A 112,294-nucleotide genomic window follows, 5' to 3' on the forward strand; every position below is an offset into this window, starting at 1 on the left:
AGCCGCGGCCGCCGCCCATTGGCGGGCCAGGCGGATAGCGCGTCGCCTTCGCGAACTTGACGCGATCATGGCCGAACGCATCGATCAGCGCGATGCGAGCGACGCGACGCAAGCAGCCGATTTCCTCGGCCTCTTACTCGCCGCTCGGGACGAGACCAGCGGATACGCCCTCAGCCGTGACGAGATCCTTGAGCAGTCGGCGACCTTCCTGGCCGCCGGGCATGAGACCACGGCAACGGCGATGGCCTGGTTCTGGCATCTGATGTCAGTCAATCCGACTGCCCGGAAAAGGATGCTCGACGAAGTCGACAGCACTCTGCAGGGCCGAAGTCCCACCTTCGTCGACGTCGATCGGTTGCCTTGGACCAAGGCGTGTATCTGCGAGGCCATGCGTATCCACCCGCCGGTTTACCTGTCGATGCGGCGAGCCACCGCCGAGGACGACCTGAATGGCTACCGCATCAAGCGCGGCACGATCGTCGTCGTGCTGACCCACCGGCTGCATCGCAATCCCGATACCTGGCCCGAGCCAGAACGTTTCGACCCCACCCGCTTTCTGCCCGGTGCCGGTAGTGACCGGCCCAAGGGGGCATATGTACCGTTCGGGGGCGGTCGCCGGATTTGCATCGGATCTCAGTTCGCGATGATGGAAACCGTTTTGATCGCGGCGCGAACGAGCCAGCGGTTCGTCCTCGATGCGGTGCCGGGCCACTCGGTCGTCGAGGAGGGATTCACCACGCTTCGTCCGAAAGGCGGCCTGCCTATGGTTATTCGGCGCCGGACCGATGCACCGACCGGGGCCGCGGCATGAGCGAACGCCTTGCCGTCAGCGGACGCACGGCGGCGATCAGTGGCGCCGGTTCGGGCATCGGCCGAGCTCTGGCAGTACGCCTGTCCCGGCACGGCTGTCCGCTGGCGCTCAGCGACTGGGACGAGGCCGGGCTCAAGGAGACGACAGGTTTGGTGAGCCCACCGGTGCTCAGCCGTGTGCTCGACGTCCGCGACCGCGATGCGCAGCTGTGTTGGGCCGACGAGGTCGCCGGATGGGCGCCGGCACCGCTGGGCGTCATCGTCAACAACGCCGGCGTGGTGGTCACCCAGTGGGCGGCGCAGGCGGACTACGAAGACGACAAGTGGTTGATGGATATCAACTTCTGGGGCGTCGTCCACGGCACCCGGGCTTTTCTCCCACACCTGGTCAGCCAGGGTTCCGGTGCCATTGTCAACATCTCGAGCATCCTGGGACTGTGCGCCTTTCCCACCCAGAGTGCCTATTGCGCAGCGAAATTCGCGGTTCGCGGGTATACCGAGGCGCTGCGCCAGGAGCTGCACGGGACCGGTGTCCGGGCGATCACCGTCCACCCCGGCGGAGTGCGAACACCCATCACCCGCAAGGGCAGAGTCCGGGTGGATCCGCTGGGGAATCCCGACCTCGAGGCGTTCCACCACGATTTCGAGGCCCTTGCCCGAACGTCTCCGGAGCGGGCCGCCGAGATCATTCATCGCGGTGTTGCGGCTGATCACGCCCGGATCCTGGTCGGTCTCGACGCACGACTGGCCTATCTGGCCGCCACGCTGATGCCGACCCGCTACGCGAACGTCGTGCGCATCATGGCGCCGCTGGCCCGCAGTGCATTACACCGGCTGGGTAGACATGGATATGTGTAGGTCGTAGTCGCGGAGGTCCGGTTCCGCGCTGGGTTGTCGCCGATACGCGTTCGGCGTCCACGGCCACGTCCATAGGCGAGGGGAATGAGCGAGACGGACTTGGATTTGATGCTTTCAAACACCCTCTTGCATCGTCGCGGGGCGGATGACCACCACGGGCTTGGTCCGTGCGCCGTCATCACGCAGCAGCGCAATCACCCGCCCGTCGGGGTCGCACGCGGCGTAGACGCCCTCGATGCCGCCTGGCGCAAGGGAACGCCCGTTGCCGGCCGCCGCGACTTCCTCGGCGGTCAACTCGCGACGCGGAAACAGCAGCAGACAGGCTTCGTCGAGGGTCAGGCTCAGCGCGGGCCGCTCCGCCAGCTCGTCCAGCGAATACGCCTGGTCCAGTGAGAAGCGCCCTACCCGGGTGCGCCGCAGCGACGTCAGATGCCCGCCCACACCGAGCGCCTCGCCGAGATCGCGGGCCAGTGCGCGGATGTACGTGCCCGACGAGCAGTCCACCTCGACGTCCACATCGACCAGTTGGCCCTCGCATCGAAGAGCCATCGGCTCGAACCTCTCGATACGCACCGGCCGCGGCTTCAGCTCGACGGTGTGACCCTCGCGCACCAGCCGGTAGGAGCGGCGGCCGTCGACCTTGATGGCGCTGACCACCGACGGCACTTGCATGATGTCACCACGCAGCCCCGCAATGGCCGCGCCGATCGCCTCGGTGGTCAGGTGTGCGGCCGAAACCGTGTGCAACAGTTGGCCTTCGGCATCCTCAGTGGACGTCGTCTGGCCCAGCCGGATGGTGGCCGCATACGATTTGGGCGCCGCCGTCAGCAGGCCGAGGATCTTGGTGGCGCGGTCGATCCCGATCACCAGCACGCCGGTGGCCATCGGGTCCAGCGTCCCGGCGTGTCCCACGCGGCGAGTACCGAAGATCCGCCTGCACCGCCCCACCACATCGTGGCTCGTCATGCGGGCGGGCTTGTCGACGATGACAAGACCGGCGGTCATAGCACGATGGCGGTCAGCACCAGTTCACGCTCGACCGACCAGCGCCCGCGCAGCGCTGTCAGCGGCGGACCGGACAGCGCGGCACCCTCGATGAGGATCTTGGAGACGAAGTCGCCGGTGTTTCCCCGGCCCGCCGGGTCGACGTCGAAAACGATGTGCGCGTCTTCGAAACCCAGCCAGCGCTTCGTCAACGGGAACCAGACCTTGTACGTTGCTTCCTTGGCGCAGAACAGGATTCGGTCCCAGTGCAGCCCCGCGGGCAGGGCGGCGATTTCGTGGCGTTCCTCGTCGATGGTGATCGCGTCGAGCACGCCGTCGGGCAAGACGTCGTGCGGCTCGGCGTCGATGCCCACCGAGCGCACCGCGCTACTGCGTGCCACCACCGCGCCGCGATATCCGGTGCAGTGGGTGAGGCTGCCCACCACGCCGTCGGGCCAGCACGGTTCGCCCTTGTCGCCCTTGAGGATCGGCACCGGCGGCAGGCCGAGCTCACCCAGCGCGATCCGGGCGCAGTGGCGGGCGGTGATGAACTCGTTGCGCCGCTTGGCAACCGACTTGGCGATCAACGGCTCCTCTTCGGGCAGCGGGGACAGCCCGGGCGGGTCGGTGTACAGCTCCGCGTACGCCATGTCTCGCACGTCGGGCAGCACGGCTGACACCAGCATGCCGGCCGTCATCGAGATTGCCGCTGCCGCAACCGTTCCCGGAACTGGGCCGCCTGCGCCCGCATCTCGGGAGTGATCACGAAGTGCCCGCCGAAGTCGTTGAGATAACCGGGCGCATATTGCGGATCCGGCAACACCTGCCGCAGCCAGCTGTACGGCTTGCGTCGCCGCCACTCGCGCGGATAGCCCACCGACACCTCCTCGAATCGCACGTCGTCGTACCAGGTGGTGCGGGGAATGTGTAAGTGGCCGTAGACCGAGCAGACGGCGTTGTACCGGGTGTGCCAGTCGGCTGTCTTGGTGGTTCCGCACCACAGCGAGAACTCCGGATAGAACAACGCGTCGCAGGGCTCGCGTACCAGCGGAAAGTGATTGACCAGCACCGTCGGTGTCATCCAGTCCAGCTGTTCGAGGCGGGCGCGGGTGCTGGCCACCCGCTCCCGGCACCACGCCTCGCGGGTGTGGTACGGCTCCGGCGAGAGCAGGAACTCGTCGGTGGCCAGCACGTTGCGCTGGCGTGCGATGGCCATACCCTCGGCTTTGCTGGTCGCCCCCTGCGGCAGAAAGCTGTAGTCGTAGAGCAAGAACATCGGCACGATGGTGGCCGGGCCGCCGCGCTCGGTCCACACCGGAAACGGGTGCTCGGGCGTGACCACACCCATCTCGTCGCACATGTTGACCAGGTACTCGTACCGCGCCCGGCCGAAGATCTGGTTCGGGTCACGGCTGGTGGTCCACAGCTCGTGGTTGCCCGGCACCCAGATCACCTTGGCGAACCGCCGCCGCAGCAGGTCCAGCGTCCAGCGAATCTCGTCGGTGCGTTCGGCAACGTCACCGGCCACGATCAGCCAATCGTCCGGCGACGACGGGTTCAGCGACTCGGCGACGGGTTTGTTGCCGGTGTGACCGGTGTGCAGGTCGGAGATCGCCCACAACGTCGGCTGCCCGCCGTTGGTCAACCGCCGCCCTGGTTCTTGCCCCACGGATAACCACCCTAACGACCGGCCGCAGCAACACCGGCACGCTAGCCGGGCCGGCACGAGTTCTGGTTTCACTGTGACGGCGAGCAACCGACTTGTATAGTCCGGGCAAAGGACCGCCGATCGCAGGGGGTGTCGTGTTAACCAGGGTGCGACTGATCGGAGCGCTCGGCGCGGTAGTGGCAGCGGTCCTGGTGGGGACGGTGAGCTGGCAGGGCGCCCCGACCGCGACGGGTGGACGCGGGCCGGTCCAACTACGGTCCACCGCGCAGCCGATCAGAACCCCGATGCCGGTGGAAACCACCATGAAGAGCCCCATCGTGGCAACCACCGACCCCCGCCCGTTCGACGCGTGTGAGGACATCCCGTTCGATGTTGTGCAGCGGCTGGGACTGGCGTTCACGCCACCCGAGCACGAAGACGGGCTGCGCTGCCACTTCGACGCGGGCAACTATCAGCTGGCCGTGGAACCGATCGTTTGGCGTACGTACGAGCAGACGTTGCCGGCCGACGCGCTCGAAACCACCATCCAAGGGCACCGCGCCGCCCAGTACTGGGTGATGAAGCCCACCTATCACAACAGCTTCTGGTTCTTCTCCTGCATGGTTGCCTTCAAGACCAGCTACGGGGTGCTCCAGCAGGCGTTGTACTTCTCGACGGTGTACTCGAACCCCGAGGTCGACTGCATGTCCACCAACCTGCAGCGCGCAAACGACCTCGTCCCGTTCTACAAGTTCTGAGTCCTCCCGGCTGCTGTGCAGGTTCGGGCGCGCAACTTGACGAAGAGGGCCCGCGACGCCGCGATGGGCCGGCTGTTGGGGTTGCCGCGCGCGACCAACCGCTACACAGTGCGCAGCGTCCGCATTCCCATGCGCGACGGCGTCGAGCTGGTAGCCGACCACTACGTCCCGGCCACCGCCCGCCCCCGCGGCATCCTGTTGGCGCGCGGACCCTACGGGCGTGAGTTTCCGTTCTCGCTGATGTTCGGCCGGCTGTATGCCGCCCGCGGATACCACGTGGTGCTGCAGAGCGCGCGGGGGACGTTCGGGTCGGGCGGCGTATTCGAGCCCCTGGTGAACGAGGCCGCCGACGGCCACGACACGGTCGAGTGGCTGCGTGAACAACCCTGGTTCACCGGCCGATTCGGCACGGTCGGACTGTCGTACCTGGGCTTCACCCAGTGGGCACTGCTGCAGGATCCGCCGCCCGAGCTCGCCGCGTCCGTCATCACGGTGGGTCCGCATGATTTCGGGGAAGCGGTGTGGGGCACCGGTTCCTTCGCGGTCAACGATTGCCTGAGTTGGTGCGACCTGGTGTGCCACCAGGAAGACCCGCATCAGCTCCGCGCCAGGATCCGGTTGATGACGGCGCCGCGCAGGGTGGAACGCACGATCCGCGAGCTGCCGATCGGCACGTCGGCCCGCAGGATGCTGGGCGCGGGCGCACCTTGGTTCGAGACGTGGATCGAACATCCCGGCGCCGACGACCCGTTCTGGAACCCGATGCAATGCTCCGCGGCACTGGACCGGGTGCAGGTGCCGGTGCTGTTGCAGAGCGGCTGGCAAGACATCTTCCTGCGCCAAACCCTCGAGCAGTACCGGCGCTTGCGCAGCCGCGGGGTCGACGCCGCCCTGACCATCGGGCCCTGGGCACACGTCGACATGGTCTTCGCGGCGCTGCCCATCACCATCCGCGAATCACTGGACTGGCTGGATGCCCACCTGGGTGACGCGCTGACGATTCGGCGCAGCAGCGCCGTGCGCGTGTTCGTCAACAATCAGGGCTGGCGCGACTTGCCCGACTGGCCACCGGCCACCACCGATTACATCCTGTACCTGCAGCCCGGCGCCGCCCTCGGCGAGACCGCTCCGCAGCCGCACGCCGCACCCGCGACGTTTCGGTACGACCCTGCCGACCCGACGCCCACCACCGGCGGCCCGTTGCTGTCCCCACGCGGCGGTTACCGCAACGACACCCGGCTGGCTGCCCGCCCCGACGTGCTCGCCTTCACCAGCGCCACTCTCACCGAGGACCTGCCGGTGTACGGCAGCCCCGTCGTCGAGTTGGAGCACACCTCGGACAATCCGCACGTCGACCTGTTCGTCCGGGTCAGTGAGGTCGATGCGAAAGGCCGGTCACGCAACGTCAGCGACTGCTATCGGCGGCCGGATCCCGGGGAACGGCTCGTCAGCCTTGAACTCGACGCCACCGCGCACCGGTTCCGGGCCGGCTCCCGGATCCGGGTGTTGGTGGCCGGTAGCTGGTTCCCGCGCTACGCGCGCAATCTGGGTACCGACGAGCCCCTGCTGACGGCCCGGCACGTGCAGACGGTCACCCATTCGGTGCACTTCGGACGTTCTCGGCTGGTGCTGCCGGTCGACAGGTCAGCCGACGGCGTCGCGGACCCGGGCGGCGACTTGCGCTAGCGTCGCGTCGCCGTATATCGGCGCCCCCAAGGCGGGTTCGACGGGCAGCTGCACCCAGCTGGCGCAGCCGGCGTATTCCGGGGTGCGGACGACTCGAACCGGCTCGAGCAGCGGAATGGCCTGCACGATCAGCACGGCCAGTTTGTGCTTCGGCCGGAAGTCGAGCCGGTCGGCGCGCACCGACTCGGCGGTCCAGATGTGCAGATCCTCGATTTCCGGTAGGCCGTCTGGCCGGTTAATGTCAAGTGCGGCAACGACTTTCGCGGCGGCACGCAGCGTCACGTGCTCGTCGGTGCTGTCCGCGGCAGCCGCGGACAGCAGGTCACGGTGTTCGGGCCGGACGCGCTGCGCGTGGCTGTGCGCGACCGTCGGGAACAACAGGAACTCGCGGGCGGCCACTTCGAATCGCTTCTCGTGGATGCCGCCCTTGCGCAGCAGGATCTGCTGACGGCCGTCGAGCAGCGCGTGCACCGCCGCGCTCCACTCCTTGAGCGCGGGTGCGGTCGCGACCTGCGTCATCCGGTGGCCAGCCGGCGCAACGGCGGCACGGACTTGGGGGGCTGGCGTCGCGGCGGCAGGGCTTGCAGCAACCGCGTCGTGGTCGCGGTGACCTCGGCGACGGCTGCCTCGAACGCCTCGGCGTTGGCGGCCGACGGGCGGGTGATGCCGCTGACCTTGCGCACATACTGTCGCGCCGCCGCCGCGATCTCCTCGGGCGTGGCCGCGGGCTGCAATCCGCGCAGTTCGGTGATGTTTCGGCACATGGGTTTCACGATAGGCGCAACTACCAAACAGTGACCGGACGCGGATGCCGATGATTTCGGAGCCGCTTGTCCTTGGTCACCAATCGCCAGCCGTGTTCGACCGCGGTGGCATAGATCAACCGGTCGGCCGGGTCGCCGGGGAACGATGAGGGAAGGTCAACCGCGGTCGCAGCCACGGATGGTGTGATGCCGACGGTGCGCAGGTGGCTGGCGAGTTGCTGCAACCAGGACCGAACTGGGATTGTCAATCGAATGCGCTCGTGATGGGCAAGCCAGGCTAACTCGAACCAGGTGATCGCGGCGACGGCAAGTTCGTCGGCCTGTTCGACGGCGTGCGCTGCGGCCTGGCTGAGCCGGTGCGGCTCGGCCGACCACCAATGCGCTACGTGTGTGTCCAGCAGCAGCGTTGTCATGAAGCGTTCCAGGAAACCCCCGTGGTGAAGAGTTCGTCGTCGTCGGCGGTCGTCATGGCCACCCCGGACAGCCGGCCCTTCAATGGATGAGATCCGGTCGCTGACACCAGCCGGGCTACCGTGCGGCCATGCTTGGTGATCTCGATTTCCTCACCCTCCGCGACCTCGTCAAGTAAGGCGAGAATTCTTGCCTTCACCTCGGTAGCGGTCATAATTCTGGTCATATGGCAAGCATACTGGTCTTGTCGAGCCTGGCTACGGTTGCCGCTATGACCGACGACATCCTGCTGATCGCCACCGACGAACGGGTTCGCACGCTGACCCTCAACCGGCCACAATCCCGCAATGCGCTGTCCGCGGCGCTGCGCGACCGGTTCTTCGGCGCGCTGGCCGACGCGGAGAGCGACGACAGCGTGGACGTCGTCATCGTCACCGGCGCCGACCCGGTGTTCTGCGCCGGACTGGACCTCAAGGAACTGGGCGGACAAACGGCGTTGCCGGATATCTCGCCGCGCTGGCCGGCGATGACGAAACCGGTGATCGGCGCCGTCAACGGCGCCGCGGTCACCGGTGGACTGGAGCTGGTCCTGTACTGCGACATCGTCATCGCGTCGGAGCAGGCACGGTTCGCCGACACCCACGCCCGGGTCGGGCTGCTACCCACCTGGGGGCTGAGTGTTCGGCTACCGCAGAAGGTCGGGGTCGGCCTGGCCAGGCGGATGAGCCTGACCGGGGACTATCTATCCGCCGCCGATGCGCTGCGGGCCGGCCTGGTCACCGAGGTGGTGCCGCACGACCAGCTGCTGACCGCCGCGCGTCAGGTGGCGACGACCATCGTCGGCAACAACCAGAACGCGGTGCGGGCGTTGCTGGCGTCATACCATCGCATCGACGAGTCACAGACCAGTGCGGGCCTGTGGCTGGAAGCCATGGCGGCCAGGCAATTCCGGACCAGCGGCGACGACATCGCGGCCAACCGCGAGGCCGTGCTGCAGCGTGGGCGGTCGCAGGTGCGCTAGGCGGAGCCGGGAAAAATTCGGAAGCTTTCCTGCTGGCTGCGCGCCATGATTGGTTGTTATGAAGCGCGACTTGGCTGTCCCAGGGCACAAGTTGCTCAACTTCGCCTCACAGATCGACGAGGGAACGATCGAGCAGGCCAAGCAAACCGCCTCGATGCCGTTCGTGTATCCGCACGTGGCGCTGATGCCGGACGCTCACGTCGGGAAGGGCTCGGCGGTGGGAACGGTGATCCCCACCCTGGGTGCGGTGATCCCCGCCGCGGTGGGCGTGGACATCGGGTGCGGCATGATCGCCGCGCGCACCAGGTACACCAAGGACGACATTGCCGATCTGCCGCTCGGGAAACTACGCGCGTCCATCGAAGCTGCCATTCCGATGAGCAAGGGCGGTTACAACGACCGGGCGGACCGCTTCGATTTCACTGCAGCACGCATCGAATCCCTTGAACGCCAGGCAGACTCGGGCAGAGTCGACCTGCGACACTCCCCTAACTGGCGCCTTCAGCTCGGCACCCTCGGCGGCGGCAACCACTTCATCGAGCTGTGCCTGGACAACAACGATCACGTCTGGATGTTCCTGCATTCCGGCAGCCGCGGCGTCGGCAACCGGATCGCCAACCGTCACATCAAGATAGCCCAGCAGCTGATGGCCCAGTTCTGGATCAAGCTGCCGAACCCGGACCTGGCGTACCTGCCGCAGGGCACGCGTGAGTTCACCAGCTACATCAACGAATTGAAGTGGGCCCAGGCGTTCGCGCTGGCCAACCGCGCCGAGATGATGGACCGCTTCCGGCAGGTGCTCGCCGATTGGATGGGCGACGACCCCGCCGCCATCGAGGTGGACCGGGTGAATTGCCACCATAACTATTCGACGGTGGAAAACCATGGCGGCAAGGACGTCTGGATTACCCGCAAGGGGGCGATCAACGCCAACAAGGGTGTGCGGGCGGTCATTCCGGGCAGCATGGGCACCCGCTCCTACATCGTCACCGGCCTCGGGAACAAGGCCGGGCTGTGCAGCGCCCCGCACGGGGCGGGCCGGCGGTTTTCTCGCACCGAGGCCCGAAGACGCTTCACCGCCGACGATCTCGCGCGGGCGATGCAGGGCATCGAGTACCGCCACGGCAGTGCATGGGTCGACGAGATCCCCGCGGCGTACAAGGACATCGACGTGGTGATGGACGATGCACGGGAGCTGGTGAGGATCGACTTCGAGCTGCGCCAAATACTCAACGTGAAAGGCGAGTGACCGTATTCACCGAATACGGTTTCCGGTTTGGGCGTCGAAGAAGCAGATTTCGCGTGGGTGCGGCAGGATCGACAATGATTCGCCTACGCTCACCGCTGTCCGGCGGTCGGTGCGAAACACGATGCGGTTGGCGCGCGACGACCACCCCTCTTGCTCGACGGGGGTTGCGTAGACGAAGGATTCGAACCCCAGCTCCTCGACCAATTCGACGATTACCGGCAAGGCTCCCGGGGCGCCCGGAGGGAACACATCCCAGGACTCCGGGCGAACGCCGACCAGCAGACGCTGCGCCGCCCCGCGGGGAACCGGTATCGCGAAATCGGGAGATTTCACCAGCCCGTCGGCCACCGTCGCGTCGATCAGGTTCATGGCCGGCGCGCCGATGAACGTCGCGACGAACGTGTTGACCGGGTCGTCGTAGAGCGCACGCGGTGTGTCAACCTGCTGCAGCACACCGTCTTTGAGCACCGCGACCCGATCACCCATCGTCATCGCCTCCACTTGATCGTGGGTGACGTAGACGGTGGTGGTACCCAGCCGTCGCTGCAATCCCGAGATCTGCGATCGGGTGCTCACCCGCAGCTTGGCATCGAGATTCGACAGCGGCTCGTCCATGCAGAACACCTGAGGCCGTCGCACGATAGCGCGTCCCATCGCCACCCGTTGCCGCTGCCCGCCGGAGAGCTTCGCCGGCTTACGGTCAAGCAAGTCGGTCAGTTCCAGCATGTCGGCGACTTCGAGCACGCGTTGTCGGGTATCCGCGCGGGAGACGCCGGCGTTGCGCAACGCGAACCCCATGTTGGCCGCCACCGTCATGTTCGGGTAGAGCGCATAGTTTTGGAACACCATGGCGACGTCGCGCGCACGCGGCGGAAGGTGCGTCACGTCCACGTCGCCGATGGTGATGCGGCCGCTGGCAACCGATTCCAGACCGGCCAGCATCCGCAGCGTGGTGGACTTGCCGCACCCGGACGGGCCGACCAGCACCAGAAACTCGCCGTCGGCGATGTCGAGGTCCAAGTTGTCCACCGCCGGCGCGTCGGCGCCGGGATAGCGGTGGGTGACTGCGGCATACTGCACTCTGGCCATCGGCTACACCGGCAACTTCCGCTTGATCTGGCGGTCGTAGATGACTTGTAACTGTCTGTTGATGGCCGTGAATGTCGTGCTCACGTCAGATCCCTTCAGTCCGATGGATTCCAGCCCCGCCGAGATGATGCGATCCCCGCCGGGCAGGAAAACGCGGGCGTAGTCCTGCGGGCGGGTGTGCGGGAGCTGATCCAGCGCCACCCGGGCACGTGGATTGTCCGCCAGGTACTTCTGCTCGACGGGGTCGTCGACGGCCGACTTTCGCACCGCCAGGTATCCGGTGTGCTGGCTGAAATATGCGGTGTTCTGCGGGCTGGTGATGAAGCCAATGAACTTGAGCGCGTTGCGCTTTCGCTCTTCGGACAACTTTGCCGGAATGGCCAGCCCCGCTCCGCCGGTCGGGCATGCGGGTGCTCCGCCGGGTCCGGTGGGCAGCGGTGCGGCACCGAAATCGAACCGGGCGGCGGCGGTGATGCCCATCAGGGCGCCGGTCGACGCCACCGCCGAGGCCAGTATGCCGGTGGCGAATTCATTGGCGAGGTCGTGGGCGATTGCGGCGTAACCCTTGCCGTGGATGGAATTTCGCAGGAAGTTGCCCGCCGATATGGTATTCGCATCAGTGAACTTCAGTGCCCACTTGTCCGAGTATGCGCCCCCGAATGACCAGTTCGGTCCTTCGAACGTCCACGAGATCCCCTGGGCGTTGGCCCAACCGTGCGCCCACCTTCCGGCGCCGGCGACCCGCTGCAGCTGCGGGCCCCATTCGTCGAACTCTTGCCAGGACTGCGGACCCCGGTCAGGCAATCCGGCCCGGCCCCACACGTCTTTGTTGTAGTAGAACAGCGGCGTCGAGCGCGCATACGGCAGCGCATAGTGTTTTCCGTGGAATTCGAAGTCCCCGAGTAGCGAGTCCACGTAGTCCGCTGCGTCCACCCCGACTTCGCCGAAAAGATCATCCAGTGGGGTGAGGACACCGCTGAGAGCGAAGTGGAACCACCAGATATCGTCCAGCACAACAACATCGGGCACATCCGTGCCGATGAGCGCCGCGTTGAATTTCTGTGCCACTTCGTCGTAGTCCTTGCCGGCGTCGATCAGCTTGACCTCCAGACCGGGAAACTGGCCCTGAAAACGGCCGATCAGCTCTCTTTCGACGGCGCTGGATTGGCCGGGATGATTGGACCAGAACGCGATCGGCCCCGACCCTGATTTGATCCCACTGCTACCGCCCATCCCTGCACAACCGGTCGCCAACCCTGCTAACGCAAGGAACGCTCTGCGACTCAGCTCGGCCATGGCTATCCCTTGACCGCGCCGGACGTGAGGCCCTTGATCATCTGTCGCTGCAAGACGATGAAGATCAGCAGGATGGGCAGCATCGCGAGCAGCGTTACCGCCATCACCGGTCCCCAATTCGTCACGCCCTCGGCCTGCTGCAGGAAGGTCAGGCCCACCGGCAGCGGCGCCACCGATTCGTCGTCGGACATCAAGAACGGCCAAAGGTATTCGTTCCATTCGTTCACGACGGTGATGATGCCGAAAGCCACCATCGTGGGCCCGGACATCGGCAACACCACCCGCAGCAGCAGCTGCCACCAACGGGCTCCGTCCATCTCGGCCGCTTCGACGACTTCCGCGGGCAGCGAGAGAAAGTGGTTGCGCATCAGGAAGGTTCCGAAAGCCACACCGGCCAGCGGCAGGATGATGCCGGGAAAGGTGTTGCGCAAACCTACCTGAGAGATCAAGGCGTAGTTGGAGATAACGGTGATCTGGTTCGGAACCATCAGCGCGGCGATGATCAACAGGAACACCGCGTTGCGGCCCGGAAATCGCACGAACACCAGCCCGAAGGCGCTGAGCACACCGAGCACGAACTTCACCGCCGCCAGCACCGACGTGATGATCACCGAGTTGCGCAGGAACGTCCAGAACGGGATCTGCCCGGTGGCCGTCCGGTAGTTCTGCGGGTGCCAATGCGGCGGCCACCAGGTGGTCGGCTGCGAATAAATGTCGGGCTGGTTCTTGAACGAGGTGAAGAAGACGAACGTCAGCGGCCCGGCGATCAGCGCGACCACGAGCAGCATCGCCGCGTAGCCGAGCAGCCGTGCCGCCCTGCGGGTCCCGTTCATTGGCGCTGCTCTCGATCCATCACCCGCACCTGGTAGTACGTGATGGCCAGTAGGACAAGGAACATGATGGTGGCGACCGTGGCGCCATACCCGGCCCGGAAGTTGCGGAACGTCTCCAAATACACCTGGAACACCATCGTCGTGGTGCCGGTGCCCAGCGGCCCGCCGCGGGTCATGACGTTGATGACGTCGAACACCTGCAACGAGTTGATCAGCACGGTGATGGACAGGAAGAACGTGGTCGGGCGCAGTTGCGGCAGCAGGACTCGGCGAAACGTGGCCCACCGGCTGGCGCCGTCGATTTCGGCCGCCTCCAACAGGTCTCGACGCACACCTTGTAATGCGGCGAGGTAGATGACGAACGTGTAGCCGAGGTTCTTCCACACGTAGGTGACCGTCACCATGAACAACGCCCAGTGCGGGTCTTGATAGAAGTCGGGCACGCCGGCGCCCATGCGATGCAACAGATCTTGGATGAGACCGAAGTGCGGGTCGAAGACGAACTGGGCCGCCAGTCCGACCGCGGCACCGGAGATGACAAACGGCGCGAACACGGTCGAGCGCACCAGGTTTCGCCCGCGCAGCGGCTGATCGAGCAGCATCGCCAGCACCAGCCCCAGCACCATCGAGCCGATGACGGCCGCCGCCGTGAACACGACGGTGTTGACGACGATCTGGCGGGTATCCGAGCGGGTGAACCACTCCGCGTAATTGGACAGTCCGACGAACTGCGCGCTGGGATCCGAGATGTTCCAGTCGAAGAACGACAGCCGGATGTTGTCGACCAGTGGGCGGTAGATGAACACCAGCAGCAGCGCCACATTGGGGCCCACCAGGAGGGCGAACAACGCGTAGTCACGCCAGGAACGGTGCCGTGTCCGTCGCGTCACCGTCACCGGCGCAGTGTATCTCCGATTTCGCCGAAGCTGGGTTATGCCGCTCCCGGCACTGCCCAACGGCCCGACAAAGCCCGCCAGCCGACGAAGACCAACCGCAGCACGACAAATATGCTCAGCCCCGACCAGATGCCGGCCAGCCCCCAGCCGTAGACCAGCGACAACCAGATCGGCGGCAAGAAGCCCAGCAGCGCGCCGGCAATGGTCGCGGTGCGCAGGTACGCCGCGTCACCCGCGCCCAGCAGCACCCCGTCGAGCGCGAAAACTATTCCCGCGAGCGGTAATTGGGCGACCATAAACCACCACGGCACGCCGATCACGGCGAGCACCGATGGGTCGTCGGTGAACAGAGCAGGCAGGACGCGCGCGCCGATCCCGAATACCGCGGCCAGTACTCCCGCCGCCACGAATGAAGACACCGTCACCCGCCGCGCCACCGACTTCGCGCGGGCAACGTCGTCCGCACCCAGCGCGGCGCCGACCAGCGACTGCGCCGCGATGGCCAGCGAATCGAGAACCAGCGCAAGGAAATTCCAGAGTTGCAGCACCACTTGGTGGGCGGCGACGGCCGCGGCGCCGAACCTCGCCGCGACCGCCGCGGCCGACACGAAGCAGACCTGAAAGGACAGCGTTCGCAACACCAGGTCCCGGCCCATCGACAGCTGCGCACGCAGCACGGCGCCGTCGGGTCGCAGCGGTGCGCGCTCGGCAAGCACGGCGCCCAGGAACAACACCGCCGCGACCCACTGGCCGACCAAATTTGCGACCGCAGAACCGGGTAACCCCCAGCGCGGAAAGCCCAACCAGCCGTAGACCAACAACGGGCACAGCAGGGCCGAGAGCCCAAAGCCGACGACCACGTAGCGCAGCGGCCGCACGGTGTCCTGCACGCCGCGCATCCAGCCGTTACCCGCGAGCGACACCAAGATCGCCGGAGCGCCCAGGATCGCGATCCGCAGCCAGGGCAGCGCCGCGCCGGCGATGGCAGGGCGCGACGCGATCACCGATACCAGCGGAACCGCCGCCGCCTCCACCGCGACGACGATCAATCCACCCACGCCCAGTGCCAACCAGGTCGCCTGTACACCTTCGTGCACCGCCGCCGTGCGGTCGTCGGCCCCGAAATGGCGCGCCGAGCGCGCCGTCGTGCCGTAGGACAGGAAGTTCAACTGTGAACCCAGCATGCCCAGTATCAGGCTGCCGATGGCCAGGCCCGCCAGCGCCAGCGCGCCCAGCCGCCCCACCACGGCGGTGTCGAACAGCAGATACAGCGGCTCGGCCGCCAGCACACCCAGCGCGGGCAGCGCCAGCTTGGCGACGTCCCGGCCGTCGGCGGCGGGTCGGCCCCGTTCAGCCAAGAGCGGCGCGCAGCGACGCCACGACGTCCTCGATGGAGCCGCTGGTCGAGTAGCCGGCGGCCAAACGGTGGCCGCCCCCGCCGAACGCGGACGCCACCGCCGCCAGGTCAACGTCCTTCTTGGCGCGCATGGACACCGACCATTGTTGCGGCTCAACCTCTTTGAACACCGCCGCCACCTCAGCCTGTTGGGTGGTGCGCACAATATCGACCACGCTTTCGACTTCCTCAGGGCGCGCGCGGAGCCACTCCCGGTTGTCGACGACCGCATACACCAGCCCGCGACCCTCGGCTGCGTCGGGCACCAACTGCGCGGAGCCCAGCACCCGCGACAACATCGGCAGCCACCCGAACGGATGGCTGTCCATCACCGTCCGGCTGATGGCGGCGTTGTCCACGCCCAGGTCGACCAGCCGGGCGGCCAGCCGAAGCGCGCGGGCGCTGGCCCACCGGAACGAGCCGGTGTCCGTCGTCAACCCGGCGTAGATGCAGTGCGCAACGTCCAGCTCGATCGGCTTCTCCCACGCGTCGAGCAGCTCGGCGATCATCATCGTGGTCGAATCAGCGGACAGGTCAACGAAATTCGCGGTCCCGAACAAGTCGTTGGAGGCGTGGTGGTCGATGACCAGCAGCGGCCGCTCGCCGTCCGCCATGTCACTGAGCGCGCCCAGCCGTTTGACGCTCGGAACGTCAACGGTCACAACCAGATCCACGTCACGGCGCAGTGCATCAGGGGTGACCAGCAAGTCGCAACCGGGCAACGACCGCAGCGACTCCGGCAAGGCGGCCGGCGCGGCGAAGCTGACCTGCACCTCTTTGCCGCATTTGTCCAGCACCAAGGCCAATGCCAACCCGGCGCCGATGGTGTCGGCATCGGGATGCACGTGGCAGATCACCGCGACGGTCTGCGCCGCCGCCAGCAACTCGACGGCGCCGAGGGCGGCGACACGCGCCCCCGCGAGCCCGGTGCCGGGCAGCTCAGTCTTCGGATCGATCGCCGTCACCGGTGTCCTCAGGCTCAGTTGACGGTTGTCGATAAGGGTCGGCGTCCCCGGCCGGCTTGGCGCCCACGCGAACGCGGGCGAGATCTTCATCGGCAGCGCGGGCGCGGGCCAGCAGCTCTTCCATCCGCCGGGCATTATCCGACGTCGTGTCCCGAATGAACGTCAGGGTGGGCGTGAACCGCACCCCGGTCCCCTCCCCGACCTTGGTGCGCAGGGCGCCTTTGGCCCGTTCCAGCGCGGCGGCCGCGGCGTCGTAATCCGGCTCGTCGTCCAGCGACGGCCCCATCACCGTGTAGTACACCGTTGCGTCGTGCAGGTCGGCGGTCACCTTCGCGTCGACGATGGTCACCCCGGCCAGCCCGGGATCCTTGATCTCGAACTCGATCGCGCTTGCGACGATCGTGTTGATCCGCTTGGCCAACCGGCGTGCCCGGGCCGGATCAGCCATTACGCGCGTTCCTTTTGCACCAGCTCGTAGGACTCGATGACGTCGCCTTCCTTGAGGTCCGAATAGCCCAGTGTCATACCGCATTCGAAGCCGTCACGCACCTCGGTGACGTCGTCCTTCTCCCGTCGCAGCGAGTTGATCGAGAGGTTTTCGACGACCACGATGTTGTCCCGCAACAGCCGGGCCTTGGCGTTACGACGCACCACACCCGAGGTGACCAGACAGCCGGCGATGAGGCCGACCTTGGAGGAGCGGAACAGCGCGCGGATCTCGGCACGGCCCAGCTGGTGCTCCTCGTAGATCGGCTTGAGCATGCCGCGCAGGGCCTTTTCGATCTCGTCGATCGCTTGGTAGATGACCGAGTAGTAGCGGATGTCCACGCCCTCGCGGTTGGCCAGCTCCGTCGCCTTGCCTTCGGCGCGCACGTTGAAGCCGATGATCACCGCATCCGACGCCGACGCCAGGTTGACGTTGGTTTCGGTGATGCCACCGACGCCGCGGTCGATGACGCGCAGCACCACCTCGTCGTCGACCTGGATGCCCATCAGGGCCTCCTCCAGGGCCTCGACCGTACCGGCGTTGTCGCCCTTGAGGATCAGGTTCAGCTGGCTGGTTTCCCGCAACGCCGAGTCCAGGTCCTCCAGGCTGATCCGCTTGCGCGACCGCGCGGCCAGGGCGTTGCGCTTGCGGGCGCTGCGCCGGTCCGCGATCTGACGGGCGATGCGGTCCTCGTCGACAACCAGGAAGTTGTCGCCGGCGCCGGGCACCGACGTGAAGCCGATCACCTGCACCGGACGCGACGGCAGTGCCGCTTCGACGTCCTCCCCGAATTCGTCGACCATGCGGCGGACGCGGCCGTACGCATCCCCGGCGACCACCGAGTCGCCGACGCGCAGCGTGCCGCGCTGCACGAGCACGGTGGCAACCGGTCCGCGACCGCGGTCCAGGTGCGCTTCGATCGCCACGCCTTGGGCCTCCATGTCGGGGTTGGCGCGCAGATCGAGCGCGGCATCGGCGGTCAACAACACCGCCTCGAGGAGCGCCTCGATGTTGGTGCCCTGTTTCGCCGAGATGTCGACGAACATGGTGTCGCCGCCGAAATCCTCTGCCACCAAACCATATTCGGTGAGCTGGGCGCGGATCTTGGCCGGGTCGGCGCCCTCTTTGTCAATCTTGTTGACTGCCACCACAATCGGCACGTCAGCCGCCTGCGCGTGGTTGATTGCCTCAACCGTCTGCGGCATGACGCCGTCGTCAGCGGCGACCACCAGGATCGCGATGTCGGTGGCCTTGGCGCCTCGGGCCCGCATTGCGGTGAACGCCTCGTGACCCGGCGTGTCGATGAAGGTGATCAGTCGCTCGGTGCCGTCCAGGTCGACACTCACCTGGTAAGCACCGATGTGCTGGGTGATGCCGCCCGCTTCCGCCTCGCGGACGTTGGCCTTGCGGATGGTGTCCAGCAGTCGGGTCTTTCCGTGGTCGACGTGACCCATGACCGTGACCACCGGCGGACGGACCTGTAGATCGCCCTCGTCTCCGGAGTCTTCGCCGTAGGAGAGGTCAAACGACTCCAGCAGTTCGCGGTCTTCGTCCTCGGGGCTGACGACCTGGACGTTGTAGTTCATCTCGCTGCCCAGCAGCTCGAGCGTCTCGTCACCCACCGACTGTGTGGCGGTCACCATCTCGCCGAGATTGAACAGCGCCTGCACCAGCGCCGCCGGGTTGGCGTCGATCTTCTCCGCGAAATCGCTCAACGACGCGCCGCGGGCCAGCCGGATCGTCTCGCCGTTGCCGTGCGGCAAGCGCACGCCGCCGACGACCGGAGCCTGCATCGAGTCATATTCCTGGCGCTTCTGCCGCTTGGACTTGCGGCCACGCCGGGGCGCACCGCCGGGGCGCCCGAACGCACCGGCGGCACCGCCGCGCTGCCCGGGACGTCCGCCGCCGCCGGGACCGCCCCCGCCGGGACGGCCCCGAAAACCTCCCGGACCGCCTCCGGGTGCGGCGCCTACGCCGCCGCCGCCTCGGTAGTTACCGCCGCCGCCATCGGTGCGGCCGCCTCCCGGCCCACCGGGGCGACCGCCGCCGGGCCGCGGGGCGCCGGGACGCGCTGGGCGAGCGGGTCCACCGGCCCCGCCGGGACGGGGCGGCATGCTGCCGGGCGACATGCCCGGCCGCGGGGCGCCCGGTCTGGGCGCGCCCGGCCGCGGCGCGGGGGGACGCGGAATCGGCCGGTCGACGGGTTGCGCCGACGAGAACGGGTTGTTGCCCACCCTGGGCGGACGGACCCCGGGCTTCGGCGCCGGGCCCGGCCGAGCGCCGGGCGTCATGCCCGGATGGGGTGCCGGATGGCCGGGCGCTTGCCCGGGGGCAGGCGCCGCCGGCCGGGGGCTGGGCGCCGGCGGGGCCGTTGCTTCGGCCGCCGGCGCGGGCGGGGCGGTTGCCACGCCACGGGCGTCTTTTGTGGCGGCCTCACCGTTGCCGACGGCCTTGTCGAGGGCCGCGTCGAGCTTGTCGGCTGACTTGCCCTTGGCTTCCGGCGCTTTCTCTGCTGCCTTTTCGGGAGCCGGCTTGCTGCCACCGAACGACTCGCGCAGCCGGCGAGCGACGGGAGCCTCCACCGTCGATGAGGCGGATTTGACGAATTCGCCCTGTTCACTCAGCCGGGCGAGAACTTCCTTGCTGGTTACACCGAGTTCCTTAGCCAACTCGTGTACGCGGGCCTTACCTGCCACTACATCTCCTGTCCATGAGGCGACAGTCGTGGGCCGCGCCTCGGGGTTTAGCTATGACGCATTGTCATCGGGACTTCACGGTGTGCTCATGTTCTTTGCTACCTGTCCTATTGACCGTCGGGTCGAACTCACTCAAACCATCGATGTGCTCGACCACCGCGGATGTGTCCGGCGAACCGGCGATTCGCAACGCTTTGCTGAAAGCCCGCCGCCTAATCGCTTGTCGCACGCACTGCGGTACGGGATGCAGCCACGCACCCCGCCCCGGCAGGCTTCCGGCTGTATCAACGATCACGGCGGATTCGCCGTTCCCCGTCGACACAGCAATCACTCGAAGCAGTTTGACGGCCAGCTCTCGCTTTCGGCACCCGACACACGTCCGCACCGGACCGTCTGGGTGTCTGTGTGCCTTCGTAGTCTCGGGAGCCGAACGCTCGCGCTGGATCACGGCTCAGTCTAGCGTTACCGCAGCGGTGCTCAGAACCGCCTATCGGACTCGCGGTGAAGAGTGCAGCGACGGAGATTAGAACGGTGGCGGTTCCTCGGGTGGGGCGGGTCCGGCTTCGGCGTGGCGGGCGGCGCGGTTGTGGGCGCGTTCGGTGGCCACCCGGTAGGCGCGCTCCTTGGCGCGGGTGCGGCGGCGTTTGGGCATCATCGCAGACCGCTCGGGGCACGGTGGCGGTGGTGGGGCGTCGGTTTCGGCGGCGGGCATCCCACCCACCGCGGCGCACAGGCTGGGGAACAGCAACGCACTACCCGGGGTGGTGACATGGGTCTGCCCGGCCGGTGAGGTCAGGATCAGCGTGCCGTCGGGCAGTTGTTTTTCCTGCCAGCCCCAAAAAGTTTTCACCAAATGGTGGGTGCGGCAGTAGCACTTGAGGTTGCCCGGGTGGGTAGGCCCGCCCGCGGCGTGCGGGATGGTGTGGTCAATGTCGCAGCGCACGGCAGGCACATCACAGCCCGGCCAGCGACACGTCAAATCCCGACACCGCACGAAATCGGCCAACGCCTGCGACGGGAGGTAGCCGGGTTCGGGTGGGGCGTCCCCGGGATGGATCAGCGGCACCATTTTGGCCGTGGCGGCCAATTCCTGGAGGAGTTCGGGGGTGATCAGCCCGTCGGCGCCGACCTCCCACCCCGCGGTGGTGGCAGTGCCACTGTCGGGGGCGGGTGGGGCGATCAGGTGGATGGTCACCGGGGCGGCCGGGCGCCGTCCCGCAGCGCTGCAGTCGGCGCGCCGGCAGCGACAGCCCAACCGATCCGCCCCCGCCGCCAACGCGCCCAGCGCATCAGCGCGGCGCTGGGCGTGGGTGCGCGGATCATGGGCACACACCGTGGCCGCCAACGCCGAGAGCCGTTGGTCGAGGGCGTGGGCATCGGTGCTGAACAGGCTGCCGCCGATCTGGGCGATGCCGTCGTGGTCTCCCCCGATCCACACCTGCCGATCGGCCTGCTCGTCTTTGCGGCGGCGCACCGCATCGGCATCCACGGCGGCCACAATGGCATCCACCTTGCCCGACAACCGCGCATTCGTCATCGACGGCCACTTCGTGACGTTGGCGGCCACCAGCGCATCCACCCGGGCCAGCACGTCGGCGTCGGTGATCAAATCGGTGCGATACACAATCGTCTGAAACGCCCGATAATCAATATCCCCGGCGATAAATACCTCGGCCACCTTCGGTAGCTGCTCGCGCATGGCCCGCGCATAGCGCACCCGGCTGGCCGCGAGCCCTTGGCTGATCCGCAACTCCGCACCCACCTCCGCGGCCACCGCCGACTCGGTGTCGATCGCCCACTCCTCGGTCTCCGAGGACTGCGCCAACCGGTAAGCGAACAACTCCCCGATCGCCACCAACTGCGCCGCAGCGGCCCGATTCTCCACCCTGGCGGCCGCCGCGACCCGCTCCAGCCACGCCCGAGAGTCTCGGGTCGGGGTGCGCACCACCGCCGCCTGAAACATCTCATCGAAGCCGGCGATGATCTTCGCCTGCGGACGAACAAACGCTCCTTCGAACATATGTTCGATTATACTAGTCTCCACCGACGATGGCAGGTCGCCGGGACTACCGCTCAGCGCTCGTGCGCCATCCCGTGGCTGGCGCCCTGTTGGGGCTGGCTCTCCGGATGCGCCGGTGAATCACCGCGGATGTCGATGCGCCACCCGGTGAGCCGGGCCGCCAGTCGCGCGTTCTGCCCTTCCTTGCCGATGGCCAGGGACAACTGGAAATCCGGAACCACCACCCGGGCGGCGCGGGCGGTCTGGTCGATCACCGACACCGAGACCACCTTGGCCGGCGAAAGCGCATTGGCGACGAAGCGAGCCGGATCCTCGTCATAGTCGATGATGTCGATCTTCTCGCCGGACAACTCGCTCATCACGTTGCGAACCCGCTGCCCCATCGGGCCGATACACGCGCCCTTGGCGTTCAGGCCGGGCACATTCGACCGCACTGCGATCTTGGACCGGTGACCGGCCTCTCGGGCCACCGCCACGATCTCCACCGACCCGTCGGCGATCTCAGGCACTTCCAGCGAGAACAGCTTGCGGACCAGGTTGGGATGGGTGCGCGACAAGGTGATCAGCGGCTCCCGGGCGCCGCGCGTCACACCGATCACGTAGCAGCGCAGCCGATTGCCATGTTCGTAGCTCTCACCGGGTACCTGCTCGGCGGCCGGGATCACACCTTCGGAGGCCTTGCTCTCGGTGCCCATCCGGACGACGACCAGACCTCGCGCGTTGGCCCGGCTGTCCCGCTGGATGACGCCTGCGACAATCTCCCCCTCGCGAGTGGAGAACTCGCCGTAGGTGCGCTCGTTTTCGGCGTCGCGGAAGCGCTGCAGCATCACCTGGCGGGCGGTGGTGGCGGCAATCCGGCCAAAGCCCTCGGGAGTGTCATCCCATTCGCTGATGAGATTGCCATCGGCATCCAATTCCCGCGCCAGCACGCGGACGACGCCGGTCTTGCGGTCGATATCGATGCGTGCGTCGTTCTGGTGACCCTGGGTGTGGCGGTAGGCGGTGAGGAGCGCGGACTTGATGGTTTCGAGCAGCTCGTTCACCGAGATGCCCCGGTCCACCTCGATGGCATGCAATGCGGCCATATCGATGTTCATCCGCCGCCCTCCTCTGCACCACTGAGCAGTTCCATCTCGCGCGGATCCGGACGAGTGAACTCGACCTGAACCACCGCGCTCGCGATGTCGCAGAGGGGAATATGTCGTACGGCCGGTTCAGCGCCGCGATTGCAGCGGACCACCGCCCGAAGCTGGCCGTCGATGACGTCCCCGAGCCGAACGGTCACCTCGCTGCCGTCGGTCAACGTCACGACGGCCTGGCGACCACGCGCCCGGCGGAAGTGCTTCTCTGCGGTGAGCGGCCGGTCCACGCCCGGCGAGCTGACTTCCAGGACGTAGTGGCCGTCGACCTGGGCGCCCGCATCCAGCAGACCGGATGCCGAGCGGGACAACGCCGCAATCGTGTCCAGATCCAACGGCACATCGCCGTCGGCGACGACGGTGATGCGCGGCGGCCTGGTGGTTGCCTGGACGACCACGTCTTCGATTTCAAAACCGGCGCGCGCGAACTCGCCATCGAGCAGCTCTATCACCTGCTTCTGTGACGGCAACCTCGTCGCCACGGCGAGCTCCTCATCTTGAGTTGTCTTACATCTTTTCCAGGTCCAACCGCCAACGATACGCCAGAAGCAAGCTCGGCCGAGGAGATCTTTCGGCCCCAATGGCAGGATGTTGGGGTGCCCAGCACAGGACCCGTCATCGACCGGCGGGGTGTGCTCGTCGGTGGCGCCGCTCTCGCTGTGCTCGGGATGACGGCGTCCGCCTGCGGCCAGCCCCCGCCCAAGCCCCCGGCCGTCGAAGAGCTGCTGGGGCCGTTGGACCAGGCCCGACGCGACACCGCGCTCGCCTCTGCCGCCGCCGAGGCCGTCGGCCTCCAGCCGCAGATCGCCGCCGCGCTGACCGTGGTCGCCACCCAGCGCGGCGCGCACGCCAGGGCACTGTCGACGGAGATCGCCCGCGCTGCCGGCAAGCTCACCGCCTCAACAAGCGAAACCACCACCCCCAGCAGCACCGGACAGCCTGCGCCGCCGCCTCCTCCGCCACCGGTCTCCGACGTGATCGCCGCGCTGCGCACCTCGGCGGAAAACGCCGGCCGCCTGGTGGCCAACGCGTCGGGCTACCGGGCCGGGCTGCTGGCCTCCATCGCCGCTTCCTGCACCGCTTCCTACACCGTTGCGCTGGTGCCGGGGGGTCCCTCGATATGACCACGGCCGAACCCACTCCGGGTGCGAAGCCGAAGCGGTCTCCTCCCGGCCCGTCCACAGGGAAAGAGCCCGATGTCACGGCGCTCGAGGACGCTCTGGCCATCGAACATTCGACCGTCTACGGCTACGGCATCGTGTCCGCCCTGTCACCGCCTGCGGTCAACGACCTGGTGGTGGAGGCCCTGCTGCAGCATCGGCAACGTCGCGACGACGTCATCGCGATGCTGGCGGCCCGCAAGGTGACTCCCCCGGTCGCAGCGGCCGGCTATCAGTTGCCGATGCTGGTGGCCAGTGCGGCCGACGCGGCACGCCTGGCCGTCCGGATGGAGAACGACGGCGCGACGGCTTGGCGCGCGGTGATCGAGCACGCCGGCACCGCGGGCGACCGGGCGTTTGCATCCAATGCCCTAATTCAGAGCGCGGTCATGGCCGCGAGGTGGAATCGAGTGCTGGGCGCCTGGCCGATCACCTCGAGTTTCCCGGGCGGCAACGAATAACTAACCGCCGACGGCGCCAGCGATGTCGGCGGCCAGTCCAGCGCCGGTAGCCAGCTCGCGAACCTGGCCACTGAAGCGGTCCCGCAGTTCGACCACGCCGTCTGCCCAGCCGCGCCCCACCACGACGATCCAGGGCATGCCCAGCAGCTCGGCATCCTTGAACTTGACACCCGGCGATGCTTGGCGGTCGTCAAGCAACACGTCGATGCCCAGCCGATCGAGCGCCTCGGCCAGCTCAACGGCCCCGGTGCGGGCTTCGGTGTCCTTGTTGGCGATCACCAGGTGGACACCGAACGGAGCGATCGACGACGGCCAGCGCAGGCCGAGTTCGTCGTGGTGCTGTTCGGCGACCACGGCGACCAGCCGCGACACCCCGATGCCGTAAGAGCCCATGATCAGCCGCACCGGCTTGCCGTCCTCGCCGAGCACGTCGGCGGTGAATGCGTCGGTGTACTTCTGTCCGAGCTGGAAGATGTGCCCGATCTCTATTCCGCGCGCCATTACCAGCGGGCCGGCGCCGTCCGGGGAAGGATCGCCCTCGCGTACCTCGGCGGCCTCGATGGTCCCGTCGGCGGTGAAGTCCCGGCCGGCAACCAAGCCCACGACATGGCGTCCGGGCTCGTCGGCTCCGGTGATCCAACTGCTGCCGTCCACCACCCGCGGGTCTACCAGATAACGAATGCCGTTGTCCCGCAGCGCTTTCGGACCGATATAGCCTTTGACCAGGAACGGGTACTTGGCGAAGTCGTCGTCGCCGAGGAAGGCGAACTCGGCGGGTTCCAGCGCCGCCGCCAGCCGTTTGTCGTCGACCTCGCGATCGCCGGGCACCCCGATGGCCAGCAACTCCCAGTCGGCGCCGGGCTGACGCACTTTGACCAGGACATTCTTCAACGTGTCCGCGGCGGTGACGGTGCGCCCGAGGCCGGCTTCGTTCGCCCAGGCCACCAGGGTCGCGATCGTCGGGGTGTCGCCGGTGTCGTGGACGACGGCCGCGGGGAGGCCCTCGACCGGCAGCGCCTCCGGGCGGGCGGTGACAACCGCTTCGACGTTGGCCGCATAACCGGACTCCAGGCATCGCACAAAGCTGTCCTCGCCGATGGGGCTTTCGGCCAGGAACTCTTCGGAAGCGCTGCCGCCCATGGCGCCTGAGACCGCCGACACGACGACATAGCGCACGCCCAGCCGGTCGAAGATGCGTTGATAAGCCTCCCGATGTGCGTGGTAGGCGTCCTTGAGCCCGGCACTGTCGATGTCGAAGGAATAGGAATCCTTCATGACGAATTCTCGGGCGCGCAGGATGCCGGCTCGCGGCCTGGCCTCGTCGCGATACTTCGTCTGGATCTGGTAGAGCACCAGCGGGAAATCCTTATAGGAGCTGTATTCGCCCTTGACGGTCAGGGTGAACAGCTCCTCGTGCGTGGGGCCCAGCAGGAAATCGTTGGTGCGACGGTCCTTGAGCCGAAAGACGCTGTCGCCGTACTCGGTCCACCGGTTGGTGACTTCGTATGGTCCGCGCGGCAACAGGGCGGGCAGCAGGATTTCCTGCCCCCCAATGGCGTTCATCTCGTCGCGAACCACGCGTTCGATGTTGCGCAGCACCCGCAGGCCCAGCGGGAGCCAGCTGTACAGCCCGGGCGCGACCGGCCGGATGTAACCGGCCCGGATCAGCAGCTTGTGGCTGGGAACTTCGGCGTCGGCGGGATCGTCACGCAGGGTGCGCAGGAACAGTTTCGACATCCGGGTGACCACAGCGGGCAAGCCTAACCTGCGGCGGATGACGTCGCGAAAGTGCAACCAGCGACGCGTTTTCGCCAGTGGCGTCATCGGTAGCTGCACTCTCGCGGGAGGCGGGGGCCTACAGCTCGCCGGCCTCGATTGCGTCCTTGACTTCCTGCGCGTGGGCCACCTGCTCCGGGGTGTACCCGATGAACAGCGCCATGATTCCGACGATGACGGCCGTGCCGGCCACCCACAGCAGCCCGTAGGTGTAGCCGTGGTCGAGGGCCTGCAACTGCGTGTCGTTCATGAACTTCACCGGGACGGTGGTGCCGCCCAGGTAGAGGGTGCGCGAGGTGATGACGGCCTGGATGACGGCCAGCACCAGCGGGCCGCCGAGGCTTTGCAGCATCAGCGCGATCGCCGAGACCGGGCCGATCTGGTCGAAGCCGACTCCGGCGATGGCCGACAGGGTCAACGGCACCACGACCATGCCGATGCCGATGCCGCCGACGACGACCGGCAGCACCAGGTTGGGGAAGTAAGGGGCACCGCGGTGCATGAACGCCCAGCCGTAGATCATGGCGCCCAGCAGCAGCCAGCCACCGCCGATGGTCAGCACCCGCGGCGAGAACCGCGACACCAGCTGGGAGGACACGCCGAGCCCTATTCCCATCGCAATGACGAACGGAATGAAGCCGACGCCCGCACGCAGCGCGCTGTAGCCCAGGATGTCCTGCACATACAGGCCGATGCACACGGTGAGGCTGAACATCACGCCACCGGCCAGCAGGATCGCGCTGAAGGTGACCAACCGGTTGCGGTCCTTGAACAAATGGAATGGCACGACGGGGTTTTCGGCGGTGCGCTCCACGATCAAGAAGGCGATCGCGGCGGCCAGGGCCACCACACCCGAACCGATCGTGGTAACCGAGATCCAGCCCTTTTCCGGACCCATCGAGAAGGCGAAGACGGCCGCGGTGCACGCCAGCGTGGCGAGCATGGCCCCGGTGGCGTCGAGCTTCATCCGCTCGCGGTTGGTTTCCCGCAGCGAGGTGCGGGCCAGGTAGATCATCACCAGGCCGATTGGCACGTTCACCAAGAACGCCAGCCGCCAGGACCACTCGGTGAGCGCCCCACCGACCACCAGGCCCATCACCGAGCCGACGGCGGTCATCGCGGCGAACACCGCCGTCGCGGCGTTACGCGCGGGTCCCTTGGGAAATGTGGTTGCCACCAGCGCCAACCCGGTGGGCGAGGCGATGGCCGACCCGATGCCCTGCAGCAGCCGGGCGATCACCATCGTGACCTCGTCCCAGGCCACGGCGCACAACACCGAAGAGATGGTGAACAGCGCGACGCCGACGATGAAGGTGCGCTTGCGCCCGATGGTGTCGCCGAGGCGGCCGCCGAGCAGCATCAGCCCGCCGAACGTGAGCACATAGGCGGTGATCACCCAGCTGCGGCCGGCATCCGACAGGCTCAGTTCGTTCTGAATCTTAGGAAGCGCGACGATGGCGACGGTGCTGTCCATGGTCGCCAATAGCTGCATTCCACCGATCGCGATGACCGCGGCAATGAAGCGGCGAGAAGGCAGCCACGCAGGGTAATACCTGCTGGTACGTGGTGGGGCGGTCTCCGCCGGGCGCGTGGCGCGCTCCTGGGCCGGACGACCGGGGCGCGCAGAGGCGTCCATCTGGACCGCGCGCTCTGTGTCGTTGAGAGCCGTCATAACGGGTTACCTTACAGTAATCTTAAGAATTGTTTAAACGGCGGACGGCTCTCAGGCCCGCTACGGCCCCGATGACGATGATCGCGGGAGGTCGAATCCCTTCCGCGCGGATCTGCTCCGGCGTGTCGGCCAGCGTCGACCGCAAGGTATGTTGAGCGGCCGTCGTCCCATGCTGAACCACGAGCACCGGCGTATCCGCAGGTCGGCCGCCTTTCAGCAGTGCGGCGACAAAAAGTTCGATGCGCTCGACGGCCATCAGCAAAACGATCGTGCCGGACATCGAGGCCAGTGCATTCCAATTCACTAACGATTCGGGGTGGTCGGGCGCGAGATGGCCGCTGACCACCACGAATTCGTGATTTGTGGCTCGGTGAGTGACCGGAACGCCGGCCAACGCGGGCACCGCTATGGCGCTCGTCACACCTGGCACCACCGTGACCGGAATTCCGGCGTCCGCGCACGCGAGTACTTCTTCATATCCGCGGGCGAACACAAATGGATCGCCTCCTTTGAGGCGGACGACGAAATTCCCCGCTCGGGCGCGCTCGATCATGACCGCGTTGATCGCGTCCTGGGCCATCGCCCTGCCGTACGGGATCTTGGCCGCGTCGATCACTTCGACGTGCGGCGGCAGCTCGGCGAGCAACTCGGGCGGGGCCAGCCGGTCGGCGACCACCACGTCGGCCTGGGCCAGCAGCCGGCGGCCACGCACGGTGATCAGCTCCGGATCGCCGGGGCCTCCGCCCACCAGCGCCACGCCACCGCGCACCACATCGGAGTTGTCCGGGCTTTCGGGGCTTTCCGGGGTGATCACCCCGGTCTGCAATGCCTCGCGGATGGCCGATCGGATGGCCGCCGACCGCCGGTGCTCACCACCGGCCAGCACCCCTACCGACAGCCCGGCATAGCTGAACGAAGCGGGGGTCACGGCGGTCCCTTCGAGGGCGATGTCGGCGCGGACGCAGAAGATTCGGCGTCGATCGGCCTCGGCGACGACGGCCGCGTTCACCTCGGGGTCGTCGGTGGCCGCGATCGCGTACCAGGCGCCGTCCAGGTCGCCGTCGCGGTATTCCCGGATCAACAGCCTGATGCCGTCCATCGCCTCGACGGCGCGAGTCGCACTTCGGGAGATGACGTGCACGTCTGCGCCGCTGGCGATGAGCAGCGGCAACCGGCGCTGGGCAACCGAGCCGCCACCGATCACGACGACCTTTTTGCCGGCCAGTCGCAGACCCACCAGGTAGGGGCTCTCAGTCACCCGCCAAGCCTAGAAGCTCGGTTGGCCGCGTGCGCGACGAAGCGTGCCACCGCTTGAGGTGCCGCAGCGGGATGGGTGTGCAGGTACGACGCGTGCACTCCGCGATGCACCGCACCTTCTCGCACGCGCGCCGCAGTTGCCTCCCGGTACTCCCACGCCGGCGGGTAGCCGTCGCTGAATGAGACTGTGGTGCGGTGAAATTCGTGGCCAACCACTCGTTCGCCCGGGCGATACAGCGGCGAATCGGCCACGGCGACGGCGTCGCGGTACCCCAGCTTCAGGTGCGGTGTGAAGCTCGCCGATCCGGCCAGCACGCCGCACATCGGGTATCCGTCCAGCTGCGCGGCCAGGTAGATCAGGCCGGCGCATTCGGCGTGCACCGGCGCGCCGGACCCGGCCAACTCGTTGATTTGCCGGCGGGCGACGTCATTGGCGGACAGCTCGGCGCTGAATTGCTCGGGAAAACCGCCGGGCACCACCAGCGCGTCCGAGTCCTGGGGCAATTCGTCGGCCAGCGGGTCGAACTCGACCACTTGGGCGCCCGCGGCGCGCAGCAGCTCGGCATGTTCGGCGTAGCCGAAGCTGAACGCCTTTCCGGACGCCAACGCGACGATGCATTTGCCCGTGGTATCCGCCTCACCCAGTGCGGCCGCGGGGTCCCATGGCGGACCGGTGACTCGGCTCGCGGCCGCGGCGAAAACCGCTGTCAGATCGACGTGCCGAGCCACCAGAGCCGTCATCGCCTCGACCGCGAGCCGCGCTCGTCGGCCGTATTCGACCGCTGTGATCAAGCCCAGATGCCTTGTCGGCAGCTCCAATTCAGCGACCCGGGGAATCGCTCCGAGCACCGGGACGCCGGCCTGCTCGCAGGCCTGCCGTAACACCTGCTCATGTCTGGGTGATCCGACTCGGTTGAGGATCACGCCGACGATGCGGGTTGCGGTGTCGAACGTGGAAAAACCATGTAGCAGTGCGGCAATGCTGTGACTTTGGCCGCGGGCGTCGACGACCAGGATGACCGGCGCGCCGAGCAGCCGCGCGACGTGGGCCGTCGAGCCCGCGGCCGGGCCGCCGGCGTCGGGTCCGATGCGCCCGTCGAACAGGCCCATCACCCCTTCGACGACCGCGATGTCGGCACCGGCGGAGCCATGGGCGTACAGCGGGCCGACCAGCCGCTCCCCCACCAACACCGGGTCCAGATTGCGGCCGGGCCGTCCCGCGGCCAGCGAATGGTAGCCGGGGTCGACGAAATCCGGGCCCACCTTGAACGGCGCCACGGTATGACCTGCCGTCCGCAGGGCTCCGATCAAACCCGTTGCGAGCGTGGTCTTTCCGCTGCCCGACGCAGGCGCGGCGATGACTATCGCGGGGGTAGATCTCACCGCGCGCACCGATGCCGCGAGCGCCCGCAAAATGCCACGCGATAGGGGGTTTTGGCGTACAAATGAGGACGCTCGCGGGACGGGGGTCGCGCCGGAATCACCACTCGATGCCCTTCTGCCCCTTGCGTCCCGCGTCCATCGGATGCTTGATCTTGGTCATCTCGGTGACCAGGTCGGCGGCCTCGACCAAACGGGCCGGGGCATCGCGTCCGGTGATCACCACATGCTGGTAGCCGGGGCGGGCCAGCAGGACCTCCACCACGTCGTCGGTGTCGACCCAGCCCCACTTCAGTGGGTAAGTGAACTCGTCGAGCACATAGAAGTCGTGTTGCTGTGCGGCCAGCCGACGAGCGATCTCGGCCCAGCCGGCCGCTGCGGCCGCCGCGTGATCGAGTTCAGAGCCCGACTTGCGTGTCCAGGACCAGCCGGCGCCCATTTTGTGCCATTCCACCGCGCCGCCCACACCGTCGCGGTCGTGCAAGTCGCTGAGCCGACGAAAGGCCGCCTCCTCGCCCACCTTCCACTTGGCGCTCTTGACGAACTGGAACACGGCGACATCGAGACCGATGTTCCACGCCCGCAAGGCCATTCCGAACGCCGCCGTCGACTTTCCCTTGCCCGCGCCGGTGTGTACCGCCAGGATCGGTGTGTTGCGCCGGGCCCGGGTGGTCAGGCCATCATCGGGAACTTGGAGCGGACGGCCCTGTGGCATAAGCGTTTTGTCCTCGCCGTTCAGGCGACGTTGCGCACGGTTTGCATCAGATGATCGGCGCGCAGCTGCTCGAGCCGTACCGCGGGCGCACCGAGTTGCCGGGCCAGCTGCTCGGCCAGCCCCAGCCGCACGTAGGACGTCTCGCAGTCCACGACCACCGCGGCCACACCTTCGGCGACCAGCCGTGCCGCCGCGATTCCGCTGCGTCGCAAGGGATCTGGACCCGCGGTGGCCCTGCCGTCGGTCAGTACCACCACCAGCGGCCGCCGGGCGCGGTCGCGAACCCGTTCGCGGATCACCAGCTCGCGCGCCGCCAGCAGGCCCTCGGCGAGCGGAGTCTTCCCGCCGGTGTCGAACCGGGCCAATCGCCGGCCCGCGATATGCGCCGACGACGTCGGCGGCAGCAACAGCCGCGCCGCATGCTGACGGAATGTGATCACCGCGACCTTGTCGCGCCGCTGGTAGGCGTCGCGCAGCAGCGACAGCGTGGCTCCGCTGACCGCGGCCAGGCGGTCGCGGGCGGCCATCGACCCGGACGCGTCGACCACGAATATCACCAGGTTGCCCTCGCGCCCTTCGCGGACTGCCCGGCGGATGTCGTCCGGCCCCGGCCGCAGCGGCCCCGCTGCGCCGGACCGCTCGGCGGCGCATAGCAACGTGGCGAACACATGCAGTCCGCCCGCGGCATCGCCTGGGGTTGCCGACACCGCTGCGCCGAACCGGTTGCGGGCGCGCGAGCGTCGGCCGGGCGCGCCCGCGCCGGTCCCGGGGACGGTCAGCGCCCGAGTGCGAAAGACCTTCGTCGGCGGCGCGCTGGGGCGTGGTGGTTGTGGCGCGTTCGACGACGAATTCCGCTGTGGCGGATGGTCTTCCATGTCTGCTGACGGCCCACCCCCCGGCGGATCCGGGTCGGGATCCGGCTCGTGATCGCCGGCTTGTCGCAGTGCCTCGTCCAGCTCGTCGCGGTCGATGCCGTGCTCGTCGAACGGGTCCCGGCGACGCCGATGCGGCAACGCCAATTCGGCCGCCGCCCGGATGTCCTGCTCCTCGACCGAAAGCGCGCCACGCCAGGCAGCGTGCGCCACCGCGGTCCGGGCCACCACCAGGTCGGCCCGCATCCCGTCGACGTCGAACGCGGCGCACAGCCCCGCGATGCGACGTAACTCGTTGTCGGGCAATGCCACATCGTCGACCAGGGTTCGTGCCGCGGCGATTCGGCGGGCCAGTTCGGCGTCGGCGTCGGCGTAGCGTTGGGCGAACCCGTCCGGGTCGGCCTCGTAGGCCATCCGCTGCTGGACGACCTGCACGCGCACATCGACGTCACGCGACGCCCGCACGTCGACGGTCAGGCCGAATCTGTCCAGCAGTTGCGGCCGCAGCTCACCCTCCTCCGGGTTCATGGTGCCGATCAGCACGAAGCGGGCCTCGTGCGAATGCGAGATGCCGTCGCGCTCCACATGCACCCGTCCCATCGCGGCGGCGTCGAGCAGCACGTCGACCAGGTGATCGTGCAGCAGGTTGACCTCGTCGACGTAGAGGACGCCGCCGTGTGCGCGGGCCAGCAGCCCGGGTGAGAACGCGTGCTCGCCGTCACGCAACACCCGCTGCAGATCCAGCGACCCGATCACCCGGTCCTCGGTGGCGCCCAGCGGCATCTCCACCAAGCCCCCACCGCTCCCGGTCGCCGCCGAAAGCAGCGCGGCCAGACCGCGCACGGCCGTCGACTTGGCGGTGCCCTTCTCGCCGCGGATCAGCGCACCGCCGATTTCCGGACGCACGGCGCACAGCAGCAGCGCCAGGCGCATCTGGTCGTGGCCCACGATCGCGCTGAACGGATAGGGCTTCACGGCTGCTGCGCCAAACCGGAGCCGGGCCGCAGCATGGGCAGATGCGGGATACCGTCTTCCACGAAATCCGCCCCGTCGCGGACGAATCCGTGCTGGGCATACATGTCGGCCAGGTATGACTGCGCGTCGATGCGGCAGGGATAGTCGCCCACCTCCGCCAATGCGGCGCGTAGCAGCCGCGTGGCGTGACCTTGGCCGCGTGCGCCGCGTTTGGTACACAGCCGCCCGATCCGGAACGCCTTCTCGCCCCCCGCGTGCTCCTCCATCAGCCGTAGCGTACAGATCACCTCTCCCGCCGGTGTCTCCAGCCAGAAATGCCGGGTTTCGGCGAGCAGGTCGCGTCCGTCCAATTCCGGGTAAGGGCAAGCCTGTTCGACGACGAACACCTCCACCCGAAGCTTGAGCAGCTCGTAAAGCGTCTGGGCGGCAAGGTCTTTGGACCATACCCGGCGCAGCACTGCGCTCATTGGCGCCGCTCCAGCTGCAGCGCCTTGCTGCCCCACGACCAAACCTCATCGAACAGCGCCGGTTCGCGGGAAAGCTGAGCCCCCAGCGACGGCACCATCTCCTTGAGTGTGGGCAGCCAGGACTGATACCGGTCGGCAAAGCAGCGCTGCAACACCTCGAGCATGATCGGCACCGCCGTCGAGGCGCCCGGCGAACCGCCAAGCAGGCCGACGATGCTGCCGTCGGCCGCACCGACCAAAGTGGTGTCGAATTCCAGCACGCCGCCTTTGCGCCGGTCCCGACGGATGACTTGCACCCGCTGGCCGGCCACCGTCAATTCCCAGTCGGAATCGACTGCGCTGGGCGCGAATTCGCGCAGTGCCTGCACGCGGTCGGGTGGTGTGAGTCGTAGTTGGCCGAGCAGATAGTTGAGCAGCGTCGCCTGGGTGAACCCGACCCCGAGCATGGACATCACATTGTTCGGCCGGACCGACCGCGGCAGGTCGCTGAAGTGACCGTGTTTCAAGAACTTCGGCGACCAGCCGGCGTAGGGGCCGAACACCAGCCAGGATTTGCCGTCGACGAACCGCAGGTCCAGGTGCAGCGCCCCGAGCGGTGGGGCTCCCGGCGCCGGGGCACCGTACACCTTGGCCCGGTGCGCGGTGGTGAGCCCCGGGTTGTCGGTGCGCAGGAACTTGCCGCCGATCGGGAATCCGGCGAAGCCGCTGATCTCCTTGATGCCGGACTTCTGCAACAGCGGGAGGGTGTCGCCGCCGGCCCCGGCAAACACGAATTTCGCGTTCAGCTGCCGCTTTTGGCCGGTACGCCGGTTATTGACCGTCAACGTCCAGGTGCCGTCGGACTGCCGCGACAGGTTGCGGACCTCGTGGCCGAACAACGCGACAGTGCCGTTGCGAACCCCGTAGCCGACGAGCTGCCGGGACAGGGCGCCGAAGTCGACGTCGGTGCCGTCCTGCGCCCAGTTCAGCGCTACCGGCTCGCGGAAGTCGCGGCCGGCGGCCATGAACGGTAACCGCCTGGCGAACTCGTCGGGGTTCTCGATCAATTCGACGCGAGCGAACAGCGGGTTGTCCGCCAACGCCCGCCGCCGCCGGCGCAGGTAGTCGACGCCGGATGCGCCCTGGGCGAAGCTCGCGTGCGGCACCGGGTTGAGGAAGCCGCGATCGGTCAGGATGCCGTTCTCCACGGCGTAGGCCCAAAACTGCCTGGTGACCTGGAACTCCTCGTTGATGCGCACCGCCTTGGCGATGTCGATCGAGCCGTCCGGGCGCTGTGGCGTGTAGTTCAGCTCGCACAGCGCGGAGTGCCCGGTGCCGGCGTTGTTCCAGGCATTGCTGCTTTCGGCGCCGACGGCATCCAGCCGTTCCACCATGGTGATCGACCAGTTCGGTTCCAGCCGCCGCAGCAACGCACCCAGGGTGGCGCTCATGATGCCGGCACCCACCAGAGCGACGTCCGTACGGGCTAGCCCAACCACAAACTCGTCACCTCCAAACCGTCCCAAGGTTATCCCGGTGCCTGCCCGGCCAGATTTCTACACCGCACGGCAAAACCGGCCGAACACGCTTTAAGCTGGCCCGGTGACCGTCGGGGCGACTGGCTGGGTGCCCGATGTCCTGCCCGGGTATTGGCAGAGCACGATCCCGCTCGGTCGGGATCCCGCCGGCGAGGGCGACATCGTCGCAACCTTGATACGCCGCGGGCCGGAAACGGGCCAAGCCGCACAGGCCGAGCACGCGGTGCTGGCAATACACGGCTTTACCGACTACTTCTTCCACACCGAGTTGGCCGATCACTTCGCCAACCGCGGCTTCGCCTTCTATGCGATGGACCTGCAAAAGTGTGGCCGGTCGCGGCGGGCCGGCCAGACGCCGCACTTCATCACCGACCTGGCGCACTACGACAAAGAACTCGAACAGGCGCTCAGGATCATCGGCGAGGAAGCCGGCTCGCCCCAGGTGCTGGTCTACGGCCACTCCACCGGCGGGTTGGCCGTGGCGCTGTGGCTGGACCGGCTGCGACGGCGGGGGGCGACGGCACAGGCCGGCGTCGGTGGCCTGGTGCTCAACAGCCCCTGGCTGGATCTGCAGGGTCCGGCGGTCTTGCGGCTCGGCCTGACCTCGGCCGCGATCGCGGCGCTGTCGCGGCTGCGGACCAAAGGGGTGATTCGCGGGCAGGGCAACGGCGGTTACGGGTCCAGCCTGCACCGGGACTATCACGGCGAATTCGACTACAACCTGGAATGGAAACCGTTGGGGGGATTTCCCATCACCCTGGGCTGGCTGCACGCCATGCGCCGCGGTCAGGCCCGGCTGCAGCGCGGCCTCGACGTGGGTGTGCCCAACCTGATCCTGCGTTCGGACCACACCGTTCGCGAAGACGCCGGGCCGGCCGCCCTGGAACATGGCGACGCGGTTCTGGACGTCAAGCAGATCGCCCGATGGTCCGGTTGTATCGGCAACCGCAGCACCATTGTTCCGGTAAAAGACGCCAAACACGACGTGTTCTTGTCGATGCCGCAACCGCGCCGGTTGGCCTACAACTACCTGGACCACTGGCTGGACGATTACCTCAAGGCAGCGACCGACAGCTCACCATCGAAAGGGTAAGCGGCTCAGGCACAATGGAGACCTACGACTTAGCGATCATCGGAACGGGTTCTGGCAACAGCATTCTCGACGATCGCTACGCCCGCAAGCGGGTGGCGATCTGTGAGCAGGGAACGTTCGGCGGCACCTGCCTGAACGTGGGGTGCATTCCGACGAAGATGTTTGTCTACGCCGCCGAGGTCGCCAAGACCATCAGGGGCGCAGGGAGATACGGCGTCGACGCGCACATCGACCGGGTGCGGTGGGGCGACATGGTGTCGCGCGTGTTCGGTCGGATCGATCCGATCGCGCTCGGCGGCGAGGACTATCGGCGCTCGGCGCCCAACGTCGAGGTCTATGGCCGGCACACCCGCTTCGGGCCGGTGCAGGCGGATGGGCGCTATCTGTTACGCACCGATGCCGGTGAGGAATTCACCGCCGATCAGGTGGTGATCGCGGCGGGCTCGCGGCCGGTGATCCCACCCGCGATCCTGGCGTCCGGCGTGGATTATCACACCAGCGACACCATTATGCGGATCGCCGAACTGCCCGAGCACTTGGTGATCGACGGAGGCGGCTTCGTAGCAACCGAATTCGCCCATATCTTCTCCGCGCTCGGCGTGCGGGTCACGCTGGTGATCAGGGGTAGCACGTTGCTGCGCCACTACGACGACACCATCTGCGAGCGGTTCACCCGTATTGCCTCGAGTAAGTGGGAACTGCGCACTCACCGCAACATCGTCGGTGCGGTGACGCGTGGCTCCGGCATCACCCTGGAACTCGACGACGGCTGCACGCTCGACGCCGACATGTTGCTGGTCGCGACCGGCCGGCTGTCCAACGCCGACCAGCTGGACGCCGAGCAGGCCGGCGTCGACGTCGAGAACGGCCGGGTGGTGGTCGACCAGTATCAACGAACCTCGGCGCGTGGGGTTTTCGCCCTCGGTGACGTGTCGTCGCCGTACCAACTCAAACACGTCGCCAACCACGAGGCCCGCGTGGTGCAGCACAATCTGCTGTGCGACTGGGACGACACCGACTCGATGGCGGTCACCGACCACCGGTTCGTCCCGTCGGCGGTGTTCACCGATCCTCCGCTGGCCACCGTCGGACTGACCGAAAATCAAGCCATCGCACGTGGATTCGACATTTCGGTCAAGATCCAGGACTACGGCGACGTCGCGTACGGCTGGGCGATGGAGGACACCACCGGAATCGTCAAGCTCATCGCCGATCGCCGCACCGGTTGCCTGCTGGGCGCGCACATCATGGGTTACCAGGCTTCATCGATCATCCAGCCGCTGATCCAGGCGATGAGTTTCGGGCTGACCGCCGCCGAAATGGCGCGCGGCCAATACTGGATACATCCGGCGTTGCCCGAGGTGGTGGAAAACGCGCTATTGGGACTGTGCTGACGGTTCCCGGCTCTGCTGGCATCGGGGACACAGGCCGCGCAGCGTCAGGCCGGCCCGCTCCGACAGCGCGAACGAGCTGCCCTCCATCGCATGTTTCAGCGCTGAGCTGAGCTGGCGCGCAGGCACTTCGATAATCGATTCGCATCGGGTGCACACCGCGTGGTGGTGGGGGGCGGTGGCCAATCCATACGTGGTCACGCCGCCGTCGAGGGTCAACGCGTGCAGCACATCCTGCTCAACCAGCGTCGTCACGGTGCGGTAGATGGTGGCAACGTCGGGCGGGTGGGCATCGGGTGGCAGGCTTTCGCGCACCCGCTGGTGAATCTCGGCCACGGGCAGGTGGCCGTTAACCGGCTCGAGCACGGCCAGCACCTGAATTCGCGAGGCCATCCGGCGCAGTCCCCGGGCACGCAGGAATTCGCCGAGCCGCTCGGTGACCGCCGGATCGAGTGCTGCGGGCTTGGGCCCCATCCGTCCAGTGTCGCGCCGGATACCGGGGATTGCCAGGGTCTCACCGTTCCTGCAAGCCACTTGCATCCAGGTTCTGACCAAACCTACAGTCGGGACTGTTGCGTTCTGCCCGATGCGGAAGGACGGCATGGCCAGCACCGAGCTCGACCGGCTCCCATCGTGGTGGTCCAGGTTGCGCGACATGCTCGAACCGGCGGAATGGTGGCGGCTGGCATCGATGCTGGCGGTAATCGCCGCGCTGCATCTGGTCGGCTGGATCACCTTGGTGTTCTTCGTGAATCCCGCCGCACTCAGTTTGGGCGGCAAGGCATTTGGGATCGGCGTCGGTGTGACGGCGTATACCCTGGGCCTGCGGCACGCCTTCGACGCCGACCACATCGCTGCCATCGATAACACCACCCGCAAGCTGATGAGCGATGGTCAGCGCCCCCTGGCGGTGGGCTTCTTCTTCTCCCTGGGCCACTCGACCGTCGTGTTCGCGTTGGCGGTGCTGCTGGCGACCGGGCTCAAGGCCATCGCCGGGCCGGTGGAAAGCGAATCGTCGGCTCTGCATCACTACACCGGCGTGATCGGTACCAGCATCTCGGGGATGTTCCTGTACCTGATCGCCGTCCTCAATGTCGTCATTCTGATCGGCATCCTGCGGGTCTTGACCCGGTTGCGCCGCGGCGACTACGACGAGGCTCAACTCGAGCGGCAACTGGACAACCGCGGGCTGATCAACCGTCTGCTCGGCCGCTTCACCAAGTCGATCACCAAGTCCTGGCACATGTACCCGGTCGGTCTGCTGTTCGGGCTGGGGTTCGACACCGCCACCGAGATCGCGCTGCTGGTCCTGGCCGGCACCAGCGCGGCGGCCGGACTGCCTTGGTATGCCATCCTGTGTCTGCCCGTGCTGTTCACCGCCGGCATGTGCCTACTGGACACCATTGACGGGTCGTTCATGAACTTCGCCTACGGCTGGGCCTTTTCCAATCCGGTGCGCAAGATCTACTACAACATCACCATCACCGCACTGTCGGTGGCCGTCGCTCTGCTGATCGGCAGCGTGGAACTGCTGAGCTTGTTCGCCGGGCAGTTCGGCTGGCGTGGGACGTTCTGGGACTGGATCGGCAGATTGGACCTCAACGCGGTCGGATTCGTCGTCGTCGGCATCTTCGTGTTGACCTGGGCAGTGGCGTTGCTCGTCTGGCGCTTTGGCCGGTTCGAGGAGAAATGGTCCTCCGGTTTCGGCGTTGAAAGCGGGACTTAGGTCCAGTTATCCACACTTGGAAGTTTGTCCACAACTTGGCGATCTGGCTCAGCATTCCGCGGGCAACTCCCACTAGATTCGAAAGTATGTTCGATGCCCAGTTGCCCGACGCCGCCGCGCTTCGCGACGCCGACGACGCGGCGGTGGTCGCCGCGATCGCCGAGGGCGCTCGGGTGGAAGCGGCCGCGGCGGCGCGCCGGCTTTCGGCCATCGCCGAGCTGGTGGCCCGCCGCGCCGAGGGTTCCACCGATCGGGCGCGCTGGTCGTGTGACAACTGGGACGCGATCGCCGCCGAGGTCGCCGCCGCCCAAGGGATCAGCCACGCCATGGCGTCGGGGCAGATGTATCTGGGGGTGGCGCTGCGTGACCGCCTGCCGAAGGTGGGCGCCCTGTTCGCGGCGGGTGCACTCAGCGTGCGGCTGGCCAGCTCGATCGTGTGGCACACCGCCTTGATCAAAGACCCCGACACGCTGGGCCTCGTCGATCAGCAACTGGCCGGCGACGCCACGCACTTCGGGCCACTGTCGGTGACCAAGACCGCCCAGGCCATCGACGCGATCGTGGATCGCCACGACCCCGCCGCGGTGCGCCGCGCCCGCGCGGGTGGGCGCGGACGCGACGTGGTGATTGGCCCCGCAAACGACCACTCGGGCACCGCGAACCTATGGGGCTGCTTGTTCGCCCACGACGCCGCCGTCTTGGAGCGCCGGCTCACCCAGATGGCCCACGACGTGTGCGCCGAGGACCCGCGCACCGTCGCCCAGCGCCGCGCCGACGCGTTGGGCACGCTGGGCGCCGGAGGAGAGCGGCTGGTCTGTGGCTGCGGACGCCCCGAATGCCCCACCGGTTCTGATCCCGATCCGCGCGCGGCCGCGGTGGTCATCCACGCCGTCGCCGAGCAGGCCACCCTGGACGCGGAACCCGACCCGCACACCTCCGGTGAGCCACCGTCGCGCCCGATCACCCCGGACATGACTGTGGCCGAGGCGCTGGCCCCCGACCCCGAACCCGACCTGCCGGCTGGGCCGCGGCCACCGGCGGCTCACCTGCTCAGCGGCGGCTGGACGCTGCCGGCTTCGATGGTGGCCGAGCTGATCCGCAGGGGCGCCCAAGTCCGCGAGGTGCGCCACCCCGGCGACGCTCCACCAGAGCCGGGGCATCGGCCCTCGGCCGCCCTGGAGCGCTTCGTGCGCTCCCGCGATATGACGTGTCGGTTCCCCGGATGCGATCACCCCGCCGAGTTCGCCGATATCGATCACACCATCGCCTGGCCGTTGGGGCCCACTTGCGCGTCCAACCTCAAGTGCCTGTGCCGAAAACACCACTTGCTCAAGACTTTTTGGACCTCCTGGCGCGACGAGCAACACCCCGACGGCACCATCGTGTGGACCTCGCCCAGCGGTCAGCAATACGTGACCCGTCCGGGTAGCCGGTTGCTGTTTCCCGCGCTGTGTTTGCCCACCGGCGAAATACGCACCGCCCCCAACACTTACCGCTCATCGCGGAATCGCGGCGTGATGATGCCCACCCGCCGGCGCACCCGAGAACAAGACCGCGCCGCGCGCATCGACGCCGAACGCCAAGCGAATCTGCTTGCCTTGCAAGCCGAACGCCGACAACCCCAGGTGCCCACTTTCCGTCCCCCGCCACCCGGCGACAGCGACGACGACCCGCCCTTCTGAGTACAGGTCAACGGACAGCCGCCATTCGCCGGGCACGCCCTTGAGCTGGTGAGTGCCGCGGTCTTCGAATGAGCACGATTCGGGTGTAGAAAAGGGCCATGCACGAGCTGTCGCTCTGCGAGGCGATCGCCGGTGTGGTCAAGACGTACGCCGACGGCCGGCACGTCGACGTCGTCCGCGTCCGGGTCGGCGCACTGCGCCAGGTGGTGCCGGAATCGCTGTCGTTCTGCTGGACCCTGGTCCGGGACTCCGAGAACATGCCCGACGCCGAGCTTGAACTCGAGTGCGTCACCGCCGAAGTGAAGTGCCGGTCCTGCGGCGAACAGTCCGAGATCACCTCCGCGTGGTCGATCTGGTGCCCGCAGTGTGACAGTCCCGATGTCGAGGTGCTGCGCGGCAACGAGTTTCTGGTGACGTCGTTGGACGTCTCGTGAAAGGTGTTCATTATGGGTAGGTTTCACCGGCACGACGACGGTACCGTGCATTCCCACGAGTATGAGCACGAGCACGATGACTTTCACGCCTATCAGACCGGGAAACAGCGCGTCGACGTCTTGCAGGCGATCTTCGCCGAGAACGACCAGCTGGCCGACGTCAATCGGGCAGCGTTCGACAGCAACGGGATCCGTGCGCTGAACCTGATGAGTTCGCCGGGCTCAGGTAAGACGACCGTGCTGCAGGCCACGCTCGATGCGCTGGCCGGTGAGTTCGCCATCGGGGTGATCGAAGGCGATATCGCCACCGACCTGGATGCGGCCAAGCTCAGCGGCCGCGGGGCCCAGGTGTCTCTGCTGAACACCAGCAACGGGTTTGGCGGTGAATGCCACCTCGACGCGCCGATGGTCAGCCGCGCATTGCCCGGGCTGGACCTTCGGCAGCTGGATTTGGTGATCATCGAGAACGTGGGCAACCTGGTCTGCCCGGCGGAGTTCGACGTCGGCGAGCACGCCAAGGCGATGGTCTATTCCGTCACCGAGGGGGAAGACAAACCGCTGAAGTATCCGGTGATGTTCAGATCGGTAGATGCGGTGCTGCTGAACAAGATTGACTTGGTTCCGCATCTGGACGTCGACGTCGACGCCTATATCGCGAACGTCCGCCAGGTCAACGCGGCGGCGACGATCCTGCCGGTCAGCGCCCGCACCGGAGCCGGCATGCCAGCCTGGTTCGGCTGGCTGCGCAGGTTCGCTATTGCAAATGACTTGCAAGACAACGTAAAACGTTAGACCAGCTGCATTTTTCACCACCACGCTGACATTGACAACACCCGATGGCGGGAGTAGACCCAGAAACAACGCCGCGCAAGTGGGCCGACGGTCGACTCCGGCGGCGGAGGGGCCTCAGCCCGCCCCGGAAAGCTGCAGCATGCCAACGGAAGCAGCAGTCAAAGCAGAAGAAGCATTGATCCACGTGCTCTGGATCAACGCTGGTCTCAGTTGTGATGGCGATTCGGTGGCGTTGACTGCCGCCACCCAGCCCAGCGTGGAAGAGATCGCCCTCGGCGCACTACCCGGCCTGCCACAGGTCGCCGTGCACTGGCCCCTGATCGACTTCGAATGCGGACCGACGGGAGGGGCCGATGATTTCCTTTCATGGTTCTTCAAAGCCGACCGGGGCGAGCTCGAGCCCTTCGTATTGGTCGTCGAAGGCTCCATTCCCAACGAGAAGATCAAGGACGAGGGTTACTGGTGCGGGTTCGGCAACGACCCGGCGACCGGCCAGCCGATGACCACCAGCGAGTGGCTGGACCGGTTGGCCCCCAAGGCCACTGCGATCGTCGCCGTCGGCACCTGTGCCACCTACGGCGGCATCCATGCGATGGCCGGCAACCCCACCGGCGCCATGGGCGTACCCGATTACCTCGGTTGGGATTGGAAGAGCAAGGCCGGCATCCCGATCGTCTGTGTGCCCGGGTGCCCGATCCAGCCGGACAACCTGTCGGAGACGCTGACCTACCTGCTCTACATGGCTACCGACCAGGCGCCGATGATTCCGCTCGACGAGGCGCTGCGCCCAAAGTGGTTGTTCGGCAACACCGTGCATGAAGGCTGCGACCGGGCCGGCTACTACGAGCAAGGTGATTTCGCCACCGAGTACGGGTCGCCGAAATGCATTGTCAAACTGGGTTGTTGGGGCCCGGTCGTCAAGTGCAACGTGCCCAAGCGCGGCTGGATCAACGGCATCGGCGGCTGCCCGAACGTCGGCGGCATCTGCATCGGATGCACGATGCCGGGCTTCCCGGACAAGTTCATGCCGTTCATGGACGAGCCCCCGGGCGGCAAGGTGTCGACCACCGCTTCGGGTCTGTACGGCAGCGTGATTCGCAACCTGCGGGGCATCACGGCTCGCACCGTCGACAAAGAACCGCGCTGGCGCCACAAGGGCACCAAGCTCGAGACCGGAGCCCGCCGCACCTGGTAGGTCGCGGCCGGATCGATTTCCCCTAGCCTCCCCAAGAGCCCTGCGGGCGGAGAGTAGTAATAGCGATGACAACCATCATTCCCGAACCGACGCAAGCCAGCCGGGAACCCGGCCAACTCGTCGAAATGGCCTGGGATCCGATCACCAGGATCGTCGGCAGCCTCGGCATCTACACCAAGATCGATTTCGAGAACCGAGAAGTCGTCGAGTGCCACAGCACCTCGTCGATCTTCCGCGGCTACTCGATCTTCATGAAGGGCAAGGACCCGCGCGACGCCCACTTCATCACCAGCCGCATCTGCGGCATCTGCGGCGACAACCACTGCACCTGCTCGTGCTACACGCAGAACATGGCCTACGGCGTCAAGCCGCCGCACCTCGGTGAGTGGCTGATCAACCTCGGCGAGGCCGCGGAATACATGTTCGACCACAACATCTTCCAGGAGAACCTGGTCGGCGTCGACTTCTGCGAGAAGATGGTCTCCGAGACCAACCCGAGCGTGCTCGCCAAGGCGGAGAACACCGCGGCGCCGCATGCCGACGCGCATGGGTACAAGACGATTGCCGACATCATGCGCTCGCTGAACCCGTTCAGCGGCGAGTTCTACCGGGAAGCGCTTCAGGTCAGTCGATGGACCCGAGAAATGTTCTGCCTCATGGAGGGTCGCCACGTGCACCCGTCCACCCTGTATCCCGGTGGCATCGGCACCGTCGCGACCATCCAGCTGATGACCGACTACATGACCCGGCTGATGCGGTACGTGGAATTCATGAAGAAGGTCGTCCCCATGCACGACGACCTCTTCGACTTCTTCTACGAAGCCCTGCCCGGCTACGAGAAGGTCGGGCTGCGGCGCACCCTGCTCGGTTGCTGGGGGTCCTTCCAGGATCCCGAAGTGTGCAACTTCGCGTACAAGGACATGGAGCGCTGGGGCAACGCGATGTTCGTCACCCCGGGCGTGGTGGTGGACGGCAAGCTGGTCACCCACTCGCTGGTGGACATCAACCTCGGTATCCGGATCCTGTTGGGCAGTTCGTATTACGACGACTGGACCGACCAGGAGATGTTCGTCAAGACCGATCCGCTGGGCAACGCGGTGGACCGGCGTCACCCGTGGAACCAGCACACCAACCCGCACCCGCAGAAACGCGATATGGACGGCGGCAAGTACAGCTGGGTGATGTCGCCGCGCTGGTTCGACGGCAAGGACCACCTGGCGCTGGACACCGGCGGCGGGCCACTGGCTCGGCTGTGGGCGACCGCGCTGGCCGGCCTGGTCGACATCGGCTATGTCAAGGCGACCGGTAGCAGCGTCAAGATCAACTTCCCCAAGACCGCCCTGAAGGGTCCGGTGGAATTCGAGTGGAAGATCCCCAAACACGGCAGCAACACCATCGAGCGGGACCGGGCCCGGACCTACTTCCAGGCTTATGCCGCGGCGTGCGGGTTGCACTTCGCCGAGAAGGCACTGGAGGAAATCCGCGCCGGCCGCACCAAGACCTGGGAGAAGTTCGAGGTGCCCGACGAGGCGATCGGCTGCGGCTTTACCGAGGCGGTTCGCGGCGTGCTGAGTCACCACATGGTGATCCGGGACGGCAAGATTGCCAACTACCACCCGTACCCACCGACCCCATGGAACGCCAACCCGCGGGACAGCTACGGCACTCCGGGCCCATACGAGGACGCGGTGCAGGGGCAACCGATATTCGAGGAGAACGACCGGGAGAACTTCAAGGGCATCGACGTCATGCGCACGGTGCGCAGCTTCGATCCGTGTCTGCCCTGCGGTGTGCACATGCACCTGGGCAACGGAAAGACGCTGGAGAGACTGCACACACCGACTCAGTCACCCGTCGGAGAGTGACTGATGGCGGATCGCCCGGAACTTTCTGGCAGCGACACGCAATGGCGTACGGCGGGCGATCGGATCCAGACTCTGCTGGATTCCTGTGCGGCGGGAGGTGCGGCCGCATATGAACGTGCCCAGGAACTGGTCCGGGAGGTGGTCGGGCTCTACGGAGCCGCGCTGGAACGGATCATGCAGCTCGCCCAGACCTCGGGCGCCGATGCGGCGTTAGCCGAGCGGCTGGCCACCGACGACCTGGTGGCCAGCCTGCTCCTGGTACACGGCCTGCATCCGCACGACCTGCGCCGCCGCGTCTCCGATGCGCTGGACCGGGTCCGGCCTTACCTGGGCTCGCATGGTGGGGATGTCGACCTGCTTGAGATCACCGACGACGGCGTCGTGCGGCTGGCATTCACCGGTAGTTGCAAGAGTTGCCCGTCGTCGGCGGTGACGCTGGAGCTGGCCGTGCAGGACGCCATCCGCGCAGCGGCACCGGAGATCGCCTCGATCGAGGTGGTGGCGGCCGGCAAGGACCGCGTGATTCCCGCGGAATCGCTTATGGCGCAACTGCATTCCAACGGGCACGGCCCGACCAGCTGGTACCCGGTGCCAGAGGTGGCCGATTTGGCGCCCGGCGAGGTCGGTGGCTTCCTGGTCGCCGGCACGGCGATGCTGGCCTGCCGGGTGGGTGACCAGGCGCTGGCTTACCGCGACCACTGTCCGATATGCCGAGACTCGCTGGCCGGTGCAAGACTGACCGGGGCGCTGCTGCGGTGCCCGCGCTGCCAGACGGATTTCGACGTCGTGCACGCCGGTTGCGGTCCCGGCGGTGTTCATCTCGAGCCGCTGCCGCTGTTACCCCGTGACGGCGTGCTGTCGGTGGCGCTGCGTAGCGAAGGCACAACGGTGCCGGTATGACCACCCCGTACGATGTGCTGGCCCGGATCAGCGGCAACCGCCCACTTGCCGAACCGGCCGGCGAGCGCTGCGAGATGTGCTCCGAGCCGATCGCCGACGAGCATCAGCACGTCGTCAATGTCGCAGGGCGCCAATTGATGTGCGTCTGCCGCGCCTGCTATCTGCTGTTTACCGACACGCAAGCCGAGCTGCGATACCGGGCGGTGCCCGACCGGTATTTGTCCTTCCCGGATTGTGCGCTGGACCGTCGCGCCTGGGAAGCGCTGCAGATCCCGGTCGGCGTTGCCTTCTTCTTCACCAACTCGGCGCTGGGCCGCACCGTCGCCTTATATCCCGGACCGGCTGGAGCATGCGAATCAGAACTGGACCTGACCGCCTGGGACAGCTTGCGCGGTGCCGACTGGCGGATCGGGTTGCCGGCCGATGACGTGGAGGCGCTGCTGGTCCGCGTTCCCGAAGCGGGCGAGGACGGCGAAGCGGGCCGGCCACAAAGTTATCTGGTCCCGATCGACGCCTGCTACGAGTTCGTCGGGCGGCTACGGATGCTGTGGCGGGGGTTTGACGGCGGCCAGCAGGCACGCGAGTTCATCGACGGCTTCTTCGCGCGGATCGCGGCCCGCGCCCAGCGGATGCCACGGGAGGCGCCGCGATGACGACACCCCGGCCGACCGACGTGACCTTCACCGTGCTGGACGTGGCGCCCGAGCCCTACGCGGTCACGCCGGTGCTTGCCGCCCGGATCGGCGTGGCCGCCGCTGGCGGTGACCCGGTGCACGCCATCGCGCTGCGCTGCCAGGTGCGCGTCGAGCCGGTGCGGCGGTCGTACTCCGACGAGGAAGCCGCCGGATTGCGCGATCTCTTCGGACCTCGGGAACGCTGGGCGTCCACCCAACGCACCTTCCTCTGGCAGCACTGCGCCGCAATGGTGCCGGGATTCACCGGCAACACCACGATCGTGCTTCCACTGGACTGCACCTACGACTTCGAGGTCGCGGCCGCCAAGTACCTGCACGCGCTGCGCGACGGCGCGCTGCCCCTCCAATTCCTGTTCAGCGGAACGATTTTCGCCAAGTCCGAACGCGGCTTCTCGGTGCAGCAGGTGTCCTGGGACTGCGAGGACCGTTACGACATGCCGGTCACGGTCTGGCGGGAGCTGATCGCCCAGCACTATCCGAATACCGGCTGGGTGCGGATGAGTCATGACACCATCGCCGCACTGTCCCGCTACAAGTCCGCGCGTGGCATGTTGGACTTCGATCACGCGGTGATCGCGTTGCTGGCCGGCGCGTCTGAACCGGAGGGCGCCCGGTGACGCCCGCGCCGTCAATGGATCGCGTCCGGGCCGTCGCCGACGCGGTGTTGTACGAGGGCTACCTGCTCTACCCGTACCGCGCCACTTCGAGCAAGAACCAATCCCGTTGGCAATTCGGTGTTCTGGGTCCGCCGGGCGCCGACGCCGCCGGGCTGGGCGAGGACGACACGATGGCGGCCCAGTTTCTGGTCGACGGTGCGCGGGCGATCACGCTGGTGGTGCGGTTCCTGCAGTTGCAGCATCGCCGCGCCGAACGCGAAATCGACGGCGTATTCGTGCCGGTCGAGGAACTAACCGCCGCATCCGGGTCATGGCTGACCTGGGACGAGGCGGTCGAATGTGAAGCGTCCTTCGGTCCGCTGGCCCTCGACGACGGCGACCAGTGCTGGACACTGCCGGTGACCGCGTCGCAAGAGACCGCTGTCGAACCCGTCGACGGCGGCCGACTGGTACGCGAGCGTCAGCAGGTGCGCGCCGAATTGACCGTACGCACCGAACCCGCAGCAGCGCGCCTGCTGCGGGTCTCCGCGCAACTCCGCAACGTCGGCGAGGCCGCAATCGACAAAAAGGACGCGATCGCACGCTCTCTGATCGGCGCTCACGTCATCGCCGAAGTCGTCGGCGGCCGGTTCGTCTCGCTGCTGGAGCCGCCGCCCGGCGCGGCCGACGCTGCGTCACGGTGCCGGCAACACCGGTGCTTCCCGGTGCTGGCCGGACCACCCGGCACCGATGAGATGCTGCTGGTTTCGCCGATCATCCTCTACGACCATCCCGAGGTCGCCGAGGAGAGCAACGCCGCGCTGTACGACTGCACGGAGATCGACGAGATCCTGACTCTGCGGGTGATGACCATGACCGACGAGGAGAAGGCGCAGGCCCGGGCGACCGACCCGCGGGCGGCGCAGATCATCGACCAGTGCGACACCATGTCGCCCGAGGCCATGGCGCGACTGCACGGTGTGTTGCGCGACCCCGGGCTGGTTCCCGAGGTACCGGCCGGAGTCGACTGGTGGGATCCATTGGCAGACAACGCCGTTCGACCGGAGATCGACGCCGTACTGGTGAACGGGACGCCGGTCTCCCGCGGCAGCCGGGTGAGGTTGCGGCCGCGGCGTACCGCCGACGCCCAGGACATCTTCGTCGCCGGCAAGACCGCCCGGGTCACCTCCGTGCATGAGGACGTGGAGGGCAACAAGCATGTCGCCGTCGTGGTCGAGGATGACCCGGCCGCCGACCTGCACGACTGGTATGGCCGCTACCTGTACTTCTCCCCCGACGAAGTTGAACCCATTGATCCGCAAGATATTTCGGTAAACCCTGAAAGGAGCTCACGATGGAATTGTTAGGCTGGGTGTTCCTTGCTCTCATCGCGATCGTGGTCGTGTCGGCAGCGGCGATGGGATTGATATCCCTGCCCGATGCCAAACGCTATCTTCGGCTGAGACGCATGTAGCCTGGCAGAGTAGCCCATGGCAGCACGCATTCTGGTCGCCGGAATCGGCAATATCTTCCTGGGAGACGACGGGTTTGGCTCCGAGGTGGTTCGGCACGCCGAGATACCCCAGGACGACTCCGTGCGTGTGGTGGACTACGGGATCCGCGGCATGCATCTGGCCTACGACCTGCTCGAGGATTGGGATTCGCTGGTCCTCGTCGACACCGTGCCGAGCCAGGGCCGTCCGGGCGCCCTGCACGTGTTCCAGGCTGATTGCCACACCGACTGCGGCGCACCGGGTTTGGATGCTCACGGCATGGACCCGGGAACCGTCTTCGCCAGCCTCCGCGCCCTGGGCGGCGAGCCGCCGTACACCGTCGTGGTCGGCTGCGAAGCCGAAAGCGTCGAGGAAGGGATCGGACTCAGCGATCCGGTGGCCGAAGCCGTGCCCCGGGCCGCTCGCGCCGTGCAGGAGATCGTCGCGGCGCTGCGCACCGGGGCTCCGACGCGGGAGGAGTGTTGAGCAGATGTGTCTGGGCATACCCGGTCAAGTAATCCGGATGCTGGATGGCTACGGTAACCAACTCGCGCTGGTCGATGTCACCGGTGAACAGCGCAAGGTCAACGTCGGCATGCTTCCCGACGAGACATTCGCGCCCGGTGATTGGGTGATCATCCACATGGGCTTCGTCGTCGAAAAGACCGACCGCGCCGGAGCCGAGCAGGCGATGGCCGGTCTGGAGTTGATGGGCCGCGGCCCCAGCGACCCGGGGGTCGGCTGATATGACCGACACCCCTGTGCTGACCGCCGTGGTTCCGCGAACCGCCGATGTTCGGCAGCGGTTCACCGTGACCGGCGTCGTCCAAGGGGTCGGCTTTCGTCCCTTCGTCCACCGCATCGCGACAGAGCTGGGACTGGCCGGTTTCGTCGGAAACGATTCGGGCGCGGTCTTTCTCGAGGTGCAGGGCGACCGCGCACGCATCGACGAATTCGCCGGGCGGCTGCGTGCCGAGGCGCCACCTCTGGCGCGGATCGGCACTGTGTCGTCCGTCGACATCGCACCGGAAACCGAGGGCCGCAACGGGTTCCACATCGTGGCCAGCCGGACCGCGGCCGGTGCCGGCACCCCCATTCCCCCCGATATCGCGGTGTGCGACGACTGTCTGGCCGAGTTGTTCGACCCCAGCGACCGGCGCTACCGGCACCCGTTCATCACCTGCACCAACTGCGGGCCCCGATTCACCATCATCAGTGCGTTGCCCTATGACCGTCCGGCCACCACGATGGCCACGTTCGACATGTGCGAGCGATGCGCCGCCGAATACCACGACCCGGCCAATCGCCGGTTCCATGCCCAACCGATAGCCTGCCCGAATTGCGGTCCGTCGCTGTGGTTCTCGTCGACGGCCGGGCGCATCGGCGAAGCCGATGCCGCGCTGGCGGCCGCCCAACGCGCGCTGGCGGCCGGTTCGGTGGTGGCGATCAAGGGGATCGGCGGTTACCACCTGGCATGCGCGGTCGACGACGACATGGCGGTCGGTGCGCTGCGGGCCCGAAAGGCGCGGGGGGCAAAGCCTTTCGCCATGCTGGTGCGTGACCTTGACGTCGCTCGGCGCTACGCGTTCGTCGACGAGGACGAGGCCGCCGTGTTGCGCAGCGCGGCCCGGCCGATCGTGCTGTTGCGGCGGCACGCCCGTGCGCCGGTGGCCGGGGGCGTCGCGCCGGGCAGCCCACTGTTCGGGTTGATGCTGCCCTACTCCCCGATTCATCACCTGCTGCTATCGCCCGTGCCCGGCGCCGGCACGCCGGTGCCCGACGCGCTGGTTCTCACCAGCGCCAATCGTTCCGACGAACCGATCTGCTTCACCGACGACGACGCCGCGCGCAGGCTTCCCGCGCTGTGCGACGCCGTCCTGGATCACGACCGCCCGATCCACGTGCCGTGCGACGACTCCGTGGTGCGCGTGGTCCACTGCGCTTCCGCTCGCGCTGATGAGTTGCCCGTCCGGCGGTCGCGTGGTTACGCGCCGCTGCCGGTGGATCTCGGCATCGACGGGCCCGCCGTGTTGGCGGTCGGCGGGGAGCTCAAGAACACCTTCTGCCTTACCGACGGCCCACGCGCGTACCTGTCGGGACACATCGGTGACATGGGCACCTGGGAGACGCTGCGGGCGTTCGAGCGGGCGGTCGGACAGCTCAGTGAAATACGCGGCAGCCCGGCACGATTGGCCGCCGATTTGCATCCGGGATATCACACCCGCAGCTGGGCCGAACGGCACGCACGGGGACGACCGCTGGATCTGGTCCAGCACCATCACGCGCATGTCGTTTCGTTGCTCGCCGAGCACGGCCGCCTCGGTGAACCCATCATCGGCGTCGCGTTTGACGGCACCGGCTTCGGCTGCGACCAGACCATCTGGGGCGGAGAGATCCTGCGGCTCGGCCGCGACAGCCACCGCTTCGTACGGGCGGGCCACCTGTTGCCGGTGCCGCTGCCCGGCGGTGACGCGGCGGTGCGCAATCCATGGCGAATGGCGCTGTCCCAACTGTGGGTGGCCGGCATCGAGTGGACTGCCGACCTCGCGCCGGTCCGTGCGGCGGCGCCGGGCGAATTACGGTTGATCCGTTCGCAATTGGAGAGCGGGACCGGGTGTGTGCCGTGTTCGAGCATGGGCCGGCTGTTCGACGCGGTCGCCGCTTTGCTCGGGGTGCGGCAGCGGATCGATTACGAGGGCCAGGCCGCAATCGAACTCGAGGCATTGGCCGACTCGGTCCGCGGCGATCTGGCGCGGCCCCTGCCGTCGCTGTCACTGACGGTGCGGCACGACGGGGTGATGGATCCGGCGCCGATGGTGCGGGCGCTGGTGTCGGCGCTGCAGACCGGCGACCCTCCGGCGCCGCTGGCGGCGGCGTTCCACCTCGCGGTCGCGGATGCCGTCGCCACTACCGTCGGACAGCTCGCCGGCGCCGTGCGACTGGTGGGCCTCACCGGTGGCGTGTTCCAGAACGTGCTGCTGCTCCGGGCATGCCGGGAACGGTTGCAGCGGGCCGGGTTTGACGTGCTGACCCATCACCTGGTGCCGCCCAACGACGGCGGCCTGGCGCTGGGCCAGGCGGCTATCTCCGTTATGACGGCACGGGAGGAGGGCTGACCGTTGAATGCCACCACCGCGATCGACCGCGGCCTGAGCGCCGAGCTCGCCGCAGACCTGGCCGCCACCGCGCTCACCTTGGCGAAGCGATTCGCGGCCGGGGCCACCATGTGGTCCATCGCACCCGCGTGGCAACCGCATGCCATGCACATCGCGGTCGAGTTCGTCCACCCGGTGATCATGGGCAAACGCGCACTGCCCGCGGTCGCCCTGACCGGCCCGGACCTGGTGGACCTGGTCCGGGTGTCAGTCCGGCCGGGCGACATCGTGATTGCCGTCTCCGCCGCGGACGACCCTGCGGTGTGTTCGGTGATGCGCCGCAGCCCGGCGTGGGGGGCCGGCACCGTCTGGATCGGCAGCGGGCAGCGGCCGACGGCGGGCCTGGCCGACCACGTGCTGTGGCTGGACGATCCCGACCCGCGGATACCCGCGACGGGCGGCTTCGTGCTGTTCTACCACCTGCTGTGGGAGTTGACCCACGTGTGTTTCGAGCATCCCGGCTTGCTCAAAACATCAGGCGCCGAGGATGTTTGCGTCACCTGCAGCGACGAGGGCCGGCCGGGCGAGGTTATGGCTGCTTCGACGCAGGGGTCAGCGACCGTGCGCACCGCGCGTGGCGTCGAGGACGTGGTGACCACGCTCATCGGGCCGGTCGCCGCGGGCGATCTGGTGCTGGTGCATGCCGGTACGGCGATCAGCCGCATGGAGAACGTCCGATGAGCGACGACGAACCCACCAACTTCCTCTACCCGTTCATCGATGCGCAAGAGGACGATTCCCAGTCGCTGCTCACCGACCTGGCCGCCTCCGCTCAGGCCAAAGCGGCCGAGAGCCTGGCGCTGCGGCGCTCCACGCTGGAAGCCAACGCCGACCTGCTGACCGAGGCCGCCAGCGAGATGGCACGCCGATTTGCCTCGGGCGCAAGGATGTTCACCTTCGGAAACGGCGGCAGCTGTACCGACTGCACAACGCTGGCCTGGTTGTTCGCCCGGCCACCGATGGGCAGGCCGCTGCCCGCCTGGTCGTTGACCGCAGATCAGGCCATCATCACCGCCCTGGGCAATGACGTCGGATTCGAGCTCGTCTTCGCCCGCCAGTTGATCGCGCGCGCCAAGGCCGGCGACATCGCCATCGCCATGTCGACCAGCGGCGGCTCGCCCAATCTGCTGGCGGCGCTGGCCGAGGCCCGGCAGCGTGGCATGTACACCATCGGCTTCGCCGGATATGACGGCGGCGCATTCGTCAACAACCCGAATGTGGACGTCTGCTTCGTCGTTCGGTCGCAGAGCGTGCACCGAATCCAGGAGTCGCAAGCACTATTGGGATACCAGCTGTGGCTGGCGGTCCATGAGCACGACGACCGAGGCTTGGGGGCGGCATGAGCCGGCCCAGCGAATACCTGTCCTCCGGCCCAAGGTTCGGCGAGGGCGAGGTGATCGAGCGGATCGAGTCGTTCCGCCGACGTCGCCCGCGGCTGCTCGACGAGCACGTCACCCTGGCGCACGGCGCGGGCGGTAAGGCATCGGCGGCACTGGTCGACGCGGTGTTCCTGGAGGCGTTCCGCAATCCGCTCCTCGAGTCGCTCGGGGACGGCGCGGTGCTCACCCTGCCCAGCGGCGAGCGGCTGGCGATGTCGACCGATTCATTTGTGGTGCAGCCCAGGCGTTTTCCCGGCGGATCCATCGGGAAGCTCGCGGTGCACGGCACCTGCAACGACCTGGCGATGGCCGGAGCCGTGCCGTCCTGGATCTCGGCGGCGTTCGTGCTCGAAGAGGGTTTCCCGATCGCCGAGCTCAAGGACGTCGTGGCGGACATGGCGGCCGCCGCCGCGAACGCGGGTGTTCAGATCGTCGCCGGTGACACCAAGGTGGTGCCCAAAGGCGCCGCGGACGGGATGTTCGTCACCACCACCGGCGCCGGCGTCGTTCCGGTGGGACGGCGACTGGATGCGCGGGCGGTGCGCGCCGGCGACAAGGTGTTGCTGTCCGGCACGATGGGCGACCACGGCATGGCCGTCATGCTGGCCCGCGGTGACCTGGCCATCGAGGCCGACATTCACTCCGACACCGCCTCGGTCAGCCCGCTGGTGGAACTGCTGCTGGCGGCTGCGCCGTCCACCCGTTGGCTGCGCGACGCCACCCGCGGTGGGGTGGGCACCGTCTGCAACGAATTGGCCCAGGCCTGCGGACTCGGGGTCTTGCTCGAAGAGGAGCGACTTCCGGTGCGGCCCATGGTCAGCGGCGCCTGCGAGCTGCTCGGCATCGACCCACTCTATGTCGCCAACGAGGGCAAGTTCGTCGCCGTCGTCGCGGCGGAGGAGGCCGAGGCGGGGCTGGCCGCATTGCGGTCGCATCCCTTGGGTGCCGACGCGGCCGACGTCGGCGAGATTGTCGCCGAACCCGCCGAAAGCGTGGTGCTGCGTACCGGATTCGGCGGCACCCGGATCGTCGACATGCTCGTCGGTGACCCGCTGCCGCGAATCTGCTGAACTTGGGAAAGGAGGTGCGCCTGCAATGTGTCTCGGCATTCCGGGTCGGATCGTACAGATCACCGACCGCGCAAACTATTTGGCGAAGGTGGACGTGAGCGGCGTGCAGCGCACGATCAGCGTTCGGCTGCTGGAGAACGACATGCCCGAGCCCGGCGACTGGGTGCTCGTACACGTCGGCTTCGCGATGGCCAAGATCGACGAGACGGAAGCGTTGCTGACCCTGGCCGCCGTCAAGAAACTCGGCGAGGCCTATACCACCGAGATCGAAGCCTTCGACTCCTCTGCCATTGTGTAAGGAACCGCAATGAAATTCGTCGACGAATTCCGCGATCCGGCCGCTGCCCGCAAATTGCTTTCTGCCATAGAGCATTTGGCGGGTCATGACGAGCACTTCAAGTTCATGGAGGTGTGCGGCGGACACACCCACACCATCTACCGCCACGGCATCGAACACCTGCTACCCGAGAATGTCGAACTGGTGCACGGCCCGGGTTGCCCGGTCTGCGTTATCCCGATGGGCCGCATCGACGACGCGATGTGGTTGGCCAGTCAGCCCGATGTCGTCTTCACCTGCTTTGGCGACATGATGCGGGTGCCGGGGTCGTCCGGCAGCCTGCTGGACGCCAAGGCGCGCGGCGCCGACGTGCGGTTCGTCTACTCCCCCCTCGACGCGCTGAAGATCGCGGTCGACCGTCCCGACAAGCAGGTGGTGTTCTTCGCCATCGGCTTCGAGACCACCGCGCCATCGACTGCAGTGACCCTGGTGCGTGCCCGCGACCTGAGATTGCGCAATTTCAGCGTGTTCTGCAACCACGTCATGATCGTGCCGCCGATCAAGGCCATCCTGGAGTCACCCGATTTGCGGCTGTCCGGTTTCATCGGCCCCGGGCACGTCTCGACCGTCGTCGGCAACCGGCCCTACCGGTTCGTACCCGAGGTGTACCGAAAGCCGTTGGTAGTGGCCGGCTTCGAGCCGCTGGACATCCTGGCCGCCGTGGCCATGCTGCTCCGGCAGATCCGGGAGGGTCGGTGCGAGGTGGAGAACCAGTACACGCGGGTGGTTCCCGAGCATGGCAACCCGGCCGCGCTGGCGCTGATGGGTCAGGTGTTCGCGTTGCGCCCGCACTTTGAATGGCGCGGACTGGGATTCATCTCGCAGAGCGCGCTGCGGCTGCACGACGACTTCGCGGAGTTCGACGCCGAGCTGCGGTTCGCGATGCCCGGGGTCCGGGTGGCCGACCCCAAGGCATGCCAGTGCGGCGAGGTGCTCAAGGGTGTGCTCAAGCCTTGGGAGTGCAAGGTTTTCGGCACCGCATGCACCCCGGAGACGCCGATCGGGACGTGCATGGTGTCCCCGGAGGGAGCGTGCGCGGCCTACTACAACTTCGGGCGGTTGCATCGGGATGCGGTCAAGCTGGTGGGGCAGTCCGGACGAGGCTGACATGGCCGGTCCAGATCACCGCGGCGTCGAGATGTTCGCCCGGTATGCCTACGCCCCCAACGCGCTTGGCTTTTGCGGTCCGCCGTTGGGCGCGACCCTGCGTGACGGCTCGGTGGACCACGTGCGGCGTGCCGCGACCAAGTTCTCCGGCGCCTGGCCGTACCTGCGGGTGCTGTCCAGCCTGACCGGCATCGCCGACCCATTGGATCAGCGGCTGGTCGGGTCATATTGGCTCGGCGGTGGCGTCGGTGCCGGCCTCGATCCGGCTGCGTTCTTCGACGAACTGCTGACCATCATTGGCCCGCAGGCGGGCCGCTACTGGTCGCATCTGACGCCGGACTTGGCCGGCGAGGCGGCGGCAAACCACTGCTTTCACGTGTTCGGGGTGTATCCGTGGACGCGGTTTTTGGGACGCGGTATGGACGAACACCCGCTGATGGTACTGGACAATTGCCGGATCACTTGGGGGACAGTCGTTTCCCGCGATGCCGACCAGGTCGAGGTGTTGTGCCGGAAGCTGATCTGGGATGGTGCGACGCTGCGCCTGTCCGCGCCGTCGCAACGCCGGCTCGAGGTATGGGCCGATGGTTATAGCGCGGTGCCCGACGTGGCCGTCGGTGACGAGGTTGCGATGCATTGGGGCCGGCTGTGCGGCCGGTTGGGACCGCGGCAGGTCGAGGCGCTTGCCGAGAGTACGGATCGCCAATTGGGCGTGACCAGCCGTCGGCTGGTGCATGTCTAGCCGCCAGCGGTGATCGCAAGCGCGGCGGAGCCGGGCGAAGCGGGTCACCGCCATCAAGCCCAGCCCGTGCCAAACTGACCGGATGGCCGGCTCAATCCGCGACGTCTTGCCGGCTGCGGCGACGATGCTCGGTGTCCCCGGTGTGAGCGGCGCGCCGGTGCTGCCAGGTTTTCTCGGCGGCCTCGACCGGGTCGACCGGGTGGCGGTGGTGCTCGTCGACGGGTTGGGCTGGCACCTGCTGCCCCAGCTGGCCGGTGACGCGCCATTGCTCGCCTCCGTGCTCACCGGCAGCGTGGGACGGCTGCAGGAGCTTGCCTGCACCTTCCCCTCGACGACACCGAGCAGCCTGGTGTCGCTGGGCACCGGCGTGCAGCCGGGCCAGCACGGCATCCTGGGGTTCACGCTCAACATCCCCGGCACCGATCGCGTACTCAGCCACATCACCTGGCGCGACGATCCACCGCATCGGCAATGGCAGCCGCTGCCCAGCTGGTTCGAACGGCTGAATCGGGCCAGAGTCAGCGCGCGCGCCGTGCTGCCGGAGTGGTTCATCGGCAGCGGACTGACGGATGCGGCATATCGGGGCGCGCAGTTTCGTCCCAGTGGGCCTAGTGAGGATTACGCCCGGCACGTGATTGACGAGCTGCGCTCGGCACCCGGACTGGTCTACGGCTACACTGCCGCACTGGATACCGCGGCCCACCTGTTCGGCATCGGTTCACCGCAGTGGCATGAAGCGGCCGCGCAGGTCGATGCGCTGTTGACCCGGCTCGTCGAGAACCTGCCGCCGAATGCGGCGTTACTGGTGACCGCCGACCACGGCGGTCTGAATGTTCCGCCGGAGGCACGGGTCGACCTCGGCACTGACCCGGTGCTGGCTGCCGGGGTGCGAGTGGTTGCTGGCGAGCCGCGGGTGCGCTACTTGCACACCGAGCCCGGGGCCGCAACCGATGTGTGCGCCACGTGGAGCGAGGTGCTTGACGGACGGGCCGATGTCTACCTGCGCGACGAGGCTGTCGGCACCGGAATGTTCGGGCCGGTGAACCCTCGATTCCTGCCTCGGATCGGCGACGTCGTCGTCGTGTGCACCGGCTGCACGGCGGTGCTGGCGACCGGTCGCGAACCACCGGAAACGGCTCGTCTCATCGGTTTTCACGGCGGGGCCACGGCCGCCGAAATGGCGATACCGCTCATCGTTTTCCACGCTGGCTCGTGACAGGTCTTGGCGCAGCACATTTGAAAGTTCCAACGGAACCTCATATCGATTTCAAACCTGCTGACCGGCCTCGGAATGATCGCGTTGTTATACGGTTGAGCCACTGTGAATGTTCCGACCGCGGCCAAAAATCAACGGTGGCAAGCGACCATCCTGATCCTTGCCGCACTTGGTTTGCTTCTTGCCGTTCTCGCCGGTAACCCGTTGCACGCCAAGCTGATAACAGCTGCAACACCGCAGTCGCTGACGACGCTGGATTCCGGTTCGGGGCAGTCCGACCACGAATCCCTCTCCGGCAGCTCGCCGACGAATCACATCTGGTTCAAAACCACTGCGATGAAACGCAATCGGCAACCCTCGACACGCACCGAAGCCCAATCATCGTCGCCGATCGTGCTGTCCGCCTTAGGATTTAGATCAAGCGACGCCGACCCGGGCGCGCATGTGACCATTCCCGTTGCTGGACAAGACATCTTGTGCCAATTCTGCACCGCTCGGTGCTGACGGTCAGCCAGCGCCGCGACACGCCGGCGCAGCGAAGCGATCAAGATATGCCGGAAGCAGCTCACCTCACCAGCGTTTGACGAGGTCAGGCTCCACACCGGCAGGACACGACGAAGTCTCTAAGCGGTTTCAAAGAAACCTTCCAGGTTCAGAACACCGTCGTTAATGTACATTTAATTCATCGTGAACAAAAGGTATACAGCAGATGAACGGCTGCTTGCTGCAGCCATGGTCAGGACGGATAGCGATGAGTTTCGGGGCGTTGCCGCCGGAGGTCAACTCGGGGCGAATATACGAAGGCCCAGGTGCAGGGCCAATGCTGGATGCCGCCACAGCGTGGGACCGGCTGGCCGCTGGGCTTTACGACCAGGCGACCGCCTACCAGTCGGTCACCGCACAGCTCGCTGGAGGCTGGCAAGGCTCCGGAGCGATGGCGATGACCTCGGCCGTAGCGCCGCAGATAGCGTGGCTCAACGCCGCCGCCGGTCAGGCCCAGCAGGCCGCCAGCCAGGCCAAAGAGGCCGCCAGCGCCTATGAAACGGCGTACGCGGCGATGGTGCCCCCCGCGTTGATCGACGCCAACCGCGCGCTGCGGGCCTCACTGGCCTCGACGAACTGTCTGGGCCAAATCAGCGCCGCGATCGCCGACACCGACGCCGAATACGAACGGATGTGGGCGCAGGACGCTGACGCCATGTATGCCTATGCCCGCACGTCGGCGGCTGCCACGGAGCTGACGCCGTTCGCCTCGCCGCCCTTCGCCCTCGATCCAGTCGGGTTGGGGTATGCGACCTCGGCTTTGCTGGACGCGGACGAGATCTTGGCCAGCGGCAATCAGCTGATTCCGGCGGTCCCGCGGGCGCTGCGGGCGCTCGCCACATCGCCGGTCGCGGCGGCGGCCGCTGCGGCCGTCTTACCGGCACTTGCGAAACTGCGCAAGGTGCGGCTCGGGTTTGCCCGAGCGGCGAAGTCGGCCGCTGCTGCTGGCAGCGCCGTTGTCGGCGGCGCAGTCGAAGCGGGCTTCGGCCGCGGTAGGGCGCTCGGGAGCCTGTCCGTGCCGCGCGCTTGGGCGACGGCCACGGCGGTCGCGCCGGTCGCAGCGCCGGTGCAACGTAGGGGCTGGGTCTGTGAACAGATCGTCGAACCCGAATACAGCGAGCCACCGTTGTGGCCTTTGGCCCGTTGACAATTCACCCGGCTATAGCGGCGTCACGTAAGCCGAGCTGATACCGCCATCCACCAAGAAGGTCGATGCGGTGATGAATGACGCGTCGTCGCTGGCCAAAAAGGCGACTGCAGCAGCGATCTCGTCGGGCTCGGCGAAGCGACCGAGCGGCACATGCACCAGCCGGCGGGCGGCCCGCTGCGGATCTTTGGCGAAAAGCTCTTGCAGCAGAGGGGTATTGACCGGCCCCGGGCACAGCGCGTTCACCCGGATACCCTGCCGCGCGTATTGCACGCCGAGTTCGCGCGACATGGCCAGCACGCCGCCTTTGGAGGCGGTGTAGGAGATCTGCGAGGTCGCCGACCCGAGCACGGCGACGAACGATGCCGTGTTGATGATCGAGCCTTTCCCGGCCGGCGCCATGTGCCGCAGCGCTGCCCGGCAGCACAGGTACACCGACTTGAGATTGACATCTTGGACCCGTTGCCATGCCGCCAACCCGGTATTCTCGATCAGATCGTCCTCGGGCGGTGAAATGCCCGCGTTGTTGAAGGCGATGTCGACCGATCCGCAGAGCTGGGCCGCCGTGTCGAACAGTGCATTGACCGAGCTCTCATCCGAAACATCCACTGGCACAAACAGACCCGAAAGCGCTTCGGCCGCAGCCGCACCCGCGTCGGCGTCGATGTCCGCGACCACGATCGTGGCGCCTTCGGCGTGCATCCGCCGCCCAGCGGCCAGCCCGATTCCGCTGGCACCGCCGGTGATGACCGCCACCCGGCCGGCCAGGCGGCGCGTCAAGTCGATCACTGATCGCCCTCTCGGATCGCGATGAACACGTTCTTGGTTTCGGTGAATTGCAGTGGTGCGTCCGGCCCGAGCTCACGGCCCAGGCCCGACTGCTTGAATCCGCCGAACGGCGTGTGGTAGCGCACCGACGCGTGCGAATTCACCGATAGGTTCCCCGCTTCCACAGCCCGCGATACCCGCAGCGCCCGAGACAGATCGTCGGTCCAGATCGATCCGGACAGCCCGTAGGCGGTGTCGTTGGCCAGTGCGATCGCGTCGGCCTCGTCGTCGAAGGCCAGCACGGTGACCACCGGGCCGAAAATCTCCTCGGTGACGCAGCGGTCGGTGCGCGCAGGCGTCAGAACCGTTGGCGGAAACCAGAATCCGGGGCCTGACGGCGCGGTGCCGCGAAAGGCGACCGGCGCGTTGTCGGGGACGTAGGAGGCCACCTTGTCCCGATGTGGACGTGAAATCAGCGGACCCATGTCTGTTTCGCGGGAGCCGGGATCACCGACGACGACGCGCTGCACCGCCGGCTCGAGCAGCTCCATGAACCGGTCATAGACGCTGCGCTGCACCAGGATTCGGCTGCGAGCACAGCAGTCCTGCCCGGCGTTGTCGAACACCCCGGCCGGCGCGCTGGCCGCCGCGCGCTCTAGATCACAGTCAGCGAAGACGATGTTGGCGCTCTTACCGCCCAGTTCCAGCGTCACCCGCTTCACCTGAGCGGCCGCCCCGGCCAGCACCTTCTTGCCGACCTCGGTGGACCCGGTGAACACGATCTTGCGCACGTCCGGGTGGGTGACGAAGCGCTGGCCGACCACCGTACCCTGGCCCGGCAAGACCTGTAGCAGGTCGGCGTCCAGCCCGCTTTCGACGGCCAGCTCAGCGAGGCGCATGGTGGTCAGCGGTGTCCACTCGGCCGGTTTGACCAGCACCGCGTTGCCGGCGGCCAGGGCCGGCGCGATGCCCCAGGACGCGATCATCATCGGGAAGTTCCACGGCGTGATCACCCCGACGATGCCCAGCGGTTCGTGGAAAGTAACGTCCAGCCCGTCGGCGACGGGAATCTGCTTGCCGGACAAGCGTTCCGGGCTGCCAGCATAGAACGCCAGCACGTCACGGACATGGCCGGCCTCCCATTCGGCCGACGCGATCGGATGTCCGGAATTCGCCACTTCCAGCGCGGCCAGCTCGTCGACATGTGCATCGACGACGGCGGCGAACGCGCGCAGGCTCCCCGCCCGCTGCGCCGGTGACAACCGCGCCCAGCGCCGCTGTGCTGCGCGGGCCCGCGCCACCGCGTCGTCGACGGCGACCGCGTCGTTGTGCGCGACCGTTCCCAGCACTTCTTCAGTGGCGGGGTTGATCAGCTGCGCCGCGTTCGTCACTGCTGCACCGAGCTCATCCGGTACGCCCGCGCGGCATCGACGATTGCGGTGAACAACCGCAGGTCGTCCAGTGACTCTTCGGGATGCCACTGCACCGCGAGGACAAAGTTCTCACCCGGCAGCTCGAGCGCCTCGACGACGCCGTCGGCATCCCATGCGCTGACCACCAGGCCCGCACCCACCTCGGCGACCGCCTGATGGTGGTAGCAGCGCACTTCGGTGGACTCTCCGATCAGCCCGGCCAGCCGGGTGCCCGCCACGGTGCGCACCGGCAGCGTCGTGAACATCGCATTGCCGGCCCGGTGGCCGTGGTGGCCCAGCACCTCGGGCAGGTGTTGATGCAGCGTCCCGCCGAACGCGACGTTGAGCACCTGGGCGCCGCGGCAGATGCCCAGCACCGGCAGATTCCGTTGCAGCGCAGCGGCTAACAGCGCGAACTCCCAGGCGTCGCGGACCGCGCCGGGCGGGTCGGTCTCCGGATGGGGTTGCTGGCCGTAGGCGGCGGGGTCGACGTCCTTGCCCCCGGTGATCACCAGACCGTCCAGGCCGTCGAGCACCCGCCCGGCCGCGTCGGGATCCACCGGCTGCGGCGGCAGCAGCACCGCAATCCCGCCGGCCATGGTGACACCGTTGAAATAGCTCGCGGGCAGCAAACCCGCAGTGACATCCCACACTCCGGTCTGCGCGCGATCCAGGTAGGTCGTCAGGCCGATGACAGGCCTACAGCCGTTCAAAACCGCGCATCCTCTCCCAGTCGGTGACCGCCGCGTTGAAAGCCGCCAACTCGACGCGTGCGTTGTTCAAATAGTGCGCGACGACGTCGTCGCCAAAGGCCTCCCGCGCCACTGCCGAAGCCTCGAACAGCGCCGCGGCCTCGGCCAGCGTGGTGGGTAACCGCTCGGCTTCCGCGGCTTGGTATGCGTTACCGGTATACGGTTCCGGCGGCGCGAGGTCCTGTTCGATACCGTACAGGCCGCCGGCGATCAGCGCCGCCACCGCGAGGTACTGGTTGACGTCGCCGCCGGGAACCCGACATTCGACGCGGATGTTGCGCCCGTGCCCGACCACCCGCAGTGCGCAGGTCCGGTTGTCCAGTCCCCAGGCCAACGCCGTGGGCGCGAAGCTGCCGTCGGCAAAACGCTTGTAGGAGTTGATGTTCGGCGCGAAGAACAAGGTGAGCTCGCGCAGCGTGGCCAATTGGCCGGCGAGGAACTGGCGGAACAACGACGACATGCCGTACTGCCCACCGCCATCGGCGAACGCCGCGTTTTCGGAGCCGCCCCGGCCACGCAGCGAAAGATGGATGTGACAGCTATTGCCTTCGCGCTCATCGTATTTCGCCATGAACGTCAGGCTCTTGCCGTGCTGGTCGGCGATCTCCTTGGCGCCGTTCTTGTAGATGGCGTGGTTGTCGCAGGTGACCAGGGCGTCGTCGTAACGAAATCCGATCTCCTGCTGGCCCCGGTTGCACTCACCCTTGACGGCCTCGAACTGCAGTCCGGCGCCCTGCATGCCGAGCCGGATGTCGCGCAGCAGCGGCTCCATCCGAGACGACGCCAGGATCGCGTAGTCGATGTTGTAGTCGCTGGCCGGGGTCATGCCGCGGTAGCCGTCGGCCCAGGCCTGACGGTAGGACTGGTCGAACACGATGAACTCCAGCTCGGTGGCGACATCGGCGGCCAGTCCCCGCTCCCGCAGCCGGTCCAGCTGACGGCGCAGGACGGCGCGCGGCGAGACGGCGACCGCGCTGCCGTCGGCCCAGCTCAGGTCGGCGATCACCAGTGCCGTGCCGGGCAGCCAGGGAATGAGCCGAAACGTGGTGAGGTCCGGGGTCATCACCATGTCGCCGTAGCCGGTGTCCCAGCTCGACATCGCATAGCCGGACACGGTGTTCATCTCGACGTCGACGGCCAGCAGGTAGCTGCAGCACTCGGCGCCGTGCTCGGCCATTTCGTCGATGAAAAGCCGGGCCGACACCCGCTTGCCGACCAGCCGGCCCTGCATATCGGTGAACGCCACGATGACGGTGTCGACGTCGCCGGCCCCGACCAGTCGTTCCAGGTCGGCCCACGACAACAACGCAGAGCCCGGACCGGTCACAACACTTCCTCCCCGAAAGTGCGCTACCAGGTGCTGGTGCGCAAGACGATCTCGGCGGCCAGCTGGGCGGTCGACTCCTGGGCGTTACGCCGTCCGAGGAGGTCCACGATGCGGTAGTCGGCGTAGACGAACTGTTGGCTGTCGCGGGCCACCGCCCGCGCGGCCGGTGAACTGACCAGGACGGTGGTGCTGATCTCGACCGGTGGGCAGTCGGCGTCTTGCACCACTCCGTTGTGGTCGGCGACCCGCGGATGTCCACGATCGATAGCCACCAGAGCGACGAACCGGCCCAATCTGGTGGCCGCCAGCTCCCACGCCAACTCACCGCCGCTGCGATCGCCGACCACCACCGCCCAGCCGATCCGCAGGACGTCCAGGATGCCGATCACCGATTTGGCGGTCAGCCGCGGCTCGGGACCGATGACGATCGTGCGAAGGGAAGCCGTGTGCAACCGTTCGCAAACCGCGTCGTAGGCGGCGGGCTGGCGCTGTTCGGCACCCAGAATGACGACGACGACACCCCGCTCGGGACCGGCTACCGCCACTTGGACAGGAAAGCCGTCGAGTGTGGTCATCATCGAGGGCATTTGTCGAACGTTACAGCGAATCGGGCAATTGGCGCGAGGTTTTGCGGTGAAATCCTTGCCGCGCAACGGTTTACGACGACTAGCGACGCAGCTCGCTGGCGATGTGCGGCAGCCGCGGCAGTGGGCCGTCGAGCAGGCCGAGGACAGCGTCGACGTCGAGGTGCGACGCCAGCAGGTCAGCCATCAACTCCAGTTGGGCGTCGCGGCGCACGGCGACGTTCACGTCATCGGCAACGACGAACCCGCGGCGTCCGGCGGCCTCGGCGACCCGGGTGAGCCAACGGCGACGGAAGTCGTCGTTGTCGAATAGGCCGTGCCAGTGGGTGCCGAACACCGCGCCGCGCACCACGCCGGGCGGCTCTTGCGATTCGTGCGACGCGCGTGAGAACCAACTCGGCTCGGCGCACCGGGCCAGTCGCCCGTGGTGAATCTCGTAGCCGCTCAGCGGTGACCGCCAGCGGCGCAGCACCTTGTCCGCGGCGAAGACGATGTCGGCGTCCAGCAGTCCCAGGCCCTCGACCTCCCCGCGCCCGGATTCCACGTTGTCCTCGATGCGCCGGCACAGCATCTGGAACCCGCCGCAGATGCCCAGCACGGGTTTGCCGGCGCGTGCGTGATCGGCGATCGCGCCATCGAGCCCGCGGTCCCGTAACCAGCTCAGGTCGGCGACCGTGGCCTTACTGCCCGGAAGCACGACCAGGTCGGCGTCGGCCAAATCTGCCGGGTCGGCGACCCAGCGCACCAGTACCCCGGGCTCGCAGGCCAGCGCCTCGACGTCGGTGGAGTTCGAAATCCGTGGTAGCCGGACCGCGGCCACCCGCAACCACTGTTCGCCCACCGGCGGCGCTGGGGTGCCGACCACCCGGTGGGCAACTACCGACAGCGAATCCTCGGCGTCGAGCCACAGCTCGTCCGCGTACGGCAGCACCCCGTAGATGGGCCGGCCGGTCATGGCCTTCAGCTGCTGCAGCCCCGGTTCCAGCAGCGCCGAATCGCCGCGGAATTTGTTGACGACGAAGCCGGCGATGTGTGCCTGGTCCTCGGGTTCGAGCACCGCGACCGTGCCGAAGAGGTGCGCCAGCAGGCCGCCGCGGTCGATGTCGCCGACCAGGACCACCGGCAGGTTCGCGGCTCTGGCCAGGCCCAGGTTTGCCACGTCGGTGGCCCGCAGGTTGATCTCGGCGGGCGATCCAGCACCCTCGCAGATGACCGCGTCGAAGTCCCGGCGCAGACCGGCCAGTTCGCCGGCGACGAGGTCCGACAGGCGGTCTCGGTGCGTGAAATAGCTTGTCGCAGTGACGGTGTCGACGACCTGTCCACGAATCACCAGCTGCGAGGTCCGGTCACCGCCAGGCTTGAGCAGGATCGGGTTGAATCGCACGCTGGGTTCCAGGCCGGCGGCCCGGGCCTGCATGGCCTGGGCCCGGCCGATTTCGCCGCCTTCGACGGTGACGGCGGAGTTGTTGGACATGTTCTGCGCCTTGAACGGCGCGACCCGCACCCCGCGGCGGGCCAGCAGCCGGCACAGGCCCGCGACCACGACAGACTTGCCGGCGTCGGAGCTGGTGCCCGCCACCAGCAACGCGCCGCTCATCAAGTTGCGGCGAACTGGGGGCACCCCCCAGCTCGCGCTAGAGGCACGTGAGGATCTCGGCGCCGGTGTCGGTGACCAGCAGGGTGTGCTCGAACTGGGCGGTCCACTTCCGGTCCTTGGTGACCACCGTCCAGCCGTCGGGCCAGATCTCGTAATCCAGCGCGCCCAGGTTGATCATCGGCTCGATGGTGAACGTCATCCCCGGCTGCATGATCGTCTCCACCGCCGGCTGGTCGTAATGCAAGACGACCAGTCCGTTGTGAAAGGTGGTGCCGATGCCGTGTCCGGTGAAGTCGCGAACCACGTTGTACCCGAACCGATTTGCATACGATTCGATGACGCGGCCGATCACCGACAAGGCGCGCCCGGGTTTGACCGCGTTGATCGCCCGCATCGTCGCCTCGTGGGTCCGCTCGACCAGCAGCCGGTGTTCTTCTGAGACGTCGCCGGCCAGAAACGTCGCGTTGGTGTCGCCGTGCACGCCGTCGATGTAGGCGGTGACGTCGATGTTGACGATGTCGCCGTCCGCGATCACCGTCGAGTCGGGGATTCCGTGGCAGATGACCTCGTTGAGCGAGGTGCAGCACGACTTCGGAAATCCCTTGTAGCCCAGCGTCGATGGGTAGGCGCCGTGATCGACCATGTATTCGTGGGCGATGCGGTCCAGTTCGTCGGTCGTCACCCCGGGCGCGACGGCTTTGCCGGCCGCTGCCAGCGCACCGGCCGCGATCCGGCCGGCGACGCGCATCTTCTCGATGACCTCCGGCGTCTGAACCCACGGCTCCGTGCCTTCGCGCGCCGTGCGCTTGCCGACGTATTCCGGACGCTCGATCCATTTGGGCACCGGCAGTGTCGGGGACACTTCGCCGGGAGAAAGTGCGGTGCGGCCGGGCATGTCGCTCAGCTTATCCAGACCCGAACGGTTGCCGCCTCAGCAGTGAGCGACGCGGGCCCCGGATTATCACCGAGCCGCACACCACCCGGCCGGTCAACACCACATGCGGCGTGCCCTCGGCCGGGGCGTCTTTGCGGCGGTCGCTGGCGCTGCCCACGTAGACCTCGACGTTGTCGATCGAGGCGCTGGCGCCATCGGGCAGCCTGAGATCCAGCGAGCCGAACTTCATGTCAAGCTCGATGACCACCACCGGGCCGGCGAAGCGGGCCTTGGTGAGGTCGAGGTCGATCGACCCGAGCCGGCGCACCAGCGCCAGATGGGTGGGAACGGTCCATTCGCCGTGTCGCTTCAGCGACCCGGCCCAGCCGCGCAGTTCGATCCGGTCAGCCGCGGATGTGACGATCGCTCCGGGCCCGGGCAGGTCGTCGACCAGGCTGTCCAGTTCGTTGCGGGTGCGCGCATAGGACACCCGTGACGAGCGCTGTTCGAATTCCTCGATGTCGATCAGCCCGAGCGCGACGGCGTTGTGCAGTCGCCGCATCGTGCCGTTGCGATCGGCGTCGGAGACTCGCAATGACGTCGGAGACACCATGTCCCCATGGAATTCGCCCACGCCGCAAACTTACCGCTGTTAAGAGTTCGGGGCCGCGATCAAGCCAGATAGCCCGGCGGCAGCGACTCGAACATCACCTTGGTCATCCGGACCGCATATTCCGAGCTCCCGCCCGCGACGATCAGGGCCGCGAATGCCAGGTCGCCCCGGTATCCGGCGAACCAGGAATGCGAGCCGCCGGGGAACTCCGCCTCACCGGTCTTGCCGAACACCTCGCCACAGCAGTTGGCGATGTCCTTGGCGGTCCCGTTGGTGACCACCAGCCGCATCATCGGCCGCAGGGCTTCGATCATCTTCGGCGAGATCGGCGTGATGTCGCCGTCGACCGTGGTCGGGTGGCCGGCGATCAACTGCGGCACCGGGGTCTTCCCGGCTGCCACCGTGGCCGCCACCAGGGCCATGCCGAACGGGCTGGCCAGCACCTTGCCCTGACCGAAGCCGTCCTCGGTGAGCTCGGCCAGGTCCACGGTGGGCGGCACGGAACCGGTCACCGTGGTGATGCCGTCGACCTGATAGTCCAGGCCGATCCCGTAGCTTCGAGCGGCCTGCGACAGACCGCGGGGCGGCATCCTGCTGCTCAGCTCGGCGAACGTGGTGTTACACGAGCTGGCGAACGCCCGCGACAGCGGAACCACGCCCAGATCGAAGCCGCCGTAGTTGGGGATGATCCGGTGCCCGATGTCGATGTGGCCGGGGCAGCCCAGCATCGTGTTGGGGGTGGCCATGTCGCGTTCGACGGCGGCGCCGGCGGTGATCATCTTGAACGTCGACCCGGGCGGGAACAGCCCGGTGGTGGCCAGCAGGCCCTCGGCGTCCGCGCCCGCATTCTGGGCGATCGCCAGAATCTCTCCGGTCGACGGCTTGATCGCCACGATCATCGCCTTGCCGCCACGGGTGTCCACCGCGTGCTGCGCGGCGTTCTGCACGATCCGGTCCAGGGTGATCGAGATCGACGGCGCGGGCGATCCTTCCACTTCGTGCAGCACCTCGACGTCGACGCCGTTCTGGTTGACGCTGACCACCCGCCAGCCGGCCTGGCCGTCGAGGTGGTCGGCCACGGACTTCTTCACCTCGGCAACGACAGCGGGGGCGAAATGGGGGTCGGTCGACAGCATCTCGGCCTGAGGAACGATGACGACGCCGGGCAGTCTGCCGATTGCGGGGGCCACCCTGTCGTTGTCGTTGGGTAGCAGCGTGACCCCCAGGTCCAGAGGTTGGGTGGCCGAACTGGCTCGTTCAGCGAGCAGCTGGGGGTCGTTGAGCGTGTCGTTAAACGGATGCAGCGCCTCGACCACCGCGTGCGCCGTGGCCATCAGGGCGGGCCCGGCCTGGGTGGCGTCCAGCGTGTAGTGATACACGTACCCGGGCGTCAGGACGTCGCTGCCGCCGAGCTCGTTCACCGCCGCCCGTCGCGGCTTGTCGGCGCGCAATGCGAACGTCTGGTGTTCGCCGAGCTTGGGATGCAGGTCGGTGGGCGACCAGCGAACGTGCCACCGCCCCTCGTCGCGGGCCATCTTGAGCTGGCCGTCATAGCTCCAGGTCCGGTTCTTGGGCAGGTGCCAGGTGAAGCGGTAGCTGACGGTGCCGGTGTCCTCGGTGTATTTCGAGCTGAGGATTTGCGCGTCCAGGTGGGTCGTCTGCAGGCCGGCCCATGCCGCGTTGAGCGCCTCGCGAGCGTCGTTGGGGTTGTCCGACAGTTGCGCCGCGGTGGCGGTGTCGCCGATGGATAGCGCGCGAAAGAACCTCTCGGCCGCCGGGCCGGGGCCTTCGGGCCGCGGCGTGCAGCCCTGGGCCGCTGCGGCGATGACGAGCACAGCGAGCAAACCGGCGGCTCGTGATACTGATGAGTTCAAAGTTGCCATTGAGGCTGATGTTAGGCAATTTGCGGGTGGCCGGGCTGTAGGCACACCGAGACCGCACCGTTACCACGTCGCTTCGAGCCAGTGCATCCTGGGCATCGGGTGTGAAGCCAGGGCGTTGAGGGTGCAGCCAGGGCGGAAATCCGCGCTGGATCCCGCCGTCACTACACGCGCAACGCCGTCAGTTCACACTCAAGTCCGTCAGTTCACAGCAAGCGCCGTGAGCTCATCAAGACACGACTCCGCGCCTACGGGCAGTAACCACGAACTTCGCAACAGCCGGATTTGGGCCCGCCGACGCCATCGCCAGTAAGCACAACCTCAATCCAGCAGCACTGTTGCGAAAGTGCCGACTTCCTTGAAGCCGACGTGCGCGTACGCCGCGCGCGCCACCGTGTTGAAGTTGTTCACGTACAGGCTGGCGATACGCCCACCGGCGACGATCACCGCGGCCAGCATTGCGGTGCCGCGGGTGCCCAGTCCCAGGCCGCGCCACTGCGGATGCACCCAGACCCCTTGGATCTGACCGACGGCCGGCGACTGCGATCCCACTTCGGCCTTGAAGACCACTTCGCCGTGCTCGAAGCGAGCCCACGCCCGGCCCGCGGCGATGAGGTTGGCCACCCGTCGCCGGTAGCCGCGCCCGCCGTCACCTATGCGCGGGTCGACCCCGACCTCGCCGATGAACATGTCGACGGCGGCCACCAGGTAGGCGTCCAACTCGTCGGGCCGGACTTGGCGCACCTCGGTGTCGACCTCGCAGCTCGGATGGCTGGCCAGCGCCATCAGCGGTTGGTCGTCGCGCACATCACGCGCGGGGCCCCAGCCCGATTCCAGTCGCTCCCACATCGGCAACACCAGCTCGGCCCTGCCGACCAGCGACGAACACCGCCGCACCCCACTCATCGCCTCGTCGGCAAACGCGTTCAGGTCGGCCGCTGCGCCGCGCAGCGGGATGAGGTTGGCGCCGGCGAAACACAGCGACTCGTCCGCGCCGCGACGCGTCCACAATTCGCCGCCGATCGCGTTGGGCTCCACGCCGTGTTCGGCGACCCGGGCTGCAACCATGCACGCGGCCACTGGGTCGTCGTCGAAAACCCGCCAGACGGCGGCGGCGTCACGCACCACGGACACCCGCCGCTCGCCGACCAGGCGAAAGATGGGCGGAGCCGACATCTCGGGACCTCTAGTGGTGCGAACTATGCAAAACGAGCAGGGCCAAAAGGGCGCTGGCCCCTATCAGCTTACGGTCACAATAGGCGAACCGCTCGCTGTCGCGTCAGGACCGTTTTCGGCGGCGAGTCGCATGGCCTCCTCGATCAGCGTCTCGACGATCTGCGCCTCCGGAACGGTCTTGATCACCTCGCCCTTGACGAAGATCTGCCCCTTGCCGTTGCCCGACGCCACGCCCAGGTCCGCCTCGCGGGCCTCTCCGGGACCGTTGACGACGCAGCCCATCACGGCCACCCGCAGCGGCACCTCGAGGCCGTCCAACCCCGCGCTGACCTCGTTGGCCAGCGTGTAGACGTCGACCTGGGCGCGACCGCAAGACGGGCAGGACACGATCTCCAGCGAACGCGGGCGCAGGTTCAGCGACTCCAGAATCTGATTGCCGACCTTGACTTCCTCCACCGGCGGCGCCGACAACGACACCCGGATGGTGTCCCCGATGCCCCGCGACAGCAGCGCACCGAAGGCGACGGCGGATTTGATGGTGCCCTGAAAGGCGGGCCCGGCCTCGGTTACACCCAGGTGCAACGGGTAGTCGCACTGCGCGGCCAGCTGCTCGTAGGCCGAGACCATCACCACCGGGTCGTTGTGCTTGACACTGATCTTGATGTTGCCGAAGCCGTGCTCCTCGAACAGCGAGGCCTCCCACAGCGCCGACTCGACCAGCGCCTCCGGCGTGGCCTTGCCGTACTTCTCCATGAACCGCTTGTCCAGCGAGCCGGCGTTGACGCCGATGCGGATCGGAATGCCCGCGGCGCCGGCGGCCTTGGCCACCTCCCCGACCCGGCCGTCGAATTCCTTGATATTGCCCGGGTTTACCCGTACCGCGGCGCATCCGGCGTCGATGGCGGCGAAGATGTACTTCGGCTGGAAGTGGATGTCGGCGATGACGGGAATCTGGCTGTGCCGGGCGATCTCGGCAAGCGCGTCGGCGTCCTCTTGGCGAGGGCAGGCCACTCGGACGATGTCGCAGCCCGCCGCGGTCAATTCCGCGATCTGCTGCAGCGTCGAATTGACGTCATGGGTTTTGGTGGTGCACATCGACTGCACCGAGATCGGATAGTCGCTGCCGATGCCCACGTCGCCGACCATCAGCTGGCGCGTCTTGCGCCGCGGCGCCAGCACGGGCGGCGGGGCGGCCGGCATGCCCAGGCCAGTGGTCACGATTTCCTTTCTGCTGGTCTGCTGGTTGCGCTGGTGATCAGAGCCGGATCGGTCTGACCAGATCAGCGGTTACCGTCAACACCACGAAGCCGGCCACGATGGCCAGCACCACATACGTTGCCGGCATGAGTTTGAGGTAGTTCACCGGCGCCGCCGCGACCATGCCCCGGGTGCGCCGGATGAGATTGCGGATCTTCTCGAATACCGCCACGGCGATGTGGCCACCGTCGAACGGCAGCAGCGGCAGCAGGTTGACGGCGCCGAGCACCAGGTTCAACTGGGCCAGGAGAAACCAGAACCCGACCCACAGGTCGTGGCTGACCATGTCGCCGCCGATGACCGACGCGCCGACCACGCTCATCGGAGTGTTCGGGTCGCGCTCGCCACCGGCGATAGCGTGCACCAGCGCGCCGACCTTCGTCGGGATCGCCACCAGCGCCTTGCCGATCAACATGGAGAGATCGCCGGTGAAACTGAACGTCGCCGGGACAGCCGACAGCGGGTTGTAGTGGGTCAGCGGATAGGTCTTCGGCGCCACCCCGATAGCGCCCACCGTGGCGGGCACGGATTCCTTGCCCGAGCCGTTGGCGACGAACCGCTGGGTGGGAGTGACGTCGACGTACGTGGTGATCCTGTTGCCGTCACGCTCGACCACCACCGGGATGGTGCCGTGCGACCTGCGTATCGCGGCGGCCATTTCGTCAAAGGTGGAAACCGGGGTGTCACCGACCTTGACGACGACGTCGCCGGAGCGGATTCCGGCGTTGGCCGCCGGACCGGCACCGCTGCACTTCCCCATCTCTCCCTTCTTGACTTCCGGTGCCACACAAGCGGTTTCGCCGACGACCGCACGCGTGTCCGGCTTCAGGTTCGGCAGGCCCCAGGCGATCGCGATCGCGTAGATCAGCACCAGGCCGATGATGAAGTTCATGCCGGGCCCGGCGAACAGCACCGCGGCGCGCTTCCAGGTTGCCTGCTTGTACATCGCGCGATCGCGCTCGTCGGGCGCCAGCTCCTCGACCGGCGTCATGCCGGCGATGTCGCAGAAGCCGCCCAGCGGGACGCCCTTGACGCCGTATTCGGTCTCACCTCGGCGCGTCGACCACAAGGTTGGGCCGAAGCCGACGAAGTAGCGCCGCACCTTCATGCCGGTCGCTCGGGCCGCCCACATGTGGCCGCACTCGTGCAGTGCCACCGAGACCAGGATGGCCAGCGCGAACAGTGCGACGCCGATAACGAACTTCATCTGCGGTGTCAGGACCTTTCTAAGACCATTCTGGAGGCGGTTCCAGCAGCCGGTGCCGAGCTTGCCGTGGCGATCAGCCGCCGGGCTCGCTCACGGGCCCAGCGCTGGGCATCGAGCACGTCATCCACGGTAGCGGGTTCGGCGGCCCATCGGTCGGCGATGTGCAAGACGTCGGCGATGGTGCGGACGATGGCGGGGAACCTGATCCGGCCGTCAAGGAAGGCCGCCGCCGCCTCTTCGTTGACCGCATTGTAGACGGCGGTCATGCAGCCGCCCAGCTGCCCGGCGCGCCGGGCCAGGTCCACGGCGGGAAAGACGTCGGCGTCCAGCGGCTCGAACTCCCAGCTACACGCGGTAGTGAAGTCGCAAGCGGGAGCAGCACCGCTGACCCGCCGTGGCCAGCCCAGTGCCAGCGAGATGGGCAGCTTCATGTCGGGCGGGCTGGCCTGGGCGATGGTCGAGCCGTCGATGAACGTGACCATCGAATGAACGATCGACTGGGGGTGCACGACGACCTCGATGCGGTCATAGGCGATGCCGAACAGCAGGTGCGTTTCGATGAGCTCGAGCCCCTTGTTGACCAGCGACGCGGAATTGAGGGTGTTCATCGGCCCCATCGACCAGGTCGGATGCGCGCCGGCCTGCTCGGGGGTGACGTTTTCCAGCTCAGCGGCCGACCAACCGCGGAACGGCCCGCCGGACGCGGTCAGCACCAGCTTGGCGACTTCGCCGGGAGTTCCGCCGCGCAAGCACTGGGCCAGCGCGGAGTGCTCGGAGTCGACGGGCACGATCTGGCCGGGCTGCGCAGCGGCCAGCACCAGCGGCCCGCCCGCGATCAGCGATTCCTTGTTCGCCAGGGCCAGCCGGGCGCCGGACTGCAGCGCCGCCAACGTTGGACGCAGCCCCAAGGCGCCGACCAGGGCGTTGAGGACGACGTCGGCTTCGGTCTCTTCCACCAGCCGGGTCGCCGCATCCGGCCCGCGGAACGGAATGTCGCCAGCCAGCCGGGCGGCGTGCTCGTCGGCGACGGCGATATTGGTGACCCCGGTTTCGGCGCGCTGTTGCAGCAGTGTTTCCAGATGCCCGCCACCCGCGGCCAGCCCGACCACCTCGAAGCGGTCGGGGTTGGCGGCGATGACCTCGAGGGCCTGAGTGCCGATGGAGCCAGTGCTGCCCAGCACCAGCACGCGCAGGCGGCCGTCGGAGTTTGTCATCTGACTCCCTCGTTTGTCATCTGACTCCCTCGTTTGTCATCTGACTCCCTCGTTTGTCATCTGACCATTGTGCCGCCGCCGAGGCTGATCGCCGAATGCTTGCGATGGCGAGCCTGGTTGAGCACCGGCCGCGGGTTTCTCGTTTGCGCCGGTTGCAGTGCACTTGCGGCAGCGGGTCTCGCTGCGGTTGGCCATCGCGGGTTTCTCAGGGTGCTCGGGCAACAAGTCCGCGTCTGAAGGCACCACCAGCGCCCGCCCGTCGGCAACCTTGACTTCATCCGCGACGCCTGATCCCGGGGCGGACCTGGTTGGCGCAATGCCCCGCTGCTGCTGAAGAGCATCCTGACCTATCACGTGGTATCCGGCCAGGTCAGCCCCGCCAAGGTCGCCGGAACACACAAGACTTTGCAGGGTGCTGACGTGACGGTGTACCCCGCGGGCAGGGCGCCTCGCCGCTTTTTGCGGCGTGGATGCTGCGAACCTCGTTGGCAGCCCGGCCAATCCGTGGCGGCAGTGGCAACGAATAGCAGGCATGTCGACCCTGGCCTTGATCGGCTTCCTCGGTGGCCTCATCACCGGGATATCACCGTGCATCCTGCCGGTCCTGCCGGTGATCTTCTTCTCCGGCGCGCAGAGCACCACAGGTGAGTCACCGAAATCCGAAGGTGCCGTGGCGGTTCAGCAGAAGCAGAGGCTGTCCGCAACGTTACGGCCGTATGGCGTCATCGGCGGGTTGGTACTCAGCTTCAGTGTGGTCACCCTGCTCGGCTCGGCATTGCTGGCGGCACTGCATCTGCCACAAGACGCAATCCGCTGGGTGGCATTGGTGGCCTTGGTAGCCATCGGTATCGGCCTGATCTTTCCGCGGTTCGAACAGCTGCTGGAGCGTCCGTTCGCCCGCATCCCGCAGAGGCAAATCATGCCCCGCGGCAATGATTTTGGGGGCTTCGGGCTGGGCCTGGCACTGGGCGTGTTGTACGTGCCGTGCGCCGGCCCGGTTCTGGCCGCCATTGTGGTGGCCGGCGCGACCGCACCCATCGGCATGCGAATCGTGGTGCTAACCATGGCATTCGCGTTGGGTGCGGCGGTGCCGCTGCTGTTCTTCGCGCTGGCCGGCCAACGGGTGGCCGAGCGCGTGAGCGCCTTCCGGCGCCGACAGCGCGAGATTCGAATCGCCGCAGGCATAGTGACGATACTTCTCGCGGTGGCGCTGGTGTTCGATCTGCCCGCGGTGCTGCAACGGGCCATTCCCGATTACACCGCTGCCCTGCAGCACAAGGTCGGTAACTCTGACAGGATTCGGGAACGGCTGAACCTCGGCGGCATCGTCAACGACCAGAACGCGCAGCTGTCGAACTGCAGCGACGGCGCTCAAAGGCTTGAAAATTGCGGCCCGGCACCCGATCTCAGGAACATCGCGGCCTGGCTGAACACACCGGGCGGCAAGCCGGTCACGCTGAGCGAGTTGCGCGGCAAAGTCGTGCTGATCGACTTCTGGGCATATTCGTGCATCAACTGTCAGCGCGCGATACCGCACGTTGTCGGGTGGTATCGGGCCTACCGCAGCAGCGGTTTGGAGGTCATCGGCGTGCACACGCCCGAGTACGCGTTCGAAAAGGTTGCCGGCAACGTCGCCAAAGGTGCGGCAGACCTGGGCATCACATACCCGATTGCACTGGACAACGCTTACTCGACGTGGACGAACTACCGCAACCGGTACTGGCCCGCCGAGTACCTGATCGACGCCACCGGCACCGTGCGGCACATCAAGTTCGGCGAGGGCGACTACGACGCCACAGAAGCCCTGATCCGTCAGTTGCTCACCGACGCCAAGCGCGGCGTCAAGCTCCCCCGCCCAGTGGATGCACCGGACACCACGCCGCAGGCCGGACTTACGCCGGAGACATATTTCGGGGTCGGCAAAATGGTGAATTACGGCGGCACCGGCGTCTACGACGAAGGATCCGCGACGTTCAACTATCCGCCGGCCCTGGCACCCGATAAGTTCGCCTTGAGCGGGCCATGGTCGCTGGATTACCAGGGTGCTACAGCCGATGGCGACGACTCGGCGATCAAGCTCAACTACCACGCCAAAACCGTCTACCTCGTCGTCGGGGGGACGGGCACGGTCACGGTGCTGCGGGATGGCAAGTCGGCCACGCTTTCGGTGAGCGGGCCGCCCACGGTCCACCAGATCGTCGCCGGCGACCAGGTGGCACCGGGAACGCTAGAAGTCCGCCCCAGCAGGGGGTTACAGGTGTTCTCCTTCACCTACGGCTGACTTGTGCGGCGACGACGTCCATCCGAAAGCCCGGCCGCTCCGAAGAACCTATGTCGGGTAACAGGGAGACGATGTCTCCGACCTCTTACAAAGGAGAGCACGACTATGAAGATCCAAAACAAATTTGCGGCAACCAGTTTCGCCGCGGCCGGCATGGTGGGCGTGGCAGTGGCCTTCTCCCCGGCCGCCGCGGCGGCCGACCTGGTAGGACCGGGATGCGCCGAGTACGCGGCAGCACATCCCAGCGGTCCGGCTTCGGTGGAGGGCATGTCGCAAGTCCCGGTCGCGGTGGCGGCGTCCAACAACCCGATGCTGACGACACTCACGGCGGCGGTGTCAGGAAAGCTCAACCCGCAGGTGAACCTCGTTGACACGCTCAACAGCGGTCAGTACACGGTGTTCGCGCCTACCGACGCAGCGTTCAACAAACTGCCGCCCGCGACGATCGAGCAGCTCAAGACCGATGCGCCGATGCTGAACAACATCCTGACCTATCACGTCGTGCCAGGCCAGGTCAGCCCATCCAAGATTGTCGGCACGTGGAAGACCCTCCAGGGCGCAAATGTGACGGTGACCGGCCGCGGCAACAACCTCATGGTCAACAACGCTGGTGTGGTGTGCGGCGGGGTGCCCACTGCCAACGCCACGGTGTACATGATCGACACCGTGCTGATGCCTCCCGCGTAGCGCCGCTTCCCCACCGGATCCGCGGCGGCGCGACACCTGCAAGTGCCCGCCGCCGCGGATTTCGGCGCCGCCGGACCACAGACTCGGGCCCACCGGCGGCCACACCGGGCCTGTGCCAAAATGTTGTGGCAGTGTGAGTCCGAAGTTCAATCCGACCGGAGGCATCGCCGTGGCCAGTACCGAGGTGGAGCACTACGACGGCGTCGACGTCGCCGAGGTGCCGTCCGCAGCGTGGGGATGGAGCCGAATCAACGTTCGCACCTGGCACATCACCGGGCTGGTCATCTTCGGCTTCCTGCTGGCGATGTTGCGCGGCAACCACGTCGGCCACGTGGAGGACTGGTTTCTCCTCGGCTTCGCCGCGCTGACACTCTTCGTGCTGGTACGCGACCTCTGGGGCCGCCGGCGCGGCTGGATCAGGTAGCCCTCAGCCGGTCACCGTTTCGCGCGCCGGTTCGGCGGCGCGGTGGATTCGGATGTCGCCGGATCCGCTGCGCACCTGTACGAGCAGAGTTTCGTCACCTTGCCGGGGGCCGTCCGCAGGTTGCAGCTCGCTGGTGACGTGGCCGGCTCCGGTGTTGATGTCCAGGCGCGCGGCGGTGCCCTCGGCGACCCCAACCTCGACGTCACCGCTGCTGCTGCCTGCCGATATCGCGCCGGAAACCGCTACGGCGACGTCCACCGATCCCGACGCGGTGCGGGACTTGATGCTTCCGCGCAGCCGATCGATGGTCAGCGAGCCGCTGGCGGCCTTGAACCTCAGGTTGCCGTCGAGGTCGCCGATCGCCACATTGCCGGAAGCCGTCGCAATCGAGGCATTGCCGTGCATGGTGTGCACGCTGATCGAGCCAGATGCGCTGCTGGCCTTGAACTTTCCGGTGACGCCGTGGATCTCCACCTCGCCGCTGGCGCCGGTGAAGCGCACGTCGCCGTACTCGCCTTCGGCGCGCATGCTGGCCGACGCCACCGAAACGTGCAGACGCGACCCGGTGGGCAAACCGATCTCGACATCGGTGTCGCCGCCGAGAAGACGCGGCAGGCCACGTTTGGGGCCGGTGACCGACAGCTTGCCGTCGCGAAAGTCCACGCGGGTGTGTTCGGCCGCCCAGACGTCGGAGCTACGGGATTCGTCGCAGGGGCGCACCGCGACGACGGTATCGGCGCGATCGCTCGCGGCGATCCGCACCGAACCACCGGCGGTGTCGATCCACACGTCGATCGCGGTGGGGGTCTCGAAACTCGGCATCTTCGGTCTCCTGTTGCTGTAGTCGATGTCTCAACGCACCCAGCCGGTGACACGGCGACCGCCGCTGCGGCTGGCGTGGCTTGCTCCGTGCTGACCGGCCGGCTGACCGGCCGCCTGGCTGGCGAGCGCGGCGGCCCGGACCAGCCATGCGTTTATCGACGCGCCCTCGCGCCGAGCAGCCCCCTCGACCACGGTCCGCAGTCCCTCCGGAAGCCGTAGGGTGACGCGCCAGGTGCCGCCGTCGTCGTCGTATTGGGCACCGAACAGGTGGTTGGTGTGGTCGGCGTCGGCCGGGCCGTCGTCCTCGTCGACGGGTGCGCTGACGATGAACTCGGGATCGCGGCCGCGCAGCCGGACCTCTACGGACCGCGGCGCCAGCTCGCCGGTGATCTCCTCGGCAGCGGCCGACAACGCTTCGAGCAGCGCCAGCCGCACCGCTGATTCCAGCGGCGCGCTCAGCCGGTCGGCCAGCTCTTGAGCGGCGTCGCCGCCCGCCGCAGCGGCCACACTCAGCTCATGCCGGACGGCGTCGACATAGGGTTGCAGATCCATGGTGTCATGGTGACACTATGTTGACGTCATTTCAAGTGTCACTTTGGTGCGAGGTGGTGTCGGGCGCTGCGCCTTCGGCGCCACCAGGCGCCGGCGACTACGCAGCCGACCAACAGGAGCAGGGCCACTGCCCACGGCCATCCGCCGTGCTGGTGCACCCAGCCGGCCAGGGTGCCCTGCACGCGTCCGGCCGCCGCGATCACCGCATCCTCGGGATTCGCATGCGCAGTCATGCTGAACAGCCGTACCTCGTAAAGGCCGTAATAGCCCACATAGAGCCCGACGATCACCAACAGCGCGCCGCCGATCCGGTTCACCAGTGGCAGGATGCGCCGCAGGCGATCGGCCAGCACCGAACTCGCAGTGGCGGCCGCCACCGCAAGCACTCCCACCACCAGGGTCAGGCCGGCCACGTAGGCCGCATAGATCGCCACCGTCCCGAGGATCGAACCGCCCCGCAAACCGGCGCCGGTGACCGCCAGAAACGGTCCGACGGTGCAGGACAGCGAGGCGATGGCATAGCTGACGCCGTACCCGAACATCGATCCCAGCCGTGCCGTCGGCGCCCATTGCGCGCGCGGTTGGAACAGCGCCAGCTTTCGGCCCGCCAGCAACCAGACCCCGAGGCCGACGAGCACGGCACCGATTACCACCGTGGCGTACGGCAGATAGCGCTGGACGGTCGCGGCCGCCGATATGGTCAGCGCGCCGAACACGCCGAAGACGGTCAGGAAGCCGAGCGCCATACCGATGGTCGCGGCCAGTGCCCGGCCCAAGGGGGCCGATGCCCGCAGCAGGGCCGGTTGTTCGCCGGACTGCTGCCCGCGTACCACCAGAAGTAGGTACGCGGGCAGCATGGCAAACCCGCAGGGGTTCAGCGCAGCCACCAATCCGGCGGCGAAGGCCAGCCCGATCAGGCCGTGGTCCACTGGACGCTCAGGGTCAGGACGTCAGGGCGGCAACCCGCTCGGACAACTCCTGCTGCGACATCGCCGAGGTCGGGTTGTTGACGAACGTCGAGCTGCCGTCCGCCCGGTAGAACACATACGCCGGCTGCCAGGGCACGTTGTAGCGGGCCCAGATGGCACCGTCGGCGTCGTTGAGGTTGGTGAAGTTCAGGTGGTACTTGGAGACAAATCCTTGCATCGCACCGACTTCCGAGTGCGCCGCCACTCCGACGAAGGTGACGGCCGGGTTGGCGGCGGCTACCTGGCCGACGCCGGGAGCTTCGGCATTGCAGAACGGGCACCATGGCGTCCAGAACCAGAGCACCGCCGGCCTGCCCTGCAGAGTGGCGCCGTTGAACGGCGCACCGCTGAGCGTGGTTGCGGTGAACTGCAGACGGTCATCCGATGCCACCGCGCGCGGCGCACCGAGCAGGGCGACGAACAACGCGACCGCGACAAAGGCGATGGCAAACATCCTGAGCGGGGACATCAAGCGAAAAATCATGACATACCTCATTTGCTGGTCGGATGTCTTAGAGACGTGCGGGCTGCCAGTATGGTTCATCGCCGTTCGACGGCATCGAGACTGCGGTGACGGCGCGGGTGCCGGCATTTTCAGCGCCGTCAGTGCAGCCTGGACGCCATCATCGCAGGCTCGATGCCCGGCGAGGCTCACTTTTCTTCGAAAGCCAACTGGCCGCAGGCGGCGCTGATTTCGCGGCCGCGCGTGTCACGCACCGTGCACGACACTCCTTTCGACCGCACCCGTCTGACGAACTCACGCTGCACCGGCTTCGGGCTGGCGTCCCAGTCGCTGCCCGGTGTCGGGTTGAGCGGGATCAGGTTCACATGCACCAGCGGTCCCAGCGCCTGATGCAACCGCTTGCCGAGCAAGTCGGCCAACCACGGTTGGTCGTTGACGTCGCGAATCAACGCGTACTCGACGGAGACCCGCCGGCCGCTCACCTCGGCGTAATAGCGTGCGGCGTCCAGCGCTTCGTCGATCTTCCACCGGTTGTTGACCGGCACCAGCGTGTCGCGCAGCTCGTCATCCGGGGCATGAAGGGACAACGCCAGCGTCACCCCGAGCCGTTCGTCGGCCAGCTTTCGTATCGCCGGGGCCAACCCCACCGTCGACACCGTCACCGAACGCGCCGAGATTCCGAAACCCGAACGCTCGGTGATGCGCCGTACCGCGGCCACCACCCTGGGATAGTTGGCCAGCGGCTCCCCCATCCCCATGAACACCACGTTCGACAGCCGGTCTCCGAAGTCGTCCCGCATCGCCGCGGCGGCGGCACGCACCTGCTCGAGGATCTCCGCAGCCGACAGGTTGCGGCTCAACCCGCCCTGGCCCGTGGCGCAGAACGGACACGCCATGCCACAGCCCGCTTGCGAGGAAATGCAGACCGTGTTGCGCCGCGGGTAGCGCATCAGCACCGATTCGAAGTTGGTCCCATCGAGGGCTCGCCACAACGTTTTTCGTGTCTGACCGGCATCGCAGGTGACTTCGGCGGCCGCGACGATCAACGTCGGGAACATGGTCTCGGCGACCCGGTCACGCACACCCGCGGGCAGGTCGGTCATCAGACGAGGGTCGGCGGTGAGCCGGCCGTAGTAATGATGTGCGAGCTGCTTGGCCCGAAACGCCGGCAAGCCAAGCTCCCCGACGACGGAGGCACGGCCCTGCTCGTCGAGGTCGGCGAAGTGCCGCGGCGGCTTTCCCCGCCGCGGCGCATCGAAAATCAATTCCTGCACCATGACCGGTCCAGTATCGGCCACGCGTCAGGGCAGCAGCGTGAACACCGTCCAGGTTGCCACGGCCGACGGCAGCACCCCGTCCAGCCGGTCCATCAGTCCACCGTGACCCGGCAGCAGCCGGCCCATGTCCTTGATACCGAGATCGCGCTTGACCTGGGACTCCACCAGGTCGCCGAGCGTGCACGTCAGTACCAGCAACAACCCCAGCAGGGCGCCCACCCACAGCTCGCGATGGGCCAAGAAGTGCACGGTCAGGGTGGTGGCGGCGATCCCGCAGAAGAGCGACCCGGCGAATCCCTCCCAGGACTTCTTCGGGCTGATCTTGGGAACCATCGGATGCTTGCCGAACAGGACGCCCACGGCGTAGCCGCCGACGTCGGAACAGACCACCGCGATCATCAGGCAGAACACCCGGGCCGAGCCGTCGCGCGGGTAGATCAGCAGGGCACCGAACGAGATGAACAGCGGTACCCACGCGGCCAGGAATATGGTCGCCGACGCGTCGCGCAGATAGTTCGACGGTGGCGAACCCGTGGCATCCTGCGTGCGGTTGTCCTGCATGAACAGCCGCCAGATCATGCAGACGACTACCATGCCGCCGAAGCCGGCCAACGCGCCGACGGCATGATGCCACCAGGTCAGCCAGATGGTCACCTGCCCGCCGATCAGCAACGGGATGACCGGGATCAGGTACCCGTTTTCGCGCAGTCGCCGGACCACCTCATGGCTGGCGAGCAGGGCAGCGCCCGAGCACAGTACCACCCAGAAGCGTGGAAGCCACAGCAGCGTGGCGATGACGAGTCCACCGGTGGCCATGCCCACCACGATGGCGGCGGGCAGGTTGCGCCCGGCCCGCGACGACTTCTTGGCCGGCTCCGAAGCGGTCTGATCCGCTCCCGGCGCTGGCTCGTCGGGCGGACTGCCGGTACCGGCATCGGTAGTTGCCACGGGCGGAAACGGACTTGGCTGCTGAGGACCGCTAGACCTCCAGCAGCTCCCCTTCTTTGTGCTTGACCAACTCGTCGATCTGGTTGACGTAGTTGTGGGTGGTCTTGTCGAGATCCTTTTCCGCCCGGCCTACCTCGTCCTCGCCGGCCTCGCCGTCCCTGCGAATGCGGTGCAACTCCTCCATCGCCTTGCGCCGGATGTTGCGCACCGACACGCGTGCTTCCTCACCTTTGTGCTTTGCCTGTTTGACCAGCTCACGGCGCCGTTCCTCGGTAAGTTGAGGTACCGCGACCCGGATGAGGGTGCCGTCGTTGGTGGGGTTCACGCCCAAATCGGAGTTGCGAATCGCGGTCTCGATAGCGTGCAACTGGTTGGCCTCATACGGCTTGATCACGACCAGCCTCGCCTCGGGGACGTTGATGCTGGCCAGCTGTGTGATCGGGGTGTTGGTGCCGTAGTAGTCAATGGTGATCCGGGAGAACATGCCCGGGTTGGCGCGGCCGGTTCGGATGGTCGACAAATCGTCTCGGGCCACCGACACGGCCTTTTCCATTCTCTCCTCGGCGTCGAAGAGAGCCTCTTCAATCATTTGCGCCGCTCCTCCTCATCGCTCTGCTCTGCATCGTCGCCGCCGATCAAGACGTGGTGACCAGCGTTCCGATCTTCTCACCAGCGACCGCACGGGCGATATTCCCATCGGTCAGCAGATTGAACACCAGAATCGGCATGCCATTGTCCATGCACAGGCTGAACGCGGTGGCGTCGGCCACTCGCAGACCGCGATCGATGACTTCGCGATGGCTGATCGCGGTGAGCAGCTCGGCGTGCGGGTTCTCCCGCGGATCCTCTGCGAACACCCCGTCGACCGCCTTGGCCATCAGCACCACGTCCGCGCCGATCTCCAGGGCCCGCTGCGCGGCGGTAGTGTCCGTCGAGAAGTACGGCAAACCCATGCCGGCGCCGAAGATGACCACCCTCCCCTTTTCCAAGTGGCGGACCGCCCGCAACGGCAGATAGGGCTCGGCCACCTGGCCCATGGTGATCGCGGTCTGAACCCGGGTGACGATCCCCTCCTTTTCGAGGAAATCTTGCAGCGCAAGGCTGTTCATGACGGTGCCAAGCATGCCCATATAGTCCGAACGGGTGCGCTCCATACCACGCTGCTGAAGCTGCGCGCCGCGGAAGAAATTGCCACCACCAATCACGACGGCCACCTGTACGCCATCGCGAACCACCTCGGCGATCTGGCGGGCCACCTGTGCCACCACATCGGGGTCCAGCCCCACCTGGCCGCCGCCGAACATCTCGCCGCCAAGCTTGAGCAGCACTCGCGCATATTTGGAACGCACCCCATTGGTGCTCGTCGGCTGGGCCTCCGTCATCAGACTCCTTGCATGAGAGTGCCGACCCGGCCACCCGCCCGGGACGGCATTTGACATCCTGCCTCATCGCCGCTGTATGCAACGGGCCGGGTGGGAGAATCCGCACAGCTGGTGACCGCAATCGCCACCCGCGCCGGACACCGGCCAACCGACGCGACGGTCGCCGATCGGGCACGCATGCCTGGCGGCTCAGTTGCCATGTTTGGGCGTCGGCTGGCCCGGGAAATCCCCGTCCAACGCGGGTGAAAACCACGGCCTTGAGAAGAAGGGCCGGTCGGTCCCGATTTCCAGTCGATCGCCTGTTGGCAGGCGTGAGCGCAAGCTTGTTGGAAGGATGGGTCCGGCCCGGACGAACGGGCCGGATCCATCGACTTTCTCGGCATGTTGTACAGCTATGGAATAGTTCTGCGGCCAACCGGGTACTCAGCGCTGCGCTGGTCGACATTCCGTAGGGGATGCCCAATCCGCCGCAGGGACGGGGTACCGGCACGAAGTCGGGAGATATCCGTGAACGTGCTACTACTTTCGGATGCCGACGACTTCTTGTCGGCGTTGCCGACGCTGGACTCGTTCGCGCAGACCATCCGGCAGGCACCGCTCGGTGATCACCCTGATGCGTACCGTCACGGCGTCGATGTTGCGGTTGTCGACGCGCGTACGGACCCAGCGGCCGCCCGCAGAGTGTCGCGACGGCTGACGGCGAGTCTGGCGGCCATTGCGGTCGTTGGCGTCGTGGCGCCGGCGGATTTCCTGGCCGTCGACGTCGACTGGCATTTCGACGACGTCCTGCTGCCGGGCACCGGCGCCGTGGAGTTGCAGGCACGGCTGCAGCTGGCCATCACCCGTCGACGCAGCGCATTGGACGGCACTCTGAAATTCGGTGACCTCGCCTTGCATCCGGCCCGGTTCACGGCGTCCCTGGCGGGAAAGGACCTCGGCCTGACGTTGACCGAGTTCAAATTGCTGAATTTCCTGGCGCAGCACGCGGGCCGGGCGTTCAGCCGCACCCGGCTCATGCACGAGGTGTGGGGTTATGACTGCGGCGGCCGGGTGCGCACCGTGGACGTTCACGTGCGCCGGCTACGGGCCAAGCTGGGCGCCGAGCACGAGTCGATGATCGAGACCGTCCGCGGCGTGGGCTACATGGCGGTGTCGCCGCCGCAGCCGCATTGGATCGTCAGCGAACCGGTGCTGAATCCGGCCCCGTCAGCGCACGCCCGTGACCCGATCGCGCGATAACAGGTTCACGCGAACAACGGCAGTGCACGCTTGCGGGCCAGCGCGTCCATACCCTGCTGAATGCTGTCCTGTACCTCGTGGTACTTGCGGTCCACGTAGTCGTCATCGTCGGCCCGTGCGGGGTCGTGGTCGATCTCGACCGCAGGCATGAACCGGGTTCTGATCTTGGCCGGCAGCGGCAACTGCGGCAGCGCGGCCGGCGCGATGCCCCACGGTAGCGAAACCGCCAATGGGAACACCTTGAGGCGCAGTACGCGGTCGAGTTTCAACACCTGGGACAGGCGGTCACCGCGGATCAGCACCGGCATTGCGTCGGCGCCGCCGACGGTCGCGATCGGCACTATCGGCACCCCGGCCCGAATCGCCATCTTCACGAAGCCCTTGCGACCGGCCAGGTTGGCGCAATCGCGTTCCGTCCACGGTCGCAGCGAGTCGACCTCGCCGCCGGGCCACAGGGCCACGTCGCGCCCTTGGGCGAGAGCTGTGGCGATCGCGTCCGGGGCGGCCGGAAGCACCCCCATCGACCGGAAATAGCGTCCGATAACCGGAATCGCCATCAGCGCGTCGTGCGCCGTGCCGTGCAGTGGACGGTCCTGACCGAAACGCCGCCACCATTGCAGGCCCACGGTCCACGCGTCCCATACAAACGGAGCGCCGGAATGGATGCCCACCAACAGCGCCGGGGGCGGGGGAACGTTCTCCCATCCGTCGATCTCCATGCGAAACCAGTAGTCGACGAGCACGTTCCAGAAGAACTTTTGGCGTTGCAGCGTGCGTTCATCCTGACCGCTGAGATCCCATTGGCCGGCCCGCTCGGCTACCCAGCCGCTGAGCCCCCCGTCCTGCGCCCGACGTCGCTTCCGCATCGACGCCCGGGCGTCCTCGGCGTGCTGCTCTGCTTGTTCGCGTACTTCCGATGGCCGTCGGTCGGTGTGAGTCATCCCGGTCGGGTACCCCACGCGATCGGGTCTTTACACGAAGTTCCCCGCGCCACGGTCGGTGACGCGGGGAACTCGGTTGCGGCTTATGACTGCGTCGGCGGCGAGTTGGGCGCCGGGCTAGGCGTCGCGCCGGGTGCCGTCCCGGGCGCGTTGCCGGGTGCCGAGTTGGGGGCCGCGTTGGACGTCCACACCAGGACGTCCTGAACCCCGTCGTTGTATACGACGCTGGTCGGCGGCGCGCCGGTCACATCGAAGTAGATCTTCCCGCTCGCCTGAGCGCCCTGGCTGATGGGCGCGGGGCTCAGCCCGTTCGGCGTCGGCGACGTGCTCACCACCCGGTAGGTTTGGTTGTCGTTGGTCCGGGCGTTGAAGTTGGACACAACGGGGGTGACGGTCCCGCTGTTGGCCCGCACGTTCACGTCGGCCTGCCAAAGGTGTCCGGTCGGGGTGTAGCCGGGGATCACCACATTGGTCGGCTCCAGGTTGTTGACCGTGTAGGCGGTGACAAGTGGCCCGTCGACCAGCGTTTCACTGGTACCGAGTCCCTCGATGATGGGATTCGCGGAAGCCGGTGCCGCCGTAAAGAAACCAACCGCCGCGATGCCAGCGGCAGCAAGAGCAGTCTTGGCGGAGGTTCTCACTGTGTTACCGGTGAACTTCACGTTGACTCCTTTCATTCGTGTCGTTCGAGCAGCTGTCCCGCTTTGTAGGCACGCGGGAGCTAAACCGCACGGCAAACCCAATACCCCACAGCCCTAACGCCAAAACACCGCTGCCTGGTGAAATACCTTTGTATACAGTCGCTTACCTGCAGAAACCTCGTCTTGATATTCGTTTTCAGCACTATTCGCAAATTTAAATTCCAGCACTTGCTTAACATCGGCATCATTTGCCACGACGTCGGTTAACCCGCTAGGTGGCGGGTAGCCGAAGCGATACGACGTGTTAGCTGATTTAGGAGCTGCTCATGGAACGTGGAAACGCCAAACACAGTCAACGCGACGACGACCAACTCAAACACGAATTGCGCGGCACGATTGCGGGCAACCGGTCCAGCCGCGCCGAGGAATGGCGTGACCCCGAGCCGCCGGCCGACGACGATCCGGACACGCCGACGGCGGGTCCGGTGAACCGGTAAACCTGTTGCCGCGGTTTCCAATTCGACAAAGTCACGAGAGGACGTCGTCATGAGCTTTCCGCCGCAGCAACAAAGTGTGCCCGGAATCCAGGCACACATGAACCCGGTGCCCGATTGCGGCGAAAACAGTTACCAGGGCTCAGGAAAACTCACCGGCAAGAAGGCAATCATCACCGGCGGCGACAGCGGAATTGGGCGGGCCGTCGCGATCGCGTTCGCCCGGGAAGGCGCCGACGTGTTGATCTCGTACCTCAACGAGGACGAGGATGCCCGCGATGTGGCGCGCTATGTCGAAGCCGCCGGCCGCAAATGCGTGCTGGTTCCGGGTGATCTCTCCGATGCGTCGCACTGCCGTGCGGTGGTTGAGCGCGCCGCCCAGGAGTTCGGCCGCATCGACATCCTGGTCAACAACGCCGCCTTCCAGATGATGCACCAAAGCCTGGAAGAGATCAGCGACGAAGAATGGGACTACACCTTTCGGCTCAACGTCGGAGCGTATTTCCACCTCGTCAAGGCGGCGCTGCCGTTCATGGAAGCGGGCTCGTCGATCATCGGCAGTTCGTCGGTCAACTCCGACACGCCCAACCCCACCCTGGCGCCGTACGCTGCGACCAAGGCAGCGATCGCAAACTTCTCGGCTAGCCTCGCTCAGCTGTTGGGCGAGAAAGGAATTCGCGTCAACAGCGTCGCGCCGGGCCCGATTTGGACCCCGCTGATCCCCGCGACCATGCCTCCCGACAGTGTGGAATCCTTCGGCGACAACGTGCCGCTGGGCCGTGCCGGGCAACCGGCGGAGCTGGCCCCGATCTACGTGCTGTTGGCCTCCGACGAGTCCAGTTACATCTCCGGGGCGCGAGTCGCGGTCACGGGAGGCCGGCCAATTCTCTGACCGTTACTGGGCGCCGCCGAATAAGGTTCAGGGTCCGCGGTTTTCGCCCAAGCGGTGACTGCGGCGCCAGCCTGCGTTCTAACGCCCTCTGACGCGGCGGTTTTCCTTCATGATCGCCTCGACCAACTCGGACTTGGTCATCGTCGACCGCCCACGTATGTGCAGCCGCCGCGCGACATCGAGCAGATGTTTCTTGCTGGCGTTGGCATCCACACCCTCGGCTGAGCGGCCGGTGTTGTGCAGCCCACCACCCTCGGCGAGTTCGTCCGAAGGACCCTTCTGCTCCTTGGGCTCCCAATGATCACCGATTTTCTCGAAGCTGTGCTTGAGGGCGGAGTAGGCCACCCGGTGAGCCCGTTCCTCGCTGCCGTACTGTTCTGCCGCGGCGTCGTGCGCTTTTGCGAAGGTGCGTTGCGCCTTGGCGTTGGACCGTTGCAGCGTGCTGGGCATCTCGCTCTTCTTCGGCTGGCCGGATTTCGTCGTCTTGGGCATTCGGCATGATTACCCCACGCTGCTCGGCGCAATACCTGCGTTGATATGTCAATATCGTTGACATGGGTCCGGCCGAAGACGCCCCGCTGGGCTACCTGCTTTACCGCGTGGCCGCCGCACTGCGGCCAGAGGTTTCCACCGTGCTGCGTCCGCTCGGCCTCACCCTCCCCGAATTCGTCTGTCTGCGTGCCCTTTCCATGTCTCCCGGCCTGTCCAGCGCTGAATTGGCCCGCAACGCCAACGTCACACCGCAGGCGATGAACACGGTACTGCGCAAGCTGGAAAACATTGGCGCAGTGACGCGGCCGGCGTCGGTGTCCTCAGGGCGTGCGCTCCCCGCCACCCTGACCGCTGCCGGCCGCACCCTGCTGAAGCGCGCCGAGGCCGCCGTCCAAGTCGCCGATGCCCGCATCCTGGCCAAGCTCACCGCGGCTCAGCAACGTGAGTTCAAACGGATGCTGGCCAAGCTGGGCTCCGACTGAGCGGTCAATCTTGGATGCGCGCCCACGGCCGCGCTTCTTCGAGTTCGTAGGCCAGTTCCAGCAACCCTGCCTCGCCTCCGATGTCGGCCGACAGCATCATTCCCACGGGCAGACCGTTCGCGGATTGCGCCATCGGCAGCGAGATCGCGGGCTCCCCGGTGACGTTCTGCAGCGGCGTGAAGGCGACCCAGCTGGTCAGCCGTTCCAGCAGCTGGTCGTAGTCGGTGGGCGCGAGGTAGCCGACCTGTGGCGTCGGATCGGCAAGCGTCGGCGTGAGCAAGACGTCATGAGTGCCGAAAAACTGTGCGCTGCGCCGTCGCAGCCTGCGCAGCCGCGCGATCGCCGTCGGCAGGCGGTGCAGGTTGCGCCGGGTGTGGCGGGCCAGCCCCAAGGTGAAGTTGTCCAGGCGGGTGCGGTCAAAGGTGTCACCGAACCTGCGCCGGCCGATGCTCACCTGCGCCAGCGCCAAAAATCCCCAGTACATGACGAAGTCGTCGACAAAGCTGACCGGCACCCAGGAATCCACGTGTTCGACGCGGTGCCCCAGTTCCTCGAGCAGCCCGGCCGTCTTCAGCACCAACTCACGCAGCTCCGGGCTGCACTCGCGCAGGACCGAACGTGTCACCACCGCGACCCGCAACCGCTGCTTGCCGGGCCGGGTGACGTCGCCGACCGGCGGGAGCTTGGGGTTGCGCCAAATGCGCTCGGCCTCCCGGTAGAAGGCGGCGGTGTCGCGCACCGAGCGGGTGAGCACACCGTTGGTGACGATTCCCACCGGCAGCCGGCGGTACTCCGGGTCCAGCGGCAACCGGCCGCGGGAGGGCTTGAGCCCGACCAGTCCGTTGCAAGAAGCCGGAATCCGGATCGAGCCACCACCGTCGTTGGCGTGCGCGATCGGCACCACACCGGCGGCGACGAACGCCGCCGACCCTGACGACGAGGCGCCGGCCGTGTAGTCGGTGTCCCACGGGTTGCGGACGGCCCCCAGCCGAGGGTGCTCGGCAGAGGCGCTGAACCCGAATTCGGACAGCTGGGTCTTGCCCAGGCATACCGGCCCGGTGGCCAAGTACACCTGGGTGAATTCGCTGTCGACGGCGGCGGCGAACGGCGCCCACGCGTCGGTGCCACACATGGTGGGCAGGCCGGCGACGTCGACGTTGTCCTTGATGAAGGTCGGGACGCCGCCAAAGAAGCCCCGGCCCAGCCCACGCGCCGCAGTGTCGCGGGCCCGCTGAAACGCCTCGTGGGCCAGGCCGTTGAGGGTCGGGTTGACGGCCTCGGTGCGCGCGATGGCCGCCTCGATGACGTCGGTCCTGCTGACCCAGTCGGCGCGGATGGCGTCGGCCAGGCCGACGGCGTCCAGCTCGCCGAGGGCGTCGTCGCCGAAAGCGTGGATGCGTTGCATGCCGTCGACGCTAGCTGCTTAGGCCTGGCCCACCTCGAAGCGAGCGAACCGCGTCACAGTCACACCCGCCTCGTCGAGCAGGGCCTTGACGGTTTTCTTGTTGTCGGACACCGACGGCTGCTCGAGCAGCACGGCGTCCTTGAAGAAACCGTTCAGCCGGCCCTCGACGATCTTGGGCAGCGCCTGTTCCGGCTTACCCTCGGCCTTGGCGGTCTCCTCGGCGATGCGGCGTTCGCTGGCCACCACGTCGTCCGGCACGTCGTCGCGGGACAGGTAGCGGGCCTTGAGCGCGGCGATCTGCAGGGCGACCGCGTGGGCTGCTTCTTTGTCGGCGCCTTGGTATTCGACCAGCACACCCACCGCGGGTGGCAGGTCGGCCGACCGCCGGTGCAGATACGTCTCGACGGTGCCGTCGAATACCGCAACACGGCGCAGTTCCAGCTTCTCGCCGATCTTGGCCGACAGCGCGGCGATGGCCTCCTCGACGGTCTGGTCGCCGGCTTTGGCTGCCTTGAGCGTCTCCACGTCACCGGCTTTCGAAGCGACTGCGGCGGCGACGATGTCGTTGGCCAGCGCCTGAAATTCGGCATTCTTGGCGACGAAGTCGGTCTCGCAATTCAGCTCGATGAGCACCCCGTCCTTGGCCGCGACCAGGCCCTCGGCCGTTGCCCGTTCGGCACGCTTGCCGACGTCCTTGGCGCCCTTGATCCGCAGCGCCTCGACGGCCTTATCGAAGTCGCCGTCGGTCTCCACCAGCGCGTTCTTACAGTCGAGCATTCCTGCGCCGGTCAGCTCCCGAAGTCGCTTGACGTCGGCTGCGGTGTAGTTCGCCAATGCTCAGCCTTCCGTAGGGGTTGATTCGGTTGTGCCGGTGGCGCCTGCAGCCGGGTCGGCCGGGGTCGCGGTCGCTGTTGCCGAGGCCAGCAGCTCCTGCTCCCACTCGGCCAGCGGCTCGGCGGCTTCGGCTTCCGGCTTGCCGTCACCGCGGCCCAGACCCGCGCGGGCCTGCAGCCCCTCGGCGACCGCGGAAGCGATCACCTTGGTCAGCAGCGCGGCCGAGCGGATGGCGTCGTCGTTGCCCGGAATCGGGTAGTCCACCTCGTCCGGGTCGCAGTTGGTGTCCAGGATCGCGATGACCGGGATGCCCAGTTTGCGGGCTTCGCCGACGGCAATGTGCTCCTTGTTGGTGTCGACGACCCAGATGGCCGAGGGCACCTTCGCCATGTCCCGGATACCGCCCAGGCTGCGCTCCAGCTTGTTCTTCTCCCGGGTCAGGCCCAGGATCTCCTTCTTGGTGCGGCCCTCGAAGCCACCGGTTTGCTCCATCGCCTCGAGCTCCTTGAGGCGCTGTAGCCGCTTGTGCACGGTGGAGAAGTTGGTGAGCATGCCGCCGAGCCAGCGCTGGTTCACATAGGGCATGCCGACGCGGGTCGCTTCGGCGGCGACGGACTCCTGGGCTTGCTTCTTGGTGCCCACGAACAGCACCGTCCCACCGTGGGCGACGGTTTCCTTGACGAACTCGTACGCCTTGTCGATGAAGGTCAGTGTTTGCTGTAGGTCGATGATGTAGATGCCGTTGCGGTCGGTGAAAATGAACCGCTTCATCTTGGGATTCCAGCGACGGGTCTGATGCCCGAAGTGGGTGCCGCTGTCAAGCAGCTGCTTCATGGTTACTACGGCCATGCTTGTGCCTTACTTGTCGGTTGCTGCCTGGCATCGGGTGAGGCCGGGCCCTGGCGCCTGCTGCATGCCGGACCCGTTTCCGGAACACCGGGCTACGGGACCGCTCGGCATGCGGTGCGAATTCCTGAACTACGGGAGTCGCGGTGCAGACGCGCGAAGTCAGCCCGATTCAACGAGCTGCGTCGAGAAGTTTACACGTCGTATTCCACAGCAGCCGCACGGTGACTGGCCCGCTCGTGGTCGCGGCGCTGGACTGAACCGATGCGGTGGATGTCGGTGATGCTGTGCGGGGCAGTGTTTACCGCCGGTTTATCCGCCGGTGTTGCCCACGCGGACCAGGGGCGACTCGACTGGCCGTTACGCCCGCGCCCGGCCGTCGTGCGGGAGTTCGACGCGCCGTCCCCGAATTGGCATCCCGGGCACCGCGGCGTGGATCTGGCCGGTGTGCCGGGGCAGCCGGTGTACGCCGCGGCGGATGGGGTCGTGGTGTTCGCGGGGTTGCTGGCGGGCCGGCCGGTGGTGTCGCTGGCTCATCCGGGTGGTCTGCACACCAGCTACGAGCCGGTCCGCGCGATGGTCCGGGTTGGTCAGCTGGTCGCCGGGGGCAGCCCGATCGGCGAGCTGGCCGCGGGGCATCCGGGGTGCCGGGCCGCGGCGTGCCTGCACTGGGGCGCGATGTGGGGTCCGGCCTCGCGCGCCGACTATGTCGATCCGCTAGGCCTGCTTCAGTCGACGCCCATTCGGCTGAAGCCGCTGCCGGGGTGAGCGTGAAGCTGGGGCGGCCGATCTGCGGCGATTTCGCCGCCCTGCGCTCACAGCCAACGCCGCGACCGGCGGCTTCACGCTCGCGGATGGGCCTGATCGTGCACCGCCCGCAACCGCGACACGGCGACATGGGTGTAGAGCTGCGTGGTTGCCAGGCTGGAATGACCGAGCAACTCCTGGACCACCCGCAGGTCAGCCCCGCCCTCGAGGAGATGGGTGGCGGCGCTGTGCCGCAGCCCGTGCGGTCCGATGTCGGGCGCGCCGTCCACGGCCGCGACCGTTTGGTGCACGACGGTGCGCGCCTGGCGCACGTCTAGGCGTCTACCCCGGCTGCCCAGCAATAGCGCCGGCCCGGACTCCGCGGTGACCAACACCGGACGCCCGTGCGTCAGCCATGCTTGCAGCGCTTCGGCGGCGGGCCCGCCGAAGGGCACGGTGCGTTGTTTGTTGCCCTTGCCGAGTACCCGTACCAGCCGATGGTCGGTGTCGATGTCGTCGACGTCCAGGCCGCACAGTTCGCTCACCCGGATCCCGGTGGCATACAGCAGTTCGACGATCAGCCGGTCGCGCAGCGCCAGCGGGTCACCCTGCTCGGCGCCGGATTGTGCGGCCGACATGGCCGCCAGCGCTTGGTCCGTGCGCAGCACCGCCGGCAGCGTGCGGCGCGCCTTGGGCATTTGCAGGCGGGCGGCGGGGTCGCTGGCCAGCAAGCCACGCCGGGTCGCCCAGGCGGTAAACGCCTTGACCGCCGAGGTGCGCCGGGCCAGCGTCGTGCGGGCGGTCCCGCTACCAGCCGCGCCGGCCAGCCAGGACCGCAACAACTGCAGGCTCAGCGCGTCCAGGTCCAGTTCACGCTCGGCCAGAAACGCCAGCAACGAACGCACATCACCCAGATAGGCACGACGGGTGTGCGCCGACCGGCCGCATTGCAGGTGCAGATATTCGTCGAACTCCTCGAGCACAGCCACGCTCTTGTTCGGCATCTCCCCACGGTCGCAGGCGACGCCGATGGTGTCAGTCGACGCGCCGCAGCGTGTCCGGGGTGAGATCTTTGCGGGTCGGATAGCCGTCGACGGCCATGATCAGGTCGGTTTCGGCAAGGATCATGCGCAGCAGGTGCACAATGCCGTCGACGCCGCCGAGTGCGAGCCCGTACGCATAGGGCCGTCCGACGCCGACGGCGGTCGCGCCCAGCGCCAGCGCCTTGACGACGTCGGCACCATTGCGGATCCCCGAGTCGAACAACACGGGCAGCCCGTCGGCCGCCTCGACCACCGCCGGGAGGCAGTCCAGCGCGGGCAGTCCGCCGTTGGCCTGCCGGCCCCCGTGCGTGGAGCAGTAGATGCCGTCCACTCCACGGTCCCGGGCACGCCGGGCGTCGTCGGGATGGCAGATGCCCTTGAGGATCAGCGGCAGGTCGGTCAGCGAGCGCAGCCAGTCGAGGTCGTCCCAGGTCAGCGGATTTCCGAAGATCTGCGCCCAGCGCAGCACCGCGCCCTGCGGGTCTTCCTCCGGTGGGCGCTGCAGGCCCGCGCGGAATACCGGATCGGTGAAGTAGTTGGCCAGACAGTGCCCGCGCAGTTGGGGGAAGTTGGCTGTCGTGAGGTCACGCGGGCGCCAGCCGGTGACCCAGGTGTCCAGCGTGACCACGATGCCCTTGAAGCCGGCCGATTCGGCGCGACTGACCAGGCTGGCCGCGACCTCACGGTCGGTGGGCGTGTACAGCTGATAAAAGCCGGGAGTGTCGCCGAAAGCGGCGGCGACGTCTTCCATCGGGTCGACCGTCAGCGTGGAGGCAACCATCGGAACGCCGGTGCGGGCCGCCGCGCGAGCGGTGGCCAGATCGCCGTGTCCGTCCTGCGCGCACAGACCGATGACGCCGATGGGCGCCATGAACAGCGGGGACGGCCAGAGCAGGCCGAACAACTCGACGGAAAGGTCGCGCTGTTTGGCGCCGACAAGCATGCGCGGCATCAGCCCCCACCGGTCGAAAGCCTCGCGGTTGGCCCGCTGGGTGCGTTCATCGCCGGCTCCCCCGGAGACGTACGACCACACCGACGGCGGCATCGCGTTCTCCGCCTTGGCCTCCAACTCGGCGAACGCCATCGGCAGCGGCGGCACCACGCCGGCCAGGCCCTGAAAGTAGATCTCGTTTTGGTAGTCGCCGAAATGGGGTGTGAATGCCATGCGAAAGAGAATGCCAGCCGGGAGTCAGCCGGCTGCCTGCGTCCCAGCCTCGGCCTCGGCCAGCTCTTTCTTCCACTGCCGGAACGTCTCTTCGGTGCGCCCGCGCCGCCAATAACCCGAGATCGACGCCCATTTGGCGTCCACCTGACGCGTGTTGCGGATGTACGGCCGCAAGTTGTGCATGACGGTTTGGGCCTCGCCATGGATGAAGACGTGCACCTGCCCGGGCAGCCACAGGGCGGTGGTGACCGCCTCGATCAACGGCGCGCAGTCACCGGCGCGGTCCTCGGGGACCAGATCGGCCCGGCCACCGCGATATATCCACCGCACTTCGACCGATTCCGGTGCGGTCAAAGGGATCTCGTCGTCGGGGCCGGCGACCTCGATGAAGGCCTTGCCGACCGCGCTCGCCGGCAGCGCTTCCAGCGCTGCGGCGATCGCGGGCAACGCGGACTCGTCGCCGGCCAGCAGGTGCCAATCGGCGGTCGGATCGGGCGCGTAGGCGCCGCCGGGACCCATCAGGTAGATACGCTGCCCAGGTTCGGCGGCCGCCGCCCACGGTCCGGCTATCCCGTGCTCGCCGTGCACCACGATGTCCACCGCGATCTGACCCGCGGCCTCGTCGACGTACCGGACCGTCATGGTCCGCACCGAAGGCTGTCGGGCGGCCGGCAGCCCGGCAAAGCTGTCCAGGGTCAGCGGCTGGGGCAGTGCGGCCACATCGATGTCGTCGGCGACGAATACCAGCTTGACGTAGGAGTCGGTGTACTTGCTGGGCACGAAGCTGTCGAAATCTTTGCCGCCCAGGATCACTCGGACCATGCGCGGCGCGAGTTGCTCGGTACCGACGACTTCGAAAGTTTGCAGCGGTCGACCTGCCACTTGACCTCCCGATCAGACCCGACCCCCGTCGACTATACGAGCCGCGTCGCCGGACTTCCGGCGGCGGCCTCCGACCCGCTGCGAACGATTCGCCACCGGGAGTCGTCGCGGCGCTCGGCCAGCCCGGCGAGTTCGAGCAGCGCCAGCGGCCCCAGCACCCGCTCTGGCGGCAGGCCGGACGCCACGGCGATTTCGTCGACCGTGGCGGCGCCGCGGCCCGGCAGCGCCTCGTAGACCTGGCGTTCGGCTGCGCTGAGCCCGTCCAACGGCGTGCTGGGCCGTGGTTCCTCGGGCGCCAGCTCACCGATGCGACCGACAAGCTCGACGACGTCGTCGGCTCGGGTGACCAGTTCGGCGCCGTTGCGCAGCAGCGCGTGGCAACCCGCCGACGCCGACGACGTCACCGGCCCGGGCACCGCGGCCACCACCCGGCCCAGTGCCGCCGCCCAGGCGGCGGTGTTGGCGGCCCCGCTGCGCAGTCCCGCTTCGACGACCACCGCCGCCCCGGCGACGGCGGCTACCAGTCGGTTGCGGGTCAGGAATCGGTGCCGGGCGGGTCGCACGCCCGGCGGATATTCGGTGAACAGCAGCCCGTGCTGGCCGATGCGATGCAGCAGCGCCGAATGCCCTGCGGGATAGGGAATGTCGATCCCGCCGGCCAGGACCGCCACGGTGCTGCCGTCGCCGTCCAAGGTGGCGCGGTGCGCCGCACCGTCAATGCCATAGGCGCCACCGGACACCACCGCGACGTTGCGCTCGGCCAGTCCCGTCGCCAGGTCGCCGGCTACATGCTCGCCGTAGACCGTGGAGGCGCGGGTCCCGACGACGGCGGCGGCGCGTTGCGCCACCTCGTCCAGGCGTGCCGGTCCCAGCGCCCACAACACCAGCGGAGGTTCGCTGCGTTCCCTGGATTGCACGCCCTCGAATGCGCGAAATGCCAGCGTCGGCCATTCCTGGTCATCGGGTGTGATCAATCGCCCGCCGCGTCGTGCCAGCAGCTCGAGATCGGCAGCGGCCCGGTCGATTTCGCGTCTGGACTTTGTGTGCTGGGCCAACTGCTGGTCAACCTGCCCGCGCCGGACCCGCTCGGCGGCTTCGATCGGCCCGACGCGGTGGACCAGGGCGGCGAGTTCCCGGCACGGCGGCTCGGCGACGGCGGACAGGTAGGCCCACGCCAGCAGTGTGGGATCGGTGGTGTTCATCGCCGGGCTCCCGGCTGCCGAAAGCTCAGCGCGGTGCAAACCTCGTCGAACCCGGGGGATGCCCGGCCGGCCAGATCGGCCAGGCTCCACGCGACTCGCAACGTGCGGTCGACGCCCCGGATGCTGAGCAGTCCACTGTCCAGCGCCCGGCGTAGCGGATCCATCGCTGCGGTGCCGAGCCGGAACTTTTCACGCAACAAAGTGCCGCTCACCTCGGCATTGGTCCGGAACCCGTGTGGTCGCCAACGCTCGGCCGCAGCGTCGCGAGCAACGGTCACCCGATGGCGAACTCGGGCCGTCGACTCGCCCCCGGACGCCGAAAATGCGCCGGTGCGTACCGGATTCATCTGCACCCGCAAATCCACTCGATCCAGCAATGGCCCGGACAGCTTGCCCAAGTACCGCCGTTTGACCGCCCCGGCACAGATGCAGTCACGCGGATCCGCCGGCGCGCACGGACACGGGTTGGCTGCCAGCACCAACTGGAAGCGAGCCGGGTAGCAGGCCACGCCATCCCGGCGGGCCAACCGAATTTCGCCGTCCTCCAACGGAGTTCGCAATGCTTCCAGCGCGCTGACCCTGATCTCGGCGCATTCATCGAGGAACAGGACCCCGCGGTGGGCCCGGCTCACAGCGCCTGGCCGGGCCATCCCCGAGCCGCCGCCGACCAGCGCCGCGACAGTAGAACTGTGATGCGGCGCCACGAACGGCGGCCTGGTGATCAACGGCGTATCACCCGACAGCAGGCCGGCCACCGAGTGGATCGCGGTGACCTCCAGCGACTCGCTGTCCGACAGCGACGGCAGTATCCCCGGAAGACGCTGCGCCAGCATCGTTTTGCCCACCCCCGGCGGCCCGGTCAACATCAGATGATGCGACCCGGCCGCGGCCACCTCGACGGCGAACCTGGCCTGCGACTGACCCACCACATCGGCCAGGTCCGCCGATGAATCCAAAGGCGTTGCCGCCGAGTCGATCCGGTGCTCGAGTTGGACCGAGCCCTTGAGCCAGCTCTGCAGTTGCACCAGCGTGCGGACCCCCCACACGTCGATTCCGTCGACCAGGCTGGCCTCGGCCAGGTTGGCCGCCGGAACCACGACCGCCGGCCAGCCGCCGTGCTTGGCGGCCAGCACCGCGGGCAGCACTCCGCGCACCGGCCGGACCCGCCCGTCGAGCGACAACTCCCCCAACAACACCGTCTTCTCCAACCGGTGCCACGGCGTCTTGCGCTGCGCCGACAGCACCGCCGCGGCCAGGGCGATGTCGTAGACGGAACCCATTTTCGGCAACGTGGCCGGTGAGAGCGCCAGGGTGAGCCGGGCCTGGGGCCAGTCGTTGCCACAGTTGGCGACCGCCGCGCGAACCCGGTCGCGGGACTCCTGCAGGGCGGCGTCGGGCAGGCCCACCAGATGCACGCCCGGCAACCCGGAGCTGATGTCGGCTTCGATTTCCACGATCTCGCCGTCCAGTCCGCGGACCGCGACCGAGAACGCGCGCCCCAGCGCCATCAGCCGGCTCCCTGCAGGTGGGTGATCTCCGGGGTGCGCCGACGCCCGATCCGCACGCCGATCACATCGATGCGAACCGCCGCCCAGCCGCCCGCCTGGCTGGCCAGCCACAGCCCTGCCAGCCGGCGCAGCCTACGCAGCTTGCGTGGCGTCACCGCGTGCGCCAGCCCGCCATAACCGTCGCCGGTACGCGTTTTGACTTCGACGAAGACGACGGTGTTCGTCGTTGTATCGCACGCGATCACATCCAGCTCGCCGTAGCGGCAACGCCAATTGCGGTCCAAGATCCGCAGGCCCATGCTCGTAAGGTGATCCACGGCGAGCGCCTCGCCCATCGCTCCCAGCTGGATCCGGGTCAGTGTCTTTGTGGTCGTCATGGCGGCCAGGTTGCACCGCCGAGCCGACAACCTGCACCGCGCCGAGCCGGTCCAGCCCGCCGAGGGCGCAAGTTATCCCCAGTCGGGCATCCATCCACAGCCGGCGGCGCGACCTCCGTTGAGTCTGCGGCTATGGCGCAAAAGCGCGAGTAAGGCCCGCCATCACCGCATAGTCAACTTCTTACGTGCTCCGCTTACTGGGGATGATGATGACGACGATGAGCGTCAGGATGCTGAAGATCAATCCGAGGATTCCCCAGAACAGGACGCTACGGCCCTTCATCCCGGCGATAACCGCACAGATGATGGCCGCAATGACGTGACCTATCAGGACAAAGATCAGCTTGATCCCGCGCAGGATGAAATGCGCTGCCTGGGGATTGTCTTGGGCGGCCAGAAGCAGTCCGTGCAGCATGGAGCCTCCTCAGCTGGGTAAAGCGATACCGTCGGCTACCCGCAAGACAGCCAAACCAATCGAGACGCGCCCAGCTACCGGATTCGGTCGGCCCGGCTATAGACGTTCATCGAGTTCTCGCGCAGAAACGCCACCAACGTGATGCCGGATTCCTCGGCCAACGACACCGCCAGCGACGACGGCGCCGACACGGCGGCAAGCACGGGAATCCCGGCCAACAGAGCCTTCTGCGTCAACTCGAACGACGCCCGCCCGCTGACCAGGAGCACGGAGCCGCCCAGCGGTATCCGGTCGTGTTCCAGCGCCCAGCCGATGACCTTGTCCACCGCATTGTGCCGCCCGACGTCCTCACGCACGGCGTGCATGCTGCCGTCGACCCCGAACAGCGCCGCAGCGTGCAGCCCGCCGGTGCTGGCGAAAACCCTTTGGGCACCGCGAAGTCGGTCCGGCAGAGTCTGCAGCGTGGCGGCGGCGATGCCAGCCGGATCGTCTCCCGGTGAGAAGCGGCTGATCAACCGCACGGCATCCAGCGACGCCTTGCCGCAGACACCGCACGAGGACGTCGTATAGAAGTTGCGGGTGACGTCGGGATCGGGAGGTTTGACTCCGGGCGCCAAGGTCACGTCCAGCACGTTGTAAGCGTTGACGCCGTTCTGGTCGCGTCCGCCGCAATAGCGGATGCTCGCCACCTCGCCACGATCCGCGATCATCCCTTCGGTGAGCAAAAAGCCTTGCGCCAGTTCGATATCCGAGCCCGGGGTGCGCATCGTCACACTGATCGGGGTGCCGTTGACGCGGATCTCCAACGGCTCCTCGACCACCAGGGTTTCCGATCGGGTGACCGTTTCGCCCGACGTGAGGTGCTTGACCCGCCGCCGTGCCGTTACGTGGCGCATCAGCGCGTTGCGCCTGGGTCGGCGCGGGAGTCGCGACGAGCGTCCCACCGCTGAAAGTTCACGGCCCCAACGTACCTCGCCGCTGGCCGGCCGGACCGTCCCTCACACTGCAGAGGCCAGTGCCGCCAAGGTCTCCGCCGAGGAGTGCGCCGGACTCCAACCGAGTTCCCGCTTCGCTTTGGCGGTGTCCATTACGACGGAAGTCCTTGCCGTGTGCAGCCATTCGAGCGCGGATGGCACGAACGGCAAGCGAGAAATCGCGGCGGAAGTCGCTGAGGCGGCCACCGCCGGGACCCGTATCGGTCGGCCACCCAGTGCCTTCGCGACATCGCTAACGGTCACCACGCCGTCGCCGGCGATGTTGTATGCGCCGGGCGGTGCCGGGGCGGTCGCCGCCAGCGCGATGGCGGTCGCGACGTCGTCATGATGGACCAATTGCAGCGGAATTCCGGGATCGGGCACCACTGGCTTGAGCGCCGGCACCACCTTGGCCACCGTGCGCACCGCAGCCGGCAACTGATTCCACGGCATCGCGTCGGCCAGTGCATGAGCCTCTGGCCCGGCGACGATGCACGGCCGCAGCACGAACACCTCCAGCGCAGACCTCTCGGTCAGCTCGGCGAGAAGACGCTCGCAGGTGGCCTTCTGCGCAGAGTAGTAGTGCTCCTCAGAGCCGCGCGGCGGCACGTCCTCGGTGATCGGCACGGGGTTGTCGGAGTGGTAACCGTAGGCGGCAACCGACGAGGTGTAGACGAGTCGCCGGGGCCGCCCGGCGGCAGCGTTGGCCGCCACGGTGGCCTCGAACACGTTGCGGGTCCCCTGCAGGTTGACGCGTTCGCTCTCCTCGCGCGACCCCATGATGATGAATGCCAGGTGGACCACCACGTCGGCCTGTGCCACCAGCCCGTCGACGGCGTCGCGGTCGAGGATGTCGCCCTGCTGATAGCTGGTCTTCGTCCAGCCGCGCTGCAGCGGGTCGAACGGCCGCCGTGCCATCCCGATGATCTTCGCCACGGCGGGTTCCCGCTCGAGCGCCGTCACTGCGGCGATACCGATTTCTCCAGTCGGACCGGTAACCGCGACCGTCAATCCCTGGTGACCCACCTGAGAAGAGCTTCCCGCCCTGTCGTCAGCCAAACGACCGGTGTTAGCCATGCACCCGGCCTGGCTATCCCGTCAGGAAAACGTCTACCGGGAAGAAGGATCATGAAGCCAATTGCCCCTGCCGATTCCATGTTCTTGGTCGGCGAATCCCGCGAACACCCGATGCACGTCGGCAGCCTCCAATTGTTCCAGCCGCCCGACGGCGCCGGCCCGGAGTTCGTCACCGACGCCTACCAGGCGATGCTGCGGTGCACCGACGTGCAGCCCACGTTCCGTAAGCATCCGGCGTTTTTCGGCCCGGTCACCAACGTGGCCTGGACTTTCGACCGCGACGTCGAGCTCGATTACCACTTCCGGCGCTCGGCGCTGCCGCGCCCCGGGCGGGTACGTGAGCTGCTCGAGCTGGCCTCGCTGCTGCACGGCAGCCTGCTGGACCGCCACCGGCCGCTGTGGGAAGGACACCTGGTGGAAGGGCTCAACGACGGGCGCTATGCGGTCTACACCAAGTTCCACCATTCGCTGATGGATGGCGTGTCAGCGCTGAAGTTGATGCAGCGCGCATTCACCTCCGATCCCCAGGACGACGAGGTTCGGGTGCCATGGGCACTGAAGCCGCGCCGCCGTCCCGACAGCGGCCGGCAATCGTCGCCGCTGGACATGCTGACCAGGACGGTGGGATCGTCGGCCGCGCTGGCGCCTTCGACGTTGTCGCTGGCGCGTGCGGCTCTGCTCGAGCAACAACTCACCTTCCCGTTCGCGGCCCCCAAGACGATGTTCAATGTCCGCATCGGCGGTGCCCGGCGGATCGCAGCCCAGTCGTGGTCGCTCGACCGCATCAAGGCGGTGAAGACCGCCGCCGACGTCACCTTCAACGACGTCGTGCTGGCGATGTCCGCGGGCGCCCTGCGCGCTTACCTGATCGACCAACACGCGCTTCCCGACACCCCGTTGATCGCGATGGTCCCGGTGAGCCTCCGCAAGGAAACCGACGAAGGCGGCGGGAACATGGTCGGCACCGTGCTGTGCAACCTGCACACCGACGTCAAGGACGCCGCCCAGCGATTGTCCGGGATCAACGAGTCGATGTGTCACAACAAAGAAGTGTTCAAGCAGCTGCCCCGGGTGCAGCAGCTGGCACTGTCGGCGTTCATGACCGGCGGGCTGTTTCTCGGGCTGATCCCCGGATTCATCCGCACTGCCCCGCCGCCGTTCAACATCGTGATCTCCAACGTGCCCGGAGCCCAGGAACCGTTGTATTGGCGCGGCGCACGGTTGGTCGGCAACTACCCGCTATCCATTGCCCTGGACGGCCAGGCCGTGAACATCACCGTCACCACGAACGCGCAGACGCTGGACTTCGGACTCGTCGGCTGCCGGCGCAGCGTTCCGCACCTGCAGCGCCTGCTCGGGCACCTGGAGACGTCGCTGAAAGACCTGGAAATGGCCGTTGGCATATAACCGCCTCCCTGCTACCGATAGTCTCGGCCTGGAGAACGGCCTGGACGGCGGCAGCAGAGGAACGACATGGCGGACGAAGCGAACGACGCGGACTCGCGACCCGGCGGTAAGACGGCGGATCCCGCGACCGTCTTCGCTGCGCTGGCCGAGATCATCTACCAGGGCACAGACCCCTCCGAGGTGTACGCCGCCATCTGCGTCGCGGCGACGCTGATCGTTTCCGGCTGCGACCACGCCAGCATGCTGGTGCGCCGTGACGGCCGCTATGTCACTGTCGGGGCTAGTGACCGGATCGCCCTTCGCGTCGACGACCTGGAACGGGCTGCCGGCGACGGGCCCTGCGTCGACGCCATCGAGGACGAGACTCCCCAGATCGAACCCGACCTGACCACGCCGTGCCTGTGGCCGAAATTGGCCGCCCGGCTGCTCGCTGAAACCCCGGTGCGCGGCGCCATGGGGTTCAGACTGCTGGTCGGCAAGCAGCACACCGGTGCGCTCAACCTGTTCAGCGACAAGCCCAACGCGTTCGACAAGGAGTCCGCCGGCCAGGCCACCGTGCTGGCATCGTTTGCGAGCGTGGCCATCAATGCGATCGGCCAGGGCGAAGACGCCGCCACCCTGCGCAAAGGGCTGCTCAGCAACCGTGAAATCGGCAAGGCCGTCGGGATGTTGATGCTGCTCAACAACACGTCCGAGGAGGACGCGTTCAACGTGCTGCGGCGCTACTCCCAGGATCTGAACATCAAACTTGCCGACGTCGCCCGGACCGTCATCGAACACCGCGGGAAACTCACGTTCGACGACAAGAAGGGTCAATAAGCCCGAGCCGCCGGGCACCTATTCCGGCAGCCGCAGCTCGGGCTTCTCGACCTCTTCGATGTTGACGTCTTTGAACGTGACCACCCGCACCTGTTTGACGAACCGCGCCGGCCGGTACATGTCCCACACCCACGCGTCGGCGAGGCGCAGCTCGAAGTACACCTCCCCGTCGGCGTTGCGCGGCATCAGCTCCACGCTGTTGGCCAGATAGAACCGCCGCTCCGTTTCCACGACGTAGCTGAACTGACCGACGATGTCCTTGTATTCGCGGTACAGCGAGAGCTCCATCTCGGTTTCATACTTTTCGAGATCTTCTGCACTCATCTGCTCAGACGTCCTTCTCCAGCCGGGTGATAACCCGGATCCCATCTTTCCTCACGGCTAGTCGCCACGCTCAGCGGGAGGGTCGGGTCTGAATTCGGCCACCAGCCGGGTGCTCGACCCGTTCGCGACCCGCCGGACGTTGATGAACGAATAGCGGTGCTCGGCACAAGGCCCGAGGCGGGCCAGCGCCCGGCTGTGTGCGGGCGTGCAGTACCCCTTGTGTTCGGCGAAGCCGTAGCCGGGGTGCTCGGCGTCCATCGCGACCATCAACCGGTCCCGGCTGACCTTGGCCAGCACGCTCGCCGCGGCGATGCAGGCGGCAGCGGCATCTCCGCCGACCACCGGCAACGACGGGACGGGCAGCCCAGGCACCCGGAAGCCGTCGCTGAGCACATAGCCGGGCCGCACCGACAGCCCGGCCACCGCGCGCCGCATGCCCTCGATATTCGCCACATGCACGCCTCGCCGGTCCACCTCGACCGACGGGATGAACACCACGTGGTAGGCCAGCGCGTAGCGACAAATCAGCGGGAACAGCCGCTCCCGCACCTTCTCGGTGAGTTTCTTCGAATCATCCAGGGCGGCAAGGCTTTCCAAGCGTCCAGGCCGAAGCACGCAGGCGGCCACCACCAGCGGGCCGGCGCACGCGCCGCGACCGACTTCGTCGACGCCGGCGACCGGGCCCAGGCCGCTGCGGTGCAGCGCCGATTCCAAGGTGCGCAACCCGGAAGCTTTGCGGATCACCGTCCGCGGCGGCCACGTCGTGGTCATGGGCTAATGACTGTGCTGGGGGTTCACCGATCCCACACCACCCCATCGCGACGGCGGCCACACGATGAACCTGGTCTTGCCGATGACGTTGGCGACCGGGACGGTGCCTTCCATCGGATCGCCGGTGCAGAACACATCCCGTTCCCGGTCGGCCGGGATATCGCTGCAGTGCGCGCGGGAGTCGGCCGACTGGGTGCGGTTGTCGCCCATCACCCACAGCCGTCCCTCGGGGACCTTCACCGGACCGAACTGGACGTTGGCGCCCCCTTGTCCCGGGCATGGCGGCAGCGGCAGGTGCGCGGGGTTGATCGTGGCCAAATCCACGTACGGCTCGTCCAGCCGCTTGCCGTCGACGGTCAGCCCGGTGTCGTTGCGGCACTGCACCGTCTGTCCGCCGACCGCAATGACCCTTTTGACCAGGTCATTCTCGTCGGGAGGGACGAAACCGACGAACGACAGCGTGTTCTGCATCCAGCGCACCGCGGTGTTGGACGAGCGGATCGACTTGTAGTACTTGCTCCATGACGGCGGTCCGCGGAACACGATGACATCACCGGGTTGCGGTGTGCCGAAACGGTAGCTGAGCTTGTCCACCAGGATGCGGTCCCCGACGCAGCCCGGACATCCGTGCAGCGTGGGCTCCATGGACTGCGACGGAATCAGGTAGGGGCGCGCCACGAACGTCAACACCAGGTAGTAGAGCGTGATCGCGATGACGGCCAGCAACGCGAATTCGCGAACCGCCGAAGGCTTGGACCGCTTCGACTCCCCCTCGTCGGCCTCGTTACCTTCTTTGGCGCCGTCGTCGGCGTCCTCTTCGTCCTTGCCGTCAGCGGCGACCAAGCCGGAGACCTCGGGTTCCGCCGATGGATCGGCTTCGGGTCGATGTTCGGCCGACGAGTCCGTGGTTTCGGTCACGGGATCAGCGTAGCCACCGCGGTGGGCGCGGGTTCACTGCGCTGAGGCGGCTCAGCGCTTCTCCTTGATCTTGGCCTTCTTACCGCGCAACTCACGCAGGTAGTACAGCTTGGCGCGACGCACATCGCCGCGCGTCACCACCTCGATGTGGTCGATGTTCGGCGAATGCACCGGAAAGGTTCGCTCGACGCCGACGCCGTAGCTTTCCTTGCGCACCGTGAACGTCTCGCGGATACCGCCGCCCTGACGACGGATCACCACACCCTTGAACACCTGGATACGCTCTTTGGCGCCCTCGATGACCTTGACGTGCACGTTGATGGTGTCGCCCGGGTTGAAGGCCGGGATGTCGTCGCGAAGCGACGCCTGGTCGACGAAGTCCAGCCTGTTCATCGTAGAAGGCACTTCCTTGCGGTCGCGGCTCACGGCGGTCACCGAGCCGATGGGTTTCGGGCTTGTAGGCGCGTCTCGCAGCAGGCGGCCGGACTTGATGGGGTGTAGTCGCAGACCCGGCCGGCCGACAATCGCCGGAGACAACCGGTCAATTGTGCCAGACACTGCGCATGCAGCGAAAATCACAGGAAACCCGCGCGGTTCGTGACCAGCGAAAGCCGCTGGTGAATGGTACATATGACTGGTGCGAATCCGGCCGCTGACCCTACTTACCGCCGCGGCGGCGGTCGGGTTGGTGGTTGTCGTGGCATGTGAAGCCCAAGTGCAGGCGAAGACACCGGGCACACCCGCCTACAGCGCACCCAGTCATGAGCCGCAGCTTGCCCAACTGCTACTGCAGGTCGTCCGGCAGCCCATGCCACCGGATGCGCTCCCGCCCAGCGGGTTGGCCGGGCTGCAGGCACGCATCCAGCAGGCAACGGAGGAAGCTGCCAGCGTCGGCGCCACCCTGTCGGTAGCGGTTCTCGACCGCGCGACCCACCAGTTGGTGTCCAACGGCAAGACCGAGATCATCGCCACCGCGTCGGTGGCCAAGCTCTTCATCGCCGACGAGTTGCTGCTGCGGGAAGCCGAGGGCAAAGGCAACCTTGCGCCGGAGGATCGTCAGGCCCTGGACGTGATGCTGCGTTCCTCTGACGACGATGCCGCTGAAAGGTTCTGGGCTCAGGACGGCGGTGACGCCATTATCAGCCAGGTCGCGACCCGGTATGGACTGTCGTCGACCACGCCGCCCAGCGACGGTCGCTGGTGGAACACGGTCAGCTCGGCGACTGACCTGATTCGCTACTACGACATGCTGCTTGACGGGTCCGGCGGGCTGCCGCGGGAGCGGGCCGGGATCATTGTCAACGATCTGGCCCAGTCCACCCCGAGCGGCGTCGATGGCTACCCGCAGCGGTTCGGCATCCCGGATGGCCTGTACGCCGAACCCGTGGCGGTCAAGCAGGGCTGGATGTGCTGCATCGGCAGCGACTGGATGCATCTGTCGACGGGCGTCATCGGCGCGGACCGGCGCTACATCATGGTGATCGAGTCGCTGCAGACGTCGGATGACGCCACTGCGCGAGAGACCATCACCCAGGCGGTGAAGACCATGTTCCCCAACGGCCGGATCTGACTCGGCCAGGGTATGGCGAGCTAATCCAGAAGGTCCGGCCGGCGTTCCCGAGTGCGTTGCAGCGAGACCTCGCGACGCCAAGCGGCGATGCGCGCATGATCGCCGGAGAGCAGCACTGCGGGCACTTCCAGGCCACGCCAGCTCGGCGGCCGGGTATAGCTCGGTCCCTCCAGGAGCCGGTCCAGGCCCGGCGAGTGTGAATCCTCGCAATGCGAGGCGGGATTACCCAGAACCCCGGCGAGCAGCCGCACCACCGCCTCGATCATCACCACCGCCGCCGACTCGCCGCCGGGCAGCACGTAGTCGCCGATCGACACCTCTTCGACCCGCATCCGCCGTGCGGCATCCTCGACGACGCGCTGGTCGATGCCCTCGTAACGTCCGCAGGCGAACACCAAGTGCTTCTCGGTGGTCCAGCGCGCGGCGGTGGCCTGGGTGAACAGTGAACCTGCTGGGGTCGGAACCACCAACAGCGTCTCGCCGGAACAGGTTTCGTCCAGCGCATCACCCCACACCGGCGCCTTCATGACCATTCCCGGTCCGCCGCCGTAGGGGGCGTCGTCCACCGAGTGATGTACGTCGTGGGTCCACCGCCGCAGGTCGTGCACCCGCAGGTCGACCAGCCCCGCTTCAATTGCCTTGCCCGGCAACGACAATCGCAGTGGATCCAGATAGGCCGGGAAGATGGTGATGACGTCGATACGCATGGTCACGCCAGATCCAGCAGGCCCTCGGGCGGATCGACGTCGATGGTGCCGTCGTCCAACGACACCGTCTTGACGATCGCGGCAACGAACGGCACCAACAACTCGCCGGAATCGCGTGTGACCGAAAGCAATTCGCCCGCGGCGGTGTGCAGCACCTCGGCCACGACGCCGAGGTCCTGGCCCGCCGTCGTGCGGACCCGCAGACCTTCCAGCTGGTGGTCGTAGTACGTGTCCGGTTCATCGATGGGCGGCAGGTCATCGGAGTCGACGACGAACACGCTGCCGCGCAGTGCGTCGGCGGCGTCCCGGTCGGTCACCGCGGCCAACCGCACCAGCAGGCGCGCGCCGTGCTCGCGCACAGCCTCCACGACGAAGCTGCGCTCCCAGCCTGGCTCACGAGATGCCTTGGCGCGCAACGTATTACCGGGAGCGAACCGGGCGTCGGGATCGTCGGTGCGGACCTCGACGACCAGTTCGCCGGTGACGCCGTGCGCTTTGACGACCCGCCCGACTACCAGCTCCACCGCAGTTCCATGGACGCGGCTACTGGTCGGTGTCCACCACGTCCACCCGGATACCCCGGCCGCCGATGCCGGCAACCAAGGTACGCAGCGCGGTCGCGGTACGTCCGCCGCGACCGATCACCTTGCCCAGATCGTCCGGGTGAACATGGACCTCTACGGTGCGTCCACGCCGGCTGGTCACCATGTCCACCCGGACATCGTCGGGGTTGTCCACGATTCCCCGGACCAGATGCTCGACGGCGTCGACGACGACGGTACTCATGGGGCTGGTCAGCTTTCGTTCGATGTCTCGGCCGGCTCGCCGCTCTCGGGCTCGGCACCCTCGGCAGACGCCTCGGCCTTGTCGGCGTTTTCGGCCTCGGGGGCCGGCTCGTCGGCCTTGGCGGCGGCCTTCTTGGCCGGGGACTTCTTCTTAGGTTTCGCCGCCTCGGTGGTGGGACCGCCCTCGGCTTCGGCAAGCGCGGCGTTGAACAGCTCGAGCTTGCTGGGCTTTTCGGGCTTGAGTTTCAGGGTGCCCTCGGCGCCGGGCAGGCCCTTGAACTTCTGCCAGTCGCCGGTGATTTTCAGCAGCTTGAGGACGGGTTCGGTGGGCTGAGCCCCGACCGACAGCCAGTATTGAGCGCGCTCGGAGTTGATCTCGATGAGGCTGGGCTCTTCTTTGGGGTGGTAGCGGCCGATGACCTCGATGGAGCGGCCGTCGCGGCGGGTGCGGGCATCGGCCACGGCGATGCGGTACTGAGGATTGCGGATCTTGCCAAGCCGAGTGAGCTTGATCTTCACAGCCATGGTTGAGCGAATTCTCCTGTAGGTGTCACGCTGCAATTCAGCGACCAGGGCAGGATGCCCGGATCCGGTTTTGCCTCGCGTTTCTGACCACTGTGCAACCGTAGTCGCGCGGCGGACAGCCGCCTATTGTGCCAGAACGCGGTGGTCCAGCAGAAATCTCACATCACTTTCTGGAAGCACTTGGTCTCGACGCGGCGGGCCATCCGCCAGCCTTCGGGAGTGCGCACGAACTCGTCGTCGTACCACAGCCCGCAGAACAGCACCTGATCCTTGTCGCCTGGAAGCACCATCGGGTTGAAGCAGATCACGCGCGAGGACGCGGTGTCACCGTCGATCCGGACCGAGAAATTGCCCAGCATGTGCGCATAGATCGGGAAATTCGGCAGCACCTCCGACAGCCATTGCTTCACCTCGGGATAGCGGCCCTCGATGCCGCCCAGGGCGGTGTAGTCAATGTAAGCGTCGGGGGTGAACACCTTGTCCAGGTCGTCGAATCGCCGCTGGTCAATGGCGGTGGAGTAGTCCACCAGCAGCTGCTGGATCTCCAGCCGATCCGAGATCTCTTCCAGGCTCAGCATGTCGTCGATTGAACACGATCCGGCGAACCGGGGTGCTCGCCGGGCTGGCTGGGTAGCAGAGGCCGGGCCGCGCGACGAATACTGCTGGGCCCGCAGCCGAACCACCGCCGACACGAGCGGGTGAGCACGCTCTGTTCGGCGTAGCCGAGTTCTCGCGTCAGGTGCGACAGGCTGATGTCGGTGTCGCAGTTAGTGCTCGGCGGTTTCTCGGCGCACACTATCGATGAGCGCGCCGAAGGTGGTGTTCTCAGCGGCCAGACGGCGATGCAGTGCCCTGGGATGCAGATCGAACTGGGCGGCGATCAACTCGAGGCTGGCCGTACCGGACGGACCATGGTGCGCACCGAATGGGTCATGCCGGGCTGATGCGTGGTGATCCCGGTTCGCGATCCGCGTCGGCTCGTTGCTGTGCGAGTAATCGTTGGAGAATTCTGTCGGCATCACCGTTGCAGCGGACATGAACCGCAGTTTCGCACCCCGAGGCCGATGGACCTGCTAACTGACGAGGTCGTGGAGGCCGAAATCCCCAGTGCGGGTCCGGCCACCATTTGGGAATAACAGTTTGGCGCGCTCGTAGCCGCCGATTTTGCGGCGCCGCTGCAGGCCACGCAGCAGGCTCAGAGCCTCGGCATCGGAGAATCCGGTAACAGTCGCAAAGTCCAGACCCGCACCAACCAGGCCGCTGGCCCAAGTGACCTCGGTTAGAAACAGCACTCGCGCCCAGTCCAGATTCGTCAGTGGCTCGTTATCCGCGACGGCGCGCTGAAGACGCAGGGTGAGTTCGCCGAACTCTTCCCACGTCGACAATCCCAGCACCTGAAACGGGAACGGCGCATCAGACGCCGACCACCCCCACTGCTGCAGTGCCTGCTGTATAAACTCGCGTTCCCTCTCGGTCAGATCGACCGCTATCAACTCCGCAGAATTTGTCATCGAACTGATCGTACGACCGGGACTCAGCGAGCTTTGATCCAACTCAGACTTGTTGGCCGCAGTGTCGCGATCCGGGTATCGGTGACCAGCTGGTTGAGATCGCGCGGGGTCCAGCCATGCGCCATCCGGCCGGCCAGCAACTCCGCCCAGGCGGCCGGGCTATACCGGCGGACCCACACCGGGGCGCCCGCGCCGGCGCGCCAGCGCCTCGCCAGCGCCGCCGGAAAATAGCCGTCCCGCAGACTGGGAAGTTAGACTCTGCGCCCATGCGAAAGCTCATGGTTGCAGCCGCTGCCCTGCTGACGGCCGCCGCCGTCGGCGCAGGCACCGCGTCAGCCGACACCGCCGTCCAGCCGGCCGGCTCGGTTCCGATACCCGACGGCCCGGCCCAGACCTGGATCGTGGCCGATCTCGACACCGGTCAGGTGCTGGCCGATCGCGATCAGAACGTGGCCCACCCGCCCGCCAGCACCATCAAGGTGCTGTTGGCGCTGGTGGTCCTGGACGAGCTGGACCTCAACTCCACCGTCGTCGCCGACGTGGCGGACACTCAGGTCGAATGCAACTGCGTCGGCGTCAAACCGGGCCGCACCTACACCGCCCGCCAACTGCTCGACGGCCTGCTGCTGGTTTCGGGTAACGACGCCGCGAACACGCTGGCCCAGATGCTGGGTGGCCAGGACGCCGCTGTGGCCAAGATGAATGCCAAGGCCGCGGCCCTCGGCGCGGTGACGACCCACGCGGCAACCCCCTCCGGCCTGGACGGACCGGGCGGCTCGGGGTGGTCGACGGCGCACGACCTGGCGGTCATCTTCCGGGCCGCGATGGCCAATCCGGTGTTCGCGCATATCACCGCGGAGCCGTCGGCGATGTTTCCGGGCGATCACGGCGACCAGCCGATACTCAACCAGGACGAGCTCTTGCAGCGCTACCCCGGCGCGATCGGCGGCAAGACCGGGTTCACCAACGCCGCGCGCAAGACGTTTGTCGGGGCTGCCGCCCGCGGTGGCCGCCGACTGG

General features: G+C 67.1%; 118 protein-coding genes and 2 pseudogenes (2 of these 120 running past the window's edge). 45 read left to right on the top strand and 75 right to left on the bottom strand.

What is annotated here, in order from left to right:
• Together AC5Y2L_RS12490 and AC5Y2L_RS12495 are read left to right on the top strand one after the other, a co-directional pair.
• Positions 1–811, top strand: the 3' portion of a protein-coding gene (locus AC5Y2L_RS12490; RefSeq protein ID WP_499934787.1) for a cytochrome P450. Its footprint begins 626 nt before the window's first position; 811 of the gene's 1,437 nt are visible here — the last part of the coding sequence; the start codon falls outside the window, past its left edge; it ends in the stop codon at positions 809–811.
• Complete coding sequence (locus tag AC5Y2L_RS12495) at positions 808–1,668, top strand: SDR family NAD(P)-dependent oxidoreductase (RefSeq protein ID WP_499934788.1); 861 nt, start codon at positions 808–810, stop codon at positions 1,666–1,668. The genes AC5Y2L_RS12490 and AC5Y2L_RS12495 overlap by 4 nt, the downstream gene beginning before the upstream one ends.
• A 114-nt stretch (positions 1,669–1,782) precedes the next feature.
• Here AC5Y2L_RS12495 and truB read toward each other — a convergent pair whose 3' ends face one another.
• The 3 genes from truB to pptH are packed head-to-tail and all read right to left on the bottom strand — an operon-like array spanning position 1,783 to position 4,321.
• Entirely contained in the window at positions 1,783–2,673 is an 891-nt protein-coding gene (gene truB / locus AC5Y2L_RS12500; RefSeq protein WP_499934790.1) for a tRNA pseudouridine(55) synthase TruB, read from the bottom strand.
• Positions 2,670–3,350, bottom strand: coding sequence for a 4'-phosphopantetheinyl transferase PptT (pptT, locus tag AC5Y2L_RS12505; protein WP_499934791.1), 681 nt, complete (start codon positions 3,348–3,350; stop codon positions 2,670–2,672). Before pptT ends, truB begins: the two co-directional genes overlap by 4 nt.
• Positions 3,347–4,321, bottom strand: coding sequence for an ACP phosphodiesterase PptH (pptH, locus tag AC5Y2L_RS12510; protein ID WP_499934793.1), 975 nt, complete (start codon positions 4,319–4,321; stop codon positions 3,347–3,349). Before pptH ends, pptT begins: the two co-directional genes overlap by 4 nt.
• 134 nt (positions 4,322–4,455) lie before the next feature.
• Here pptH and AC5Y2L_RS12515 point away from each other — a divergent pair, with 134 nt between their 5' ends.
• Both AC5Y2L_RS12515 and AC5Y2L_RS12520 read left to right on the top strand, forming a co-directional pair.
• A complete protein-coding gene (locus AC5Y2L_RS12515) occupies positions 4,456–5,058 on the top strand; it encodes a DUF3558 domain-containing protein (RefSeq protein WP_499934794.1) in 603 nt (200 codons plus the stop codon).
• Between the two features lie 63 nt (positions 5,059–5,121).
• The gene (locus AC5Y2L_RS12520) at positions 5,122–6,744 is read left to right on the top strand and encodes a CocE/NonD family hydrolase (protein WP_499935032.1); all 1,623 of its coding nucleotides are present in this window, start codon (positions 5,122–5,124) and stop codon (positions 6,742–6,744) included.
• On the opposite strand, the gene AC5Y2L_RS12525 is transcribed toward AC5Y2L_RS12520, so the two are convergent.
• The 4 genes from AC5Y2L_RS12525 to AC5Y2L_RS12540 are packed head-to-tail and all read right to left on the bottom strand — an operon-like array spanning position 6,703 to position 8,133.
• Positions 6,703–7,263 carry a DUF1802 family protein gene (locus tag AC5Y2L_RS12525; protein ID WP_499934795.1) on the bottom strand — a complete coding sequence of 187 codons (561 nt, stop codon included), beginning with the start codon at positions 7,261–7,263 and terminating at the stop codon, positions 6,703–6,705. The genes AC5Y2L_RS12520 and AC5Y2L_RS12525 overlap by 42 nt on opposite strands.
• Complete coding sequence (locus tag AC5Y2L_RS12530; protein ID WP_499934797.1) at positions 7,260–7,508, bottom strand: DUF2277 domain-containing protein; 249 nt, start codon at positions 7,506–7,508, stop codon at positions 7,260–7,262. Before AC5Y2L_RS12530 ends, AC5Y2L_RS12525 begins: the two co-directional genes overlap by 4 nt.
• Before the next feature lie 20 nt (positions 7,509–7,528).
• Positions 7,529–7,921: a type II toxin-antitoxin system VapC family toxin gene (locus AC5Y2L_RS12535; RefSeq protein WP_499934798.1), complete on the bottom strand. Its 393-nt coding sequence runs from the start codon at positions 7,919–7,921 to the stop codon at positions 7,529–7,531.
• The gene (locus AC5Y2L_RS12540; RefSeq protein ID WP_499935033.1) at positions 7,918–8,133 is read right to left on the bottom strand and encodes a type II toxin-antitoxin system Phd/YefM family antitoxin; all 216 of its coding nucleotides are present in this window, start codon (positions 8,131–8,133) and stop codon (positions 7,918–7,920) included. Before AC5Y2L_RS12540 ends, AC5Y2L_RS12535 begins: the two co-directional genes overlap by 4 nt.
• A gap of 57 nt (positions 8,134–8,190) precedes the next feature.
• Between AC5Y2L_RS12540 and AC5Y2L_RS12545 the strand changes: the two genes are divergently transcribed.
• Entirely contained in the window at positions 8,191–8,940 is a 750-nt protein-coding gene (locus tag AC5Y2L_RS12545) for an enoyl-CoA hydratase (protein ID WP_499934799.1), read from the top strand.
• A gap of 58 nt (positions 8,941–8,998) precedes the next feature.
• Positions 8,999–10,189, top strand: a complete 1,191-nt coding sequence (locus AC5Y2L_RS12550) for an RtcB family protein (RefSeq protein WP_499934801.1) — start codon at positions 8,999–9,001, stop codon at positions 10,187–10,189.
• A 6-nt stretch (positions 10,190–10,195) separates the two neighbouring features.
• On the opposite strand, the gene AC5Y2L_RS12555 is transcribed toward AC5Y2L_RS12550, so the two are convergent.
• From AC5Y2L_RS12555 to rimP, 12 genes are all read right to left on the bottom strand, one after another.
• On the bottom strand, positions 10,196–11,278 hold the full coding sequence (locus AC5Y2L_RS12555) for an ABC transporter ATP-binding protein (RefSeq protein ID WP_499934802.1): 1,083 nt from the start codon (positions 11,276–11,278) through the stop codon (positions 10,196–10,198).
• Between the two features lie 3 nt (positions 11,279–11,281).
• The gene (locus AC5Y2L_RS12560; protein WP_499934804.1) at positions 11,282–12,574 is read right to left on the bottom strand and encodes an ABC transporter substrate-binding protein; all 1,293 of its coding nucleotides are present in this window, start codon (positions 12,572–12,574) and stop codon (positions 11,282–11,284) included.
• Positions 12,575–12,576: 2 nt separating this feature from the next.
• Entirely contained in the window at positions 12,577–13,407 is an 831-nt protein-coding gene (locus tag AC5Y2L_RS12565) for a carbohydrate ABC transporter permease (protein WP_499934805.1), read from the bottom strand.
• Complete coding sequence (locus AC5Y2L_RS12570) at positions 13,404–14,303, bottom strand: carbohydrate ABC transporter permease (RefSeq protein WP_499934807.1); 900 nt, start codon at positions 14,301–14,303, stop codon at positions 13,404–13,406. The genes AC5Y2L_RS12565 and AC5Y2L_RS12570 overlap by 4 nt, the downstream gene beginning before the upstream one ends.
• Before the next feature lie 35 nt (positions 14,304–14,338).
• Complete coding sequence (locus AC5Y2L_RS12575; protein ID WP_499934809.1) at positions 14,339–15,661, bottom strand: MATE family efflux transporter; 1,323 nt, start codon at positions 15,659–15,661, stop codon at positions 14,339–14,341.
• A complete protein-coding gene (locus tag AC5Y2L_RS12580; RefSeq protein ID WP_499934811.1) occupies positions 15,654–16,664 on the bottom strand; it encodes a DHH family phosphoesterase in 1,011 nt (336 codons plus the stop codon). Before AC5Y2L_RS12580 ends, AC5Y2L_RS12575 begins: the two co-directional genes overlap by 8 nt.
• Complete coding sequence (gene rbfA, locus AC5Y2L_RS12585) at positions 16,639–17,112, bottom strand: 30S ribosome-binding factor RbfA (protein WP_499934812.1); 474 nt, start codon at positions 17,110–17,112, stop codon at positions 16,639–16,641. The genes AC5Y2L_RS12580 and rbfA overlap by 26 nt, the downstream gene beginning before the upstream one ends.
• Positions 17,112–19,847 (bottom strand): translation initiation factor IF-2, encoded by a 2,736-nt coding sequence (infB, locus tag AC5Y2L_RS12590; protein ID WP_499934813.1) that lies wholly within the window; start codon positions 19,845–19,847, stop codon positions 17,112–17,114. Before infB ends, rbfA begins: the two co-directional genes overlap by 1 nt.
• 64 nt (positions 19,848–19,911) lie before the next feature.
• Complete coding sequence (locus AC5Y2L_RS12595) at positions 19,912–20,295, bottom strand: YlxR family protein (protein ID WP_499934815.1); 384 nt, start codon at positions 20,293–20,295, stop codon at positions 19,912–19,914.
• A gap of 75 nt (positions 20,296–20,370) precedes the next feature.
• Positions 20,371–21,867, bottom strand: coding sequence for an HNH endonuclease signature motif containing protein (locus tag AC5Y2L_RS12600; RefSeq protein WP_499934816.1), 1,497 nt, complete (start codon positions 21,865–21,867; stop codon positions 20,371–20,373).
• A gap of 53 nt (positions 21,868–21,920) precedes the next feature.
• Positions 21,921–22,964 (bottom strand): transcription termination factor NusA, encoded by a 1,044-nt coding sequence (gene nusA / locus AC5Y2L_RS12605; RefSeq protein WP_499934817.1) that lies wholly within the window; start codon positions 22,962–22,964, stop codon positions 21,921–21,923.
• Positions 22,961–23,488 (bottom strand): ribosome maturation factor RimP, encoded by a 528-nt coding sequence (rimP, locus tag AC5Y2L_RS12610; RefSeq protein ID WP_499934818.1) that lies wholly within the window; start codon positions 23,486–23,488, stop codon positions 22,961–22,963. Before rimP ends, nusA begins: the two co-directional genes overlap by 4 nt.
• A gap of 114 nt (positions 23,489–23,602) precedes the next feature.
• Here rimP and AC5Y2L_RS12615 point away from each other — a divergent pair, with 114 nt between their 5' ends.
• Together AC5Y2L_RS12615 and AC5Y2L_RS12620 are read left to right on the top strand one after the other, a co-directional pair.
• Positions 23,603–24,130 carry a hypothetical protein gene (locus AC5Y2L_RS12615; RefSeq protein ID WP_499934820.1) on the top strand — a complete coding sequence of 176 codons (528 nt, stop codon included), beginning with the start codon at positions 23,603–23,605 and terminating at the stop codon, positions 24,128–24,130.
• Positions 24,127–24,627: a ferritin-like domain-containing protein gene (locus AC5Y2L_RS12620; protein WP_499934821.1), complete on the top strand. Its 501-nt coding sequence runs from the start codon at positions 24,127–24,129 to the stop codon at positions 24,625–24,627. The genes AC5Y2L_RS12615 and AC5Y2L_RS12620 overlap by 4 nt, the downstream gene beginning before the upstream one ends.
• On the opposite strand, the gene AC5Y2L_RS12625 is transcribed toward AC5Y2L_RS12620, so the two are convergent.
• The 8 genes from AC5Y2L_RS12625 to mqo form a co-directional block, all read right to left on the bottom strand.
• Positions 24,628–26,376, bottom strand: coding sequence for a proline--tRNA ligase (locus AC5Y2L_RS12625; RefSeq protein ID WP_499935035.1), 1,749 nt, complete (start codon positions 26,374–26,376; stop codon positions 24,628–24,630). It abuts the gene before it with no gap.
• 106 nt (positions 26,377–26,482) lie between these two features.
• Positions 26,483–28,075, bottom strand: a complete 1,593-nt coding sequence (locus tag AC5Y2L_RS12630) for an MFS transporter (RefSeq protein WP_499934822.1) — start codon at positions 28,073–28,075, stop codon at positions 26,483–26,485.
• Positions 28,076–28,097: 22 nt separating this feature from the next.
• Positions 28,098–29,333: a uroporphyrinogen-III C-methyltransferase gene (cobA, locus tag AC5Y2L_RS12635; protein ID WP_499934824.1), complete on the bottom strand. Its 1,236-nt coding sequence runs from the start codon at positions 29,331–29,333 to the stop codon at positions 28,098–28,100.
• Positions 29,330–30,715, bottom strand: coding sequence for a cobyrinic acid a,c-diamide synthase CobB (locus tag AC5Y2L_RS12640; protein ID WP_499934826.1), 1,386 nt, complete (start codon positions 30,713–30,715; stop codon positions 29,330–29,332). Before AC5Y2L_RS12640 ends, cobA begins: the two co-directional genes overlap by 4 nt.
• A 97-nt stretch (positions 30,716–30,812) precedes the next feature.
• The gene (gene cobO, locus AC5Y2L_RS12645) at positions 30,813–31,427 is read right to left on the bottom strand and encodes a cob(I)yrinic acid a,c-diamide adenosyltransferase (RefSeq protein WP_499934828.1); all 615 of its coding nucleotides are present in this window, start codon (positions 31,425–31,427) and stop codon (positions 30,813–30,815) included.
• Positions 31,428–31,447: 20 nt separating this feature from the next.
• Positions 31,448–33,274, bottom strand: coding sequence for a magnesium chelatase subunit D family protein (locus AC5Y2L_RS12650; protein ID WP_499934829.1), 1,827 nt, complete (start codon positions 33,272–33,274; stop codon positions 31,448–31,450).
• Positions 33,271–33,741 (bottom strand): GNAT family N-acetyltransferase, encoded by a 471-nt coding sequence (locus AC5Y2L_RS12655; RefSeq protein ID WP_499934831.1) that lies wholly within the window; start codon positions 33,739–33,741, stop codon positions 33,271–33,273. Before AC5Y2L_RS12655 ends, AC5Y2L_RS12650 begins: the two co-directional genes overlap by 4 nt.
• Positions 33,738–35,219: a malate dehydrogenase (quinone) gene (gene mqo / locus AC5Y2L_RS12660; RefSeq protein WP_499934832.1), complete on the bottom strand. Its 1,482-nt coding sequence runs from the start codon at positions 35,217–35,219 to the stop codon at positions 33,738–33,740. The genes AC5Y2L_RS12655 and mqo overlap by 4 nt, the downstream gene beginning before the upstream one ends.
• Positions 35,220–35,346: 127 nt before the next feature.
• On the opposite strand from mqo, the gene AC5Y2L_RS12665 reads away from it, so the two are divergent.
• Together AC5Y2L_RS12665 and mtr are read left to right on the top strand one after the other, a co-directional pair.
• Positions 35,347–36,351 (top strand): alpha/beta hydrolase, encoded by a 1,005-nt coding sequence (locus AC5Y2L_RS12665; protein ID WP_499935037.1) that lies wholly within the window; start codon positions 35,347–35,349, stop codon positions 36,349–36,351.
• 14 nt (positions 36,352–36,365) lie between these two features.
• Positions 36,366–37,745 carry a mycothione reductase gene (mtr, locus tag AC5Y2L_RS12670; protein ID WP_499934834.1) on the top strand — a complete coding sequence of 460 codons (1,380 nt, stop codon included), beginning with the start codon at positions 36,366–36,368 and terminating at the stop codon, positions 37,743–37,745.
• Here mtr and AC5Y2L_RS12675 read toward each other — a convergent pair.
• A complete protein-coding gene (locus AC5Y2L_RS12675; RefSeq protein WP_499934836.1) occupies positions 37,728–38,216 on the bottom strand; it encodes a Fur family transcriptional regulator in 489 nt (162 codons plus the stop codon). The genes mtr and AC5Y2L_RS12675 overlap by 18 nt on opposite strands.
• A 127-nt stretch (positions 38,217–38,343) precedes the next feature.
• Here AC5Y2L_RS12675 and nicT point away from each other — a divergent pair, with 127 nt between their 5' ends.
• The 23 genes from nicT (at position 38,344) to AC5Y2L_RS12790 (ending at position 59,816) form a co-directional block, all read left to right on the top strand.
• Positions 38,344–39,468: a Nickel transporter NicT gene (gene nicT / locus AC5Y2L_RS12680; protein ID WP_499934838.1), complete on the top strand. Its 1,125-nt coding sequence runs from the start codon at positions 38,344–38,346 to the stop codon at positions 39,466–39,468.
• An 86-nt stretch (positions 39,469–39,554) separates the two neighbouring features.
• A complete protein-coding gene (locus tag AC5Y2L_RS12685) occupies positions 39,555–41,150 on the top strand; it encodes an HNH endonuclease signature motif containing protein (RefSeq protein WP_499934840.1) in 1,596 nt (531 codons plus the stop codon).
• A 98-nt stretch (positions 41,151–41,248) separates the two neighbouring features.
• The gene (locus AC5Y2L_RS12690) at positions 41,249–41,584 is read left to right on the top strand and encodes a hydrogenase maturation nickel metallochaperone HypA (RefSeq protein WP_499934842.1); all 336 of its coding nucleotides are present in this window, start codon (positions 41,249–41,251) and stop codon (positions 41,582–41,584) included.
• Positions 41,585–41,596: 12 nt separating this feature from the next.
• Positions 41,597–42,376, top strand: coding sequence for a hydrogenase nickel incorporation protein HypB (gene hypB, locus AC5Y2L_RS12695; protein ID WP_499934843.1), 780 nt, complete (start codon positions 41,597–41,599; stop codon positions 42,374–42,376).
• 139 nt (positions 42,377–42,515) lie between these two features.
• Complete coding sequence (locus AC5Y2L_RS12700; RefSeq protein ID WP_499934844.1) at positions 42,516–43,571, top strand: NADH-quinone oxidoreductase subunit B family protein; 1,056 nt, start codon at positions 42,516–42,518, stop codon at positions 43,569–43,571.
• A gap of 65 nt (positions 43,572–43,636) precedes the next feature.
• Positions 43,637–45,436 (top strand): nickel-dependent hydrogenase large subunit, encoded by a 1,800-nt coding sequence (locus AC5Y2L_RS12705; RefSeq protein WP_499934845.1) that lies wholly within the window; start codon positions 43,637–43,639, stop codon positions 45,434–45,436.
• A 3-nt stretch (positions 45,437–45,439) separates the two neighbouring features.
• Positions 45,440–46,336, top strand: a complete 897-nt coding sequence (locus AC5Y2L_RS12710) for a NifU family protein (protein ID WP_499934847.1) — start codon at positions 45,440–45,442, stop codon at positions 46,334–46,336.
• On the top strand, positions 46,333–46,989 hold the full coding sequence (locus AC5Y2L_RS12715) for a DUF5947 family protein (RefSeq protein ID WP_499934848.1): 657 nt from the start codon (positions 46,333–46,335) through the stop codon (positions 46,987–46,989). Before AC5Y2L_RS12710 ends, AC5Y2L_RS12715 begins: the two co-directional genes overlap by 4 nt.
• Positions 46,986–47,648, top strand: coding sequence for a DUF6084 family protein (locus AC5Y2L_RS12720; protein WP_499934849.1), 663 nt, complete (start codon positions 46,986–46,988; stop codon positions 47,646–47,648). The genes AC5Y2L_RS12715 and AC5Y2L_RS12720 overlap by 4 nt, the downstream gene beginning before the upstream one ends.
• Before the next feature lie 14 nt (positions 47,649–47,662).
• Positions 47,663–48,994, top strand: a complete 1,332-nt coding sequence (locus tag AC5Y2L_RS12725; RefSeq protein WP_499935038.1) for a hypothetical protein — start codon at positions 47,663–47,665, stop codon at positions 48,992–48,994.
• On the top strand, positions 48,982–49,101 hold the full coding sequence (locus AC5Y2L_RS12730) for a DUF6893 family small protein (RefSeq protein WP_499934850.1): 120 nt from the start codon (positions 48,982–48,984) through the stop codon (positions 49,099–49,101). The genes AC5Y2L_RS12725 and AC5Y2L_RS12730 overlap by 13 nt, the downstream gene beginning before the upstream one ends.
• Positions 49,102–49,117: 16 nt before the next feature.
• Entirely contained in the window at positions 49,118–49,606 is a 489-nt protein-coding gene (locus AC5Y2L_RS12735; protein ID WP_499934852.1) for a hydrogenase maturation protease, read from the top strand.
• Positions 49,607–49,610: 4 nt separating this feature from the next.
• A complete protein-coding gene (locus AC5Y2L_RS12740; RefSeq protein WP_499934853.1) occupies positions 49,611–49,865 on the top strand; it encodes a HypC/HybG/HupF family hydrogenase formation chaperone in 255 nt (84 codons plus the stop codon).
• Position 49,866: 1 nt separating this feature from the next.
• Positions 49,867–52,236, top strand: coding sequence for a carbamoyltransferase HypF (gene hypF / locus AC5Y2L_RS12745; RefSeq protein ID WP_499934854.1), 2,370 nt, complete (start codon positions 49,867–49,869; stop codon positions 52,234–52,236).
• 3 nt (positions 52,237–52,239) lie between these two features.
• Complete coding sequence (locus AC5Y2L_RS12750; RefSeq protein ID WP_499934856.1) at positions 52,240–52,956, top strand: HypC/HybG/HupF family hydrogenase formation chaperone; 717 nt, start codon at positions 52,240–52,242, stop codon at positions 52,954–52,956.
• Positions 52,953–53,618 (top strand): D-sedoheptulose-7-phosphate isomerase, encoded by a 666-nt coding sequence (locus AC5Y2L_RS12755; protein WP_499943994.1) that lies wholly within the window; start codon positions 52,953–52,955, stop codon positions 53,616–53,618. Before AC5Y2L_RS12750 ends, AC5Y2L_RS12755 begins: the two co-directional genes overlap by 4 nt.
• The gene (hypE, locus tag AC5Y2L_RS12760) at positions 53,615–54,724 is read left to right on the top strand and encodes a hydrogenase expression/formation protein HypE (protein WP_499934859.1); all 1,110 of its coding nucleotides are present in this window, start codon (positions 53,615–53,617) and stop codon (positions 54,722–54,724) included. The genes AC5Y2L_RS12755 and hypE overlap by 4 nt, the downstream gene beginning before the upstream one ends.
• Before the next feature lie 25 nt (positions 54,725–54,749).
• A complete protein-coding gene (locus AC5Y2L_RS12765; protein WP_499934860.1) occupies positions 54,750–55,022 on the top strand; it encodes a HypC/HybG/HupF family hydrogenase formation chaperone in 273 nt (90 codons plus the stop codon).
• Between the two features lie 9 nt (positions 55,023–55,031).
• Positions 55,032–56,168 carry a hydrogenase formation protein HypD gene (hypD, locus tag AC5Y2L_RS12770; RefSeq protein WP_499934862.1) on the top strand — a complete coding sequence of 379 codons (1,137 nt, stop codon included), beginning with the start codon at positions 55,032–55,034 and terminating at the stop codon, positions 56,166–56,168.
• 1 nt (position 56,169) lies between these two features.
• Positions 56,170–56,910, top strand: a complete 741-nt coding sequence (locus AC5Y2L_RS12775; protein WP_499934863.1) for a DUF6390 family protein — start codon at positions 56,170–56,172, stop codon at positions 56,908–56,910.
• Between the two features lie 82 nt (positions 56,911–56,992).
• Positions 56,993–58,126 carry an alkaline phosphatase family protein gene (locus AC5Y2L_RS12780; RefSeq protein WP_499934864.1) on the top strand — a complete coding sequence of 378 codons (1,134 nt, stop codon included), beginning with the start codon at positions 56,993–56,995 and terminating at the stop codon, positions 58,124–58,126.
• Between the two features lie 105 nt (positions 58,127–58,231).
• Positions 58,232–58,630 carry a hypothetical protein gene (locus tag AC5Y2L_RS12785; RefSeq protein WP_499934866.1) on the top strand — a complete coding sequence of 133 codons (399 nt, stop codon included), beginning with the start codon at positions 58,232–58,234 and terminating at the stop codon, positions 58,628–58,630.
• 247 nt (positions 58,631–58,877) lie between these two features.
• Positions 58,878–59,816, top strand: coding sequence for a PPE family protein (locus AC5Y2L_RS12790; RefSeq protein ID WP_499934868.1), 939 nt, complete (start codon positions 58,878–58,880; stop codon positions 59,814–59,816).
• A 12-nt stretch (positions 59,817–59,828) separates the two neighbouring features.
• Here the strand turns inward: AC5Y2L_RS12790 and AC5Y2L_RS12795 are convergent, their stop codons facing one another.
• The 13 genes from AC5Y2L_RS12795 to dxr all read right to left on the bottom strand — a co-directional run bounded on the left by AC5Y2L_RS12795 (position 59,829) and on the right by dxr (position 74,477).
• Complete coding sequence (locus AC5Y2L_RS12795) at positions 59,829–60,605, bottom strand: 3-oxoacyl-ACP reductase (protein ID WP_499934870.1); 777 nt, start codon at positions 60,603–60,605, stop codon at positions 59,829–59,831.
• The gene (locus AC5Y2L_RS12800) at positions 60,602–61,975 is read right to left on the bottom strand and encodes an aldehyde dehydrogenase family protein (protein ID WP_499934871.1); all 1,374 of its coding nucleotides are present in this window, start codon (positions 61,973–61,975) and stop codon (positions 60,602–60,604) included. Before AC5Y2L_RS12800 ends, AC5Y2L_RS12795 begins: the two co-directional genes overlap by 4 nt.
• Entirely contained in the window at positions 61,972–62,709 is a 738-nt protein-coding gene (locus AC5Y2L_RS12805) for a gamma-glutamyl-gamma-aminobutyrate hydrolase family protein (RefSeq protein ID WP_499934872.1), read from the bottom strand. The genes AC5Y2L_RS12800 and AC5Y2L_RS12805 overlap by 4 nt, the downstream gene beginning before the upstream one ends.
• Positions 62,696–64,075 (bottom strand): glutamine synthetase family protein, encoded by a 1,380-nt coding sequence (locus AC5Y2L_RS12810; protein ID WP_499934874.1) that lies wholly within the window; start codon positions 64,073–64,075, stop codon positions 62,696–62,698. Before AC5Y2L_RS12810 ends, AC5Y2L_RS12805 begins: the two co-directional genes overlap by 14 nt.
• A 23-nt stretch (positions 64,076–64,098) precedes the next feature.
• On the bottom strand, positions 64,099–64,662 hold the full coding sequence (locus AC5Y2L_RS12815; protein ID WP_499934875.1) for an alpha/beta hydrolase: 564 nt from the start codon (positions 64,660–64,662) through the stop codon (positions 64,099–64,101).
• Between the two features lie 79 nt (positions 64,663–64,741).
• The gene (locus AC5Y2L_RS12820) at positions 64,742–66,256 is read right to left on the bottom strand and encodes a cobyric acid synthase (protein WP_499935039.1); all 1,515 of its coding nucleotides are present in this window, start codon (positions 66,254–66,256) and stop codon (positions 64,742–64,744) included.
• A gap of 37 nt (positions 66,257–66,293) precedes the next feature.
• On the bottom strand, positions 66,294–67,151 hold the full coding sequence (gene map, locus AC5Y2L_RS12825) for a type I methionyl aminopeptidase (protein WP_499934876.1): 858 nt from the start codon (positions 67,149–67,151) through the stop codon (positions 66,294–66,296).
• 10 nt (positions 67,152–67,161) lie between these two features.
• Positions 67,162–67,764 (bottom strand): DUF1707 SHOCT-like domain-containing protein, encoded by a 603-nt coding sequence (locus AC5Y2L_RS12830; RefSeq protein ID WP_499934878.1) that lies wholly within the window; start codon positions 67,762–67,764, stop codon positions 67,162–67,164.
• Between the two features lie 38 nt (positions 67,765–67,802).
• Positions 67,803–69,626 carry a penicillin-binding transpeptidase domain-containing protein gene (locus AC5Y2L_RS12835; protein WP_499934879.1) on the bottom strand — a complete coding sequence of 608 codons (1,824 nt, stop codon included), beginning with the start codon at positions 69,624–69,626 and terminating at the stop codon, positions 67,803–67,805.
• A 318-nt stretch (positions 69,627–69,944) separates the two neighbouring features.
• Positions 69,945–70,799, bottom strand: coding sequence for a GNAT family N-acetyltransferase (locus AC5Y2L_RS12840; protein WP_499934880.1), 855 nt, complete (start codon positions 70,797–70,799; stop codon positions 69,945–69,947).
• A gap of 63 nt (positions 70,800–70,862) precedes the next feature.
• The gene (gene ispG, locus AC5Y2L_RS12845; RefSeq protein WP_499934881.1) at positions 70,863–72,017 is read right to left on the bottom strand and encodes a flavodoxin-dependent (E)-4-hydroxy-3-methylbut-2-enyl-diphosphate synthase; all 1,155 of its coding nucleotides are present in this window, start codon (positions 72,015–72,017) and stop codon (positions 70,863–70,865) included.
• Positions 72,018–72,054: 37 nt separating this feature from the next.
• Entirely contained in the window at positions 72,055–73,263 is a 1,209-nt protein-coding gene (locus AC5Y2L_RS12850; RefSeq protein ID WP_499934883.1) for a M50 family metallopeptidase, read from the bottom strand.
• Between the two features lie 8 nt (positions 73,264–73,271).
• Entirely contained in the window at positions 73,272–74,477 is a 1,206-nt protein-coding gene (gene dxr, locus AC5Y2L_RS12855) for a 1-deoxy-D-xylulose-5-phosphate reductoisomerase (RefSeq protein WP_499934884.1), read from the bottom strand.
• Between the two features lie 532 nt (positions 74,478–75,009).
• On the opposite strand from dxr, the gene AC5Y2L_RS12860 reads away from it, so the two are divergent.
• The 3 genes from AC5Y2L_RS12860 (at position 75,010) to AC5Y2L_RS12870 (ending at position 77,869) form a co-directional block, all read left to right on the top strand.
• Entirely contained in the window at positions 75,010–76,758 is a 1,749-nt protein-coding gene (locus AC5Y2L_RS12860) for a cytochrome c biogenesis protein DipZ (RefSeq protein WP_499934885.1), read from the top strand.
• A 105-nt stretch (positions 76,759–76,863) separates the two neighbouring features.
• On the top strand, positions 76,864–77,445 hold the full coding sequence (locus tag AC5Y2L_RS12865; protein ID WP_499934887.1) for a fasciclin domain-containing protein: 582 nt from the start codon (positions 76,864–76,866) through the stop codon (positions 77,443–77,445).
• A gap of 169 nt (positions 77,446–77,614) precedes the next feature.
• Positions 77,615–77,869, top strand: a complete 255-nt coding sequence (locus AC5Y2L_RS12870) for a DUF2631 domain-containing protein (RefSeq protein ID WP_499935040.1) — start codon at positions 77,615–77,617, stop codon at positions 77,867–77,869.
• A 3-nt stretch (positions 77,870–77,872) separates the two neighbouring features.
• Here the strand turns inward: AC5Y2L_RS12870 and AC5Y2L_RS12875 are convergent, their stop codons facing one another.
• The 8 genes from AC5Y2L_RS12875 to pyrH form a co-directional block, all read right to left on the bottom strand.
• Positions 77,873–78,691, bottom strand: a complete 819-nt coding sequence (locus AC5Y2L_RS12875) for a DUF4097 family beta strand repeat-containing protein (protein ID WP_499934888.1) — start codon at positions 78,689–78,691, stop codon at positions 77,873–77,875.
• Between the two features lie 30 nt (positions 78,692–78,721).
• Positions 78,722–79,243: a histidine kinase gene (locus tag AC5Y2L_RS12880; RefSeq protein ID WP_499934889.1), complete on the bottom strand. Its 522-nt coding sequence runs from the start codon at positions 79,241–79,243 to the stop codon at positions 78,722–78,724.
• A 38-nt stretch (positions 79,244–79,281) separates the two neighbouring features.
• Positions 79,282–80,172, bottom strand: coding sequence for a cytochrome c biogenesis CcdA family protein (locus AC5Y2L_RS12885; protein WP_499934890.1), 891 nt, complete (start codon positions 80,170–80,172; stop codon positions 79,282–79,284).
• A gap of 13 nt (positions 80,173–80,185) precedes the next feature.
• Positions 80,186–80,695, bottom strand: coding sequence for a disulfide bond-forming protein DsbE (gene dsbE, locus AC5Y2L_RS12890; RefSeq protein WP_499934892.1), 510 nt, complete (start codon positions 80,693–80,695; stop codon positions 80,186–80,188).
• Between the two features lie 167 nt (positions 80,696–80,862).
• Positions 80,863–81,951: a dual-specificity RNA methyltransferase RlmN gene (gene rlmN, locus AC5Y2L_RS12895; RefSeq protein WP_499944026.1), complete on the bottom strand. Its 1,089-nt coding sequence runs from the start codon at positions 81,949–81,951 to the stop codon at positions 80,863–80,865.
• Positions 81,952–81,975: 24 nt separating this feature from the next.
• Positions 81,976–82,899, bottom strand: a complete 924-nt coding sequence (locus AC5Y2L_RS12900; protein ID WP_499934895.1) for a phosphatidate cytidylyltransferase — start codon at positions 82,897–82,899, stop codon at positions 81,976–81,978.
• Between the two features lie 31 nt (positions 82,900–82,930).
• Entirely contained in the window at positions 82,931–83,488 is a 558-nt protein-coding gene (gene frr / locus AC5Y2L_RS12905) for a ribosome recycling factor (protein ID WP_499934896.1), read from the bottom strand.
• A 46-nt stretch (positions 83,489–83,534) separates the two neighbouring features.
• Positions 83,535–84,281, bottom strand: coding sequence for a UMP kinase (gene pyrH / locus AC5Y2L_RS12910; protein WP_499934898.1), 747 nt, complete (start codon positions 84,279–84,281; stop codon positions 83,535–83,537).
• A 501-nt stretch (positions 84,282–84,782) separates the two neighbouring features.
• Here pyrH and AC5Y2L_RS12915 point away from each other — a divergent pair.
• The gene (locus AC5Y2L_RS12915) at positions 84,783–85,520 is read left to right on the top strand and encodes a winged helix-turn-helix domain-containing protein (RefSeq protein WP_499935041.1); all 738 of its coding nucleotides are present in this window, start codon (positions 84,783–84,785) and stop codon (positions 85,518–85,520) included.
• Between the two features lie 5 nt (positions 85,521–85,525).
• Here AC5Y2L_RS12915 and AC5Y2L_RS12920 read toward each other — a convergent pair whose 3' ends face one another.
• Both AC5Y2L_RS12920 and AC5Y2L_RS12925 read right to left on the bottom strand, forming a co-directional pair.
• A complete protein-coding gene (locus tag AC5Y2L_RS12920) occupies positions 85,526–86,461 on the bottom strand; it encodes a lysophospholipid acyltransferase family protein (RefSeq protein ID WP_499934900.1) in 936 nt (311 codons plus the stop codon).
• A gap of 83 nt (positions 86,462–86,544) precedes the next feature.
• Positions 86,545–87,123, bottom strand: a complete 579-nt coding sequence (locus AC5Y2L_RS12925; protein ID WP_499934902.1) for an MPT63 family protein — start codon at positions 87,121–87,123, stop codon at positions 86,545–86,547.
• Between the two features lie 305 nt (positions 87,124–87,428).
• Between AC5Y2L_RS12925 and AC5Y2L_RS12930 the strand changes: the two genes are divergently transcribed.
• Both AC5Y2L_RS12930 and AC5Y2L_RS12935 read left to right on the top strand, forming a co-directional pair.
• Positions 87,429–87,599 carry a hypothetical protein gene (locus AC5Y2L_RS12930; RefSeq protein WP_499934903.1) on the top strand — a complete coding sequence of 57 codons (171 nt, stop codon included), beginning with the start codon at positions 87,429–87,431 and terminating at the stop codon, positions 87,597–87,599.
• Between the two features lie 49 nt (positions 87,600–87,648).
• Positions 87,649–88,488 (top strand): SDR family oxidoreductase, encoded by an 840-nt coding sequence (locus AC5Y2L_RS12935; RefSeq protein WP_499934904.1) that lies wholly within the window; start codon positions 87,649–87,651, stop codon positions 88,486–88,488.
• Positions 88,489–88,566: 78 nt separating this feature from the next.
• Here AC5Y2L_RS12935 and AC5Y2L_RS12940 read toward each other — a convergent pair whose 3' ends face one another.
• Entirely contained in the window at positions 88,567–88,980 is a 414-nt protein-coding gene (locus tag AC5Y2L_RS12940; RefSeq protein WP_499934906.1) for a ChaB family protein, read from the bottom strand.
• Between the two features lie 62 nt (positions 88,981–89,042).
• On the opposite strand from AC5Y2L_RS12940, the gene AC5Y2L_RS12945 reads away from it, so the two are divergent.
• Positions 89,043–89,462: a MarR family winged helix-turn-helix transcriptional regulator gene (locus AC5Y2L_RS12945; RefSeq protein ID WP_499934907.1), complete on the top strand. Its 420-nt coding sequence runs from the start codon at positions 89,043–89,045 to the stop codon at positions 89,460–89,462.
• Between the two features lie 4 nt (positions 89,463–89,466).
• Here AC5Y2L_RS12945 and AC5Y2L_RS12950 read toward each other — a convergent pair whose 3' ends face one another.
• From AC5Y2L_RS12950 to rpsB, 3 genes are read right to left on the bottom strand one after another with little or no spacing between them, the layout of a single operon-like run.
• Positions 89,467–90,867, bottom strand: a complete 1,401-nt coding sequence (locus tag AC5Y2L_RS12950; protein WP_499934908.1) for an amidase — start codon at positions 90,865–90,867, stop codon at positions 89,467–89,469.
• Between the two features lie 18 nt (positions 90,868–90,885).
• On the bottom strand, positions 90,886–91,701 hold the full coding sequence (tsf, locus tag AC5Y2L_RS12955; protein ID WP_499934910.1) for a translation elongation factor Ts: 816 nt from the start codon (positions 91,699–91,701) through the stop codon (positions 90,886–90,888).
• A gap of 3 nt (positions 91,702–91,704) precedes the next feature.
• Positions 91,705–92,550, bottom strand: coding sequence for a 30S ribosomal protein S2 (gene rpsB / locus AC5Y2L_RS12960; RefSeq protein WP_499934912.1), 846 nt, complete (start codon positions 92,548–92,550; stop codon positions 91,705–91,707).
• Positions 92,551–92,865: 315 nt separating this feature from the next.
• Between rpsB and AC5Y2L_RS12965 the strand changes: the two are divergent.
• Positions 92,866–93,306, top strand: a pseudogene (locus tag AC5Y2L_RS12965) (murein hydrolase activator EnvC family protein); the annotation flags it as partial.
• Between the two features lie 83 nt (positions 93,307–93,389).
• On the opposite strand, the gene AC5Y2L_RS12970 reads toward AC5Y2L_RS12965, so the two are convergent.
• The 9 genes from AC5Y2L_RS12970 to AC5Y2L_RS13010 form a co-directional block, all read right to left on the bottom strand.
• Positions 93,390–94,298, bottom strand: coding sequence for a tyrosine recombinase XerC (locus AC5Y2L_RS12970; RefSeq protein ID WP_499934913.1), 909 nt, complete (start codon positions 94,296–94,298; stop codon positions 93,390–93,392).
• A 31-nt stretch (positions 94,299–94,329) separates the two neighbouring features.
• Positions 94,330–95,502, bottom strand: a complete 1,173-nt coding sequence (locus AC5Y2L_RS12975; RefSeq protein ID WP_499944003.1) for a lactate 2-monooxygenase — start codon at positions 95,500–95,502, stop codon at positions 94,330–94,332.
• A gap of 24 nt (positions 95,503–95,526) precedes the next feature.
• Positions 95,527–96,384 carry a siderophore-interacting protein gene (locus AC5Y2L_RS12980; RefSeq protein WP_499934917.1) on the bottom strand — a complete coding sequence of 286 codons (858 nt, stop codon included), beginning with the start codon at positions 96,382–96,384 and terminating at the stop codon, positions 95,527–95,529.
• A gap of 32 nt (positions 96,385–96,416) precedes the next feature.
• Positions 96,417–97,586 carry a DNA-processing protein DprA gene (gene dprA / locus AC5Y2L_RS12985; protein ID WP_499934918.1) on the bottom strand — a complete coding sequence of 390 codons (1,170 nt, stop codon included), beginning with the start codon at positions 97,584–97,586 and terminating at the stop codon, positions 96,417–96,419.
• Positions 97,583–99,094, bottom strand: coding sequence for a YifB family Mg chelatase-like AAA ATPase (locus AC5Y2L_RS12990; RefSeq protein ID WP_499934919.1), 1,512 nt, complete (start codon positions 99,092–99,094; stop codon positions 97,583–97,585). Before AC5Y2L_RS12990 ends, dprA begins: the two co-directional genes overlap by 4 nt.
• The gene (locus AC5Y2L_RS12995; RefSeq protein ID WP_499934921.1) at positions 99,094–99,471 is read right to left on the bottom strand and encodes a YraN family protein; all 378 of its coding nucleotides are present in this window, start codon (positions 99,469–99,471) and stop codon (positions 99,094–99,096) included. Before AC5Y2L_RS12995 ends, AC5Y2L_RS12990 begins: the two co-directional genes overlap by 1 nt.
• Positions 99,472–99,652: 181 nt before the next feature.
• A complete protein-coding gene (locus AC5Y2L_RS13000; protein ID WP_499934923.1) occupies positions 99,653–99,886 on the bottom strand; it encodes a deoxyribodipyrimidine photolyase in 234 nt (77 codons plus the stop codon).
• A 74-nt stretch (positions 99,887–99,960) separates the two neighbouring features.
• Entirely contained in the window at positions 99,961–100,782 is an 822-nt protein-coding gene (gene fdhD / locus AC5Y2L_RS13005) for a formate dehydrogenase accessory sulfurtransferase FdhD (protein ID WP_499934924.1), read from the bottom strand.
• 102 nt (positions 100,783–100,884) lie between these two features.
• The gene (locus tag AC5Y2L_RS13010) at positions 100,885–101,871 is read right to left on the bottom strand and encodes an NAD-dependent epimerase/dehydratase family protein (protein WP_499934926.1); all 987 of its coding nucleotides are present in this window, start codon (positions 101,869–101,871) and stop codon (positions 100,885–100,887) included.
• A gap of 117 nt (positions 101,872–101,988) precedes the next feature.
• Here AC5Y2L_RS13010 and AC5Y2L_RS13015 point away from each other — a divergent pair, with 117 nt between their 5' ends.
• Complete coding sequence (locus AC5Y2L_RS13015; RefSeq protein ID WP_499934927.1) at positions 101,989–103,344, top strand: WS/DGAT/MGAT family O-acyltransferase; 1,356 nt, start codon at positions 101,989–101,991, stop codon at positions 103,342–103,344.
• A gap of 66 nt (positions 103,345–103,410) precedes the next feature.
• Positions 103,411–104,163 carry a GAF and ANTAR domain-containing protein gene (locus tag AC5Y2L_RS13020; RefSeq protein WP_499934929.1) on the top strand — a complete coding sequence of 251 codons (753 nt, stop codon included), beginning with the start codon at positions 103,411–103,413 and terminating at the stop codon, positions 104,161–104,163.
• 18 nt (positions 104,164–104,181) lie between these two features.
• Here the strand turns inward: AC5Y2L_RS13020 and AC5Y2L_RS13025 are convergent, their stop codons facing one another.
• The 4 genes and pseudogenes from AC5Y2L_RS13025 to rplS all read right to left on the bottom strand — a co-directional run bounded on the left by AC5Y2L_RS13025 (position 104,182) and on the right by rplS (position 106,569).
• Positions 104,182–104,487, bottom strand: a complete 306-nt coding sequence (locus AC5Y2L_RS13025; protein ID WP_067243032.1) for a DUF2469 domain-containing protein — start codon at positions 104,485–104,487, stop codon at positions 104,182–104,184.
• Positions 104,484–105,258: pseudogene (locus tag AC5Y2L_RS13030) on the bottom strand (ribonuclease HII). The gene AC5Y2L_RS13025 and the pseudogene AC5Y2L_RS13030 overlap by 4 nt, the downstream one beginning before the upstream one ends.
• 3 nt (positions 105,259–105,261) lie before the next feature.
• Entirely contained in the window at positions 105,262–106,176 is a 915-nt protein-coding gene (gene lepB, locus AC5Y2L_RS13035) for a signal peptidase I (protein ID WP_499934931.1), read from the bottom strand.
• A gap of 51 nt (positions 106,177–106,227) precedes the next feature.
• The gene (rplS, locus tag AC5Y2L_RS13040) at positions 106,228–106,569 is read right to left on the bottom strand and encodes a 50S ribosomal protein L19 (protein WP_044510756.1); all 342 of its coding nucleotides are present in this window, start codon (positions 106,567–106,569) and stop codon (positions 106,228–106,230) included.
• 244 nt (positions 106,570–106,813) lie between these two features.
• Between rplS and AC5Y2L_RS13045 the strand changes: the two genes are divergently transcribed.
• Positions 106,814–107,746, top strand: coding sequence for a serine hydrolase (locus AC5Y2L_RS13045; RefSeq protein ID WP_499934932.1), 933 nt, complete (start codon positions 106,814–106,816; stop codon positions 107,744–107,746).
• A gap of 20 nt (positions 107,747–107,766) precedes the next feature.
• Here AC5Y2L_RS13045 and trmD read toward each other — a convergent pair whose 3' ends face one another.
• From trmD to AC5Y2L_RS13080, 7 genes are all read right to left on the bottom strand, one after another.
• A complete protein-coding gene (gene trmD / locus AC5Y2L_RS13050) occupies positions 107,767–108,453 on the bottom strand; it encodes a tRNA (guanosine(37)-N1)-methyltransferase TrmD (RefSeq protein WP_499935043.1) in 687 nt (228 codons plus the stop codon).
• A 2-nt stretch (positions 108,454–108,455) separates the two neighbouring features.
• Positions 108,456–108,977: a ribosome maturation factor RimM gene (gene rimM, locus AC5Y2L_RS13055; protein ID WP_499934934.1), complete on the bottom strand. Its 522-nt coding sequence runs from the start codon at positions 108,975–108,977 to the stop codon at positions 108,456–108,458.
• 19 nt (positions 108,978–108,996) lie between these two features.
• A complete protein-coding gene (locus tag AC5Y2L_RS13060) occupies positions 108,997–109,239 on the bottom strand; it encodes an RNA-binding protein (protein ID WP_003878715.1) in 243 nt (80 codons plus the stop codon).
• An 8-nt stretch (positions 109,240–109,247) separates the two neighbouring features.
• Entirely contained in the window at positions 109,248–109,763 is a 516-nt protein-coding gene (gene rpsP / locus AC5Y2L_RS13065) for a 30S ribosomal protein S16 (RefSeq protein WP_499934935.1), read from the bottom strand.
• 158 nt (positions 109,764–109,921) lie between these two features.
• Positions 109,922–110,341 carry a nuclear transport factor 2 family protein gene (locus AC5Y2L_RS13070; protein WP_499934937.1) on the bottom strand — a complete coding sequence of 140 codons (420 nt, stop codon included), beginning with the start codon at positions 110,339–110,341 and terminating at the stop codon, positions 109,922–109,924.
• Positions 110,342–110,530: 189 nt separating this feature from the next.
• Complete coding sequence (locus tag AC5Y2L_RS13075) at positions 110,531–110,800, bottom strand: helix-turn-helix transcriptional regulator (protein WP_499934939.1); 270 nt, start codon at positions 110,798–110,800, stop codon at positions 110,531–110,533.
• Between the two features lie 36 nt (positions 110,801–110,836).
• Entirely contained in the window at positions 110,837–111,274 is a 438-nt protein-coding gene (locus tag AC5Y2L_RS13080; RefSeq protein ID WP_499934941.1) for a hypothetical protein, read from the bottom strand.
• 266 nt (positions 111,275–111,540) lie between these two features.
• On the opposite strand from AC5Y2L_RS13080, the gene AC5Y2L_RS13085 reads away from it, so the two are divergent.
• On the top strand, positions 111,541–112,294 hold the 5' portion of the coding sequence (locus AC5Y2L_RS13085) for a D-alanyl-D-alanine carboxypeptidase family protein (protein ID WP_499934943.1). 119 nt of this gene lie beyond the right edge of the window; the window shows 754 of its 873 coding nt (coding positions 1–754); the start codon lies at positions 111,541–111,543; the stop codon falls past the right edge of the window.

The sequence above is a fragment of the Mycobacterium sp. NGS66 genome, assembly GCF_059812225.1.

Excerpts from the sequence above, each read along its gene's own strand:
- AC5Y2L_RS12535 (WP_499934798.1), bottom strand. The coding sequence starts at position 7,921 with ATGACAACGCTGCTGCTGGACACACACGTAGCGCATTGGTGGTCGGCC.
- pyrH (WP_499934898.1), bottom strand. The coding sequence starts at position 84,281 with ATGACGGAGGCCCAGCCGACGAGCACCAATGGGGTGCGTTCCAAATAT.
- AC5Y2L_RS12495 (WP_499934788.1), top strand. The coding sequence starts at position 808 with ATGAGCGAACGCCTTGCCGTCAGCGGACGCACGGCGGCGATCAGTGGC.
- AC5Y2L_RS12865 (WP_499934887.1), top strand. The coding sequence starts at position 76,864 with ATGAAGATCCAAAACAAATTTGCGGCAACCAGTTTCGCCGCGGCCGGC.
- AC5Y2L_RS12975 (WP_499944003.1), bottom strand. The coding sequence starts at position 95,502 with ATGGCATTCACACCCCATTTCGGCGACTACCAAAACGAGATCTACTTT.
- AC5Y2L_RS12715 (WP_499934848.1), top strand. The coding sequence starts at position 46,333 with ATGACCACCCCGTACGATGTGCTGGCCCGGATCAGCGGCAACCGCCCA.
- AC5Y2L_RS12740 (WP_499934853.1), top strand. The coding sequence starts at position 49,611 with ATGTGTCTGGGCATACCCGGTCAAGTAATCCGGATGCTGGATGGCTAC.
- rbfA (WP_499934812.1), bottom strand. The coding sequence starts at position 17,112 with ATGGCTGATCCGGCCCGGGCACGCCGGTTGGCCAAGCGGATCAACACG.
- AC5Y2L_RS12630 (WP_499934822.1), bottom strand. The coding sequence starts at position 28,075 with ATGACGGCTCTCAACGACACAGAGCGCGCGGTCCAGATGGACGCCTCT.
- AC5Y2L_RS12850 (WP_499934883.1), bottom strand. The coding sequence starts at position 73,263 with ATGAAGTTCGTTATCGGCGTCGCACTGTTCGCGCTGGCCATCCTGGTC.
- AC5Y2L_RS13060 (WP_003878715.1), bottom strand. The coding sequence starts at position 109,239 with ATGAGTACCGTCGTCGTCGACGCCGTCGAGCATCTGGTCCGGGGAATC.
- AC5Y2L_RS12705 (WP_499934845.1), top strand. The coding sequence starts at position 43,637 with ATGACAACCATCATTCCCGAACCGACGCAAGCCAGCCGGGAACCCGGC.
- AC5Y2L_RS12880 (WP_499934889.1), bottom strand. The coding sequence starts at position 79,243 with ATGGATCTGCAACCCTATGTCGACGCCGTCCGGCATGAGCTGAGTGTG.
- AC5Y2L_RS12555 (WP_499934802.1), bottom strand. The coding sequence starts at position 11,278 with ATGGCCAGAGTGCAGTATGCCGCAGTCACCCACCGCTATCCCGGCGCC.
- AC5Y2L_RS12995 (WP_499934921.1), bottom strand. The coding sequence starts at position 99,471 with ATGACGACCACAAAGACACTGACCCGGATCCAGCTGGGAGCGATGGGC.
- AC5Y2L_RS12755 (WP_499943994.1), top strand. The coding sequence starts at position 52,953 with ATGAGCGACGACGAACCCACCAACTTCCTCTACCCGTTCATCGATGCG.
- AC5Y2L_RS12655 (WP_499934831.1), bottom strand. The coding sequence starts at position 33,741 with ATGAGCGCAGTGCTGCGCCGGGTATGGTCCAAAGACCTTGCCGCCCAG.
- AC5Y2L_RS12600 (WP_499934816.1), bottom strand. The coding sequence starts at position 21,867 with ATGTTCGAAGGAGCGTTTGTTCGTCCGCAGGCGAAGATCATCGCCGGC.
- AC5Y2L_RS12565 (WP_499934805.1), bottom strand. The coding sequence starts at position 13,407 with ATGAACGGGACCCGCAGGGCGGCACGGCTGCTCGGCTACGCGGCGATG.
- AC5Y2L_RS12620 (WP_499934821.1), top strand. The coding sequence starts at position 24,127 with ATGACCACGGCCGAACCCACTCCGGGTGCGAAGCCGAAGCGGTCTCCT.
- AC5Y2L_RS12790 (WP_499934868.1), top strand. The coding sequence starts at position 58,878 with ATGAGTTTCGGGGCGTTGCCGCCGGAGGTCAACTCGGGGCGAATATAC.
- hypF (WP_499934854.1), top strand. The coding sequence starts at position 49,867 with ATGACCGACACCCCTGTGCTGACCGCCGTGGTTCCGCGAACCGCCGAT.
- AC5Y2L_RS12970 (WP_499934913.1), bottom strand. The coding sequence starts at position 94,298 with ATGCCGAACAAGAGCGTGGCTGTGCTCGAGGAGTTCGACGAATATCTG.
- hypD (WP_499934862.1), top strand. The coding sequence starts at position 55,032 with ATGAAATTCGTCGACGAATTCCGCGATCCGGCCGCTGCCCGCAAATTG.
- AC5Y2L_RS12815 (WP_499934875.1), bottom strand. The coding sequence starts at position 64,662 with ATGCCCTCGATGATGACCACACTCGACGGCTTTCCTGTCCAAGTGGCG.
- AC5Y2L_RS12940 (WP_499934906.1), bottom strand. The coding sequence starts at position 88,980 with ATGCCCAAGACGACGAAATCCGGCCAGCCGAAGAAGAGCGAGATGCCC.
- AC5Y2L_RS12730 (WP_499934850.1), top strand. The coding sequence starts at position 48,982 with ATGGAATTGTTAGGCTGGGTGTTCCTTGCTCTCATCGCGATCGTGGTC.
- AC5Y2L_RS12820 (WP_499935039.1), bottom strand. The coding sequence starts at position 66,256 with ATGAGCGGCGCGTTGCTGGTGGCGGGCACCAGCTCCGACGCCGGCAAG.
- dsbE (WP_499934892.1), bottom strand. The coding sequence starts at position 80,695 with ATGATTTTTCGCTTGATGTCCCCGCTCAGGATGTTTGCCATCGCCTTT.
- AC5Y2L_RS12690 (WP_499934842.1), top strand. The coding sequence starts at position 41,249 with ATGCACGAGCTGTCGCTCTGCGAGGCGATCGCCGGTGTGGTCAAGACG.
- AC5Y2L_RS12685 (WP_499934840.1), top strand. The coding sequence starts at position 39,555 with ATGTTCGATGCCCAGTTGCCCGACGCCGCCGCGCTTCGCGACGCCGAC.
- hypB (WP_499934843.1), top strand. The coding sequence starts at position 41,597 with ATGGGTAGGTTTCACCGGCACGACGACGGTACCGTGCATTCCCACGAG.
- AC5Y2L_RS13015 (WP_499934927.1), top strand. The coding sequence starts at position 101,989 with ATGAAGCCAATTGCCCCTGCCGATTCCATGTTCTTGGTCGGCGAATCC.
- AC5Y2L_RS13020 (WP_499934929.1), top strand. The coding sequence starts at position 103,411 with ATGGCGGACGAAGCGAACGACGCGGACTCGCGACCCGGCGGTAAGACG.
- AC5Y2L_RS12930 (WP_499934903.1), top strand. The coding sequence starts at position 87,429 with ATGGAACGTGGAAACGCCAAACACAGTCAACGCGACGACGACCAACTC.
- truB (WP_499934790.1), bottom strand. The coding sequence starts at position 2,673 with ATGACCGCCGGTCTTGTCATCGTCGACAAGCCCGCCCGCATGACGAGC.
- trmD (WP_499935043.1), bottom strand. The coding sequence starts at position 108,453 with ATGCGTATCGACGTCATCACCATCTTCCCGGCCTATCTGGATCCACTG.
- AC5Y2L_RS12525 (WP_499934795.1), bottom strand. The coding sequence starts at position 7,263 with ATGACGCAGGTCGCGACCGCACCCGCGCTCAAGGAGTGGAGCGCGGCG.
- AC5Y2L_RS13025 (WP_067243032.1), bottom strand. The coding sequence starts at position 104,487 with ATGAGTGCAGAAGATCTCGAAAAGTATGAAACCGAGATGGAGCTCTCG.
- AC5Y2L_RS12775 (WP_499934863.1), top strand. The coding sequence starts at position 56,170 with ATGGCCGGTCCAGATCACCGCGGCGTCGAGATGTTCGCCCGGTATGCC.
- AC5Y2L_RS12840 (WP_499934880.1), bottom strand. The coding sequence starts at position 70,799 with ATGTCGGCTCCGCCCATCTTTCGCCTGGTCGGCGAGCGGCGGGTGTCC.
- dxr (WP_499934884.1), bottom strand. The coding sequence starts at position 74,477 with ATGACAAACTCCGACGGCCGCCTGCGCGTGCTGGTGCTGGGCAGCACT.
- frr (WP_499934896.1), bottom strand. The coding sequence starts at position 83,488 with ATGATTGAAGAGGCTCTCTTCGACGCCGAGGAGAGAATGGAAAAGGCC.
- AC5Y2L_RS13070 (WP_499934937.1), bottom strand. The coding sequence starts at position 110,341 with ATGCTGAGCCTGGAAGAGATCTCGGATCGGCTGGAGATCCAGCAGCTG.
- AC5Y2L_RS13080 (WP_499934941.1), bottom strand. The coding sequence starts at position 111,274 with ATGACAAATTCTGCGGAGTTGATAGCGGTCGATCTGACCGAGAGGGAA.
- cobO (WP_499934828.1), bottom strand. The coding sequence starts at position 31,427 with ATGCCACAGGGCCGTCCGCTCCAAGTTCCCGATGATGGCCTGACCACC.
- AC5Y2L_RS12725 (WP_499935038.1), top strand. The coding sequence starts at position 47,663 with ATGGATCGCGTCCGGGCCGTCGCCGACGCGGTGTTGTACGAGGGCTAC.
- map (WP_499934876.1), bottom strand. The coding sequence starts at position 67,151 with ATGCCCGGCCGCACCGCACTTTCTCCCGGCGAAGTGTCCCCGACACTG.
- AC5Y2L_RS12875 (WP_499934888.1), bottom strand. The coding sequence starts at position 78,691 with ATGCCGAGTTTCGAGACCCCCACCGCGATCGACGTGTGGATCGACACC.
- rpsP (WP_499934935.1), bottom strand. The coding sequence starts at position 109,763 with ATGGCTGTGAAGATCAAGCTCACTCGGCTTGGCAAGATCCGCAATCCT.
- rplS (WP_044510756.1), bottom strand. The coding sequence starts at position 106,569 with ATGAACAGGCTGGACTTCGTCGACCAGGCGTCGCTTCGCGACGACATC.
- hypE (WP_499934859.1), top strand. The coding sequence starts at position 53,615 with ATGAGCCGGCCCAGCGAATACCTGTCCTCCGGCCCAAGGTTCGGCGAG.
- AC5Y2L_RS12935 (WP_499934904.1), top strand. The coding sequence starts at position 87,649 with ATGAGCTTTCCGCCGCAGCAACAAAGTGTGCCCGGAATCCAGGCACAC.
- AC5Y2L_RS12990 (WP_499934919.1), bottom strand. The coding sequence starts at position 99,094 with ATGGCGCTGGGGCGCGCGTTCTCGGTCGCGGTCCGCGGACTGGACGGC.
- AC5Y2L_RS12560 (WP_499934804.1), bottom strand. The coding sequence starts at position 12,574 with ATGGCCGAGCTGAGTCGCAGAGCGTTCCTTGCGTTAGCAGGGTTGGCG.
- AC5Y2L_RS12720 (WP_499934849.1), top strand. The coding sequence starts at position 46,986 with ATGACGACACCCCGGCCGACCGACGTGACCTTCACCGTGCTGGACGTG.
- AC5Y2L_RS12710 (WP_499934847.1), top strand. The coding sequence starts at position 45,440 with ATGGCGGATCGCCCGGAACTTTCTGGCAGCGACACGCAATGGCGTACG.
- AC5Y2L_RS12700 (WP_499934844.1), top strand. The coding sequence starts at position 42,516 with ATGCCAACGGAAGCAGCAGTCAAAGCAGAAGAAGCATTGATCCACGTG.
- AC5Y2L_RS12540 (WP_499935033.1), bottom strand. The coding sequence starts at position 8,133 with ATGACCGCTACCGAGGTGAAGGCAAGAATTCTCGCCTTACTTGACGAG.
- pptT (WP_499934791.1), bottom strand. The coding sequence starts at position 3,350 with ATGACGGCCGGCATGCTGGTGTCAGCCGTGCTGCCCGACGTGCGAGAC.
- rpsB (WP_499934912.1), bottom strand. The coding sequence starts at position 92,550 with ATGGCCGTAGTAACCATGAAGCAGCTGCTTGACAGCGGCACCCACTTC.
- dprA (WP_499934918.1), bottom strand. The coding sequence starts at position 97,586 with ATGAACACCACCGATCCCACACTGCTGGCGTGGGCCTACCTGTCCGCC.
- rlmN (WP_499944026.1), bottom strand. The coding sequence starts at position 81,951 with ATGGTGCAGGAATTGATTTTCGATGCGCCGCGGCGGGGAAAGCCGCCG.
- AC5Y2L_RS12950 (WP_499934908.1), bottom strand. The coding sequence starts at position 90,867 with ATGCAACGCATCCACGCTTTCGGCGACGACGCCCTCGGCGAGCTGGAC.
- mtr (WP_499934834.1), top strand. The coding sequence starts at position 36,366 with ATGGAGACCTACGACTTAGCGATCATCGGAACGGGTTCTGGCAACAGC.
- AC5Y2L_RS12765 (WP_499934860.1), top strand. The coding sequence starts at position 54,750 with ATGTGTCTCGGCATTCCGGGTCGGATCGTACAGATCACCGACCGCGCA.
- AC5Y2L_RS12520 (WP_499935032.1), top strand. The coding sequence starts at position 5,122 with ATGGGCCGGCTGTTGGGGTTGCCGCGCGCGACCAACCGCTACACAGTG.
- nusA (WP_499934817.1), bottom strand. The coding sequence starts at position 22,964 with ATGAACATCGATATGGCCGCATTGCATGCCATCGAGGTGGACCGGGGC.
- fdhD (WP_499934924.1), bottom strand. The coding sequence starts at position 100,782 with ATGCGCCACGTAACGGCACGGCGGCGGGTCAAGCACCTCACGTCGGGC.
- AC5Y2L_RS12530 (WP_499934797.1), bottom strand. The coding sequence starts at position 7,508 with ATGTGCCGAAACATCACCGAACTGCGCGGATTGCAGCCCGCGGCCACG.
- AC5Y2L_RS13000 (WP_499934923.1), bottom strand. The coding sequence starts at position 99,886 with ATGCTGCACGGACTGCTTCTGGCCGCCCAAGACAATCCCCAGGCAGCG.
- AC5Y2L_RS12545 (WP_499934799.1), top strand. The coding sequence starts at position 8,191 with ATGACCGACGACATCCTGCTGATCGCCACCGACGAACGGGTTCGCACG.
- AC5Y2L_RS12835 (WP_499934879.1), bottom strand. The coding sequence starts at position 69,626 with ATGGCAACTTTGAACTCATCAGTATCACGAGCCGCCGGTTTGCTCGCT.
- AC5Y2L_RS12920 (WP_499934900.1), bottom strand. The coding sequence starts at position 86,461 with ATGACTCACACCGACCGACGGCCATCGGAAGTACGCGAACAAGCAGAG.
- AC5Y2L_RS12945 (WP_499934907.1), top strand. The coding sequence starts at position 89,043 with ATGGGTCCGGCCGAAGACGCCCCGCTGGGCTACCTGCTTTACCGCGTG.
- nicT (WP_499934838.1), top strand. The coding sequence starts at position 38,344 with ATGGCCAGCACCGAGCTCGACCGGCTCCCATCGTGGTGGTCCAGGTTG.
- AC5Y2L_RS12860 (WP_499934885.1), top strand. The coding sequence starts at position 75,010 with ATGTCGACCCTGGCCTTGATCGGCTTCCTCGGTGGCCTCATCACCGGG.
- AC5Y2L_RS12550 (WP_499934801.1), top strand. The coding sequence starts at position 8,999 with ATGAAGCGCGACTTGGCTGTCCCAGGGCACAAGTTGCTCAACTTCGCC.
- AC5Y2L_RS12735 (WP_499934852.1), top strand. The coding sequence starts at position 49,118 with ATGGCAGCACGCATTCTGGTCGCCGGAATCGGCAATATCTTCCTGGGA.
- AC5Y2L_RS12675 (WP_499934836.1), bottom strand. The coding sequence starts at position 38,216 with ATGGGGCCCAAGCCCGCAGCACTCGATCCGGCGGTCACCGAGCGGCTC.
- AC5Y2L_RS13075 (WP_499934939.1), bottom strand. The coding sequence starts at position 110,800 with ATGTCCGCTGCAACGGTGATGCCGACAGAATTCTCCAACGATTACTCG.
- AC5Y2L_RS12780 (WP_499934864.1), top strand. The coding sequence starts at position 56,993 with ATGGCCGGCTCAATCCGCGACGTCTTGCCGGCTGCGGCGACGATGCTC.